This window comes from Winogradskyella sp. (assembly GCF_045105575.1).
Lineage (GTDB): Bacteria > Bacteroidota > Bacteroidia > Flavobacteriales > Flavobacteriaceae > Winogradskyella.
Genome location: NZ_JBGCDQ010000025.1, coordinates 1 through 90,799, shown reverse-complemented (window position 1 = coordinate 90,799; position 90,799 = coordinate 1). Strand labels below are relative to the sequence as shown.

The following is a 90,799-nucleotide window of genomic DNA, read 5'->3' as shown; positions in this document are numbered from 1 at the left end:
TAGTTGTCGGTTTCGTTGGTTGCATAACCAAACATCATACCTTGGTCACCAGCACCTTGTTCTTCTTTAGAAGATCTGTCAACACCACGATTAATATCTTCAGATTGTTCATGGATTGCAGAAAATACTCCACAAGAGTTTCCATCGAACATATAATCACTTTTAGTGTAACCAATCTTGTTTATTGTATCTCTTGCTATTTTCTGAACATCGAGATACGTTGTAGATTTAACCTCACCAGCAAGTACAACTTGCCCTGTGGTGACTAAAGTTTCACAAGCCACTTTAGATTCTGGATCAAAAGCTAAAAAATGGTCAATTAGAGCATCACTAATTTGGTCTGCTACTTTGTCTGGATGGCCTTCAGAAACACTTTCTGAAGTAAATAAATATGGCATAAATCCTATGTTTAGGTTATAGTTATTTATGGAAAAATTTTAGATTGCAAGGTCGCTAGAGAAGTACAAAAACTTACTGCTTTAGCATTTTTTTTATTCTGTTCCGATAACTATCGGAATAATTCAGAATCTGCTCTTTTAGAACAGGTACTGAAACAAGTTCAGTACAAGAGGTTGCAATCAGACAAATTTTTCCTCTAAAAATTCAAGTACAAAAATACGTATTAATATGAGAACTGAAAATCTTAATATCATAAGTTAGTCTTAAATAAAAATTTTACTTTTGACAGCGATCCATATGTAATGAAGAATAGGCTGTGTTTTTTAATAGGTTTAGTCGGTTTATTGTCTTTAGCCCAAGATAAAAAAGCGTCTCATACCTATTTGGACTTTAATTATTTTGGCAGCAATATTGCACTTCATAATAAAGAAATTTTGCATTTAATTACGGATCGTCCGGAAGGTTTTATTTTTAGTTGGAACAAAAAAACCTTCGGAGAAAAATCGTGGCAACAACGTTATAATTATCCAGATTATGGTGCCTCGTTACTTTTTCAAGATTTAAAAAATGAAAATTTAGGACGTATTTATGGTCTATACGCACATTATAATTTTTACTTGTTTAAGCGCAACGTTACCTTACGTGTGGCACAAGGTTTAGTTTATAACACCAATCCATACGATAAGTTTACCAATCCTAAAAATATTGCTTTTGGTTCTGATATCTTGAGTTCAACACTCTTAATGCTCAATTACAAAAAGGAACGTCTTTTTAATCGTTTTGGTTTGCAAGCTGGCGTCACTTTTGTGCATTATTCTAACGCTAGTGTAAAAGCACCCAACACTAGTGTAAATACCATTGGTTTAAATGTAGGAGTCACTTATAATTTAGAGACGGATGAACCTGAACGTATCGCTAATCTTAAAGATGAAACCTTTACAGAACGCATCAAATTCAATGTTGCGTTTAGATCTGGTATTAATGAAAGTGACGTTATTGGAAGTGGACAATTTCCGTTTTATATTTTGTCAGCTTACGCAGATAAACGTTTAAGCCATTTTAGTGCACTTCAATTTGGTACAGATGTGTTTTTTTCAACCTTTTTAAAAGAACTTATTTATTACCGATCGGTTTCTTTTCCAGAATTAGAGGTTAGTGGAGATGAAGATTACAGACGTGTTGGTGTTTTTGTAGGCCATGAGTTGTTTGTCAATAAATTGTCAGTAATTACACAACTCGGTTATTATGTGTATTATCCTTACGATTTTGAAGGACGTACCTACATTAGAGTAGGTTTAAAACGCTATTTTGGAAACAGGTGGTTTGGTGCATTAACATTGAAATCTCACGCAGCAAAGGCAGAAGCCGTTGAACTAGGAATAGGAGTACGCTTATGAAAAAATGGACTTATATAGTGTTGTGTTTTCTTTTGGCTTGCAATAGCGAAGATGCTAATGATTGTTTTCAAACTTCAGGAACGCTGATTCAGCGAGAAGCGTCTGTTACAAATTTTGAACGCATTTTAGTCAATAGAGGTATCGAATTAATAATAAAGGAAGCACCAAATTTTAAAGTCACCATCGAAACTGGCGAAAATTTAATGAATGATGTTACCGCTGAAGTCATAGACCATCAATTGGTATTAACAGATCATAATTCTTGTAACTACGTAAGAGATTATGCAGCTACAAAAATTTATGTTGAAGCTCCAAATCTTACAGAAATAAGAACCTCGTCTCAATATGAAATTTCATCTGTAGGAACATTAAACTACAATACTTTAAGGTTACTTTCTGAAGATTTTAATGGAGCCAGTGAATTTGCAATGGGAGACTTTAGGCTAACTTTAAATTCTGAAAATCTAAATATCGTTTCTAATAACCTGTCGTTCTTCTTTATAGATGGTACTGTTACGAATTTGTTTGTGGGATTTTATTCTGGAGCTGGCCGTTTTGAAGGCAGAAATTTAATCGCTGAAAACGTAAGTATTTTTCATCGTGGCAGCAATGATATGATTGTAAATCCACAACAATCTTTATCAGGCGAACTGAAAAGTACTGGCGATGTAATTGCCTTGAATGAGCCTCCAATTGTTGATGTAGAACGTTTTTATATTGGTGAGTTGATTTTTCAATAGTAGAGAGGTTTGTAAGTGCTTGAGTTAGTGCTTTAGGAATGACGTTATTGTTTATGGTTAGTGGAGTGGTTAAGCAACTAATTTAGCAAACAAATGACAGATAGAAAATTTCAACGGAATTTTTGTAAGTCGGCAATGATCAGCAATGAATTATACACGGCTTTGTTGTGCGACGTTATTTTTTGTTTTCTAAGATTTTTAGAAGTTTTTTAGAGTTTTGTCGATTGTCCCAGAAAGCATGCGTAATGATTTCATCATTAAATACTTTATAATAAATGCTAAAATTACCTAAAGAAGTAACTCTTACATTCCTGAAATCAGTTTCTTTATAAATAAATGGGTTTTGAGCAATTTTATTGGTTCTCTTCGAAACCAATTTCAAAAGTTTTTTTGAATATGTAGTTGATTTGTTTTACTTGACCAAGTATTCTAAAAATCCAACGAATTGTATATCAGCTGTTCTTGTCCAAATTACATTGCGTTTAGCCATTCCAGATTTCTTTTATTCATCGCTTCTTGAGAAATTAATCTTCCACTTCCAATATCCTTTTCGCTCATTTCCAACATGGCTTTCTGTTCGTTGGTCAGTTCAATTTTTTCGGATTCCGATGCGCTGGAAGAAATCAATTTGTCTAAAGCCTTCAAGAAATCTTTATTTTTTATAGACCCTATTTTTTCAAGAAATCCGTTTCTTATACTATCAACTGTTGCCATTATATTTCAAATTTTATTATAAATAGCGGAATTATTGTTGGTTTTTCCTAATGTTGTATAACTCGCATCATCAACCAAAAACTAACTAGTCAATTCCCGAAACAAGCTCTCTAAACTCGCATTTTTCTGATTCAACTGTAGAATTTTTAAATCATTATCATGTGCAAAATCGAATACATGCGAGCGCATGTCTTCCTTGGTAGAAAAGGTGATTTCGTAAATGAAGTCGTGTGTGTTTTTTACAGATTTTACTTTAGGTAGTTTTGTGAGAAACACATCTTCAACTCTATAATCAAACTCAACAATGACAATTTGTGCTTCGTCATCTCTTAAGTCCTTTAAATATTTGTCTGCAACCACTTCACCTTTATTGATAATAATCACACGATCGCACATAGCTTCCACTTCCTGCATAATATGTGTCGATAGAAATACGGTTTTTTCTTTACCAATGGTTTTAATAAGGTTTCTAATATCTACTAATTGATTTGGGTCTAAACCTGTGGTGGGTTCATCTAAAATTAAAACTTCCGGATTGTGTAATAAGGCATTTGCCAAACCTACGCGTTGTCTGTACCCTTTAGATAGTTGACTTATTTTTTTATGAGCCTCTGGTTGTAAACCCGTAAGTTCTATGACCTCGTTAATTCTATTTTTGGATGTGCCATACACATTGGCATTAAAATTTAAATATTCCTTAACGTATAAATCGGTGTAAAGCGGATTGTGTTCTGGCAGATACCCAACACTACTTTGCACCTTTTTTTTGTTTGAAGCCACATCAAAACCATTCACACTGGCGGAACCTTCCGAAGGTTCAATGTAGGTGGTTAAAATCTTCATCATCGTTGATTTTCCAGCACCATTAGGACCTAAAAAGCCAACAATTTCAGCATCTTTTACCTTAAAAGATACATTGTTAAGTGCCTTTTGGTCTTTGTATAATTTAGTAATGTTGGAAACTTCAATAGACATACGTGTAAGGATTTAGTCAAAAATAGGTAATTCAGAATATTGTAATGCAATTATTGTTAATTCTTTAAAACTTTGAAATAATCTGTAAAAAAGCAATTCAACAATTTTGATTTGCAAAAATAATAATTACATTAGCACTATAATTATTACAATGAACATTTCTAAAGCATATTATAACTGGTTTTATTTCTTTTTTAGCGAAAGAGACGAGGCTTAGTATGTTTTATTTAAATATATTATTTATAAAGTCTCGATATAATCGGGACTTTTTCATTTTAACCCTTTTTGGTTAAAATAGTCTGGAACTCGTTTCAGGATCTCATAAAAACAATACATTGAAAAAACCAATAGCCATACAAGGAATTAAAGGATCGTTTCATCACGAAGTCGCTCAGCGTTATTTTGAGGATAACTCAGAGGTTCTCGAGTGTATGTCTTTTGATGGCACTGTAGATTGTTTACTAAAAAGCGAAACAGACGTTATTGTTATGGCTTTAGAAAATTCTATTGCAGGTTCAATCATTCCGAATTATGCGCTTATAGACACACACAATTTGTGTATTGTTGGTGAGTATTATTTAGATATTCAACATCATTTATTGGTGCTTGGTGGGCAATCAATTTCAGATATAACAGAAGTGCATTCGCATCCTATGGCCTTATTACAATGTAAGGTGTTTTTTAAAGATTTTCCTCATATCAAATTAGTTGAAGCTAAAGATACAGCTGAGGTAGCACAACATATTTCAGAGAAACAGTTAAAAGGCATTGCAGCGATTGCTAGTAAAAATGCAGCTGAATTATATGGGCTTCAGGTTTTGGCTGAGAGTATTCAAACCATAAAACATAATGAAACCCGTTTCGTCATTGTAAAGCGCCATAATGAACAAAGCGATACCGCAGAAATCAATAAAGCATCGTTAAAATTTCAATTAGATCACAAACGTGGCAGTTTGGCCACGATTTTAAATGTATTGAGTGATTGTAAATTGAACCTGACTAAAATTCAATCCTTACCAAAAATTGAAACTCCTTGGAAGTATGCTTTTTTCGTAGATGTTACTTTTGATGCGTTGAAAGATTATGAAAAAGCAATGGCCATCGTAGGTTTAATGGCAGAGAATTTTAAAGTACTTGGAGAATATAAAAACGCAAGATTATGATAGAAGTTGCAAAACGTTTACAAAATGTTGAAGAATACTACTTTTCTAAAAAGTTAAGGGAAGTTGCGTTTTTAAAATCTCAAGGAAAACCAATAATTAATTTGGGTATCGGTAGCCCAGATTTAGCGCCTCCTTTTAAGGCATCATTAGCGCTTCAAGATAGTTTAGCAGACGATGTAGCGCACAAATATCAGAGCTACCAAGGTTTGCCAGAGTTGCGAGAAGCCATTTCTAATTTTTACAAAAGGCAGTACAACGTTCATGTGAGTGCGCAAACCGAAGTATTACCTTTAATGGGAAGTAAGGAAGGTGTTATGCATATTTCCATGGCATTTTTAAATAAAGGAGATAAAGTATTAGTGCCAAATCCTGGTTACCCAACCTATGCTGCTGTAACTAAATTATTAGAAGCAAAACCAGTGTATTATAAGCTTACTGAAGCTAGTAATTGGCAACCAGATTTTGCAGCTTTAGAACGTTTAGATCTGAAGCGTGTTAAAATAATGTGGATTAATTATCCGCATATGCCTACAGGAAGCAATGCAGATAATAAATTCTATGATAAGGTGATTGCCTTTGGAAAACGACACGATATTTTAATTGTAAATGATAATCCATACAGTTTTGTATTGAACGAAAAACCAATTAGTATTTTAAGATATAATGGTGCAAAAGACGTCTGTTTAGAATTAAATTCATTGAGTAAAACTTTTAATATGTCTGGTTGGCGTGTGGGTATGCTTATCGGTAATTATGATTTTGTAAGTGCTGTTTTGCGTGTAAAAAGTAATATGGATTCTGGTATGTTTTATGGCATTCAGAAAGGAGCAATAGAAGCTTTACAATGCTCAGATATGTGGTTTCAAAGTTTAAACAGTGTTTACCAAACCAGAAGAGATTTAATTTGGCAATTAGCAGATCATCTTAATTGCATTTATGATAAAGATGCAACAGGCTTATTTGTATGGGCTAAATTGCCAGCACATGTAAAATCTGAGGAATTTACAGATTTAGTATTAAAAGAACATTCCATTTTTATAACACCAGGTACCGTTTTTGGAAGTCAAGGGGAAGGCTATGTTCGGTTTTCATTATGTGCCACGGCAGGTATAATTAAAGAAGCGATTTCAAGAGTTTAGTGATTATGAAACATATTTTTATCATAGGTGTAGGATTAATTGGAGGAAGCTTTGCGTTGGATATTAAGAAGTTATATCCAGAAAGCACCATTTTCGGTATAGACACTAACGCATCGCATTTAGATGAAGCTATCACTTTGGGTGTTATTGATCATAAAGCAACTTTCGAAGATTTAGACAAAGCAGATTTAGCCATTTTAGCCATTCCTGTGGATGCGTCTTTAGAAATTTTACCAAAAGTGTTAGATCATATATCAGATACAACCATTGTTTTTGATGCAGGTTCAACTAAAGAAGATATTTGTGCTGCCGTAAAAAATCATCCTAAAAGACGCAATTATTTGGCGGTTCATCCAATTGCAGGAACGGAACATTCAGGTCCTAAAGCAGCCATTCATAATTTATATAAAAATAAGACGAATATTATTTGCGAAGTCGAAGAAACAGCCTTTAAACTTCAAGAAAAAGCATTAAAATTGTTTTCAGAATTAGGCATGCGTATTCGGTATATGAATCCAAAAGCGCACGACAAACATATTGCCTATGTTTCGCATTTATCGCATATCAGTGCCTTTATGTTAGGTAAAACGGTTATTGAAAAAGAAAAAAACGAACGCGATATTTTTGATATGGCAGGCAGTGGATTTGAAAGTACAGTAAGATTAGCCAAAAGTTCACCAGCGATGTGGACACCAATTTTTAAACAAAATAAAACCAATGTCATAGAAACTCTAGACGAGTATATAAATAATCTAAAACACTTCAAAAAATTAATGGAGGACGAAGATTTTGATGCGGTCTATAAAGAAATGGAAACCACAAATCATATTAAAGATATATTAAACGGCATACAATAGTAATTAAGATTAATAAGCAAAAAATGGAAAATAAAAAAGAAATGAGAACATGGTTAGATGATATGAAATTAGATCATCCCTTAGTCATCGCAGGACCATGCAGTGCAGAAACAGAAGAGCAAGTGTTAAAAATAGCACACGAGCTAAAAGATACAGATGTTAATTACTATAGAGCAGGTATTTGGAAGCCAAGAACACGACCAGGCAATTTTGAAGGTGTTGGTGCATTAGGTTTAAAATGGTTACAAAAAGTAAAAGCAGAAACAGGTTTAAAAACAGCGACTGAAGTTGCCAATAGAAACCATGTGGAATTAGCTTTAGAGCACGACGTTGATTTATTATGGATTGGTGCGCGCTCAACGGTAAGCCCTTTTATAATGCAAGAATTAGCAGATGCTTTAGAAGGTACAGACAAAATTGTATTGGTAAAAAACCCAGTCAATCCTGATTTGGCTTTATGGCTAGGTGGTATTGAACGTTTATATACCGCAGGTATTAAAAATTTAGGTGCTATTCATCGTGGTTTTTCTACCTATGAGAAAACGAAATATAGAAATATTCCAGAATGGCAAATTGCTATTGAATTTCAGAATAAGTTTCCAGATTTACCTTTAATTAACGATCCATCGCATATTACGGGAAAAAGAGATATGATTTTTGATGTCTCTCAAACCGCTTTAGATCTTAATTTTGATGGTTTAATGATTGAAACACATCACGATCCTGATAAAGCTTGGAGTGATGCTGCACAACAAGTAACACCAAGTAGTTTGGTGCAAATCATGCAAGATCTTAGGATTAGAAAAGAATCCGATCCTGAAGCAGCGTACAATTCAGAATTAAATAATTTAAGAGCTCAAATTGATGTGGTCGATAACCAAATTATTGATTTATTAGGCAAGCGCATGAAAGTTGCTGATGGTATTGGCACACTAAAAAAGCAAAAAAATGTAGCCGTTTTACAAAACAAACGTTGGAATGAAATTTTAGGTAAAATGGTTTTAGAAGGGCACGAAAGAGGATTAAGTGAAGAGTTTATTTTACGCATGTTTAAGGCGATTCATCAAGAATCTATTAATCATCAAGAACAGATTATTAATCATTAATTAAGATTTGATTTTTATATAAAAGACTTGCAATTTGCGAGTCTTTTTTGGTTTATGACAATTTGTTATCCTTAAATTTAAAGACAGTCTTATGGCTGTCTTTTTTTGTTCCATTAAACTATAATGACCATCTTTGTAGTAATGACAGGAAAAGTATATAAATCTACAGGCAGTTGGTACACCGTTAAGACTTTAAACGGTAAATTCTACGAATGCCGAATCAAAGGCCGTTTTAGACTAGATGGTATTAAAAGCACTAACCCAATAGCCGTTGGTGATACCGTAGAATTTGAGCTTGAAGCACAAAATAATACCGAAACAGGCGTCATTCATCGTATTGAAGAACGTAAGAATTATATAGTGCGTAAATCGGTTAACCTCTCTAAGCAAACCCACATTATTGCTTCAAATATTGATCAGGTGTTTTTGTTAGTGACTATAGATAATCCACCAACCTTTACCACTTTTATAGATCGTTTTTTGGTGACAGCCGAAGCTTATGATATTAAAACAGTGTTACTATTTAACAAAGTAGATACCTACGATGAAGAGACCTTACTCGAAGTAAAATATTTAGCAAGTATTTACAGAACTATTGGATATGAGTGTATTGGTATTTCGGCAACCACAGGAAAAAATATAGACAAAGTAAAAGATTTAATGACTGGTAAGGTGAGTATGTTTGCAGGCCATTCAGGTGTTGGAAAATCTACTTTAGTGAATGCTATAGAACCATCATTAGATTTAAAAACAAAGGCCATTTCATCACAACATAGCCAAGGACAGCATACCACAACATTTGCCGAGATGTTCGATTTAAGTTTCGATGCTAAAATCATTGACACACCTGGCATCAAAGGTTTTGGTGTCGTCGATATGGAAAAAGAAGAAGTTGGTGATTACTTTCCTGAGTTTTTTGCCTTAAAGCAAGAATGTAAGTTTAACAATTGCATTCATTTAAATGAACCCAAATGTGCTGTGAAAGATGCTTTAGAAGCAGATGAGGTTTCTTATTCGAGATATAAAAGTTACGTTCAAATTTTAGAAGGCGAAGATGAGCATTATCGCACAGATAATTGGGATGAGGTGCAGTAGGCAGTAGTCAGTAAAACAGTTTTTAGTCGTAGTTTCTAGTGGATAGAAACAACTCACAAACCTTTTAGGTTTTTAAGATTTTTATAAGAAATATTATGAAAATAGTCATCCAAAGAGTTTCCCAAGCTTCAGTTGTCATAGATAATACTGAAGTTGCTTCTATTAAAAATGGTCTGTTAATTCTTTTAGGCATCGTTAATGAAGATACTCAAGAAGACATCAATTGGCTTTGTAATAAAGTGGTAAACCTTCGTATTTTTCCTGATGCAGATGGTGTTATGAATACGGCATTAAAAGAGACCAAAGGTGATATTATTGTGGTGAGTCAATTCACACTTCACGCCAGTACAAAAAAAGGCAATCGACCAAGTTATATCAAAGCAGCGAAGCCAGATATCGCAATTCCGCTTTATGAAAATTTCATTCAAACGCTTCAAAAGGTGTTAGGCAAACCCATTCAAACAGGAAAATTTGGTGCCGATATGAAGGTGCAATTGCTTAATGATGGTCCAGTAACCCTTATTATAGATTCTAAAAACAAGGAGTAATGGCTTCAATTTTCGGTCATGGATTAGTGGCTTATACGGTTTCAAAAGTAATAGACGCAAAAGAGAGTAAGTTACTATTGTTTTTAGCAATTGGCTCTGCAATGCTGCCAGATTTAGATGTGTTGGCATTTAAACTTGGTATTAGTTATGGACATCCTTTAGGGCATCGTGGTTTTACACATTCTATTATATTTGCTTTATTTTGGAGTTTATTACTGTCTTATTTATTCGGAAAAAAAAGAAAAATAGTTTTTAGCATCGTACTCTTTTTATCGACACAATCACATGGTATTTTAGATGCCATGACCACAGGCGGTAAAGGTGTAGGCTTTTTAATTCCTGTTGATAATTCAAGATACTTTTTCCCATTTAGACCTATTAAAGTGTCACCAATAGGAGTTAAAGAATTCTTTTCAGAATGGGGAATACATGTTATTTTGAGCGAAATCAAGTATATAGGTATCCCTTGTTTACTTATTTTAACTACAGTATTTATTATAAAAAAAATTGAACTATGAACATCAAAAACGCACAAAAAGAAGTTGACGATTGGATTAAAGAACACGGAGTTCGTTATTTCAATGAGCTTACCAATATGGCACAACTCACAGAAGAAGTTGGCGAAGTTGCCAGAATCATTGCAAGACGTTACGGTGAGCAGAGCGAAAAAGAAAGCGATAAGGACAAAGATTTAGGCGAAGAATTGTCTGATGTAATGTTTGTCGTTTTATGCTTAGCCAATCAAACAGGAATTGATTTGCAAGCGGCTTTTGATAAAAAAATGGATAAAAAAGCAAAACGAGATCATAACAGGCATCATAATAATGAGAAATTAAAGTAGTTTTGTGATTCATTTAATCTGAGAAAGATCATTTATGGACATTAGTATCCAAAAATCAAAGCTTCGTAACCATCAACATGTTCAAATTACAGGATCAAAAAGCGAGTCTAATCGTTTGCTGTTGCTTCAAGCCTTGTATCCTCAGATTCGTATTAAAAACATATCTAATTCTGATGATTCGGTCTTAATGCAAAAGGCATTAGCATCGACTGATCAACTTATAGATATCCATCATGCTGGCACAGCCATGCGCTTTTTAACGGCCTATTTTTCAATTCAAAATCATAGAGAAGTCACCATTACAGGGTCTTCTCGTATGAAAGAACGTCCACTAAAAATTCTCGTCGAAGCACTACAAACCTTAGGTGCAGATATCACCTATTTAGAAAATGACGGCTTTCCACCGTTGAAGATTAAAGGTCGAGAACTTACCAAAAGTAAAGTTACTTTAGAAGCCAATGTGAGCAGTCAATACATTTCGGCATTACTACTCATAGCTTCAAAATTAGAAAACGGCATAGAATTAACCTTAAAAGGAAAAATCACCTCTGTACCTTACATAAAAATGACTTTGAGTTTACTAGAGACTATTGGTATTGAAACTAGTTTTATTGAAAATACCATTTCTGTAAAACCGAAAAATTCAGAAGTACCATCTCAAACGTTGACGGTAGAATCTGATTGGTCTTCAGCATCATATTATTATAGTGTAATCGCTTTGAGTGCTGTTGGTACCGAGATTACTATAGCGTCATATAAAAAAGAAAGTTTGCAAGGAGATTCAGTTTTAGCGGTTATTTATGAAAAATTTGGTGTTACAACAACGTTTTTAGATGATGCGATTAAGCTCCACAAAACAGCTGTAATTCAAAATAAAGAGCGCATTGAATTAGAGTTAAGTAACGCTCCAGACATTGCACAAACGATTGCTGTTACAGCGTTCGGCTTAGGTTTAGAATGTTTTATGTCAGGTTTACACACACTTAAAATAAAAGAAACAGACCGTTTAGTGGCGCTTAAAACGGAACTAGAAAAGTTAGGAGGACAAGTTGCCATTACAGATGCTAGTTTGCACTTGCAACCATCAAACCATATCAATGCTAATATAACAATAGCCACTTATAACGACCACAGAATGGCTATGGCTTTTGCGCCTTTAGCATTAAAAGTTCCTATTCGTGTTGAAAATGCTGATGTCGTAAGTAAATCCTATCCACAATTTTGGAAAGATTTGGAAACTATAGGGTTTCATTTAAAAAATTAAGCAATCATCATTTGATAGAGTAATTCACTTAAGCATTGGTTTTCTAAAGTTTATAGTTAATTAAAAGCAAGTCTTTGTTTTGGTATCTAACAGCGAAGCGGTCTTAGGTGTTTTATTCAAAATAAACATCTATTTACTTGACAAGCCCTATGTTGAGATTGTATATTTGCAGTTGCAAAAAAATAAAACGTATATATGAAATTATCACACTTTAGTTTTGACCTTCCAGACGAATTACTTGCCGAGCATCCTGCAGAACACAGAGATGAGTCAAGATTAATGGTTCTAAATAGAGAAAAACAAACCATTGAACACAAGCAATTTAAGGATATTATTGATTATTTTGATGAAGGTGATGTGATGATTATGAACGATACAAAAGTGTTTCCTGCACGTTTGTATGGTAATAAAGAAAAAACAGGTGCGCGTATCGAAGTATTTTTACTACGCGAATTAAACCAAGATCAGCGCCTTTGGGATGTTTTGGTAGATCCTGCACGTAAAATAAGAATTGGTAACAAATTATATTTCGGTGAAGATGAAACTTTAGTTGCCGAAGTTATAGATAATACGACCTCTAGAGGAAGAACCTTACGTTTTCTGTATGATGGATCTTACAACGATTTCAGAACGAAATTAACAATGCTTGGTGAAACTCCTTTACCTAAATATATTAAGAGAGAGGTGGAGCCAGAAGATGAAGATCGCTACCAAACTATTTACGCAAAAAACGAAGGAGCGGTTGCAGCACCAACGGCAGGTTTGCATTTTTCTAAGCACTTGTTAAAACGTTTAGAAATAAAAGGAGTGAAAACTGCTGAGGTCACCTTGCATGTTGGTTTAGGAACCTTTAACCCAGTAGAAGTTGAAGATTTGTCTAAGCATAAAATGGATAGTGAAGAAATAGTGATTACCCAACAAGCAGCAGATATCGTCAACCATGGTATTGAAACTAAAAGACGGGTTTGTGCAGTAGGTACAACATCGATGCGAACGGTTGAAAGTTCAGTGTCTTCGAACGGTAGGTTGAATGAGTTTGAAGGTTGGACTAATAAATTCATCTTTCCTCCTTACGATTTTAGTATTGCAAACGCAATGATTACAAACTTTCATACGCCAAAATCAACATTATTGATGATGGTGTCAGCTTTTGCTGGTCATGATTTTATGAAAAAGGCTTACGAAGAAGCGGTAAAAGAGAAGTATAAATTCTATTCGTATGGTGACGCAATGCTTATCATTTAATTAATTAAGTTAATATTTTATAGAAAGCCTCATTAGTGAGGCTTTTTTTATGTTCAGTCTTTTAGGAGTTTATAGACTTATTGATTCTTACAGAGGTCAGTAGTTAAATTCGTGATGAAAATTAATTATGTGATATTTGAATCATTAACAATTGTCTGTTCGAGCGCAGTCGAGAACTATTAATGTGCTTCTTGTAGGTTTCGACCGCGTTCAACCATACAGTAGACATTTAATTATCAATTCTCATAAGTAATTATCTACTGATCTCTATATTCTTAACATGAAAATCCCATATTTTTCACAAGAACCATTAGTGAAAATTTGTGAAATTCGTGTCTAGATTTTTTCACATAGAATATCTAAAGTTTTATAAGTGCAAACAATGCGTTAGAATCTATGTCAAAATAATTTTCAGTCGGAATTTAAAACGCTCAAGAAACAATCTGAAACATCTTCACAACGTAATAACAAACAACAGCTATCACAATACATTTCATTACTTTTGCAACAGATGGAAACCAAAAAAAGAGACATACGCGCACTAACTAAGGATCAACTCAGAGCATTTTTTGTAAAAGAAGGCGATAAAGCGTTTAGAGGCAATCAAGTTTACGAATGGTTATGGCAAAAGTCAGCCTACACTTTTGAAGATATGACCAATGTGTCGTTAGAAACCAGACAAATGCTAGAAGACAACTTTGTAATTAACCATATCAAGGTAGATCAGATGCAGCGCAGCTCTGATGGCACTATAAAAAATGCGGTACGTTTACATGATGATTTAGTCGTAGAGTCCGTCCTCATTCCAACCTCGACAAGAACAACCGCTTGTGTATCATCTCAGGTAGGTTGTAGTTTAGATTGCAGATTTTGTGCAACGTCACGCTTAAAGCGCATGCGTAATCTGAATCCAGATGAAATCTACGACCAAGTCGTTGTTATAGATAACGAAAGTCGATTATATCATAACAGACCTTTAAGTAATATCGTTTTCATGGGTATGGGAGAACCTTTAATGAATTATAACAATGTCTTGAAGGCTATTGATAAAATCACCTCGTCTGAAGGTTTAGGGATGTCACCAAAGCGTATTGTGGTGTCTACATCTGGAGTGCCAAAAATGATTAAGAAAATGGCAGATGACAAGGTGAAATTTAAGTTGGCTGTGTCATTACATTCTGCTATAGATGATATTCGTACGTCCATTATGCCTTTTAATGCCACGTTTCCTTTAAAAGACTTAAGGGAAGCATTAGAATATTGGTACGCAGCAACCAAAAATAGAATTACCTACGAATATGTAGTTTGGGATGGTATTAATGACCAACGCAAAGATGTAGATGCTTTGGTTGAATTTTGCAAATTTGCACCAAGTAAAGTAAATTTAATAGAATACAACCCTATTGATGATGGTGAATTTCAGCAGGCTAATGCAAAAGCCATTGATATGTATGTCGATGTCTTAGAATCCAATAATATCACAGTAACCGTAAGACGCAGTAGAGGTAAAGATATTGATGCGGCTTGTGGGCAGTTGGCTAATAAGAGTTAAGGTGATTTTGCTCTAAAATAGTTTAGATTTAACGTATAAAAAAAGCGGCCATTGGCCGCTTTTTCTAATTTTATGAACTTATGTTATTTCTTAGTAACTCTAAGTGTTTGTGTTTTATCACCAGATGTAATCTTTACTAGGTAAAGCCCTTCTGATAATTCAGATAAATCAACAGATGAATTGATGATTTCATTTTTACTGAAACTTGCAACATTCTGTCCTAACAAGTTAAATACTGATACATTATCAACATCTTGTGACGATTTAATATTTAAAACGTTAGACGTCGGGTTTGGATAAACACTAAATGTTGTTAAAGTATTATCTTCAACACCTAATACTGCGTCTGTTGTAAAACTCCAAACAGGACCAGGTGTAATTCCAAAACAATTTACGACATCAACACTCCAAAAGTAAGTTGTACTTACTGCTAGGCCTGTAATTTCGCCACCATTTTCAAAATTGTTAAAAGATTGAGTTGGTGGATTTGCACTTCCTAGATTAAGAATATAAGTGTCATCAGGTGCAGTCGCAGCCCAATTAAAAGTAGCAGCTGCGGCTGGAGCTTGTAAAGTTACGTCAACGGCTGCATCGGCAGGTACTGGAGCACTAGAAGCTACAGGTGCAGCTGTTTCTGTACAGGCTGACGTTGTAAAACTAAATACAGGGCTTGTGGTAGTACCAGCACAATTTACAGCATCAATAGACCAAAAGTAAGTTGTATTAGGTTGAAAATCAAAAAGGACAGCTCCTCCAATGTCAAATCCTGCAATTGATCCAATATCATCGCCAGTTGCTGTAATTCCTAAATTAATGTTATAAGAATCAGGCAAACCTCCAGTCATTGACGGTGCCCATTCAATAGGTCCTACACTATTAGGATCACCATAATTGATATCTATATCAACAGCACCATCAGCAGGTGATATGGCGCTAACTCCGCCTGGTGCACTAACGGTACATTGAAAAACAGATATGTTATCAATAGACCAAGAAATTGACCAGTTACCGGTCCATACAAATCTAATTTGTGCGTTGCTTACTCCTACTAAAGCTGGAATATCAAATAATTGTCCTCCTCCAACAGTTGTGCTAGGCGTTTGACCTGCTTGCGTAGCATATGTTTGAACATTCACCCAAGAGGTACCATTAAAAGCTTCTATAACTCCAAGACCACCAAAATTTCCATTATAGAATGTATCAAAACTTAGTGTTACTGATGTTAAATTAGAACAATCAAATACAGGACTGGTTAGAGTTGTAGATTCTGCCGTGCCATTATTACCGTAGCCATCACTATCCATTGTTGCATAATTACCAGCACCACCATTATCATAAACTAAAGTGTTTCCTGCTGTAAATCCACCGGCTTCACCACCTGTTTCTATAGTCCATACTTCACCGTTAGGAGGAGTTGCCAAATCTTCAACAATCCAACCAGAAGGAACAGTTAAGCCAGATTCAAAGTCTTCTGTTAGTACGACTTGCCCAAACATTAAGCATGACGTAAACAAAAATGTAATTAAAAAAGTAATTTTTTTCATGTGTTTTATTTTTAGATTAATTGCTTTAAAGTTACAAATAATTACGACGAGGAAAAGTTAAAATACTATAATTACATTTTTAACAATAAATAGCTTACAGAATTTGTAATTTTACATTGTTAATGTAAACAATGAAAGTAATCAAACAGATAAAACATCCCAGAGCCTACGAGATGGCAAATTCCTGCGAAGGCAGGAATCTTCTTGTTTAATACGATATTAATAAATGTATAATTTTCAATTTTAAGAATCACTTTTTTCAGTATAACTTGCATGTATAAATGAAAGTAACCGAACAGATAAAACAACCTATAGCCTACGAGATGGATCTTTTTGAAAAAAAGTTCCAACTTTCTATGGTGAGTAAGGTTGCACTGCTTAATCGGATTACGCATTATATAGTTAACCGAAAAGGCAAACAAATGCGACCTATGTTTGTGTTTTTGGTCGCAAAAATGATGAATAATGGAGAAGTTAGCGAGCGTACTTATAGAGGCGCATCTGTTATAGAGTTAATTCATACCGCTACATTGGTTCATGATGATGTGGTAGATGATAGTAACCGAAGACGTGGGTTCTTCTCAATTAATGCGCTTTGGAAAAATAAAATAGCCGTGCTTATTGGTGATTTTTTGCTATCTAAAGGACTTTTACTGTCTATAGACAATAATGATTTTGATCTGTTAAAAATCATCTCCGTGGCTGTACGCGAAATGAGCGAAGGAGAACTGCTTCAAATTGAAAAAGCGAGACAACTCGATATTACAGAAGACATTTATTATGACATTATCAGGCAAAAAACAGCCACTCTAATTGCTGCGTGTTGCAGTCTTGGTGCTGCTTCTGTAAAACCAAATTCTCCAGCCGTAGAAACGATGCGCAAATTCGGTGAGTTAATTGGTATGGCTTTTCAGATTAAAGATGATTTGTTTGATTATGGTAATGAAGCTATCGGAAAACCAACAGGCATCGATATTAAGGAGCAAAAGATGACGTTGCCTTTAATTTATGTTTTAAATAATTGTTCCAAAAAGGAAAAATCTTGGCTGATTAATTCGGTTAAAAATTACAACAAGGATAAAAACCGTGTTAAAGAGGTTATTACTTTTGTAAAACAGAAGGGTGGGTTAGACTACGCTGTTTCTAAAATGAAAGCCTTTCAAGAAGAAGCTTTAAATCTTCTCGATACTTACCCAGAATCACCATACAGAGCATCTCTTAAGATGATGGTAGATTATGTTATTGAGAGAAAGAAATAAGTTTTTTCATTAAAAACAAGGTTATCTTTTAAAAACTCAAAAAAAACATATACATATATATTGCTGAAAAACAATTAGTTATAATTTAATTGGATTTTTTTTGCCTTCCTAAGCAACCTTTATACAAATGTTTGCGTCTTTATAAATAGAAAGGCTCTTGAGCATATTCAGAATTTAAACCAGACCATGAAAGTTATTCAATTTCATAATTCCGATATGTATCGGAATGAGAAAAAACTCATACAGCGCGCTGCGAAACAAAATCGTGAAGCACAACATGTATTGTACGAGTGTCATGCGCCTAAAATGCTAAGTGTTTGCAGATATTATATCAAAGACGTACATCAGGCAGAAGAGGTCATGTTGAATGGCTTTTTTAAAGTCTTTAAATACTTAAAAACATTTAAGAACGAAGGTAGTTTTGAAGGCTGGATAAGACGGATTATGGTAAGAGAATCCATTTCGTATTTAAGACAAAAAAAGCAGATTGAGTTTGCAGCGGAAGATGCGTATTTAGAGCATGATTATTCTAATAACATTAAAAGTAATATTGAAGTTGCAGAAATACAGCAGCTTATAGATAGTTTACCAGAAGGTTACCGAATGGTATTTGTAATGTATGCGATAGAAGGGTACAAGCATCAAGAAATTGCAGAACTACTTAATATCTCAGAAGGTACATCAAAATCACAATTATTTAAAGCACGACAAATGCTTCAAAAGAAACTTAAAGAATTAAATAACAATAGTTATGGCTCCAATTAAATTTGAAGAAAATATAAAGCATAAGCTCGAAGAGCGCAAATTGCCACCATCATCTAACAGTTGGTCTCAATTAAATGAGCGTTTAGATGCTGACGAAAACAAATCTAGAAAAGGGATATACTGGTGGTTAAGTATTGCTGCGGGTTTATTGATTATGATGGCCATAACGGTACAGTTTTTCAATTCAGAAGAATCAGAAACGGTAATGCCTCAAATGGTCAAAGAAAATAATTTAGAGGAATTGTTAGATGAAAATCAACGAGAATCAAAAGGAAATATTGCCATTGAATTGGCTGTTGAAATTGATAGTGTAAACAATACATTGGAAAGTAGTGAAACTCCTTCATCACTTAAAAATGAATCAGAACTTGTAAGCACTAAAAACCAAATTAGGCGTAAAGCAGACAAATCAATACAATTAGCATCGCAAAATGAATTGAACAAAAATAAGAATTCAATAATTCAGAATAATAATTCAAATAAACAAGTGATAATAATTGATACTGCTTCCGTAAAAGAAGCTATGGTAATTGCCAATCAAGATTCAAAAAATAAAGAAATCGGAGTGACTAATAGAGAAATAGATTCGCTATTAAAAGTAGCGCAAAAGGAACTTCTTAAAGAAAAATTAAATACGGAAACCACTAGAACCGTAGATGTTAATTCGCTCTTAGAAAGTGTTGAGGACGAAATGGGACAATCGTATAGAGGTAGAGTATTTAAGGCGTTGGAAGAAAGTTATAAAACTATAAAAACCGCTGTGGTTAACCGAAACAACTAAGGGTTTTTAAATCATGGAGTGGGAGTTCTGATAAAGAATAAATTAAATTAGGTTGCTGAGCGTAGCCGAAGTAAACATCAATAATCATTAATCAAGAGGTGCTGAACTAACTTCAGCATCAAAAAAAAACGAACAGTTATGAATACAATTACAAGAGTAGTAGTTTGCTTATTAATAGCATCATTATTTTCAAACGTGCAAGCACAAAACAAGGAAGCAGATTCCATTAGAAAGGAAAAAGTAGATTACAAAATCAGCCAACTAGAAAAGGGTAGAGCGGAAGTAGAAGATCAAGAAAAGGATATTCTTAAAAGTAAAATTTCAAAAATAAATAAGCAATTAGATAATAAGGAAATTACAGCGGAAGAAGCTGAAAACTTAAAAAAGGAAGCAGCTAAAATAGCAGCATTAAATATTGAAAACCGAGTAGCGATTATCGATCAAAAAATTGAGTTACTGAAAAGAAATGGTTATGATGATGACCAATACAATACAGAGGAACAAGATAGAATAGAGGTGAGTATTGGGTCTAGTGGAGTGCGTGTAAATCTGGATTCGGACGAAAAGAAGTCAAAAAAATATGATCAGAGAACATTTGGAGAAAATGTTTGGGCGTTTGGATTTAACAATACCATAATTGAGGGACAGGCTTTAGAAGATTCTCCTTATAAATTAGGTGGTTCTGGATTTATTGAATGGGGTTACACGCTTAACACAAGGATTTTTAAAAATAATAATTTTTGGAGGTTGAAATATGGACTTTCAATACAATGGAATAAATTAAATATTAAAGATAATCAGTATTTAGTAAATACAAATGGAGCTATTAACTTGGAAGAATTCCCTTTAAATGTTAATAAGGTGAAATTTAGAAGCACAAATTTGGTGTTTCCAATGCATATAGAATTTGGCCCATCTAAGAAAATTGAAAAAGACGATTATTTTAGATATTCTAAACACAATAAATTGAAAATAGGTTTAGGTGGTTACGCAGGTGTAAACATTGGCAACATGCAAAAAATTAAATATAAAGTAGATGGTGAACGCGAAAAAGACAAGCAACGTGGTAATTATGAAGTGAGTCCTTTTATTTACGGATTAAGTGGTTACATCGGTATAGATGAAGTTTCTTTATATGTAAAGTATGATCTTAATCCTTTGTTTCAAGACCAGTTGGTAAATCAGAATAATATTTCGGTCGGAGTCCGTTTTGATATCGATTAAAACGGTTCATTATTTGAGTTTAAAAAGCCTTAATCTATTTTTGATTAGGGCTTTTTTTACAAACGTTTCATCCTTCTGGGATGACGTTTGGAGCCTTTTCTAAATTGCGAGACAAACCATGTTGATTGGCAAAGTTTGAAGTCACAGGCTAGTGTCAACCGAATCTAATGTTATTAGTAGATGATGCCAGCGGCATCAAATGTTTATAAAAGAAATTATCAAGTTTGGAGTACGACTCCAGCGGAGTCGCACGTTAACTTAATAATTTAATAACTGCTCTATTTTAACCTTCACCTTTTCAGCAGAGGTAATTATAGTATGCTCTAAAGTGGAATTTAAAGGCATTGCCAGCATATTTTCACTACCAATGGTCATGATTGGTTCGACTCCGCTGGAGTCGAAAGTAAAACTGTACGTTTTTTATAAATGTTTCATCCCTATGGAATGACGTTTGGGAGTCTTTTCTTAATTGCGAGACAAAATCAAGTTGATTGTCAATCTTTGAAGTCACATACTAGTGTCAACCGAATCTAATGTTAGCAGTATATGATGCCAGCGGCATCAAATGTTTATAAAAAAATCATCAAGCTTGGAGTACGACTCCAGCGGAGTCGCACGTTAACCTAATAACCTAATAATCTAATAAAGCTTCAATCTTAACTTTAACTTTCTCAGTAGAAGGAATTATAGTTTGCTCCAAAGTCGAATTTAACGGAATCGCTGGCATATTCTCACTACCAATAGTCATTACTGGTGCATCTATATATTTAAAGCATTCTTCTTGAATTTTCCCTGCCAAAGCTCTAGCGAAACTATTGTTAGAAGGTTCTTCTGTAACCACTAGGCACTTTCCAGTTTTTTTAACGGATGTCATAATCGTGTCTTCATCTAAAGGGTAAAGTGTACGTAAATCAATAATCTCTATTTGATTCTGCATTCCTAATTCTTCTGAAGCGTTCATTGCCCAATGCACTCCCATTCCGTAAGTTACGATTGTAAGTGTTTCTAACTTTTCTTGTTTCCAGATTTCTTGTAGTACCCATGCTTTACCAAATGGCAAAACATAATCTTCACTTGGCTCAATAGACGTTGCGCCTTTTGTTCCTGGTACTTTAGACCAATACAAGCCTTTGTGTTCTAAAATCACTACAGGATTAGGATCGTAATAAGCCGCTTTCATTAAGCCTTTTAAATCGGCACCATTACTTGGATAGGCAATTTTTATACCGCGAATATTTGTAATCACACTTTCTACTGATGAGGAATGGTAAGGTCCACCACTTCCATAAGCACCAATAGGTACTCTGAGAATCATACTCACAGGCCATTTTCCATTAGATAAATAACAACTACGACTCACTTCGGTAAATAACTGATTTAAACCAGGCCAAATATAATCTGCAAACTGAACCTCAACAATTGGTTTTAAGCCTACTGCACTCATTCCGACAGTAGAACCCACAATAAACGCTTCTTGTATAGGTGTGTTGAATACTCTGTCATCACCAAACTTTTGGGCTAAGGTGGCTGCTTCTCTAAACACTCCACCAAGTCGCCCACCAACATCCTGTCCGTATAATAAACATTCTTTGTGCGCTTTCATCAGTTCTTCAACCGCGAATAAGGCACAATCTACCATCACTACCTTCTCTGCCCCTTCTGGTGCACGTATTCCTTTTTCTTCGGTTATTGGTGTTGTTATAAAATCGTTTGTAAATAAATCTTCGGGCTTTGGATCTTCAGCTTTTAATGCTTTTTCAAAATCTACTTGCACCTCTGCGTAGGCAGAGGTCTCAATTTCGTTAATCTCAGTTTCTGAAAAACCAGCATCTACTAATTGTTGCTTTAAAACTGGATATGGATCTCTAGAACGTGCTTCTTCCAAATCATCACGATACCATTCCATACGCACACCAGAAGTATGGTGATTTAGTAATGGAACTTTAGCATGAACTAAAAATGGACGACGCTCTGTTCGTATAGTTTCTATAACTTTTTCTAAGGCTTCATAACTTTCTGTAAAGTTTGCACCATCAATAGTTATGGCTTCTAAACCATGAAAGCCTTGTGCATATTCGTAAGCATTTTGGGCTCTAGTTTCGGCTGCGTTAGCTGAAATATCCCAACCATTATCTTGAACTAAATATAGAATTGGCATTTGTTTCAGAGCTGCCATTTGAAATGCTTCTGCTATTTCACCTTCGGTAACTGATGCGTCACCAAGTGAACATACTGAAATTGGATTATCTATTGAACTATCATTTAACCCTTGTAATTCTTTATACTGCATTCCCATAGCAACTCCTGTCGCAGGAATCGCCTGCATACCTGTTGCTGAAGATTGATGCGGAATTTTTGGCTTGTCATCATCCTTTAAACTTGGGTGCGAATAATAACTTCGTCCCGCAGAAAAGGGGTCATCTTTTTTAGCTAGTAATTGCAACATTAAATCATAAGGTTCTAAACCAAATGATAATAACATAGCGTCATCTCTGTAATAAGGAAATGCATAATCTTGCGGTAATAATTGTAAGCCTAAAGCAATTTGAATAGCCTCATGCCCGCGTGATGTTGCATGTACATATTTTGAAACTTGTTTGAAATTAGCTTCGTACAATTCTGTCATAGCTTTTGCTGTACAGAGTTTTGAAAATCCTTTTTTTAGTGTTTCTTTTTTCATTTTATGCTGAAGTTGTTTCAGTATCTTTTTCTTTTCTGTTTTGAGACCTCACAGGTTTTAAAAACCTCTGAGGTCTTTGCTCAATTGTCCGTCTGCGTTAGGGATTGAAACGGCATCCTTTTTTGCCATTAAAAGCAAAAAAGATATAGTGAAAAGCCCGACCCTTGTGGTAACGCCCAAATAAATCTAACTAAATTCTTTTTCTACCTTAGTCATCCAACCAAACTTATCTTTGATCTGACCTGTTTTAATAGCATTCAACGTATCATTAACTTCTAATCCCACCGGACTTTCATCTGATACGTGAATGGTTTCACCTTCTAATCCAATGTCTTGAATGTATGCTATACCAACCGCTGTGCCTGTGCCAAACGCTTCTTCTAGTGTTCCGTTTTTAGACGCTTCTTTAATTTCGGTAATCGTGATTTTTCGTTCTGTTACGTTGTAATTCATAGCCTTAAGCATTTCAATAATACTTGCTCTTGTGATGCCATGCAAGACTGAACCATCCAATTCTGGTGTGATAAATTCTCCGTTTATTTTGAAGAAAATGTTCATGGTGCCGACTTCTTGAATATACTCATGCTCGGCAGCATCTAACCATAATACTTGGTCGTAACCTTTGGCTTTTGCTAACTCCGTTGGGCGAATTGCAGCTGCATAATTTCCTGCGGCTTTTGCTTCTCCTGTTCCACCTTGCGCTGCTCTAATGAACTGCTTTTCTGCCCATAATTTTATGCGTTTGCTAAAAAATGGTCCTGCTGGTGATGCCATAATTATAAACTTGTAATGTGTGGCTGCGCGCATACCTATAAAGGGCTCATCTGCGTACATAAATGGTCTTAAGTACAAAGCACTTCCTTGCTGTGGCGGAATCCAATTATGTTCTAAGCCTACCAATTCTTTTAATCCTTCTACAAATAAATCTTCGGGTACATTAGGCATTCCCATGCGGTCTGCACTTTTATTTAATCGTTTCGCATTTTGCTCTGGGCGAAATAGCATTGGTTTGCCTTCGGTATCTTTATAAGCTTTCATACCTTCAAAAATGGCTTGTCCGTAATGCAATGCCATTGCCGCTGGATGTGTTGGTATCATTCCCATAGGGGTAATTCTGGCATCTGTCCATTCTCCATTTTCATAATCACATATAAACATGTGGTCTGTGAATGTGGTTCCTAATGGTATATTGTTGAAGTCTAAAGTATCTACTCTAGATTTTTCTACTTTGGTTATTGAAATGTTAGGTTTCATAATTTTTATCTATTTCGTCAGTTCGAGTGTTACGCTTTTGGGCGTGATGTATCGAGAACTTTTTGATGACTTCTCGATACAAATCTTCGTGCCTCAGATTCACTCGAAGTGACCGTATAATTTATATTTTTCTATTTACATCAAACTGTTCAAAATAATCAGCAACTCTTCTCACAAAACTTCCTCCTAAAAAGCCATCAACCACTCTGTGATCAAACGATAATGAGAGATACATCATACTTCTAATGGCGATTTCGTCACCGTTTTCAGTTTCGATAACTTCTGGACGTTTTTTTATGATTCCCAATGCTAAAATGGCAACTTCGGGTTGATTTATAATTGGTGTTCCCATGATGCTTCCAAAAGTTCCTACGTTGGAAATTGTGAATGTGCTTCCCTTTATATCATCGGCACCTAATTTATTCTCTCTTGCTTTACCAGAGAGTTCATTGACATTAGCTGCAATGGTTTTTAAGTCTTTAGTATCTGCATTTTTAACCACAGGAACAATTAAGTTACCGCTTGGTAAGGCTGTTGCCATACCAATATTGATATTTTCTTTTACAATGATAGTACTGCCATCTACTGATGCATTTATATTTGGGAAATCTTTGACTGCTTTTGCAACCGCTTCAACAAACAAAGGGGTAAAGGTTAAGCGTTCTCCATGCTTTTCTTGAAACGCTACTTTGTTTGCATTTCTCCAATTGACCATGTTGGTTAAATCGGCTTCAACATAAGCTGTGACATGTGGTGATGTATGTTTTGAATACACCATGTGGTCTGCAATCATTTGACGCATGCGGTCCATTTCAATGACCTTACCTTTGCCTTTGTCAAATTTTAATTGTGGAATACGATATGCTGTTGGGTCTTGTTGAATAGGTTGTGCAAACTGAAAGGGTCTGCCGTCTTCTATGTATTGAAAAACATCACTTTTACGCAGTCTGCCTTCATTCCCTGTTGCTGGAATTCGTGCTAATTCTTCGTAACTAATATGATGCGTTTTTGCGATTTCTATGATTAATGGTGAAAAGAATAAAGAAGCCCTATCTGACTTCCCCAAAGGGGAAGAAACAAATTGAGTATTAGCAACTGAAGCTAGCTTAGTTGCTCTAGGTCTTTTATCCTTTTCTATTTTTTGAGACGTCTCGACTGTGCTCGACGGGACAGACTTTTTAGCAGATGCGTTAGACACTTCTGAAACTTCTAAAATTGCCATAACCTCACCTACAGGCACAACGTCTTTAGCCTGAAAAAGCGTTTTCACTAAAGTTCCTGATGCTGGCGCAGGCACTTCGTTATCGACTTTATCTGTTGCAACTTCAAGAATAATATCGCCTTCTTCAAATGCATCACCTTCAGAGATCAACCAATTAATAATTGTTCCTTCTGTAATACTCTCACCCATTTTAGGCATTTTCAATTCGAAACTCTCCAAGATAAATCTGTTTTAATTCTAAGAAATAAAGATAAGACATACAAGCATTAACAATCGTTAAAAACTTTTAAATTAAATCATAAAAGAATATAATTCTGTTTAATTTAAATTATTAAGTATATTTTCCTTTTAATTTATATATTTGAGCTATAATAAAATGTTATTTTCTCATGGGACATTCTTTAGACAAGATTGACACACAACTGCTTAGTATACTTCAAAAAGATAGCAATCGCACTACTAAAAGTATTGCTAAAGAACTTGGTATGACCACTTCACCAATTTTTGAACGTATTAAAAAACTTGAAAAAGAAGGCTGTATTAAAAAATACGTTGCGGTTTTAGATAATAAGAAAATAGGTTTAAAACTGACGGTTTTTATTGGGATAACCTTGCAAGGTCATACGCGAAGTTATTTAGAAAAGTTTGTGAAGGAAATCAATAATTTTCCTGAGGTTGTAGAATGTCACAGAGTCAGTGGAAATTTTGACTACCTATTGAAGCTCATTGTTGAAGATATTGAAGCTTATGAAACGTTTATTATTTCGAAATTGACATTATTGCCTTACTTAGGAAATGTTCAAAGTTTGATTGCTTTGTCTACAGGAAAAGAGACTAATGCAATAGATTTGAGTAGTGTGATGTAAATTCAAACACCCCTAAAGTCCCCTCAAGGGGACAATCCACTCAGATGAAAATTACAAACACCATCTTAAAAAAAATTGCAGTAATAAAATTTAAATCTATTTTTTAAAAGTGTCTCTCAATGTTTGATACACATCGTCTTGTACTTTCATAGTCTCAGGAACTTCTCTAAGTGGCTCAACTTCTTTTAGTGACTCGTGACAATCTTTTGGCAATTGCTGGTACAGTTGCGTTCCTTTTGTTTTCCAAGCTATCATTTCATCGCTCACTTGCTTAATCACTTTTGCTGGATTACCAACGACCAGACTTCGTTTAGGAATTATAGTTTCTGCTTTTACAAACGCCATAGCTCCAACGATACTTTCGTCTCCAATTTGGGCATCATCCATAATAACGGTATTCATACCGATGAGACAATTTCGACCTAAGTTAGCACCGTGAATAATGGCGCCATGACCAACATGTGCACTTTCTTTTAGTGTAATAGATTTTCCTGGAAACATGTGGACTGTGCAGTTTTCTTGTACGTTTACACCGTCTTCTAATATAATTTGTCCCCAATCGCCACGAATTGCAGCACCAGGTCCGATGTAACAGTTTTTACCAATGATGACGTTTCCTGTTACGGCTGCTAAGGGATGCACGAAACTGGATTCGTGAACAACTGGTGTGTAACCTTTGAAACTATAAACTGCCATTTTTCATTTTTGCGTTGATTAAAGAAAATTCTAAAATACCTACAAGGTTTTTAAAACCTTGCAGGATAAACTATTTGACAGCCCCTTTTAATTTCCCTAGATGGGAAAAATAATGTTGTCTGCTTACTCATATATTTTTAATATTTAGTTTTCATAATCAGTTCCTTCCCTCTGGGAAGGTTAGGATGGGCTGCTACTTTTACTTATAAGTTTTCAATTTCTCTTTAGTAAAATCACTCAACACTAATCTCCCACTTGTTTCTGCTCTTTCAGCTAATAGCTCGTCCCAATCATCTGTACCTTTCCAAAATACTTTTTTCATTTCTAACATCGCTTCAACATTATAAGTGCACAAATGCTCTGCTGTTGTTTTTACAGCGTCGTCTAATTCAGCAGTAGTATCAAAAACGTGCGTGAATAAGCCTTTTTGCTTTGCGAATTCTGGTGAATAAAATGTATTGGCGTCAATGGCGATTTGCGACATGGCACTTAATCCCATTTTACGCTCAATTGCTGGTCCAACCACGAATGGCCCAATACCAATATTGAGTTCACTTAATTTAATTGACGCAAATTTTGTCGCCATACAATAATCTGTTGCAGCTGCAAGACCAACGCCTCCTCCGACGGTTTTACCTTGTATGCGTCCGATAATAAATTTAGGGCATTTTCGCATGGCGTTAATCACATTTGCAAATCCCGAAAAGAAAACTTTACCAGTTGCTGCATCATTGATATTAATTAACTCTGTAAAGCTTGCGCCAGCGCAAAATGTGCGGTCACCTCCACTCTTTAAAACAATGACTTTAATGGCATTGTTTTGACCAGCTTCGGTAATTATGTTTGCTAATTTAGCTAAAACATCTCCTGGCAAAGAGTTGTGGGCAGGATGAAAAAATTCGATGTATCCTACTTCGTTTTGTATGTTTAATTTAACGTAAGGTTCACTCATGTTATTTTACTTTTATTGAAACCTACAAGGTTTTAGAAACCTTGCAGGTTGGTATTTAACTTGATTTTTTACTCGAATAAAGACCTTTCAGGTTTTGAAAACCTGAAAGGTCTGAAATCTCTTTTATATTAATCCAAACTGTTCAAAGTGATGATTTAAATGCTTGCGTTCTAATAAATAAGATTCATACTTATTTAATTCACCAAAAACTAAGTTTTTTAATTTAGCTTCGGGATGTTCCTTGAAATACTCTAAATATTTTTTTCGTTGTGCTTTGAATTTTTCGATTGCTGTCTCTAAATCTGAATGCTTTAGAGGCTCTAAAGTATCTTTTTCTAGTTGCGGGAATTGAGAATTCTTTGGAAATTTATCATAATTCCATAAACTGTTATGAACTTTATCTAAAATCTTTTCTGGTGTAGCGATTTCAAAATCTTGAATTTCTCCTGAGGCGATTTTATAGGTGTATTCTAAATGTTCAATCATGTGCTGTGGTGTCATGATTCCCCATTTTGGTTTTGCATCTTCTTTTAATGCTGAAAGACAGTCGTTGATTTTATCTTCCGTCATTTCAGTAAAAATGGCTTGCTTTTTCTGCACCATTGTCAAGACGGTCACAAATGCGACTTTCTCATCAGTATTAGCATCAAAAATTTCTGCATACCACTTTACAATGCCGCTTGGATGTTCTGCAGAAGCGACATCGCGATCTACTTTTTGCTGACATGTTAAACGCACGTAAATCGTATCGTTATGATATAATGGACGTAAAAATCTGCATTCTTCTAATCCGTAATTAGCAGAAACGGGTCCTTTATTCGGATATACAAATAATCCTGCTGCTGCTGAAATGATGAAATAGCCATGTGCCGTTCGTTTCTCAAAAATACTTCCATCTAAAGATGTAATATCTGTATGTGCATAGAAATGGTCCCAAGTGAGGTTTGAAAAATTAATAATATCCGTGTCCGTAAATGTACGGTTATGTGTTTTCATTGACATTCCAGGCTGAATGTCTTCCCAATGGTATTTAAACGGATGCATTTCTGCTTCCTTATATTTTGCGTTTTGCTGATAAATTCCTGTAATTTCAGTAATCGTTGTTGGTGATCCTTGGATGGCCGTACGTTGTAAATAATGTTTAATGCCTCGCATGCCTCCCATTTCTTCGCCACCACCTGCACGTCCTGGACCTCCATGAACTAAATAAGGTAACGGTGAACCATGACCTGTACTTTCTTTAGCCATATCGCGATTAATCACCATGATTCGACCATGATGACTTGCTGCATTTATAACATAATCTTTAGCAATTTTATCATCATTAGTCGCAATTGATGATACTAAAGAGCCTTTACCCATCTGGGCCAAAGTGATGGCTTCCTCTAAATTTTTATATGGCATTATGGTACTGACTGGTCCAAATGCTTCACGCTCATGTATGATTGTATTTTGAAACGGATGGTCTGCTCTTAACAAAATTGGACTCGCAAATGCTCCTTTTTTTGCATCTGCTCCAATCGTTTCTATTTTGTCTAAACTGCCATAAACGATTTGTGCTTCTTTCGCCAAATCGTTTACCGAATCTCTAACCGCTTGTACTTGCTGATGACTTACTAAAGAGCCCATTCGTACTTCTTTGAGTCTTGGGTCACCAATAGTCACTTTATCTAAGGCTTTACTTAAAGACGCTTGAACATCATCAATTAAATTTTCTGGAACGATAATACGACGAATCGCTGTACATTTTTGGCCAGCTTTAACCGTCATTTCTTTTCTAACTTCTTTTATAAACAAGTCGAATTCTGGTGTTCCAGGAATGGCATCTTCTCCTAAAATAGACGCGTTTAGTGAATCGGCTTCCATTGTGAATGGCACAGATTCTTGAATTAATCTTGGATGTGCTTTTAATAAACGTCCTGTTTGCGCAGAACCTGTAAAAGTGACGACGTCTTGAGACTCAACCGTATCTAAAATGGTTTTAACCGTTCCGTTTATAATTTGAAGTGCTCCTTCTGGTAAAATGCCTGATGCAATAATTTCTTTTGCAACCGCTTCTGCTAAATACGATGATGAAGGTGCCGGTAGAACCACAGCCGGAACTCCAGCCATCCAATTGACTGCACATTTTTCTAACATACCCCAAACTGGAAAGTTGAAAGCATTAATATGAACAGCAACTCCTTTTTTGGGCACCATAATATGATGAGCCATAAAACGGCCACCACGAGATAAATCGATAGCATCGCCTTCTACATGATAGGGTTGGTTTGGAAATAGTTTACGTAATGAGGCATTTGCGAATAGGTTTCCAAAACCACCTTCGATATCAATCCAACTATCTACTTTTGTTGCACCTGTTCTATAACTTAAATCATAAAAGGTATTCTTTCTTTTTGTAAGATATAATGCTAGCCTTTTAAGCATATTACCTCGCTCTTGAAAGGTCATTTTACGAAGCACTTCTCCTCCTTTTGTACGTCCGTAGTTTAGAATTTCAGGAATATCTAAACCTTCGGTTGCAACGCTTGTAAAAGCTTCTCCTGTTATGGCGTCTAGGATTGGTGCACCTTCTTCTTTTCCTGTGGTCCAGTTTCCTTGGACGTAATGTTGTATTTTTTTCATACTAATGCCCACGAAAGTGGGTATCTCATTAATTAGACTTCTATTTTAAAATACTTACAAGGTTTTTGAAACCTTGCGATACTTTAGCTTATTTGAGACCTCACAGGTTTTTGAAACCTGTGAGGTCTTATACAACCGAGTAAGTCCGCGTTAGCGATTGAACGGCCTGTTTGAGCTCCTTTTTGCTTTTCGCAAAAAGAGCGAGTAGTGAAAGCGCGACCCTTGTGGTAACGCCCAAATTATTCTATTTACTCACATTTTCAATAACGCAAGCATAGCCTTGACCTACACCAATGCACATCGTTATTAGGGCATAGCGCTTATTGGTTTCCTGCAACTCTAAAGCTGCTGAATACGTAACTCTCGCTCCTGTAACTCCGAGCGGATGGCCAATCGCAATGGAACCTCCATTTGGATTTAATCGTGGATCGTTATCTGCTAATCCCCAAGCTCTTGTACATGCCAAAGCTTGTGCTGCAAACGCTTCGTTAAGCTCAATGACATCCATATCCTTCATAGTCAAGCCTGCTTTTTCTAAAGCTTTATTTGAGGCTTGAACAGGGCCAATTCCCATAATTCGTGGTTCTACGCCAACCACCGCAGAACTTACGATTCTTGCCAATGGTTTTAGATTGTATTTTTTTACGGCATCTTCTGATGCTATAATTGTTGCAGCTGCTCCATCGTTTAATCCTGAAGAGTTTCCTGCAGTTACACTTCCTCCTTCTTTTTTAAAAGCGGCTCTTAATTTACCTAATATTTCTAATGATGAATTTGGCTTTACAAATTCGTCTCTTGAAAATTGGATTGGGTCTTTTTTTCGTTGTGGAATTTCTACTGTAACTATTTCTTTTGCTAATCGTCCGTTCTCTTGTGCTTTGGCGGCTTTCATTTGACTCCAATACGCAAACTTATCTTGGTCTTCTCGTGATATATTATATTTCTCTACTAAATTTTCGGCAGTATTCCCCATACCATCAGTTCCATACATTTTTTGCATTTTCGGATTGATAAAACGCCATCCAAATGTAGAATCGTATAGTTTCGAATCACCTCCAAATGCAGTTGATGGTTTTGCCATGACATAAGGCCCACGAGTCATATTCTCCATTCCACCTGAAATAAAAACATCTCCATCTCCTGCTTTTATGGCACGATTGGCGTGAATGATTGCAGATAATCCTGAGCTACACAATCTATTAACTGTCTCTCCAGGTACTGTAAATGGCAAGCCTGCTAAGAGTGATGACATACGTGCAACGTTACGATTGTCTTCTCCTGCTTGGTTGGCGCAACCCATAATGACATCGTCATAGGCTTCTTTTGGGATGTTTGGGTTTCGTTTTACGATTTCTGCAATTACTAGAGCACCTAAATCGTCTGTTCGAACGGCAGATAATGTGCCTTTGTAGTTTCCTATTGGTGTTCTGATGCCGTCTATTATGTATGCTTCCATATTTGAAATTGAAATTGAAATTGAAGTCGAAAATAAAACTTCCATTTCAAATTAATATTTATATTTATTATGGCGTTACTTTTTATTCACACCTACGAGGTTTTAAAAACCTCGCAGGACCACAAAAAGTCTGGCTTTTCGTTATATCTTTTTCTCGTACCTCTAAAAAGGATGTCACTTCAATCCCCAACGCACTTAGTTGTTATGTTTTTTCTTAATCAAAATTTATTGTCATTTTGTTAAGAGATTCCTGCCTTTGCAGGAATTTTATTCCCAATCTTTTTGTGTTCGATAAACAACACCTTTAAAAAGTGCAACCAATTCTTCACCACGTTTCACTTCAATAATATTGAAACCTAATTTATTTTTTACAGTTTCTATTACAGATTCTGCCATTATATAATCGCCTTCATCTAAAGCTTCAATATGATTTATACTTGTTTCAATAGAAACTGCATATTTCCCATGTGTATTTGCGGCAAAACCAAATGCCGTATCTGCTAATGAATAACTGATGCCACCATGTGCTTTGTTCATGCTATTTAGCATGTCTTTTCTGATAGTCATTCCGACTTTGCATCTGCCAATTTCACATTCAAGGATTTCTATTCCTAGCCATTGACTGTAGGCATCTTGACTTAACATTTTATATGGAATTTGTTCTCCTTTCATATTCACTTCCACGAAAGTGGAAACCTTATTAATTATTCTTCAATTTTAAAACACCCCTAAAGTCCCCTCAAGGGAACAATCCAGAAGATTAAAAAAACGTATTATTTTCTTTATTCATTTTTCGTAATAATGGACTACAGCGGTATCTGTCTTCGTGGTATTCATTATATAAGCCATCTAATTGTGATACACACCAATCAATCCCTTTTTCATCTGCCCAAGCTAGTAATCCTTTTGGATAATTCACTCCTTTAGTCATGGCATTATCAATATCTTCTGCTGTGGCAACGTTTAAAAATAATGCATCCGCAGCTTCGTTAATTAACATCACTAAGACGCGGTTGAAAATCTGCTCACCAATCTTAGTTTTTTGATTTTCTGAAACCATTTTAGAATGGCGTTGAACTATCTTTCCGTTTGCATCATAATCGTAATAGCCTTTGCCTGATTTTCTTCCAAAATAACCTGCTTCATAAAAACGTTTTTGGGTTAATGAGGGTTTATATCTTGGGTCAAAGTAGAACGCTGTAAAAACAGTTTCAGTTACCACATAGTTAACATCGTTTCCTATAAAATCCATTAATTCAAACGGTCCCATTCTGAAACCACCAAGTGTTTTTAGACTCCAATCTATTGTTGCAAAATCAGCGATTCCTTCTTCATAGATTCGTAATGCTTCGCCATAAAATGGTCTTGCTACTCTGTTTACAATAAAACCTGGTGTATCCTTAGCAACTGCGACTACTTTTTTCCAATCTTTAATTATCTGAATTGATGTTTCAAGAACGTCTTTTGAAGTTTGAATAGCAGGAATTACTTCAACCAATTTCATTAAAGGTGCTGGGTTGAAAAAATGAATTCCGATACAACGTTCTGGTTTTTGTAATGATGCCGCAATAGACGCTATAGATAAACTAGAGGTGTTTGATGCTATAATACAATCATCTGCGACGTAAGTTTCTAATTCTGAAAACACCTTTTTCTTGATATCAAGATTTTCAATAATTGCTTCAATAGTTAAGTTTGAATCTGATAAATCTTTTAGATTGTTTACATAAGAGATATTCTTCTGAATTCGGTTTTTTTCGTCAGCGTCAATTCGTTTTTTTTCAATTAAACGATTTAATATTTTTTCTAAAGCAGCTTTGGCTTTATCTAAAGCTGCTTGATTTGTATCATATAATTTTACGTTACAACCAGCTGTGGCAGCAACTTGTGCTATACCACTTCCCATTGTTCCGCCTCCAATAACTCCTATGTTTATTCCCATCTTCCGTCTTCCCAAAGGGAAGAAACTATTTAGTTAAACTTTTTTTTATCTACAAGGTTTTGACTTCGACTACGCTCAGTCTCCAAAAAAACCATTTAAAATTACGATTTTTAAAACGGTAAATTTTTCAAATCAACATTACCACCTGTTATAATAATGCCAACGTTCTTATTTTTAAATTCTTCTTTATGTTTTAATACTGCTGCGAAAGGTACTGCGCATGAGGGTTCTATAATAATCTTCATACGTTCCCAAATCAATTGCATAGCACTTATAATTTCGGCTTCTTCTACACGAATAATTTTTTCCACGTGCTTTTGAATAATAGGAAAATTTCGGTCTCCTAAATGTGTTCTTAATCCATCTGCAATAGTGTGAAAACTATCGTTAGTTTCAATTTTACCTGAAATTAATGAGCGGTATGCATCATCTGCTTCCATAGGTTCTCCACCAATCACTTTACAGTTTTCTGAAAAATAATGCGCTGCTAGTGCTGTCCCTGCAATCAAGCCTCCACCACCAACTGGTGTTAAAATTACGTCTAAATTTGGATAGTCGCCAAGTAATTCCATAGCAGCAGTCGCATTACCATATATGACCTCATCTTGATTAGATGGATGCAAAAAAGATGCGCCTTTTTCTTCTTTTATTTTATTGGCTGTTGCTTCTCTTGCTTGAGGTGTCGATTCACACTCTATAATTTCACCTTCGTAAGTCTTAACACCATCTTTTTTTACTTGTGGTGCATTTTCAGGCATTACAATATAGGCTTTGACTCCTAATTTTTGAGCTGCTAATGAAACGGCTTGTGCAAAATTACCTGAGGAATGGGTTACAACTCCTCGCTTTCTTTCTTCCTCTGTTATCGATAAAATAGCATTAGCTGCACCTCGCATTTTAAACGCACCCATTTTTTGAAAGTTCTCACACTTAAAAAATAAATTACAACCTGTTTTTTCGTTTAACAATTGTGAGGTTAACACAGGTGTTTTGTGAATAAAGGGTTTTATTCTGTTGTGAGTTTGTATGAGGGTTTGTTTTGTCATAAGATAAAAAAACCTACAAGGTTTTGAAAACCTTGTAGGTTGTTAACTTTAATTCCCTTTAAATTCTGGTTTACGCTTTTCTATAAACGCAGCAACTCCTTCTTTGTAGTCGTTACTTTGTGCTGCAATAATTTGCAATTTAGACTCTAATGCCAATTGCTCTTCTAGAGTGTTTGTCATTGACGCGTTATATAATTCTTTTATAAGGCCTAATGCTTTGGTTGGCATATTGGCTAGTTTAGTTGCTAATTTATTTATCGTTTCTTCGAAATCATCTAAAGATACACTCTTGTAAATCATTCCCATATTTTCGGCTTCACTTGCTGAAATTTTATCTCCTAACATTGCTAAGGCTAAAGCTTTTTGAAAGCCAATCAATCTTGGTAAAAAGAACGTTCCTGCACTATCTGGCACTAAACCAATTAAACTAAATGCTTGAATAAAACTTACTTTTTCGTGTGCAACTACAATATCACAAGCTAACGCAATATTTGCTCCTGCACCAGCAGCAACACCATTTACAGCTGCTATAATTGGTTTTTTAATCGAGCGAATTCTAGTGATTATAGGATTATAATGTTCTTCGAGTATTTTTTTGAAACCAGGATTTAATTCTGGGTCTGTGACTTCTTTTAAATCTTGACCAGCACAAAATGCTTTTCCATTTCCTGTTAAAACGATTGCTCTAACCTCTGCATTGTTTTCGCAAGCATCTAATGTATCATGAAGTAAAAAAGCCATTTCACGATTGAAACTGTTAAATACTTCTGGTCTATTTAGTGTTATAAATGCTACTTTATTTTCTATTTTTAGTTGGATTGAACTCATATTGATATTCTTTTTAAAACACCCCTAAAGTCCCCTCAAGGGGACAATCCGTGCATTCATAAATTTATTTGAGACATTTAAAATAATCAAAAGGTTCTTGGCAATCATCACATTGGAATTGTGCTTTGCATGCCGTTGAACCAAATTGACTTACCAGTCTTGTGTTTTGAGATTGACAGTTTGTACATTTTACAATACGTTTTCCATTAAGCAAAACGTCTTTATCTGCATCAGCATCTAAAGGTGCTGCAATTCCGTAATCTTCTAATGCTTTACGTCCTCTTGGTGTAATCCAATCTGTTGTCCACGCTGGATGTAGGATTAATTCTATTTTAGAGTCGTAACCTGCTTGCTTAAGCGCTAGTTTGATATCATCACCAATAACATCCATTGCTGGGCAGCCGCTGTAGGTTGGTGTGATTTCGACGTGTACGATATTATTTATGATTATTGCAGAACGTACAACTCCCATATCCATTATTGATAATACAGGAATTTCTGGGTCTGAGACTGCTTCCAATATTGGAACTAAAATGCCGTCGATGTTTTGTTCTGTTGTTGTCATGTTTCCCACTAAAAGTTTCTTAGGGATGTTTTAAATATTTCATTTCTCAAAAAAAACACCCCTAAAGTCCCCTCAAGGGGACAATTCTAATATTTAAAATTGTACTTTTTCTATTTATAATTGAATTTAAATGTCTAAGCTTAAATATTTAGTTTCGATTTTCAACTTCAACTTCAACTTCAACTTCAACTTCAACTTCGATTTCAACTTCGATTTCATTTTTTTGTTACCACTCCATATTTGGGTACGCACGTTGCATGTATTGCAACTCGGCTAATAAATAACCCAAATGCTCTGTATGAATACCTTCTTTACCGCCTTTTTGAAAATATTTAGACTCAGGGATTGTAAGTGTAGCTTCTTCCAAAACTTGGTTTACTTCAGCGTAATAGGCTTCTTTCAGTTTTGTAACATCAACACCAAAGCCTTCTTCTACCATAGCTTTGTCTGCTTCTGTTTGATGAAATAATTCGTCAGTATACGTCCACAAATCATCAATGGCTTCCTGCATTTTAGCTTTACTTTCTTCTGTTCCGTCACCTAGACGCTTAATCCAATCTGAAGAAAAACGCTCGTGATAACTCACTTCTTTCACACATTTGTTTGCAATTGCAGAAAGCGTTAAATCTGTACTTTTCTGTAATTCTTTGAGGAACGCTAAATGATACACATCGAATAAAAATTGACGTCCCAAAGTGTAAGCAAAGTTTGTATTTGGTTGCTCTACTAACAATACATTTTTATACTCACGCTCTTTTCTGAGCATTGCAATATCGTCTTCGGTTCTGTTATCTCCAGCAATTTTGGCTGCGTATTGAAAATAACTGCGCACTTGACCAAATAAATCTAGAGAAATATTAGTACAAGCGATGTCAGTTTCTAAACTTGGTCCGTGACCGCAGAGTTCTCCCATGCGTTGGCCAAGAATTAGACTGTTGTCAGCTATTCCTAGGATATAGTTGTATAAGTTTTCTTTCATAAAATGAAGTTGAAGTTGAAGTTGAAGTTGAAGTTGAAGTTGAAAGGTGACTTCAAATTAATTGCTTTTAATTTATATTTTTAATTCTTGTTACCATAATTCTGATAAGCTGATCATTCTCATCTTTAAGTTTTGAAAGACTTTCTTCTGAAAATAATTTAGCTTTTGATTGAATATTCAAATTTCTTTGACTCTCTCTTAATTCTTTAAGTGAAATTCTTAGCTTATTTATTTTATCCTTATCTGTACCTGCGCCTAATGCCTCACCATAATTTAAAGCCGAAGAGCAAGATGAGCGTATCAGTTGTTTTGCTAAATAATCACCTGCATAAGACAAAGGTTTTTTGTCATACAATATTATTATGGATGCTGCAAAATCTTCGAGTCGTTCTGTTAAATCAAATTTATTATCGCTCATATTTCTTTTTTCAAATTCGACTTCGACTTCAAGTTCACTTTACATATGTTTTACCTCGTCTGGTAATTCGTAAAATGTGGGATGACGATATACCTTATCGTGAGCAGGTTCAAATAATTCACCATTATTTTCTGGATTTGAGGCTGTGATGTGTTTGGATTCTACAACCCAAATACTTACGCCTTCGCTTCGTCTTGTGTAAACATCGCGTGCATTTTCTAGAGCCATATCTTCATCTGCAGCGTGTAAACTTCCGCAGTGACGATGTTCTAATCCGTTTTTACTTCTTACGAAGACTTCCCAAAGTGGCCAGTTTTTCATGTGAAATTGAATTTGAACTTGAATTTGAACTCGAACCCAAAATGGAATCTGAATTCAAAAAAAGTTTTAATTGATGTTTTGAATTCTTAAATAATTAGCATTTGAAACACCCCTAAAGTCCCCTCAAGGGGATACTACTCTTATGAATATTTAAGGAATATTAAACTGCTTCTTTTTGTTTTCTTTCTTGTTTCTTTTCGGCATGAGCCATAGCAGCATCACGAACCCAAGCACCTTCTTCCCACGCACCAACTCTTGCTTTCATTCTATGCTTATTCATTGGGCCATGACCTTTTACGACTTGCCAAAACTCGTCCCAATTGATGTCTCCAAAGTCGTAACTTTGACGTTCTTCGTTCCATTTTAAATCTGGGTCTGGAATGGTTAATCCAATCAATTCTGCTTGTGGTACTGTTTGGTCTATAAATTGTTGACGTAAGTCGTCATTAGATTTACGTTTTAGTTTCCATTTCATGGATTGTTCTGTGTGAACTGAAACATCATCTGTTGGGCCTAACATCATAAGACTTGGCCACCACCAGCGATTTAATGCATCTTGCGCCATATCTTTTTGCTCTGGTGTTCCGTTTGCCAACTTCATCATGATTTCGAAACCTTGACGTTGGTGGAAACTTTCTTCTTTACATACACGAATCATTGCTCTTGCATAAGGTCCGTAAGATGTATTACAAAGTGGCACTTGATTAATAATAGCTGCACCATCAACCAACCAGCCGATAGCTCCCATATCTGCCCAAGTAATCGTTGGATAGTTAAAAATACTAGAGTATTTAGCTTTACCAGTATGTAATTGCTCGTACATTTCTTCGCGAGAAATGCCTAAAGTTTCGGTTGCTGAATACAGGTATAATCCGTGACCAGCTTCGTCTTGTACTTTTGCTAATAAGGCGACTTTGCGTCTTAATGAAGGTGCTCTAGAAATCCAATTACCTTCTGGCAACATCCCTACAATTTCAGAATGTGCGTGTTGTGACATCTGTCTGATATGGGTTTTACGGTATTTTTCTGGCATCCAATCTTTAGGTTCGATTTTTTCGTCTCTTGCGATACGTTCATCGAATTGTCTTTCTAAACTTCTAATTTGCTCTTCACTCATAATATTCTTTTTTAGAAACCTGTCAGGTTTTGAAAACCTTACAGGTTAGAGTTTCAACATTTAATTTTTCTTTTTCAATATGTTTTTAGCTATTTTGGCCTTTAGCTGCTGGCTTTGTGACCTCACAGGTTTTAAAAACCTGTGAGGTCTTTTGCGTTAAGGATTGAGGCATTGTTGAAGCTCTTTTTTGTTTTTCTCAAAAAAAGCGACTGCCGAAAGCCTGACGCTTTTTTGCTCCTAAAAGCAAAAAAGGGTAACGCCCAAATCATTATTTCAATTTATAAGATTCCCACCTCCGTGGGAATGCTCGCCTCTGGCTTACACATCAAAATCCACAACTACTTTATCTGTTGTCGGTACGGCTTGACAACTGAGTACGAGATTTTGACTGACTTCTTTTTCGTCTAGAGCATAGTTGATTTTCATTTCAACATGTCCTTCTTTTACTTCGCATTTACAGGTACTGCAAACACCACCTTTACAAGCGAATGGCAAATCTGCTCCTGCTCCTAAGGCTGCGTCTAAAATGTTATCGTATTCTTTTGTCATGGTGAATGAAAATTCTTTTCCACCATCTACAATTGTTACTTCTACACCTTCTACGTTTTGTTTTGATAAACGCTCTGCACGCTTAATATCTTCTTCTGAGAGTCCGGTGACGAATAACTCAAAATGCACATTTTCTTTTGGCAAACCTGCATCGATTAAATAGTCGCTAACGTAGTTGACCATTTTTTCTGGTCCGCATAAGAAAACGTCATTGGTGTCTGGTATGTCTATAAATGTGTTGGTTAAGATTTTCATCTTTTCATCATCGAAACGTCCGTTGAATAACTCGATATCTCTTTTTTCTTTGGTGAGAAAGTAAAAGATTTCGAATCTACCAAAATACTTATTTCGAAGCTGTTCTAACTCTTCTTTAAAGATAATGGATTTTGCGGTTTTATTGACGTAAAACAACTTGCATGTAGCGTTTGGTTCTTGCGCAAGGTGCGCTTTTACCATTGAAAGGACTGGTGTAATACCGCTTCCTGCCGCAAAAAACAGATAGTTTTTAGATTCGAGAGGTTGAACAGGAACTCCAAATTTTCCACTTGGTGCCATCACTTTGATGTTATCACCTTGCTTCAAAATTTGGTTTATGTAAGTAGAAAACTTGCCTTCGTTAATCAATTTTACAGCGACTTGCCACTTATTATCTAATGGACTGGAGCATAATGAATATGAGCGACGCACGTCTTCGCCATTGATGTCTGTTTTTAGCGTAAGATGCTGCCCTTGTGTAAACTTGAATTCCTCTTGTAAATCTGCTGGAACATCAAAAGTAACCACAGAGGTATCTTCTGTCTCTTTATATATATCTGCTACTTTTAAATTATGAAATTCAGCCATCTTTTGCCACACCCTTGCATGGTATCTTTTAATTATACTTTACCTTACTAATGAGATTCCTGCTTTTGCAAGAATTTTAACTAACACTTGTTAGTTTATAAGACAAATGTACAAAATAATATTCTTAACTAATTGTTAATTCCGTCAATGAGCACTTCACTTAGACTCTTGGCTAGGTCTTTTGAATTGAGTGCTTCCTTTTTAGGAATCCATAAATAAAGTGAACGTAATGTAGAAAGCATTGAAAACATTATAATTTCAGGATTGCTGGTTTTAATCTCTTTTTTAGAAATTCCGTCTTCGATTATATTCAGAAAATTGGCTTCGTATTCGTTTCTAAGTTTTAGATAATAGTCGAGTTGATCTTCGAGATGCATCCAGTCGTTATTTAAAGACGCTATACCATTGGTATTATTTGATGTGATTTGAACGTGTAACTCTACCACTTTTTTTAGTTTGGAAATATTAGATGCTTCCGAAGTTATAATGCTGCGCATGCCGTTTGTAAAATCCTCTGCAACGGCAATGATAATGACTTTAAGAAGTTCTTGTTTAGAACTGATGTGATTGTAAAGACTGGCAGCTTTCATTCCCATGGCTGATGCTAAATCGCGCATGGTTACTGCACTATAGCCCTTTTCTTTAAAAAGTTGGGCTGCTGTTTTAATAATTTCGTCTTTTCGTGTTGCCTTTTTCATCCTATTCTAAATCTTTTCCGAAGGAAAAGGAACTTATGCTTTTTAAATTTTAATCATTGTAATAATTTGTAAATTTAATCAAAAAGAACCATCTCATTTTTATAAACTTATGTAACTTTCGTTACTTATGATATGCATTGAATTATAGACTTTTGTTAAAAATAGAACTTATGGGACTTTTAGATATATTGTTTGGAAAATCGACAAATAATATTGCAGATTACATGGTTAAAGATGCCGTTATTTTAGATGTTAGAAGCTTTAGCGAATATCAGAATAATCATATAGCATCTGCGATTCATATACCTTTGCCAGAACTGAACACCAGATATCAAGAAATTAAAAAACTCAACAAACCTGTTATTGCACATTGTGCCAGCGGAATGCGATCTGCGAATGCTGCAAGTTTTTTAAAATCGAAAGGTATTGATGCGATTAATGGTGGTGGTATTGGTAGTTTGAAGAAAAAGTTAGGTTAAAGCTCATCTAAAATGCCTTGTAGATTATTCAACTGATTTAAATCCTCGATAGGGTTTTCGTTGTATTCTAAAGTCCAGCCTAGAGAATTTGTTAAAATATAGAACTTTGCTAATTCACTTAAAAGTCTGTTTTGGGCATTAGATTTTAAATCGGACGCTTCAATTTTTTTCATAAGCGAACTGTTGACAGTTTTCTTAATAGCATTGTAATCTTTAGCTTCAAATGGATTTAGATAATCGGCTTGAATATCGTAATATTCAAAATCTGGACTTATTTTTATTTCCTCTTCGGGAATACTTTTAATTCGAAGTGTTTTTGTAAGCTCATCAACTTCATAGTCTATTTTGCTTAAATCGTAGCCTATAGTCACATCCGCATTTACAATGACGATGGCTCGTTTTTCTGCCTCGAGTAAATCGCCAAAAACAAGTTTAGAGTTTTTATAAGTAAAAACTTCGCTAAAATGTCCTTCGGTAACCACAAGTTTCCCCACATTTTTAATTTGCTCTTGGATTAAAGCCGTGTTTTCTTGTAGTATCATTTTATCTTCTTGCTTATCTCCACAATATTTAAAAGTGAACAAAACAATCAAAGTAATAATGACTCCAAATAGTATCTTTCGCATAGGCTAATTTAGTAAAAATACATATTAACAACGCTAAAAATGCATCTAATTAAATCTTGTTTTTTTGCTTTACGTCGTTACCTAAAGTTCATTATCTAAGAAAAGTGTAACACATCTTAAATCTGTCTCAACTTAATTTTAAGGTTATAACTTCAACCTTAAATCTTTAAATAAAAACGTGTAAGATCGTATTTGAAGAAAGCCCTCAAACCTAAAAAGTGACTATTATGATTAAAAACATAAGTACACTATTCGTCCTGCTTTTGACCGTAAACCTATTTGGTCAAAACATTATATTACAAAAAAACACCAATCCTAAAGCTAAAGTTCTACAGCATAATTTAAATTCTACAAATGACAGTTTGTTATTAAAATGTGATACTAAAATTTTGAAAGTTGATATTTTCAATGAAGATTATGAACATGTCGTAAAAGTTGATGATGTTAAGATGCAAATTGCTTTACAAGAGATTCCTGATGGTAAATTTATTGTTGAAACTAAGTTAGTTGATAAAATAATAGTTTTTGGACTTGTTATATATAGTCCCTATTATGATAATTCTAAAAAGTCACTTGCAAATACTAAAGTTGTAGAAGGAAAAGGAATGATGCTAGATGAGGGCTTAAATACAGTAAACAGTGCACCTAATAAGAGCATCGAATATATTTTAACAGGCACAAGGAATAAAATGAAAGTGTCAAAAAAACAAAAATTTTATTGGGTGTTAACTAAAATTAATAATGAAAGTGGCTCTAGTAAAACTATGAAATTAGTAAATAAGGAATCTGCCGATAGAATGATTTTAAAACATAAACAAGAACTTAATAGCGTCTCTGGTAAACTAAACGAATTAACAGTTTGGGAAGTGTATAATACCACAAAGTTTATGGAGCATCAGGTTTCAGATCCAGATTTTTTCTATTCATTAACTTCAGATTTGTTTAATACAACTCCATATTATTCCACTAATAGTAAAGTTGCAAACTTATAGCGTGATTTTTATTTAACTATTTTGTGACTTCCGTAGTCATTTTTAAACATGAATTGAGCATGTATTTTTAAATTTTAGAGGTGATAAAAATCAGTTGTAAGTATATAAAGTTAAGACAAACGAATGAATAAAGTAATATTTTTCATACAATATAAATACATTACAAAAAGAAAATTACGATCGTAATCCCTATCGCTTTATCCTGTGTTTTCTGCGTTATATCTGCGTTTGGTGCATATTAACCAAAAATAGTGGTAGAATATCTGAGTTATAAAGCACCAGAAAATAAAGCGATTATCTTTGATTTTAACAAAGAAATGTACATATTTGTTTTTTCCTTGTGAAAAAAATTGTTTCCCAAAGCAAAAACCTACTTAACTATGAAACTATTATACACCATTGTGTGCTTACTGTTGACCACATTAGTTTTTGGTCAAAAATCAACATTATTCCAAAATGTTAATGTAAGAGCCAAAGAACTCAAACACAATCTTAACGAAGCAGGCGATAGCCTTATTTTTAAATGTGAGCGTACGGTTTACGAAGTTGTCATTTTTAATGATGATTTTGAACGTGTAATTAAAGTAAGAGACACTGATGCAGCGATACCTATTGCAGACATTCCTGTTGGTAGATATATTGTAGAGGCTTTACTTAGTGATAAGTTGATTGTAATGACTTTATTAAGAAATGAACCATTCGATTCTGTTAAGCAAGCTCCTTTAGTCACTGATACGTCTGATTTATTTGGCAGAAAAACGAACCCTGTAAAGGAAGCTGTGGCAAGTGTGGATGAAACCATAGAGGCACCTGCAATAGAGATAGAGGAGGAGGTTGCTGTCGCAGCACCAGTGGCACCGATTGCTAAAAAACCTAACTTAGGTACAGAAAGTAGTATTAAAAAGACGGATTTGGCTGTAGCAGGAAAAAAAGCGATACCGAAACCTAAGCCAGTTAAAAGACCAGTAGTAACGAAGAAAAAAGAAACAAAAAGCAGCAGTTTATCTTTATTTAATACGGAAACAAAAGTTGCTAAAAAAGCACCAAAGCGCTCTACTAGAGAAGTGGATGCAGCAAGGGCAAATAGAATTGTAAGTACCTATTGGGTTGAATATGTCATTAATAATGGACAAAGTTCTCAGAAGATTCAGAAATTGGGTGACCAAGAAACTGTTGATCGCATGATTAGGAAAATTGAAATTGATATGAAAACCAAAGCTGGTCAGTTAAACGAGCTTACCGTATGGACGGTTTTTGATCCGCCTAAATTTGTGAAACATAAAAAAATGAATAAAAGTGATTTCACGCAAGTACCTTCTGAAAGTTTTCAATTAGAACCTTATTTTAAGAAAGTGAATACAGACGACTTGTAAACAGTTTCATTTTAAAAGTTAGAACATTATACACAACGAAAATCTAGCATTAAGATGGTATAATGTTGAAATTCTTACAAAAGAATATCTTGCCTCTTAGTAATAAATTTAAAGAATCTCAGATTTCATTATAAATCTGGGATTTTTTTTATTCAATTTAAACCGACCTGAAAATGGCATTCCACTTTTATAAAAAGTGATAACCAAAATTTCATTGGGTCTTAATGCGCCTAAAGTAAAAGTTGAGCTGATAAAAATATCTTAATTACAGGCTTGAAAGTGTGTGTCATGTTATGCCATTTTTTTTGCATTACACCTGCATTGAGTGTACATTAACAAAGAAAAAAGTAACCTGTCTATATTCTAAATTACTATAGTGTAAACCTCATAAATTTACAGTAATAATAGAATTATTTGTAAAGATAATTCGTCATTAAAATTGTTTCCCAAAACAAAAAAACCTACTTATTATGAGACTGCTATGCATATTAATGCTATCACTTGTTTTTACACAGGGTTATAGTCAAAATTCAACTTTAATTAAGAATATAAATGCTAGAGCTAATGAGCTTCAGCACAGTCTCAATAAGGCTGGTGACAGTTTAGTGTTTAAATGTGAGCGCACCATTTTTGAAGTTGTAATTTTTAATAGCGATTTTCAACGTGTCGTAAAACTAAGAGATACAAAAGGGTCAATTTCTATTGCAGATATTCCTGTTGGGAAATACGTTGTGGAAGCGCTGCTTGCTGATAAGCTTATTGTAATGACCTTAATTAGGGATAAGCCTTTAACGCTACCAGAGCCAAATTTAATGATTACGGAAAATACAATACCTGCACCTGTTGTGGATGTTAAGTTGCCCTTGCCGAAGGCAAAATCTTCTGAAAGTATTGTAAAAAAGACCGATTTAGCCGTAGCCGGAAAAAAACGGCCTCGAGAGCTATTAACTCGAAGATTGAATCCTGAGAAGAAATACAAAGCTGTTGCTACTTATTGGATCGTTTACAAGGTGAACAGCGGCACGGGTTCTGAGAAAATTCAAAAAATAGCAGATCAAAATGATGTTAATCGCATGATAAGTAAGATTGAGATTGATATGAAAACAAAAACAGGTCGATTTAATGAACTGATCGTATGGAAAGTTTATGACTCATCTAAATTCTTAGAACATAAAAGAAAACATAAAGACGATTATATTGAAATAACTTCTGAAAGTTTTCAGTTAGAACCTTACTTTCAAAACGTAAATTCTCCTGAAAGCCTTTAAGTTTATAGATAATGGAAAGACTATACTTCCTGATTTAGCTAATTCTATTGCTTTTTAAGTTCGAGTTTCTCAGCAAAATAGTCGCAGAAATCTTTCATAGTTGCTGTCATTTTTTCGTCTTGCGTTGCTCTTAAAAAACTATCACTCATAGTCACTAACGTTTGATGAAAGAAGAGTTTCATTTCGTCAACTGGCATATCCTTAGTCCATAGGTCAATCTTAAGCGTTTCTTGGGCATTGCTATCCCAAACAGATAACATTATGGCTTTAGCTTCTTCATTATTAACTCCGCCATCTTGTGCAGACCAATTGAGTTTTTCTGGTACGCGGTTTTCATCAAGTTCTACGTTTAATACGATTTTAGACTTTATAACTTTAGACATTATTTCTTTGGTTTAAATTTCGATTTTCTGAATATTTCCTCAGATTCGGTTTGCATAATTTTTAAAATATCGTCGCCTGAAACTTCGGCATAAGCTTTTACAATTTGCCAGCCTAAATACTGACCTAATCGTCCTGGTGATTCATTATCTAATTCTAAATAAAATTTAGAAAAAGGAGCATCTGCAATAAATCGGTTCGGCAATTTAGGGTCGGTACTATACAATAGTTCTTTCTCAATAAAATAGCTCCAAATTGCACTTTCATTCGCTTCAGCCCATTTTAGTTGATCTTGTGTATAGCCCATTTTTTCGGCATCGGTTTTAAACGGAATCACAATATCTTTAAAGTAGAGTAGTTTGCCAAAGTAGATCATTTCATCTAACAGTGTTTTTCTCTGATTTTGAAACATGTATTTTTTACCGTAGTCCTCCGCAATATCTGCTACAATTCGGCTTTTTCTCATGTTTGCCGCAATGTACATGGATATGTTTTGGTAAAACTCATGGTCTCTACCTAGATAATTATCTAAGGCAATCAGTATTAAAGAGTCATTTACTATGGTTTTGTCTCGGTAAGCCACATCATTGGTTAAAGTAATAACACGTGGTGTACTAAACGTTTTATCATAATATTTTAAATGTTGAAATAATTTTTTTAGCTCGTTTTTTGTCGATTTAAAATCAGTAAACTCTTGTTGTACCTCACTTAGCAATTGGTCTTGTAGTGTGTCATTAATTCTGCGAACCCAAATAGAATCTGGCACATGTTTCGAAAATAAAAAGGGATAGGTGCTTTTTAATTGTGTTAAATCTTGCGGTTTTGCTTCAAAAAAAGCCTTGTCAAAACGTTCCACAGTAAAATCGGCTTCAATATTGGCAATTTCTTGTTCAATTTTAGAATCTTCATTACAAGATATAAACGTGATTGCTAACAGTAATAGAATGTAAAATTTAATTTGCATTTGGTGAAACATTTTTAATCTTAACACGATTGCATTATTTTTGTTGTGCAAAGGTACACTTCTTTGTTTTAAAAATTAAAAAATTATGCAAACGGAAAAGGTAGTAAATCATATTGTAGATTGGTTAAAAGACTATGCCACTAATGCGAAAGTTAATGGTTTTGTTATTGGAATTTCTGGTGGAATAGATTCTGCCGTAACATCAACACTTTGTGCTAAAACAGGGTTAGACTTGTTGTGTATTGAAATGCCAATTCACCAAGCTCCGAGTCACGTCACCAGAGCTCAAGAGCATATTGCGCAGTTAAAAAAGCGTTTTCCTAATGTAAAAGATACAGTGGTAGACTTAACTCCTGTTTTTGAAGAGTTTAAGACCGAAGTGAATTTAGACGGTAAACAGGCCACTGTAGATATGGCTTTAGCAAATACAAGAGCACGTTTGCGAATGACAACTTTGTATTATTATGCAGGACTTCGAGGTCTTCTTGTAGCAGGAACAGGAAATAAAGTAGAAGATTTTGGTGTTGGTTTTTATACCAAGTATGGAGATGGTGGAGTGGATCTGAGTCCGATTGCAGATTTGTTAAAATCTGAAGTTTATAACATAGGAAATTATCTTGAAGTGCCAGAATCCATTATGAAAGCCGCACCTAGTGATGGTTTATTTGGTGATGCGCGTAGTGATGAAGATCAGATTGGAGCGTCGTATCCAGAATTGGAATGGGCAATGCAAATGAAAGATGAAGGAAAAACAGCAGCAGACTTTGAGGGTAGAAAAAGAGAAGCTTTTGAAATATTTATGCGTTACAATACATCAAACAAACATAAGATGGTTGCGATACCGATTTGCGAAATCCCTATGAATTTAAAATAATCATTGCATTTTTCTAAATAAATTCACAAATTCACTTAATTTTTGGTTATTTTTGTTTAACGTTTTCTCCACGTCAATTTTGAATGCACCTTTGTGGCATATTTGTACCGATAACCAAAAAACCAAAATAAAATTGTCATGATAAATATTTTGATTGTTGACAGCCATCCTATCGTTAGAACTGGATTAGAATTATTTTTAAATAGTAAACCAGACTTTAAAGTTATTGGCAGTCTTGGTAGCGGCATAGAAATATTTGAATTTGTCAGGCGGCATAATGTTGATGTTATTATTTCTGAAGTTGATTTGCCAGAACTGAATGGTATTACGGCACTAAGAGCTATTAAAAAAGAAAACAAATCTGTTAACGTTTTAATGTTTAGCCATCAGCCAGAAGAAATTTATGCGATAAGTACATTAAAAGCAGGAGCTTCAGGTTATTTAAATAAAAAGGCAAGTGTTGAAGAAATTGAGGCTGCAGTTCGCAAAATTAGTAAAGGTGAATTGTCTCTTAGCGAAAAAATGGATAAACATTTTCGTTATGAGGATACAAGAAAGAGTAGAAGTCGTATGTTTAAAAAGCTCTCAACCAGGGAGGTTGAGGTTTTAAAATTATTATCTATAGGTCGTAAAAATAAAGAAATTGCACAAGAATTAGATATTAACGAAAAAACAGTCAGCACATATAAAGCAAGATTGTTTAAGAAATTGAATGTGACTAATATTGTAGATTTAATTCACCAAGCAAAACACCATAACTTAGCATAATTACACTAGGTCTATCCAACAACTTTTCCTAATTTACGAGATAATAGCATCTTAAGACCAACGTAATCTTTTACGTCTTCTATGATGGATCTCGTGTCTGCATCTTCTTTTAAAGTTTCATTTTTGTATTCTGCGACTTTTTGGTCAATGAGATGGCACCTTAAACTTAAAATGGTTTGGCTTACCAATTGCGAAACAGCATCTTTTTTTCCTTTCGGTATAATTTGATTACGTTCCCAGTCGTGAAGATTATAGCGTTCGTCTTCCATTAAAATACTGGTTACTGTACTTGCTGCATCTTGGTCTAATTGGTTGATGAAATTTTTAGTCGAAAAGTTTTCGTCTTGATTTAATTTATCAATAATAGAGTAGTAGAGGGTTTTAAATTGTGGATTAGAAAATTGCATTTCATCTTCTTGAAGATCTAAATAGATTTTTTCAAAAACACGAGTTTCATGTTTTGTTGGTTCTAATATTAAATCTCCAGAAGTTTCATCTTCGGTTAGTATTAAATCTTCAAACTGCTCGGTTCTCTCTCCGTAGAGCATCAATATTTCTATGATTTTTCGCTCTAATTCAAATTGAATATCAACTTTCTGTTGCGCTATGGGTTCGTTTTTTACAACTTCGAAGGCTTTTTGGTCTTGCTTAAATTTTTTGCTAGCATCTTGTACTTCCTTTTTATTAATTTGTGCTAATGTGCTGAATAGTACATTTTCGCTAATATCCATAAGGCGTGCACATTCCTGAATATAGATTTCACGTTTGATTTGATCAGGAATTTTAGCAATACTATTTACAATTTCGCGAATGGTTTCCGCTTTTTTAATAGGGTCGTTATTGGCTTCCTTAACTAATAAAGAGGCCTTAAACTGAATGAAATCTTTAGCATTTTCATTAAGGTAGGTGGTCACTTCCTCAAGTGTATTCGATTTTGAAAAACTATCAGGATCTTCACCATCTGGAAATGTACAAACCTTAACATTGACGCCTTGTTCCAAAATTAAATCAATACCACGGATGGAAGCTCTAATACCAGCAGCATCACCATCAAACAGGACTGTAATATTATTAGTTAATCTGTTTATTAGTCGAATTTGATCTGAAGACAATGCGGTACCAGAAGAGGATACCACATTGGTAATTCCGGTTTGATGCATTTGAATCACATCTGTATAGCCTTCTACTAAATAACAATTATCTTCTTTGGCGATACTCTGTTTGGCATAATATAAACCATACAGCACTTTACTTTTATGATAGATGTCGCTTTCGGGTGAGTTTAAATATTTAGCCGCTTTTTTGTCAGCAATCAAAATACGACCACCATAGCCTAAAATACGACCACTCATACTATGAATAGGAAACATAACACGTCCTTTAAAACGATCGAAATGCTTTTCGCCTTTAACAATAGTTAAACCAGTTTGTTCTAAAAACTCAAGTTGATATCCTTTACCTAAAGCATCATCAGTAAAGGCTTGCCATTCGTCTAAGGAATAGCCTAACTGAAACTTTTTAATCGTATCTTCAGTAAAGCCACGCTCTTTAAAATAGCTCAGTCCAATGGCTTTGCCTTGATTGGTGTTATGTAGTACTTTCTGAAAGTAGGTGTTGGCATATTCACTTACTAAATATAAACTTTCTCTGGTATCTGCTTGTGCTTTTTCCTCATCTGTTCGTTCAGTTTCCTCAATTTCAATATTGTATTTTTTAGCCAAGTATTTTATGGCTTCAGGATAGGTGAAATGCTCGTGTTCCATTAAAAAAGTTACTGCATTACCACCTTTTCCACTAGAGAAATCTTTCCATATTTGTTTAACAGGTGATACCATGAAACTAGGAGAGCGTTCTTCACTAAAAGGGCTTAAACCTTTAAAATTAGTCCCTGATTTTTTGAGTTGTACAAAATCGCCAATAACCTCTTCTACGCGAGCGGTTTCAAATACTTGTGCTATGGAATTTTGTGAGATCATACATTTCCTGCGAAAGGAGAGAATTTATTTTATTTAAAGTTAAAAGAATTATTAGGATTCGCTTATGCTGAATCTTAGATTACCTGATATTGCAAGAATGACAGGTTGGTAAATTTAAGATAAATCAACGAACTACGCTTAAAGCTTCATAAAAAAACATGGTTTTATCAAACTAAATAGGCGACTTTTGGCTTAAAATTTGAACATAAAAAAGCCTATCTAAAAGACAGGCTCTATTCTTAAAAAGATTGTAAGATATATACTTATATCACTTTTACATTCACTGCATTTAATCCTTTTTTACCTTCGGCTAAATCGAATTCTACATTATCTCCTTCTCTAATCTCATCGACTAAACCAGAAATGTGTACAAAATGCTCTTTGTTGTTTCCTTCTTCTGTTATGAATCCAAAACCTTTAGAGTCATTAAAAAATTTTACTGTACCAGTACTCATATTAAAATATATTAAATTAAGGTGCAAATATAATCTAAATTGATGAAAGTCAATTGTTTTAACTCGCTTATTTTCAAACTTATTAGTTTGGCTTAACTGTTTAGACCTTAGTCTTTAACTTTAATATGGTAAGATGATTATACATTATAGTCAGACAATGGTTTAGTAAATTTTTCGGGATCAGCGGCTAAATGGTAGCGTGGATCATCAATATCTTCAATAATAACTTCTTCAAATTGAGAGCTTGCTTTTCGAAGTAGTAGTTTACAGTCTTCGCTAAGATGTTTTAGTTTTATAGATTTTCCTTCAGCTTCATATTTGTTAACCAGGTTAAAAATAGCTTCTAATGCAGAATGGTCGCTTACACGAGATTCTACAAAGTCTATTTCAACCCTATCAGGATCATTTTTTGCATCAAATTTTGAATTGAAATTTTGAATGGATCCAAAAAATAATGGTCCCCAAATTTCATAAGTTTTTGTGCCATCTGGCTGAATACGTTTTCGTGCTCTAATCATAGTAGCGTTTTTCCAAGCAAATACTAATGCAGAAATAATAACGCCAGCAATAACAGCTACGGCTAAATCTTTCCAAACGGTGATTGCAGAAACTGCAATTAAAACGATAGCATCAGATAAAGGGATTTTTCTAATCACTCTAAAACTACTCCAGGCAAATGTACCAATAACAACCATAAACATAACGCCGACTAAGGCTGCAATCGGAATTTGTTCAATTAAAGGTGCTCCAAATAATACAAAACAGAGTAGTGCTATGGCAGCAACAGCTCCAGATAAACGGCCCCGTCCGCCAGAATCTACGTTAATTATTGATTGCCCAATCATAGCACAACCTCCCATACCTCCAAAAAGTCCGTTAAGCATATTTGCTCCGCCTTGTGCTATACATTCTCTATTGCCACTTCCTCGTGTTTCTGTCATTTCATCAATGAGGTTTAAGGTCATCAATGATTCAATTAAACCAACAGCAGCTAATATAAATGCAGTCGATAGAATTAAATCCCAATGTCCAGATAGTGTACTAAAGAATCCAAAAATTTGATTTTGAAATGTAGGTAAACCTCCTTCTAATCCTTTTCCACCACCTTCCGCAATAAATGATCCAACTGTACTAACTTCAATACCTCCAAAAATTGTAATTCCGGCAACTACAATTATCGCTACCAAAGCCGCAGGAATCTTCTTGGTTAGTTTAGGTAAACCATACATAATCCCCATAGTTAGACTAATAAAGCCCATCATTTTCCAAAAAATAGAGTTAGAGAATAATGCTGAAAACCAATCTGAAGTATTATCTAAAAAAGAAATATCTTTTGGAACAGCATTAGGGAATAGGCTTAACTGAGATAGAAAAATTACGATTGCTAATCCATTAACGAATCCCATCATTACAGGATGAGGTATTAAACGCACAAATTTTCCCAATTTAAAAACACCAGCTAATATTTGAATCCCACCAACAAAAAGCAGTGTAATAAACAGCCATTGCAATCCTAAATTATCTATTGGGACATCTAACGTTAAACCAACGTCATTTCCTTTTTTAATAAGATGAACCATTACGACAGCCATTGCACCTGTAGCACCAGATATCATTCCTGGTCGTCCGCCAAATAACGCAGTTACTATACCCATCATAAATGCTCCGTATAGTCCAACCAAGGGATCTATCCCAGCAACAAATGCAAAAGCGACAGCTTCTGGTACTAATGCTAATGCAACAGTAAGACCAGAGAGAATATCGTTCTTAGGGTTTTGGGTAAAGTTTTTTCGGGTGTTTTGACCTAGTATCATAGTTGTATTGTCTTAAAAGGCGGCAAAGATATAGTTTTTAGTTTTATAGCCTAATCCATACTCATAAACAAAAAAGCACCTACATGAGGTGCTTTGTATATTTTATTCCTTTGAGATTACTTTACTTCTGGAGGAAATTGTTCCATAGTTTTAGCTACAAATTCTTTAATCTGTGCCTCTTTCTTTTCAACATTTCTAGTGACCAAATAGCCTGTTCCTGACCCTTGCCAAAACAATTCTTTTTTGTCAGCATCAATAAAATCAATAAATAACATGCCTTCGGTTGTTGTAGAAACTTGGTTGCCCCAAGCACCACCCATCATTCCAGGTCCCATTCCCCAGCCCCAGCCACCGAAGCCTCCCCAGCCCCAGCCGCCCATTCCCCAAGCATTGTTGAATACATCAACACGTTGGTTAGACTTGGTGAATATACTAACAAGCATATCAGGGTTTTCAGATTTTGTAAGGCCTTTAGCCATTAATTCTGCTTCAATAGCTCTTAAGATTCTGCGTTTATCAATATCATTGATTTCTGCTTTGTCAATACCTGGCTTAAAGAAGGCGAAGGTTCTGTAAGTTTCAAAATTTGCTTCTTCGTCGTAATCGGCTGCAACTCTCACAGAGCTACAAGACGATAAAACTAGTAGTAGCATGATTAAAGGTATCAGTTTGAAAGGTGTTTTTAAATTTTTCATATGGCTTTTTTTTAATGTTCTAATAAATCATCATCTACAAAATTTGGTAAGGTAATTTTAAGATTGGGTTCGGATTCCATGGCGCGTTTAATGGCAAATATAGCTCCTTCGTTTCTGGCCCAACTTCGTCTTGAAATTCCATTATTAACGTCCCAAAACAACATTTGTTTTAAACGCTTATTTGCTTCTTTACTACCATCAAGAACCATACCAAATCCACCATTAATAACTTCACCCCATCCAACGCCTCCTCCATTATGTATACTTACCCAAGTTGCTCCTCTAAAACTATCACCAATTACATTGTGGATTGCCATATCTGCTGTAAAACGAGAACCATCATAAATATTGCTGGTTTCTCTGTAAGGAGAGTCTGTTCCTGAAACATCATGATGATCTCTTCCTAAAATAATGTCTCCTATATCGCCTTCGGCTATGGCGTGATTAAAGGCTTCTGCAATTTTCATTCTACCTTCGGCATCGGCATATAAAATTCGTGCTTGTGAACCTACCACAAGTTTATTTTCTTGCGCACCTTTAATCCACTGAATGTTATCCGCCATTTGTTGCTTAATTTCATTCGGTGAATTTTTCATAAGCGCTTCCAGAACATCACAAGCAATTGTATCTGTTTTTGCTAAATCTTCTGGTTTTCCAGAGGCACAAACCCATCTAAAAGGACCGAAACCATAATCGAAACACATCGGTCCCATAATATCCTGAACGTAACTCGAGTATTTAAAGTCGATACCATTTTCCGCCATAATATCTGCATCTGCACGAGATGCTTCCAATAAAAAGGCATTTCCGTAATCGAAAAAATAAGTGCCTTTTGCAGCATGTTTATTAATAGCAATAACGTGACGACGCAAGGTCTCTTGAATTTTAGTTTTAAACAGTTCTGGATCATTAGCCATCATGTCATTGGCAGCATCAAATGATAAACCTACTGGATAATAGCCACCTGCCCAAGGATTGTGTAAGGATGTTTGGTCGCTTCCTAAATCGATATGGATGTTGGCTTTATCTAACTTCTCCCAGACATCAACGATATTTCCTAAGTAAGCGATAGAAACTATTTCTTTTTTAGCTTTGGCTTTCTCAACACGTGCAACAAGTTGGTCTAAATCTGTGATTTTTTCATCGATCCAGCCTTGATCTAATCGTACCTGAGTTATTTTCGGATTAATTTCTGCACAAACCGTAATGCAGCCAGCAATATTGCCAGCTTTTGGTTGTGCACCAGACATACCACCTAAACCTGAGGTTACAAATAGATTTCCTGTTGGTTCTTTTTTTATTTTTCTAAATGCGTTAAGTACTGTAATTGTTGTGCCATGCACGATGCCTTGCGGACCGATATACATATAACTACCAGCAGTCATTTGTCCATATTGCGTAACACCTAAGGCATTAAATTTTTCCCAATCATCTGGTTTGGAGTAATTAGGAATCATCATACCATTGGTAACTACAACTCGCGGTGCTTCTTTGTGCGATGGAAATAAACCCATAGGGTGACCAGAGTACATCACTAAAGTTTGTTCGTCATTCATTTCCGCCAAATATTTCATCGTTAGACGGTATTGTGCCCAATTTGAAAACACACCACCATTACCACCGTAGGTTATAAGTTCATGTGGATGTTGTGCTACAGCATGGTCTAAGTTGTTCTGAATCATTAACATAATGGCTGCTGCTTGTTTGGATTTGGCAGGATATTCAGAAATTGGTCTCGCATATATTTTGTAATCAGGTCTAAACCGATACATGTAAATACGGCCATAAGTATGCAATTCGTTTTTAAACTCAGGTAGTAAGGTTTTATGATCTTTTTTATTAAAATAGCGCAATGCATTTCTGAGAGCCAATTTTTCTTCTTCAGCAGAAAGAATCGCTTTACGCTTTGGAGCGTGATTTATGGAGTTGTCATAAGATTTTAACTCTGGTAACTCATTTGGAATGCCTTCTTTAATTTGGTCTTTGAATGATAATTGGGTGGTTTGCATTACTTTTTTTTTAATGTATTTTTATCAGATTTAAGTTGATGCGATTTGTTAAATCCATAAGGACAATGCCTACAGCCACTTTCACAACAATACCCACGTTTTAAATGGTATTGCTCCGTAAAACAACGGTAACCTTCTGGTGTAAGATAGTAGTCACCATCTTCAATTGGGACGTATTTCTTCATAGAGAACAAAGATAATGTAATTTGGTGTGATTTTTGAATCGAAAAAGATATGATCTTAATTTCAAAATACGTAACACCGAAAGGATATCTTGGTATTACCATTTTCCCTTTTGTTTTTCTCAAGTTTAAACATTTGAAGAAAAATAAGGTGCTGATAAATCATGAAAACATTCATCTGAGGCAACAGGTTGAGTTATTTGTGATACTGTTCTATATTATTTATGTTTTTGAATTTTTAATACGATTAATTCAGCATAGAAACTGGTATCTGGCTTATCGTAATATTTCATTTGAGCGCGAAGCTTATGCGAACGAAAAAGACCTTAATTATTTAAAATCACGGTCTTTATATAGTGTTGTGAGGTATATTAAAAAATAGTTTTTGAATAGAAAACGAGGAAACATATCATTTGTTTTTGATCTAATTAAACAGAGTTAACTATTTTTGAAAAAAAAGAGGTGCACCTAAATCATAGTCCAAATCAAAACATCATATTAGAGCATTCATCAATTCATCTTGCTATAAAAAGGGAGGATTTAATTCATCCTTTTATTTCGGGCAATAAGTTTCGGAAGCTAAAGTATAATATTCAGCAGGCTCAAAGTGATAATGCGTTTCGTTTGTTAACTTTCGGTGGTGCGTTTTCTAACCATATTGCAGCAGTAGCTTATGCTGGTAAGGAGCATGGGTTTAAAACTATTGGTGTTATTAGAGGGGAAGAGATTGGTTTTAAACCTGAGTTAAACCCAACGTTGCTCTTTGCTAAGTCTTGCGGAATGCAGTTCAAATTTGTGACGCGAGAGATCTATCGTACTAAAACGGAATCAAACTTTATGGATAGCTTAAAAACTGAGTTTGGTGATTTCTTCCTAATTCCAGAAGGAGGGACAAATGATCTCGCTGTAAAAGGTTGTGAAGAAATCTTGGAAGAGAGCGATTTGATTTATGATTATATGTGTTGTGCGGTAGGAACAGGTGGCACCATTTCGGGTCTGATAAATGCGTCCAAAGCGCATCAGAAAATATTAGGCTTTCCTGCTTTAAAAGGTGATTTTTTACAAGAAGATATTCGTAAATTTGCAAATCAAGATAATTGGGAATTAGTAACCGACTATAATTTTGGTGGTTATGGTAAAATAAAGCCCGAATTGGTTACGTTTATGAATAGCTTTAAGGATCGTCATAAGATTCCTTTAGATCCTATTTATACTGGTAAAATGATGTTTGGCATATTTGATTTAATTGAAAAAGGTTTTTTTCCTAAGGATTCTAAAATTTTAGCAATTCATACAGGTGGCTTGCAAGGTGTTTCAGGTGTAAATGATTTATTAAAACGTAAAAATCAACCTTTAATTAACTTGTAAATCATACAAGTATTTTGAAAAAAGGCAATCTAGAAAAGCCAATTTTATCCTAGGTTTTAGATTTAAAATCTATGCAGTGACTAAAGTTAAAAAAGTAAAATTTGGAAACACATAAAACGAGCATGCTAAAAGTTTTAATACTTAAGGGAACGATTGTTAGTGAGCAGTTCTAATACTTGTCGGAATTGCCGCTAAAAGAAACAATAAATATAAGTACATGAAATTTAAATATATCCTGTTATTAATGATAGCCCTCTTTTCTGTAAGTTGTGGTCCTAAAAAAGGGATTGTAACAAAGAAAAAAGAAACGACAACAAAGAAAACTGTTGAGATTAAAGACAGCGAAAAGCAGGAAGCATTAACAGAAACAAAAAAGACTGTTGAAAAAAAGAATGACACACGTAGTGCGGTAGATATTTATATCGATTTATATGCTAATATTGCTAAGGATAATATGCGACATCATAAAATTCCGGCAAGTATTACCCTTGCTCAAGGGATTTTAGAATCCGGTGTTGGTAAGGGCAGATTAGCTGTTAAAGCAAATAATCACTTTGGTATAAAATGTCATGGTTGGAAAGGCGCCAAAATTTACCACGACGACGATCGCTCCCAAGAATGTTTCAGGAAATATAAAAGGGCAGAAAGTTCTTATGAAGATCACTCCGAGTTTTTAACAGGACGAAGTCGCTATGCCAATCTATTCAAATTAAAACCAGATGATTATAAAGGCTGGGCTAAAGGTTTGAGAGCTGCTGGTTATGCAACAGATCGTAAATATCCTTCAAAACTGATTAGTTTAATTGAACGTTACGAGCTTTATAAATATGATGAGGAGGTGCTCGGAGGAACGCCAACAGCCAAAGAAAGAAAATCTACAACCATCATAGAAGGAAGGAATAAAACCAGTACAAAAAAACATATTGTAGCGCAAGGAGATACCTTGTATTCACTTTCAAGATTATATAAAACAACTGTTGCAGCTATAAAAGCTGAAAACAAGTTAAATTCAAACGACTTAAAAATAGGTCAGAAACTTATTATTCCTAATTAATTTATGTTATATCAAAGAAGTAGCGCGTTATTTAAAGAAGCACAAAAGGTTATTCCAGGAGGTGTTAATTCGCCAGTAAGAGCTTTTAATGCTGTGGGTGGGACTCCTATTTTTGCCAAATCGGCTAAAGGAGCTTATGTGTACGATGAAGATGGTAATCGTTTTATAGATTATATTAATTCTTGGGGGCCGATGCTGTTGGGTCATGCATTTCCTCCAGTTGTAGACGCGGTTATTGAAAAAACAAAACAAGGCACGTCTTTTGGAATGCCAACAGCGATTGAAACTGAAATTGCCGAATTAGCAGTTTCTATGGTGCCAAATATTGATAAAATTCGTTTTGTAAATTCAGGTACTGAAGCCTGTATGAGCGCAATTAGATTGGCAAGAGGCTTCGCTAAAAAAGATAAAATTATAAAATTTGCAGGTTGTTATCATGGCCATAGCGATTCATTTTTAATTGCCGCAGGTAGTGGTGCAGTAACTTTTGGAACACCTAATAGTCCTGGAGTGACCAAAGGAACTGCTCAAGACACATTGTTAGCGACGTATAATGATATTGAAAATGTAACCGAACTTATTGCTGCGAATAAAGATACTATTGCTGCTATTATTGTTGAGCCAGTTGCTGGTAATATGGGTTGTATTCCTCCAGCAAATGGTTTTCTTGAAGGTTTAAGACAACTTTGCGATGTCCATAACATTCTCTTAATTTTTGATGAGGTAATGACTGGTTTTAGACTAGCTAAAGGCGGTGTGCAACAACTTAAAGGAGTGAATGCAGACATCGTTTGTTTTGGTAAAGTTGTTGGAGGTGGTTTGCCTGTTGGTGCATTTGCGGCTAGAAACGAGATTATGGATTATTTAGCTCCTATAGGTCCTGTTTATCAAGCAGGCACCTTAAGCGGAAACCCATTAGCTATGGCAGCTGGATTAGCGATGTTAAAGTCAATAAATGCAGATAAAGGTTTGATGAATAGGTTAGAAGAAAAGACAAAGTATCTTCATAACGGTATCTCAGATGCTTTAAATAAGAATAGCGTTATCCATACCATTAATAGAATAGGATCCATGATATCGGTTCATTTTGCCAAAGATCCCGTTGTAGATTTTGATTCCGCAGCGAAGGGCAATAATGAGACGTTTAAGAGATTTTTTCATGGTATGCTTAATGAAGGTATATACATCGCACCAAGTGCTTTTGAATCTTGGTTTATAACAGATGCCTTAACGTATCAAGATTTAAACGAAACGATTGCGGCTGTTGAAACGGTAGCTAAAAGCTTATAAAAAAAAGCCTCGCTATTGGCGAGGCTTTTTTAGATATTTAATTTTCTTCTGTAAACGTCTTATAACGATCATACTGTTCTTCTGAAAGAATACCTTTCACTTTATCATCTAATTCTTTTTCAAGTTTTGCAATTGACGCTTTGCTTGGAGTTGTTCCTTTATTTAGAATTGCTTTACGGTTTTCGTAAGCTTGAAACGCAGTGTAAAGTTGATCGCGTTGTTCGTTGCTATACTTTAAAACACTTCTCAATGCCTGAGTTTTAGTAGAAGCTGCTGCATTGATTTCTAATTTATTTGGGCTTGTTTGTGCTTCTACAGATTCTGTACCCATAACCATTATTAAAGCGAACAAACAAAGTGTAATAACCTTTTTCATTTTGGATTGTTTAATTAATTTGGTTACTAAAGTAATAATTTTATTCAATAAAATAAAAAAGTATCGATGATACGATACTTTTTATTGCAATAATGAGCGGATAGCTACTCTTTTTTTGTGCGCTTTCCTCTTTTTTGGCCTTTTCTAGGTTTCATTTTTTCGAATTTAGCGTATTGTTCTGTATTCAAAATAGCTTTCATATTGCGCTTCATTTCTATTTGAGCATCTAATCGTTCTGTCTGCATTTTTACAAACTCATCTTTAGAGGGTTTTTCTTTTTTACCTTCAACTTTGGCTTGGTGCGCTTTTCTTTTTTCTGCTCTAGTTTTAGCTTGGTCTAAAATCAATTGGTGTACTTCTTTTTGTTGTACATCTGTTAGGTCTAATTTTAAAGTGAGTTGCTTTGTTTTTAGATCTGCGACGTCTTGTGGAGTCATTTCTTTCCGTATTTCAGAAATATGTTCTTGCTGTATGCCTCGTTCTCGTTTTTGTTGTGCAAAAGCATTGAAGGTTACCAATGCTAAGGCGATAATGATTACTCTTTTCATATTTTAATGATTTAATTGTTATGCTAGGTAAGACCGCATAAAATTTAAATCGTTTAATACATTACTCTTTTTTAACAGAGATTTTAACATTAGACGTTTAGTAGTTGAAGTGTGGTTTTATATAAATTGCCTCGTTCAGTCTTGTTTTTTAGCCAAGCGTAAAAGCTAATGACAAATATATCTTCTTTATAAACGGTAACCCACTCAAAGGTGGTTTCTAAGGTCTTTTTGAAATCATGAGTCACTGCGGTTTGTGGAGATATATAATACTGTTCAGCAAATTTTAAAAATTGTAAAATTCTGGTTTGACCTTTTTCTTTTAAATAATTGGTATAACGTTTTCTGAAACTTTTTAGTCTTGAATAGAATAAATCATCTTCCTGTAATTCGATATATAATAACAGTTCTGAGAGGTTCTTTTTAATTATCCAGTCGATACCTCCGCGTTCAGTGTACCAATTGTCGGTATGGTAGAATTTTGCTAAAATTGATTTTGCCTTTATAAAATCAGCATTCTGAAAATAAAACATAAAGCACGATAAACGCAGGCCTAATAAGGTTTCAATATCGTCGTGTTTTTGGTCAGTTAGGTTTTCAATCAACGCAATGGCTTCATTTTGTTTATCACTGTAGTTGAGGTTTAGAGCTTCAATCAGCGTTTTCTTTAGTATAAAGTTTTTGTAGTACTTGCCTTTTTTTAAATGCATGAGTTGTTCTAACTCTTTAATATAGAGTAAGGAGCTTTCAAATTTTCTGTTTCTAAAAAGGGTATTCGCAATGATATATACAATTTCAATCTGATAAAAGAGTTGCTTATCTGTTTGCTTTTTTTGTTTCAGTAGGTCATAACTTTTCAAAACAAAACGTTCTATTTTATAATATTTGGTAGTGATTGATGCTGAAATATTAGCAATTGCCAGAATCTGATATAACGATTTAAACGATAATGACGTGTCGAGTTTAATATGATGCTCTTTTAAAATACGTTCAAGTTCTGCTTCAAAATCAATAACATGTCCTTGGTGATTAATGTTGTTGAGTATGGATTTTAATTTAGCATATACGACGTTGAGTTCGTCCTCTAATCGGTGTTTTTCTTGATTTTCTTTTTGTTTAACGATAAGCGCTTCTAGATTTATTTTAGGATAATTTGAAGTATATTGAATTTTAGTATGGTAAATCTCGTTACGTATGGCAAATAAAAGGTGTTCGTCTGCTAAGCGCTCCGCTTTATTTAAAATTTTATACGCAATCTCATAGTTTTTCTGAAGTAAAAATGTGCGCGATGCTAAAATGTACTTTACAATTTGCATATCAATAGAATTTTCATCTTCTAAATTTTTATTTGCGGTAAAGTCTATTAAAGATTGAAACAAGCGTTTTCTCAAAGCATGATACGCATTGCTTTTTTCAGTCTTATAAAGTTGTTTGCAAATGGTTTTAGAGTCGTTGTTAGAAGTGGCCAGTAATTTAAAGAGTTGAACGTTTTTAGTGTCGTATCGTTTGTTCTTTTGTTGAAGATAATTTATGAATTTTTGCTGGTCTTCGGTGCTTAATGTATTAATTATTGATTTTAATCCTGTCATTTTAACGTCATTAAAATTTTATATAAGTTAATAAATTTAAGTATTTAAAATATATTATATTAAAATATATTATATTAAAATATATCGTCAGTTTTATAGAAACTTAGGTTTTCAAGGTTTTGGCTTTTACTCGAGATTTGCATCATAATCATTAAAACAAAACTATTATGAATTATCAAACAACAGTCTCAGTTAAAGACGAAGACAACGTAAAAACAAAAAAGAAAGAAAAGAAAGTGTACAACCACAAACCTACACCTGCCTTTATTGGTGCATCATGGTCTGCCTTATTAATTGGAATGGTGGCTTATTGTATTGGTCTTTGGAATGCAGATATGCAGCTTAACGAAAAAGGCTATTATTTCACCATTTTACTTTTTGGATTATTTTCAGTGATTTCGGTGCAGAAAGCGGTTAGAGATAGGCTTGAAGACATTCAAGTGACCGACATTTATTATGGTCTCAGTTGGTTTGTATCCATTGTATCTATTGTTTTATTAGCGATTGGATTATGGAATGCCACTTTAGAATTAAGTGAAAAAGGATTTTATGCCATGTCGTTTACGCTTAGTTTGTTTGCTGCCATCGCAGTGCAAAAGAATCCAAGAGATGTGGCTTATATTAATGCTAAATTAGAAAAAGAAGACCACAAAGATTAGTTTTGATGATAGGTTAGTTAGTAACCCAAAACCTCGCAGCATTTTTACTAGCTGCGAGGTTTTAAATATTTCGAATTTATTTTAAGTATATTTAAAAGCTATTCTGATTTATATGACGTACTGGATTTCAACCCTCTTATTAATTTTAGGTATTTACATTGCTATTAGTGTGGCCTTATATTATCTGCAAGATTACGTTCTTTTTAAACCAGAAAAACTGCACAAAGATTTTCAATTCGATTACGATAACCAAGACACTAAAGAGTATAATTTAGAAATGAGAGACGGAGCCACTATTAACGGTGTGCGTTTTTTTCCTAAAGGGAAAAGTAAAGGAGTGGTTTTGTATTTAAAAGGGAATTCTAAAAGTATCAAAGGTTGGGGAAAATTTGCTGTAGATTTTACCAGACATGGTTATGACGTATTGATGGTAGATTACCGTGGTTTTGGAAAAAGCACAGGTAAGCGCTCTCAAAAAGCGATTAAGCGCGATTTACAATTGGTCTATAACAAGCTGAAAGAAATGACGACCGAAGATAATATTATACTCTACGGTCGTTCCTTAGGTTCTGGTTTTGCTACAAAATTAGCCTCTATGAATCATCCTAAAATGTTGGTGTTAGATGCACCTTATTATAGTTTAACCAAGGTGACGTCGCGTTACATGCCATTTATGCCTTTATCTATTTTGTTGAAATATCCGCTTCCAACCTATAAATGGTTAAAATATGTGCAATGCCCAATTCATATTATTCATGGCACTGCTGATAAGTTAATTCCTTATAAATCGAGCATAAAGTTATCACAGATTAATCCTGAACGCACTAAAATGCATACCGTCATTGGAGGTGGTCATAAAAATTTAAATAATTTTGAATCGTATCATAAAATGTTAGATGATATATTAAATCGCGAGCCCAAAACCATAGATCTAGAAACCACAAGTATAAATGTCATCCACAGCTCAAAAAAAAACCAAAAGAAGGCTTAAAAAGTTCATTATTGTTCTTTTTGGTCTGTATGTTATGATTACATCAGCCCTTTATTTTTTTCAAGAAAAACTATTGTTTTTACCGAGTACCTTAGAGCAAAACTATCAATATGAGTTCAATCATAATTTTGAAGAACTATTTTTAGAAACTGAAGAAAACACGACTATAAATACCCTTCATTTTAAAGTAGAAAACCCAAAAGGAGTCATTTTATATTTTCATGGTAATGCAGGTGATTTAAGTCGTTGGGGAACGATTGCCGAATCGTTTTTGGATATGAAATATGATGTTTTGATTATGGATTACAGAACCTACGGCAAAAGCACAGGAAAACTAAGTGAAGAAGGGTTTTATAGGGATGCTCAATTTTGTTACGACTTCTTGTTAAACCATTATTCTGAAAATCAAATTACCTTATACGGCAGGTCTTTAGGCACAGGAATTGCCGCGTATGTGGCATCAAAAAACAATCCAAAACAACTCATTTTAGAAACGCCTTATTACAGTATTTTAGACGTAGCTAAAGGTCGTTTCCCAATCCTCCCTGTAAAACAGTTATTGAAATATCACTTTCCGACGTATCAGTTTTTACCGAAATCGAATTGTCCTATTACGATTATTCATGGTACAGAAGATCGCATTGTGCCTTATGAATCGGCAGAAAAACTATTAGAATTAAAACTTGAAAATTTAGAGTTTGTAACGGTTGAGGGAGGAGGTCATAATGATTTAATTTTATTTGAGGATTACAGAAATATAATTTATGCCTGTTTGAAGTAATCTGATTTTAACAATAAAACACTTTTGTAAAGCATATACAATATCGGTAATCCTGATGCTGTGACTAAAGCTAGAACTGCTAATGATAATTTAAAGCCTATAAAAGGCACTTTATTAACGCTCGAGAGTATATCTGTTTTATTAAATAAGTAATAAGCATTGGCTATGGATAGCGCAATAAAGAATGTAATAATACTATTTTTTATCAATGGATAATCTGGAAGGTTTGATAGTTTTTGCACAAAGATAAGAACTGCAATACCAGTAATAATTGCTGCAAAAACTAAACAGGTTATAATTTGCTTTTTGGCTTCATAGCCACTACTAAAACGCTTATTAATAGTTAAACAATCTGAACAATAATTTTTGTTATTATGGATACAGGTATGGCACATACCGCGTTTACAGCTATCACATTTTTTCTGCAAAAACAAATTTGGATGGGTATGGCAAAAGTACAATGCTTTATGGTTGAGCTCATTCATGCGGACTAATGTATAAATGTTTCAATAAAAAAGGCTTCAAAATGAATTGAAGCCTTTCAAAATATATACTAATTTAAGTTTTACTTAGGATCCAAAATTAAATTCACACGCTCAACAGCATCTGCAATATGAATTCTACTCATAGCATCTCCACCACGAGCATTTCTCAATTGAGAACGTAACGATTTTAATTCAGCTCTTACAACCGCTCTAATATCAGATTGACTGGTATTAACAGCTGTCATTTTAACGTAAGGACTAAACGTTCTTCCGCTTTGATTTTCAGCAGTCATTAAGTACGCTAATCGATCAATATATGCACGTTGTAAATTACGTCTGTAAGTATCAATTTTCTTACCTGTACGTAGTTCACTCCAAACACCTGTTCTTAGATCTTTCATCATTTCTGGCAGTGCATAAGCATTACTATCGTAGGTATGTGCTTCAGTTAAACGTTGCATTTTGCCTAAACTCATAATATTGTTAAGCGTTCTTGCTTGCATTGAACGCACACGCTCTACAGAACCTGTAAATTCAATACGATCAAAAATAGTTTTGTCAATTAACCATTGTGGTGTTTCAAATAGATGCTTTTGGATGAATGCCATCGCTTCTTTTTGGTGATCTTTAGCCACAGCAGTGTAAACCGCTCCTTCTTGGTCAGCAGCCTTGTAATGTTCGTAAACTCCACCAATATTGTTAGAGACATGTCCCATGTAACGATTAAATTGAGATATGACATGACCGTACATTTCTTGTAAATCGTCATAATCTTCACCAGCTTCTGTAGTCCATTCGATTAAGTTTGGTACAATACGCTTTAAGTTTTTAATACCATAATCACTCGCTAGCATCGCATTATCACCTAAGTCTTCTGTTTGTGAACTCGGATCTACAACATCACCAGCCTGTTGGTGCCCAAAACGATACATTGGGTCTCCAGCATGTTCCATAATCCATTGGTTAAGAATTGGTTTTTCTTCTTCTGCTGTTTTCTCTAAAATTGGTTTGTAGCCCCAAGCAATAGCGTATTTATCATAAATACCAATATTTGGCATTAATGCGACACCTTCATCTCCAGGTTGTGCTACGTAGTTAAAACGTGCATAATCCATAATAGATGGTGCTGTTCCGTATTTTTGAGTAAACTCAGCATCACGCAGTTTTTCAACTGGGTAGGCAACACTACTTCCCATGTTATGCGGTAAGCCAAGTGTGTGACCTACTTCATGTGCAGAGACGAAACGAATTAAACGTCCCATAACTTCATCCTTAAATTGTGGACTTTGCGCATCTGGATTAATTGCTGCTGTTTGTACAAAAAACCAGCCTCGCAATAAGGACATCACATTGTGGTACCAATTGATGTCGCTTTCTAAGATTTCACCAGTTCTTGGGTCGCTAACGTGCGGTCCATTTGCATTTGGAATAGGTGATGCTAAATAACGTACTACCGAGTAACGCGCATCTTCTGGGCTCCATTCTGGATCTTCTTCAACAGTTGGTGGATCTTTAGCGATGATGGCATCTTTAAAACCTGCAGCTTCAAAAGCTACTTGCCAATCTTCAATACCTTGTTTAATGTATGGTCTCCATTTTTTTGGTGTTGCACGATCTATATAATAAACGATTTGTTTTTTCGGTACAACCAATTCACCACGCTTAAATTTCTCAATGTCTTCATCTTTAACTTCGAGTCTCCAACGGTCTAAAAACATGAGCGTTTTACTCTTTTGGTCTTCTTGTCCATAATCAGTTTGGCCTCTCGCAAACCAACCCACACGTTCATCGAAATAACGACGTTTCATTGGGTTATCTGGCAAAAGAATCATAGAGTTATTAATCTCAATAGAAATACTCCCTGTACTTGAGTTAGATGGTGGACGACCAGCTGCATACGTTTTTACATGTCGTGCTTCGATATTTTTAGGATAACTTTTAATGTTCTCGATAAAAGATTTATCGCTTTCTAAACGTGTTATTCTGTAAGGTGTTCTTCTAAATTGCGGCAGTCCCAAAGATTTAACGTCTTTCTCAAATAGTGGTGAAGCATCAATAACCGTACTTGTAGAATCTTTACTAAACGCGGCAATTGGAAAGGTGAATAGAACCGGTTCGAAGTTAGAATTTAAAACGGCTTCACTAACAGGTAGTGAATCTGCTGCAACCACGTTGTAGGATACTACTCTAAGCACTACTTTCTTATCTTTCTTTTCCCAGCGGAGTACTTGCTCGTTTTGCTTTCCACCGCCAAAACCAAGTCCAGAAGCTGCCTTTGCAATACGTGTTACCATCAACATTTCTCTATTAAACAGAGAATCTGGTATTTCATAATAAAACTTATCGTCTACAGTGTGCACTGTAAATAAACCTTCATCGCTTTTAGCTTCTTTAGTAATGACTTTGTCATAAGGTTTTGGATCGTTTTTTCCAGGTTTTTTTCCAGGAGGTTTTGCCATCGTTGTGGCATCTTTTGATTTTCCGGCTTTTTTTGCTGTGGAGCAAGAAAACGCCAAAAAAGCTGAAACTACAAGTAGTAGCTTAATGGTTAGGTGTTTCAAAATAGTCAGTTTTTAAAATTTTGTATGAAAATAAGGATTATACAAAGAATTTGCTCCTTGCTAAACTGACTTTAGTATTTCTTTAACGCGCTTAGTCGAGCGTTGCGAGATACTCGTTTATTAAAGCCACTCCTTCTGTATGTAATATCGAGGTGCCAATAAAAGGCATTCTGATACCATCTTCGAGTGCATTAATTCTGTAATCCATAAGGAAGGTCTGCGATGCAATATTGGTATCTTCTAAAGTAGTTTCAAAGGCAAAATTCAATGTAGATTCGTCATCACAAGTGCCTCCAGTAATATGACAATGCGCACAATTGATATCCATGTAAGCTCTAGCTCTCATTTCTAGAGGAAGCGAAGTGTCTTCCCAATTAGGAAGGTTTCTAACAAACGAACTGCTTGCCAAACCTGTTAAATGCTGGTTGGCAATAAATTGTTCTAATTGATTAACACCATTAATGTCAAAGTTCATGGTTCTTAATTTTGGACCAATAGGTCGCATCACGTTGTTATTGCTGTGGCAAGTAAAACAATCTGTGTTGGAAGGAATTTTATAAGTTATTGAATTTGAAATACCTTCTGCATCAACCCAAGTGATTGGTAAGGTGCTTCCTTCTAAGTCTAAAACGGCTTCGGTTTGCGATTCGTTCCATTTGTAATCTCCAGTTTCCCAAGTGCCATTGATTAAAATTAAAAGCCGCGTTTCTATAATTTGTCGACCTAAAGATAAATCGCGTTCATCAAAATTATAAAAGAAAGTTTTGGCAATAACGGTATTTTCAGGAAAAATTGGTAAACCATCTCCATCAAATTCCATACTTGTTCCTTCTGGTAAAGCAATGGTACGTTGCTTGTGTGCGTAATCCGTAAACAAAGGAGTACTTAATTTATATTCAAAACCGTAAGGTGTAATTTGTAAATCTTTGAGATTACCCACAAATAAATTGATTTCAGATAAGGTGGGTCTCAATTCAGCTACTACAGCATCTATTTCGGTTGTGAAACTGAATGGGTTGGTGACATCACTTGAATTATTAAGACTACAATCCGTTTGAATGTAAACATCGTAGGTAGTGCTGCCTTGTAAATTGGTGAGTTGTGCAGTCGCATCTGTTATAGAAATACGAGTTCCGCTACCTAATGTAAATCCTGAAACACCATATTCTAAGGTGTAGGTTGCAGATGATACAGCCATTTCCCAAGTAATTACTGCAGACGTATTGGTAATTGAATTTGAAGTGATGTTGGTTACGGTTGCGCAAACAGGAATAAGTTCATCGTCTTTGTCACATGAAAAAACAAGACTTACCAATAGGCTCAATAGTACTATTCTTTTTAACATTTGGGTGTTTTTCTAATCTATAGCTAGTTACGAATATAAGGAATTCTTTTTTTTCGAAGATTTAAATCCGCTGTGGTGTTTGTTTTTGCTTTCAAAACAAAAAGGAACTACCTCTCGATAATTCCTTTTCAAAATTTATATGTAATCGGTTTTAAACGATCTCAACAAACAAACCATCATCCGTTTTTTCAACCTTCGTTAAGCCATGTTTGCCTAAACCTTTGATGCCTTTATCCCAGCCTTTATTACTTAAGCCAGATTTAGATTTCAACGCATTTAAATCCATCCGTTTTTTCGCTTTCAAAGCTTCAAAAATGGCTTTTTCGTTATCGCTGAGCTCTACTTTTTTACGTTCTGGTCGCATTTGAGGAAAAAACAACACTTCTTGAATACTCTGATTATTAGTTAAGAACATGATTAATCGGTCCATGCCAATGCCCATGCCAGATGTTGGTGGCATGCCGTATTCTAAGGCTCGTAAAAAGTCTTCATCTATAAATTCAGTTGCTTCGTCATCTCCTTTTTTAGCTAATTTTAATTGGTGCTCAAAACGTTCGCGCTGATCTATGGGATCATTAAGTTCAGAATACGCATTGGCAATTTCTTTACCACAAACCATCAATTCAAAACGCTCTGTTAATTCTGGGTTTTCTCTGTGCTCTTTGCACAACGGACTCATCTCTTTTGGATAGTCAGTAATGAAGGTGGGTTGAATATAATTACCTTCACACTTTTCGCCAAAAATCTCATCAATCAGCTTGCCTTTACCCATAGTGTCATCTACTTCGATATGCATGCCTTTTGCAGCTGCTCTAATCTCGTCTTCAGATTTATTATAGATGTCAAAACCTGTGAATTCTAAAATAGAATCACGCATGGTAATGCGCTTGTATGGTGCTTTAAAGTTGATGTTGTGTTCCCCAAAAGTAGCTTCTGAAGTGCCGTTAACAGCCATTGCGCAATGTTCTAATAATTGCTCGCAGAAATCCATCATCCAGTTGTAATCTTTGTAAGATACATAGATTTCCATGGCAGTAAACTCTGGATTATGCGTTCTATCCATCCCTTCGTTTCGGAAGTTTTTTGAGAATTCATAGACACCGTCAAATCCACCAACGATTAAACGTTTTAGGTACAATTCATTCGCAATTCGCATGTACAACGGAATGTCTAAACTGTTGTGATGCGTTATAAACGGACGTGCAGCCGCTCCACCAGGAATTGGTTGTAAAATAGGTGTTTCGACTTCAAAATAACCAGCATCGTTAAAAAATTGACGCATCGCATTAAACAATTTGGTACGCTTTACAAAAACGTCCTTTACATGAGGGTTTACAACCAAATCTGCATAGCGTTGTCTGTAACGCATTTCAGGATCTGTAAACGCATCATAAGTTTTACCATCTTTTTGCTTCGGAATTGGTAATGGTTTAAGCGCTTTACTTAATATTTTAAAATTTTTAACCATGACGGTTTTCTCACCAACTTGAGTAGTAAAAAGTGTGCCTTCAACACCAATAAAATCTCCTAGATCTATTAATTTTTTAAAGACATCATTGTATAATGATTTGTCTTCACCTTCACAGATTTCATCACGATTAAAATATAATTGAATACGACCTTCACTGTCTTGTAATTGCGCAAAAGAGGCTTTACCTTGAATATTATGAACCATTAAACGCCCAGCAATAATGACGGGTTTACCTTCTTCAAAGTCAGATTTTATCTGTTTCGATGTATGATTAACCGGAAATAAATCGGCTGGATACGGGTTGATCCCTAAAGCTCTTAGCTTGTCTAACTTTTGGCGTCTTACTAATTCTTGTTCTGAAAGTTGCATTCTTGTTATTTTAGAAGTGCAAAATTACACTTTTTACAAAAATTAGAGACCTCCTTTTTAGTTTGATTTTATAACCTGAAGATTTTCTTTAAGATTGTTATGGTCAGGAAATAATTTTATGGCATTACTTAGCACTTCTAAAGCTGCTTCTTTTCTGCCAGAGACGCCTAAGGTATTCGCTAAACTCATATAAGATCTTGGTTCATTAGGAAAAAGTTTGGTGTTAAAAGTAAATATGGCAATGGCCTCATCGATTTTTTGCGTACCGTAAAGTATTCTGCCATAGGTGTTCAGTTCATACATGCTTGAAACTTTACCATCAAATTGTTTTAAGAGTTTATTTTGTTTACGTTTTAAACCTTTAGGTCCTTTTGTCTTAAGGATATTGTGGATGGTAGTTACAATTTGATAATTAGATGTATAGTCATTTACAGTGATGATATTCTGAATATCTTCTTCAAAAGTAGTGATAGGATGTTCTACGATGCGATTCGTTTCTTTACCGTTTTTATAGAAGATTACAGTTGGTACGCGATGAATGTTTAGCCCCTTTTCTTCGTGCTGTGGACTTTGTTTATACATGTCTGGTTTTGCGCTCACAGCAACGACCGTTAACTGATCCATTGAAAAATTGCATGCTTCTAAAACTTTATATAAACGAGGCACTTCTTTTTTGCTGTCGCCACACCAAGTACCCATAAATAATGTGATAGAATAATTTTTTAGTTCTGAAGATATGGCGTTTGTTATTTTTGAATTAGGCTGGTAATCGTCATAGTTTTTAGTAAACCAAGACTTGTAATTGTCTCCTTCTAAGCCGATTTTGTCAATTTTCCCGAGTAGAAAAGGGGTTTCGCCTTCGTTTGTAATTTCTTGATTTAGGGTTTGTGCATAGTTTTGACATGCACATAGTAATGTAATTATGATTGTTAAAATGTTCGTTTTCATTTTGATGAATTTGATTTAATAAATGATTGAAAAATGTCAGGCTGAGCGCTCCCGATAATTGTCGGAACGAAGTCAATAGGAAATTTAACTTTCAAAGCATTTCGACGACGTTAAATGTGACATTAAGGGTAAGGTGATTTTTCACTTAGAAGGAACAATATTCCCTTTTATTTTAAGGATTTTGTTGCCACCTTCAGCATTAGACATAACAGTTACGGTCTTTGTAAAAGCACCAAGTCTTTTAGTATCGTACTTAATGTTTAATTCTCCAGTTTCATTAGGCATAATTGGTGCTTTAGAATAACTTGGCACTGTGCAGCCACACGATGTTTTAACCTTTGTGATTAGTAAAGGAGCATCACCTGTATTGGTAAATAAAAAGAGTCTTTTGCTTTCAGAGTCTTGAGTGATAGTTCCATAGTCAACTACTTCAGTTTTGAATTTCATAATAGCGATTTTAGAATCGTATTTGTCAAATTCAGTTGGTGCTGCGTTAAAAAAGCCTAATGCTAAGATTAACAAAATTGCAATGTTTAGTGTGCGTTTCATGATAAAAATGTTTAAAAATTAATATGAAACAAACATCAAGGATAAAACTGTGAATTCTGAAAAATGAAGGTTGGAAATCGGTACTAGTACCTAGGTTGAATTTTGTAACTATTTGATAAATAGCGATTTTGCATCGTCTCTAGATTGTACATTTAACTTCTTATAAATGTTATTGGTATGCGATTTTACGGTACTTACACTCAGAAAAAGTGATTCTGCAATGTCTTTATTCGTTTTATCCAAGAGTAAATGCTCTAAAACGACTTGTTCTTGTTTTGATAGCTTTGCTTTTAAATCTTCAAGTTTAGATGTGTTTCGTTTCCAAAATTGATAAAGGAAGAAAAGATTCAGCAATACTGACAGTGCTAAAATGGAGTAGAGAAGAGTGTTCCAATTCGAAGCTGTTTTTCCTGTTGAAGCAGCTAATAAATAACGATCTGCGGCTAATTCATTTCTATATTGTGTGGTGTAACTTGCATTAGGATAGGTGGTCTCTAAGCGTGTTTTTAGATGATCGTAATAACTATTTTGTTTTAAATCTTCAACATAATAGTTATGTAAATCGCTACTTCTATCCGACAAGTAGGCGTAGATATAAAGTTCCGCCAGAGGTTCATTTAAAGCTTCACCAAAATATTGAAGTGTTTTAAACCACTTTTTGTTATTCAATTTTCTATTAGCTTCACTTCTAAATTCGCCATAAGCAAAGCGCATATCGTTTTTTAAAGAATCTATTTTTACAAACGCATTGGCTTTAGGATTGTTAGATTCTACACGGCAGAATACTTGGTTCCCAAATGAAAAAGGCAGCTTTAAAGTATCTGAGTTTTTGGCAATAAATAGCAGTTCTTCGCTATCACTGCAATGCCCATTAAAGTGATTGACTCCTTGTTGAACTTCCGAACAGCGATCCACATGAATGCGATAAATACGATTTTCAGTATCTAACATATTTCCTTTAAATTCAAAGAAACCTGTGGAATCAGCTATGGTTTTTGCAATAATCTGTTCAGAATACACACCAGACATTTTTCTATAATCTTCTACGATGGATAGATATACCGATTTATCCCATTCATCTGTATTGGTATAGCCCGAAAACGAATATTGGGCTTCGCAAAATGCTGAAACAGCTAAAAACAACAACAAAATTTTTATGCGCATAGAACGAAACTACAAAAAATGCTTCTTTTAATTTCCTCAAAAGGGAAAAACTGTTGCTTTGTTAATGATATGTTCTAAAATGTAACATTTTTGATTAAAGTGCGTCATATAAACTCATCAAATCATCAAACGAATTATGAGTATCTGGCGTGTTATCCTTTCAATTATTTGTCCACCTTTAGCCGTTTTAGATAAAGGCTGCGGTTCTATTGTTATCACATTTTTATTATGGCTTTGCGGCTGGGTGCCTGGTGTTATTGCTGCTTTGGTCATTGTGAATAATCCAGAGCGATAAATTAGTATCTTTGCCTTATGAATAAGACGGTTAAATTTCAAGATTTAGGCACCAAAGATTTTAAGGATACTTGGGATTACCAAGAGACACTTTTTAAAGCGATTTTAGATACCAAAATTAAGAATAGAAGAGAGGCCGCATGTTTAGAAACAGCTAACCATTTTCTCTTTGTAGAACACCCTCATGTTTATACGTTAGGTAAGAGTGGCGATGTATCTAATTTGCTACTTTCTGAAACACAACTGACTGAAAAAGGAGCCACATTTTACAAAATAAATAGAGGTGGAGATATTACCTATCATGGTCCAGGGCAAATTGTTGGATACCCGATTTTAGATTTAGATAATTTCTTTACAGACATCCATAAATACTTACGCTTTTTAGAAGAAGTCATTATTCTTACGTTAGCAGAATACGGTTTAAAAACCGAACGCAGTCCTGGTGAAACAGGTGTTTGGTTAGATGTGGGCACTCCATTTGCACGTAAAATTTGCGCCATGGGAGTAAGAGCCAGCCGCTGGGTCACTATGCATGGATTTGCCTTAAACGTGAATGCCGATTTGGGTTATTTTGATCATATCATTCCATGTGGCATTCGTGGGAAGTCAGTCACGACTTTAAATAACGAATTAGATGTCGAAAAAGTTGATGAAGCCGAAGTTAAGACGAAACTTTTGAAGCATTTTGGGCAATTGTTTGAGGCTGAGTTTGTTTAAGGATAAAATTCGTTGATAGTTGATTTACTCAACAATCTCATAATCAATATCTAATTTACGCAATGCTCGCAAAGCAGAACCAGAGTTTTTATCAGCGACTTCAATAGCTACAGCATCACCTTCTAGGAGTATGTCTGCGAGTTCATTAGCCAATGAGTCATTTATGTGAGATGAAATTTCAGCAATACATTTGGCAATGGCTCTTTTATCGGGTCTTTGAGCATCACAAGACAATAAATTTAATTTCATTCTTATAAGGTTTGAATGTGCAAGATACTAATGTTAAGAGAAGATACTTCAGAATTATGAATAAAACATAATCGCACTTTATGCATCAAAACAGTCATTTTAAACTATTAGAAGGTCTCTCAGGTAAATTAATTAGCTTTCATCATTAAAAAATACCTTATAAAAGTGCATTTTTTTCTCATCGTCGTAACCACGTTCTAAATATTCTGCGGAAGCATCTGGTGCGTCAACATCGAGTTTAATTTGGATGTTGGTATCTAGTTTTATTTCGGTTTTAATCTTTTGTTTTTGCTTTTTTAAGGCAATTTCTGAAACGTCAAACTGGTTTCTAATCAATACTTTATTGTCCGTTTCGTAAACTTTCTTATAATCTTCAAACAGTTGAATTTTATCTTCTTCTTCAAAAATTGCTTCTTTGAAATTATCGATATTCACGATTTCATTTTCTTTGAAAAAGTCAACAGTTTTTGCTAAGAAATTGCTCTGTTCTTGGCCACCAAAATTAGGTTGTAAGACCTCTTTAGAAAACTCGCGACAAAGTTCAATACAATTTTTAGTGTGTTGATTGCTATCGTCTGGATATCTGATATTTAGAAAGCTTTTTATCCAGTATTGCGTATCGTAAGTATTATTATCTACGCTAAATACAATTTTGCCTTCCATATCAGAGGTATTTAAAATTAAACACCCTTTATCTACTTTTCGGGCTTGTATGCCTTTTTGTACTAAAATATCGTAGTTATTTTGCTCTAAATAAGTCTGAAAAAACTCCGTTTTATTTTCAATTTTGAAGATGCCAATCGCGTCCGTAAAAAAGTCTTCGTATTGTATGTTTTCAAAATGACAAATAAGCACATCACCAGTCTTAATTTGTGCGGAATTACTTTGCTCAAATAAGTGGGTCACAATGTGTTTAGAAACATCCACAAAATCAGCATCATCTTTAAAAAGTTGGTCGCTATAAGTGTTGATTTCATTGAGCCCTACGTCGCTATGATGATGAAAACGATAATTTTCTGCAACACTAACAAACGGCTTCAGAAGGTATGGAAGTATAAGATTATATGTGGCTTCATCAAAATCTACAATGGCATCTGAAAAGGCATTTTTTGTGCCATTAAATTTGTTGCCAACTTTGTGAATTATACAGCTTTTTAAGGACGCTTTTTGTCGTTTTATCATTTGTAAAATGGTCTTCTAAATGTTCAGAATACAATACTACAAAATGAAGTTCTTATTCCCATTAAAAACACCATCTAAATAGGTTTGTATTTAATTGATTTTATAAATAACAACGGTTTTGTCGTCTCCTTGTGTAATGAGTTCTAATCCCTTAGCGCTATCTAGTTGTTCTAGTGTTGCGCTTGCGGTACCAAAAACAGGAAAATTTGGAATGGGTTTTGCTTGACTATCAAAAAGATAGGCTTTTTTGGATTGTAAATCGGTCGTCGTAACGTAGATTTTATCATTGAGATAAAAAATTCGAGGTGCAGTGTAATCACCATAATCCAAATCTACCGTTCTCGATTTAATTTGTAATTTATTTTCTTTTAGGGAAACTAAAGTTTTACTCGTTGTGGTAATGTTATGCTTGTCCGTAAGGTTAAGATCTTTTGAACTCAGTTTGCCATGCGTATCTATTTGAACGAGTTGCCCAAGTGTATTGGTTGTTGTAAATTTATTTTGGTATAAAAACACGTCGTTTTCAGAAAAGCTAATTTGGTCTTTAATTTTCACTCTAATCGTACCTTGTCGGTTTAATATCTGAAGCGATTTGCCAGCACCAAACACAAGATAGTCCTTAGTTCCGATTCTAAAATGTTTAGGTTGCGTTGTAATGTTTGCACTATTGTCTTTGTAATCAAAACCACTTACGGATTGTCCTTTAGCAGTGTACATGAGAAGACTTTTACCTTGGGTAACGAGTAATCTGTAATCTTTTCGCTTGTCGTAATCAAAAACCGAAAGAGGTTGCGTAATTGGGTCTTTAAATTTTAAAGGAAAAGGAGAAACGTCGTTACCATTTCGATCCAAAACATACAACCGATTTGGTGTCGCAAAGGCCAATTGTAATCTTCCATTTTTGTACATATCAATTTGCTCTACTTGCCCTAAAATTTTACCTTGTAATTGTTTTTTCCATAGTATATTTCCAGAGCCTGAAATGAGATGTAATTGGTTATTTATATCTTGTACAATAATATCATGAGCCTTTGATACATGATTTTTAACGGTTTGAGGTGCTGATAAAATGGTCGCTTCAATTTGGGTTGTAAAAGCTTCAGTGACAGAATTTGATACCGCAGATTTTTTAAATTTTTGAATAATACCGTTGATATGGGTATAATGATCTTCCCGAATAAACTGAACCGCATTGGCATTATAGCCTTTGATGCTTTCGCCTAAAATTTCCGATAGACCATCAGCATTTTTAAAAATGAACAAAGAAGCTTCGTCACTAAGCTGAGCATTTATATTCTGAAAGGCATCTGAGTTGCCCAAGGTATTATTGTTTAAAGCATTCGTAAGAATAGACTTTAGGGTTTCTGTAGTATCCGAAAATACCATAAAATTCTCAAAAACTGCGAAGTAGTTGGCGTTTTCGAAGCTAATAAACGGTTGTAAATTAGTTTTGAAAAAATCCGAATCGCCAAATTCATAGATTTCAAAATCTCTGAAGTTTTCAATATTAGATTTATCTTCAATAGATTCTAAAATAAGATGAGCGTCTAATGTATGAAGCAATAACGCATTATCAATGAGTGCAATTTCGTTTGTAAAATTTAAGAACGATGCAGCATTGTCTAACGGCTTATCTTGTATAGCAGCCCTATTTTTGTTGAATACAGAAAAATCATCGTAACTAATACTAACCAAAGTCTGAGTTTGGGATGGAGCTATAAAAGGCGTGTTTGTTTTTTGCGGAATGGTATTTTTAAAACCGTCAAGATAATGAGAAATAGAATCTTGTGACGTTAGAATCCCATTATAGTGAAGATTTTGGTCTAAATTGTTGAAATCTAAAACTGTGAAATTCGTACTTTCTCTAGCGTCAATTTCTGTAAAGAGTAATTTAGAATAGGAAGTAGCTTCCGATTTAAACACAAGTGAAGCAACAGATTTCTCATTCGTCGTTTCTATTAATTTGCTGAGTGTAGCATTCTCATTTTTAGAATTTAAATTTTTGATAAGTTCTAAATTGTTTGAACCAGCAAAAGTTTTCCCTATGATTTTATGATAAATGGTGTCTTCGTCTATTTGAGTTTTATTAATGTTGAAATTAACTAAGGTTTCTGAAATGTGATTAGGAAGTGAATCTACTACAAAAAGTGTACTATCGTTTTCTGTAAGAATTACATAATCGGAATGCTTCGAATCGGTAAAGGCAAGATAAACCTGTTTCGTAGTGTTTAGATGTTTTAAAATGGAGCTTGGTTTTTTTAAATCAGAATTAAAAAGACCAGAAAAAACAGCGTTATGTTCTAAGCTGTTAAGAAAATCGCTAAGCTCATTCACTTGTATGATGGTAGAGCTCTCACTGGGAATAAATTGATACGCCTGTTTTGTTTTATCGTAATCTTTTTGGCAAGCGGATAATAAGGTGAACACTATTAATAAAAAACCGTATCGCTTCATTACTACAAATATTTAGATCACAAATATAAAAAGTTATAGATCCATTTGGTATTGCTCAGGCAATAATCTAAATGATTTTCTATGATATTTGGTAATGCCGTAGGTTTTAATAGCGGCTCTGTGTTCTTTTGTAGGATAGCCTTTATTCTGCTTCCAGTTGTACATCGGAAATTCTTCATGTATTTTTTTCATGTAGTTATCTCTATAAGTTTTGGCTAATACAGAAGCAGCGGCAATACTTAAAAATTTACTATCACCTTTTATAATCGTAGCATATGGAATCGATTTATAGGGTTTAAACCGATTGCCATCAACAATGATATATTCCGGAGTCGTTTTTAATTGTGAAATAGCACCATGCATTGCTTTTATCGAAGCATTTAAGATATTAATGGTATCAATCTCAGATTCAAAAATATGCTGAACGCCAAAGGAAATACTTTCAGACGCAATAATCGGTTTTAGTAAATCTCTGTTTTTTTCTGAAAGTTGTTTTGAATCATTTAATAGTGCATTTTGAAAAGATAGCGGTAAAATAACCGCTGCGGCTGTTACAGGACCAGCTAAACAGCCTCTGCCTGCTTCATCTGTGCCAGATTCCAAATCAAAAGAAGAAAATTGAATTTTTAAAGTCAAACTGTTAAATTTTCAACAAAGTTAAAATTTTAACGCAACCCTTTTACTCTTTTTACATCTAAGTATTGAGTTGACTGCTAGAAACATTGAAAATTTAGTTTGACGCTTTAATCAAGACAATATAAAAGTATTAACATTTTTTTGGCAAAAATGCTTGGTTATTTAATATTAAATTAAGATGTTTGCAACTAGACTAACTCAAATAATTGTTTTATGAAATTAAAATTAACATGGTTATTAACGCTTTTTATGGCGTTCGTGATGCAGTTTTCTTTTGCACAAGAGAAAACGGTTACAGGTACAGTTACAACAGCAGAAGATGGTTTGCCACTTCCAGGTGCTACAGTAATTGTAAAAGGGACCTCAAGAGGTCAACAAACGGACTTTGATGGAAAATATTCTATTAGAGTAGATATAGGTGATGTTTTAGTCATTTCCTATGTAGGTATGTTAGATGCCGAGCAAAAGATTGCTTCTGGTAATACTTATAACATAGCATTGAAGTCAGATAACGCGCTCGACGAAGTTGTTGTAATTGCTAATATTACACAGACTAAAGAGAAATCGACGGTTGCTTCAACAAAACTAACAGCAAAAGCTATAGAGAGTAGACCTAACCCAAGTTTAGTTCAATCTTTAAATGGTCAAGTTGCTGGGCTTAATATTACGACCAATTCAGGTCAGCCAGGTGGTAATTCAACTGTTAATCTGCGTGGTATTACTTCTATTAATGGTGATACAGAACCATTATTTATTATGGATGGAGTTCCAATTGATCAAGATAATTTTAGATCATTAAACCCTCAAGATATCATGTCTATTGATGTTTTGAAAGATGCTGCAGCTACTGCAATATATGGAAACAGAGGTGCTAATGGTGTAGTCGTTATTCAAACTAGACGAGGTGAATACGGTGAAGGTTTAAAGATTAATTACAACGGATTTGTTGCATACAGTACATTACAAGGTAATGATTATAACACTATGTCTTCTCAGCAGTTATTGACCTATGAAAGAGATAGGCAGCAAGGTGCTGGTGCTGGTGTTAGTCAAAGTGTTTTTAATCCTGGTCAGGGAACTCCGCTTACAGATCAGCAAATTGCTGATGCCCCAAACTTTGCATGGGACGAGTTTTTCTTTAGAACAGGTGTTACTCAAAGTCACAACGTGTCTTTAACAAGTGGCAGTGAAAGAGCTACGCAATTTACGTCATTCGGTTTTCAAGATACGGAAGGTATTTTGGTAAACAGTAGTCTGAAAAGATTCAACGTAAGAAGTAACGTTACAGGTAAATCAGCAAATGAAAAGTTTAATTATTCAACTAATATAACACTTAACTACTCTGATAGTGGTGAGCCTAATAATATTGGTGGAAACGGTATTAATCGAAATTTTATAATTGGTGCTTTTGAAGCGGTTCCTTATGTTACTGCTGATGATTATACAAATGGTGCGGATTTATTAGCTCCTTTATCATTTACTAATACACCATTATTTTTACAGGATTTATTAAATACGTTTACAATTCAAGATGAAGAATTGAAGATTGTAGCAAGCGCTAATTTTAGTTATCAGTTAACAGATTGGCTTTCAGCTAATACTACGCTAGGTGCGGATTACCAAAATGTCATCTTTTTGCGAGCTGAAGATCCTAGATCTTTTAACGCCTTATTATTTGGTGGAGCGCAAAATCCAACTGGAGGTTTTCAACAACAAGATACTAGAAGACAACTTGTTTTTAATTCGATAACATCATTAAATGCGTCTAAGACTTTTGATAAGCATACGGTTGGTGCAGCGGTGTATACTGAATACAACAAAAATCATCTTAGACAATTTGGTTATTTTGCAAATGGTTTAAACCCAAGTACGTTTTCACCAGGTGATGGTAGTGGTTTAGTGCAACAAGCTGGTGGTTTATTTAATGACGAGGCTAGTGCTCAAATATTAAATACGGGATTATTTTCAGTCTTCGGAACGGTAGATTATGATTTTGATTCGCGTTATGGTTTTAGTGGTTCTGTTAGACGTGATGCTTCAAGTCGATTTATAAATGATTTTCAATGGGGTACGTTTTGGTCTGTTGCTGGTCGTTGGAATATATCTAATGAAGCGTTTATGGATAATTCAGTATTCAATACGTTAAAATTAAGAGCGTCTTATGGTATTACTGGTAATCAGTTTGTAGATGGTACATTATTTGGTCTTCCTGATAATTATTTAGATTTGTTTTCTTCTGGTGCTGGTTACGGTAACCTAAATTCTTTTAATTTGGCTCAAATTGGTGTTAGAGATACAAGATGGGAAGAAGTGGAGCAAGCTAATATTGGTTTAGATTTTGGCGTATTTAATAATAGATTAAGAGGTTCGTTTGATGTTTACCAAAAGAGAACATTAGATTTATTCCAAGATTCCCCTACTAGTGCGGTTCTTGGTGTTACATCTTTAAGAGTAAACACGGGGAATTTAATAAATAGAGGTGCCGATATTAGCGTAGATTATGATATTTTTCGTTCTGCACAAAGTGATGGGTTTAATTTGACAGCTGGTGTTGTTGCGAATTTCAACAGAACAGAATTAGAAAGTCTTCCAAATCCGGAAGGTGAAATTATTCAAGGTGGAGCTTTTTCTGTAGGTTTAGGTCAAAATGGTGGTGAGCTATTTGAGTATTTCGGTTTGCGTTATGCAGGTGTTAATCCAGCAAATGGTGAATTATTATTTTTAGATGCTGCTGGAAATCTTACTGAAAATCCTGATCAAGATGGTGATCGTGTTTGGTTAGATAAAAATCCTTTGCCAGACTGGACAGGGGCGTTTAAATTAGATGTATCATACAAAGGGTTTTACTTAAACCAACAATGGGCATTCGCAACTGGGGTTTACAGAGTAGATACTGATTATGCAAGTTTAGTTGATCAAGATGACGTTGGGCAGTTTAATTTATCTGCCGATGTACTTACTGAATGGTCACAGCCTGGTGATATCACTAACATACCTTCACCAACTGCAGCAAATAGGAATTCGTTTGCCTCTGATCGTTTTCTTAGAAATGCTGATTTTTTAAGACTTCGTTTTATGACTTTTGGCTACAGTTTCAACCAAAAAATGCTTGAAAACATTCCGTTTTCAAAGGTCAATCTTTATGTTAGTGCGGAAAATGCGTTGACGTTTACTGAATGGCGAGGTAATGATGTTGAAACGCGAAGCGTCAATACTGCCGACGGTGTTACAACAGGTAGAGGTTATCCAACTCCTCGTACATTTTCATTTGGTGTTAATTTAGGATTTTAAAAAAAAGTAATTATGAAAAAAAATATTTTTAGTTTAATTTGTTTAGTAACTATATCGCTATTCTTAGGATGTGAGGATAGTTATGAAATTGATCAGGTTGGTAGGCTAGATGCTGCCAATGCTTTTAGAACTGTGGAAGATTTGCAGTCTGGATTACTTGGTGTTTATCGTCAGTTAGATGTAACTCCAGAGATGGCATTATCCGCTAATTTTACGGATGAGGTAGCACCAGCTTTTGATTCTGGTGGTCAGGGGTTTCAATTGTACGATTTTATTATTAATGCGGCGAGTGCTGCATCAACTGACTTTTGGGTTAGAAATTATAGAGTTAACAATAGGGCAACCCTTTTAATAGATGCTGCCAATAATATTACTCCAGAGGCTGGTGAAGAATCGGATTATAATAACATTCTTGGTCAAGCACATTTTATAAGAGCTTGGGCTAATTTTGAATTATTATTATATTTCAGTACTGATCCAACTAATGATGCTGTTTTAGCGGCACCTATTGTTGCTGCCGTGCCTGATGCTACGGTTCAACCTAGACGTAATACTACTGGTGAAATGTGGGATTTTATTAATAGCGAAATTGCAATAGCTCAAGATCTCGTAGAAACTCAGTCTAATCCTACTTTTGTGTCAGTTGATGCAATTAACGCCTTTAGAGCACGTTTAGCCTTAACTAGAGGTGATTATGCTTCTGCTGAAGCATTAGCGTCTCAATTGCTTAACTCATATGGTTTAGCAAATCAGACACAATATACTAATATGTGGTTTGATAATGATAATACGGAGATTATTTGGAAATTAGAACGTACACTTAACGATGCATACGACGGTCAGGGTTCTACTGGTTCAGTTTTTGCTGGTGGTTGGGCTGGTGCTGTTTTTGCCTTTGTAGATGCGACGTTTACAGGTGGGGCTTATTTTGAGATGGACAGAAGTATTTTTGATGCTTTATTACCTGGTGATATTAGACGTGATGTAATGGTGGCACCATCTTCTATTATTAGTTCAGATTACCTTAATGATCCAGATCCTGTAAATAATGATGTCTTAATTATTCAGAAATATCAAGGTTCAGAAGGGCAACCGCTTATGAACGATCTCAAAATATTTAGATCATCTGAGATGTTATTAATCGCAGCTGAAGCTAGAGCTTATCAAAACAATTTGTCAGGTGCAGCGAGCTTAATTCAACAGCTTAGAAATGCAAGGTTTGGTACTACACAACCTTTACCTACTTACGGTTCTTCACAAGAGGCTATAGGTGCAGTTTTAGATGAAAGAAAAATTGAGCTTGCTTTTGAAGGTCATAGATATAAGGATCTCAAGCGTTCTGGTATCGCTGGAAATAGAGGGATTGATAGAGATGTTATTGCATGTGAAATACAAAGTGGTGCATGTACTTTATCTGCAGATGATTTTAGATTTTCTTTGCCTATACCTATAACCGAAATAAATGCTAACCCAGGAATTGCAGAACAACAAAATCCTGGTTATTAATCCTATAACTTTTTTAAGATGAAAAATATATATAAATTTTTAATACTTACAGTGGTTACTGTTTTTTTAGTCGGATGTGATGAAGAATTGGTTGCCATTGACAATAACACGTTTGTACAATTAAAAGATGGTAGTCCAATTAGTCTTCCTGAAAATAGTGGTCAAGTAGTGTCAATAACAGCGCAATTAGGTTCGCCTCAAACTGTTGATGTAACAATCGATTTCGAAGCAGATGGTGACGCTTCTAGATATGCATTATCGAGCGGTTCAATTGTTATTCTAGCAGGTGAGACTGAAGGTATAGTTGAATTCACACCAATTGATGATGATGAGATTAATGGTGATGTAGATATCACAGTGGCGATATCTTCATCTAGTGATTTACCTGTCGGTATTGCTGGGTTAGGTTCTGGAGCAAGTCAAGTTATTACTATTGTGGATGATAATGTACCTTGTAATAATTTCGTTTTAACATTTGTTACTGATAGATGGGGTTCTGAAATTATTTGGGATATTGTAGACGCAAGTGGTGCTGTGGTTGCAACAGGTGGTCCATATACGGATTTAGCGGCTAACGGTGACACTTTCACTGATGAGGCTAATATACCTTTAGAGGATGGTTGTTACACATTTAGAGCTTTTGATTGGTATGGTGATGGTTATAGTGCAGGTGGTGCGTCTTATGAATTATCTTGTGGAGCGTTAAGCGCTGGGATAGGTGATGGTGCGTTAGACGGTATTCCAGGATTAGACATTAGTACAGTCCCTGTTAACTCGCTCTATGGATCTCAGTTTAGAGGTGCATCTGCGACATCTGGTGCTGCACCTTTTGCTAATCATGCAGAATCATTTGATTTTTGTGTAAATCAATAATTATTTGGTTTTTATGTAGATAATACATAAAGAACTATCTATAAATATAAATCCTGTGAAGTTCGCTTTACAGGATTTTTCTGTTTTTATATTATTTTTAGCTTAAGAGATTTTATTCATCTAATGAATTTATTAAAGAAGTCATCTTGACTTTTTAAATTTATAAAATTGCTTTAATCCAATGTCTATAAAAACCATGAAGTTAAATCCTTTTCAGCGTGTTATGTTAGCTCAAACGATTTAAAAGTGAACGGAAGCTTGCTATATCTAAGCGTTAGTTTGTTCAACTGAATAGCATTCTTTATATAGCTTTTCATCAAAATAATGGTGAGTATCTTTATGAGCATTACGTTTGTTAGAACAAATATTTGCCACTGTTACCTTGTTTTCGCATTTATCTCTTAATTTTTGACTGTCAAAAGCCTGCTTATGCATTGATAAAAAGACTGTTTACATTGATTTCGGCTTGTTTTAATCTACATACTACGCATTCAAACTCAACGTCCATATCAAATAAATTATGGTGTTGTCCTGATATAGGTTCTAACATAGCTAACGGTAGCCCTTGCCTATGTGTTACGAATAGTGCGTTAGTGGTTTTTCGTTTTTTATAATTTTATAACCTTCTTGCGCTCTTTACTTCTAATGCTATAGTATGACTACTATATAAATCGCCACTCGATATGTAATTCTTTGATGGATTGTTTTTTAAAAGCTGTAAGCAAAAGGAATTCTAAACATCTTGTTTACACCACTTTGATAATGACCAAATACAGTTTTTTAATGCAGTTTTTCATTACTAAAAAGCGTCTAAATAGGTAAATACTCCCACTGAATACTTGGTTTAACTTAAATAAAATAGTGTTAAGAAGCTTATATAGAGGTGTTTTGGGCTTAAAACCTTTTTTTAGTTCTGCTAAGATGGAACGATTTCTAATTCTATCAAATCATTGTTGAGTACTTGGTGCACTCGGTGGTAAGTTTATGTTTGGTAAAACATATATACAACCCTTTTATTATATCAACAATAGCTAAGATAACTTCATTTTAAATTAAACCAAATTAATAGCTTTTTATCTTTTATTTAATCGTGAAATTTGAGATTTCGTTTTTTATCTTAATAAGCTAGGTCTAGGTGAAAAAATGTATGCGGCATATAGTCGATTTTTTTGTTAAATTATGGACTAATTCATAAGTAATTATATAAATAGTGTATTTTTATAAAAAAAACTTATGAAGAATTTTATATTTCTATGCTTTATCGTTCTAATTTCAAATGCTGCGTTAGCACAAGAAATGAGTAAAGAACAATTTAATAGTTTGTCCGAGGAAAACAAGACGTTATACAATAGATTGGTCATCGAACATATAGAAAGAGAAGCTAGAGTTAACGCTTATTTATTAAGTAAAGGTGTTAAAAGACGCCACGTGAATGCTGATGGTTCTGAGTTCGAAATACGAGACATAATTAATGGCCATCCCATTTATTATGCCACTGACAATACGGAGGCTGCAATTGCAACTAAGACCAATCAGTTACAAGTAGGCGGTGCTTTAGGTTTAGATTTGGATGGTAGTGGTATGACTGTAGGTGTCTGGGACGGTGGGCCAGTTCAAAGTTCGCATCCTGAATTTGCAATTCCCCCTATAAGTTCAAGAGTTTTAGGAATTGATTCTGAGACACCTGATGGTGATTCTGGTTTTAGTAATCACGGAACCCATGTTGCTGGTACAATTGGAGCAAGTGGTGTAGATCCATTAGCTAAGGGTATGGCAACAGCTGTAGAGATTAAGTCCTACGGTTGGATAAATGACTACAGTGAAATGATCACTGCTGCAACAGATATTAATAATCCTATTTACTTGTCTAATCATTCTTACGGAGTGCCAGTAAGTACGTATGTAGATACTAGTAGTGAAGAAGTTATGGGGGCGTACATACAAGATTCTCGTACCATAGACGAAATTGTATATAATAATCCTAAATATTTACCTGTTTTATCTGCTGGTAACTCTGGAAACACAACTTATTCTGGACAAAATTTCCCTGGCCTAGATAAACTTACAGGTGATAAAACAGGGAAAAATAATTTAATTATTGCTAACGCAAATCCTTTTGTTTCTGGTGGTATTGTAGTAAATCTAACAATTAATTCAAGCAGCAGTCAAGGACCAACAGATGATCTTAGAATCAAGCCAGACATTGCAGCAGATGGTACAAATGTGTATTCACCAACTACAGGAAATTCATATTCAACCTTTTCTGGTACATCTATGGCGGCTCCTAATACTACAGGTACTTTGGTACTTCTACAACAATATTACAGTCAGCTTAATGGAGGTGTATTCATGGATGCGTCAACCTTAAAAGCAATTGTTTGTCATACAGCTGTAGATGACAATGCCAAAGCAGGTCCAGATGCTAGGTTTGGTTGGGGTTTTCTAGATGCTAAAGCATCTGCTGAAGTAATTGGTGGTGCAAATACTAATGAAGCCGTCTTAGAAGAATTAACGCTTAGTAATAATGGCACTTATACTTATACATTTAGTTCAGATGCGGGAAGCAAATTAAGTGCTACCATATGTTGGACAGACGTACCTGGAGCTGTTTCTAGTGGTACGCTTAATGATCCAACTCCTGCTTTGGTTAATGATTTAGATTTAAGAATAACTAAGGATGGTACAACCTTTTTGCCTTGGAAGCTAAGTTTATCACCTATTGGTGGTTTAGCAAATACAAAAGGAGATAATGTGGTCGATAATGTTGAACGTATTGATATTGATACACCTGAGGCAGGAGAGTACACCTTAACAGTAACGCATAAGGGAACTTTGCAAGGGGTTGCAAACAATCAAAATTTTTCATTAGTAGTAACAGGAAATAACCTGACACTTGGTGTAGATGAGAATAATCTATCTAGGAGTTTAAAGCTATTCCCTAACCCTAATAATGGCGAGTTTACTATTAGTTTTGATTCTAATGCTACTAGTGATGTAAAATTAGATATTTATGATATTAGTGGCAGAACGGTCTATAATAATAGTTTTGTGAATTCATCACAACAATTCAATGAAACAATAGATTTGAAAGGACTTCAATCTGGTGTTTACATTGTAAATATTACAGAGGGCAATAAAACATCATCACATAAAATGATTATAGAGTAATAATTAATTTGTCATAGACATAAAGACCAACAAATTTGTTGGTCTTTTTTATGTTAAGTAATTTTAAAATTTGGTGTTGTAAACAATAATTTATGGTTTAATTTGTTCGATAATTCATAAGTCTAATTCATGAATATAAAATATACCATTATATCTGTCTTTTGTTTGTTTACGATGAGTGGTTTCGCTCAATCAAGTCCAAATGGTAAGGGATTGGCGAATAGACTAGGTCAAACCTCAGAAGACTCGTTGTTAGTCAACCGCGCAAAAGGTTTCAAAGAAAAGGCAACTATAGATATGTATCTCCAATTCAATACTGAATTAGATTCAATAAAAGTAGATACAACCATATCAATTCAAAAAGACTACAAATTCAATTACCTCCAAAAGGATAATTTTGGTTTAATGCCATTTGCTAATATTGGGCAAACTTATAATAGCTTAACTTTTAACGCGTTCGAAAATAACACAGTGCCGGCATTTGGATCTAGAGCACGTCATTTTAATTATTTAGAGCACGAAGATATATTGTTTTACGAAGTGCCAACTCCATGGACGCGTTTAACTTATAAAACCGCTTTTGAACAAGGGCAAGTTTTAGATGCTTTTATTACGGTCAATTTATCTAAGCAATTTAATTTTAGCCTTGCTTATAAAGGATTAAGATCCCTTGGAAATTATCAAAATGTGTTGACCAGTACCGGCAATTTTCGTTTCACTTCCCATTATCACGCAAAAAATGGCCGATATCATGCCAAAGGATATATCGTTAGCCAAGATTTATTGAATCAAGAGAATGGTGGATTAAGAACAGAAGATTCAGAGAATTTTACATCAGGTAATGAAGAGTTTTTAGATCGATCTGTTTTTGAGCCTAATTTTGATAATGCCGAAAATATTTTAAGAGGTAAACGATTCTATTTTGAACATTCCTACAGTATCACCAAGAGTAACGACTCTGTAAATAATATCGTATTAATTAATAAAATGACTTTGGAAGATAAATCGTATCAGTTCGATCAGGCTTCAGCTGCTGATGGTTTCTTTGGTGATACGTTTACCAATAGCATAAGGGATAGGGTAACATTAGAAAATTTTCAAACCTCACTGGGTTTAAGCTATACAAATAGTACTATTGGTAATCTAAAATTTGCAGTCAATTATACAGATGTCAATTACGGTTATAATAGTGTGGTGTTGTTTCCTGAGGCGGTGATACCAAACCGAATTAAATCGAATTTCCTAGGTTTAGAAGGTGCGTATTCAAAGGTATATAAAGGATTTAGTATATCAGGTAAAGGTGGAATAAACCTATCAGATATATTTGTAGGGAGTTTTTTAGATGGTTCCATTAGTCTCAAGCTTAATGAAGATATAGCTTTGTTAGGTGGTGTCTCCATTAATTCAAGATTAGCCAACTATAACTATTTGCTATATCAGAGTGATTATATCAATTACAATTGGTATAATATGGATAATTTTCAAAACGTAAACACACAGCAATTAAAATTTAACTTACAGTCAGAAAAGTTCTTTAATGCATCTCTCGATATTTCTAACATCGATAACTTCACCTATTTTAATTTAGAAGAAACAGCAGATGATGTAAATAGTATTAAGCCGAATCAATTTAATAAGCCACTTCAATATCTAAGATTAAAGCTTCAAAAAGAGTTTAAGTTGGGTAGCTTCGCATTAGATAACACAATGATGTACCAAAATGTTGTTAGTGATGAGGATGTTTTAAATGTACCAGCAATAATTACGCGCAATACACTATATTATACAAAGCAACTATTTAAAAAAGCGCTAACGCTACAAACAGGTGTTACACTCAATTACTTTACTGCTTATAATATGGATGGTTATGATCCGTTATTAGCAGAATTTTATACTCAAAATGAAACGGAATTAGGAGGCTTTCCGAGATTAGATTTCTTTCTAAACGCCAAAGTGAGGCAAACACGTATCTTCTTAAAAGCAGAACACTTTAATTCATCATTCACAGGTTTCGATTACTTTTCTGCTCCAAATAATCCTTATAGAGATTTTACAATTCGCTTCGGTTTAGTTTGGGATTTCTTTTTATAACATTCTTTACCGCCTTTATCTTTTGTTTTTAATTATGAAAAGACCTGTGCTATTTACTACATCTTTTTCATGCTGAACGTGTTTGAGTATTTAGAGATAATGATTGTATTGCAGAAGTTTTATTCTTGATGATGAAATAAAGAAGTATGCCGTTTTAATTTGGAAGAAGTGATTAGGTCTTATATATTAAGTTGTTGATTATGGAATAATGTTTAACGCGTGTATTAATGGTAGTTTGGTTTAGGGTAATATTTTGTATTTGTTTAGTTTCA

General features: G+C 34.7%; 82 protein-coding genes. 37 read left to right on the top strand and 45 right to left on the bottom strand.

All coding sequences use genetic code 11. The features are described 5' to 3' along the window. On the bottom strand, positions 1-398 hold a 398-nt coding region (locus AB8B52_RS06310; RefSeq protein WP_406026309.1), incomplete at its 3' end, for an S-adenosylmethionine synthetase N-terminal domain-containing protein. A 303-nt stretch (positions 399-701) separates the two neighbouring features. Between AB8B52_RS06310 and AB8B52_RS06305 the strand changes: the two genes are divergently transcribed. Together AB8B52_RS06305 and AB8B52_RS06300 are read left to right on the top strand one after the other, a co-directional pair. Further along, entirely contained in the window at positions 702-1,796 is a 1,095-nt protein-coding gene (locus AB8B52_RS06305; protein WP_406026307.1) for an acyloxyacyl hydrolase, read from the top strand. After that, complete coding sequence (locus AB8B52_RS06300) at positions 1,793-2,536, top strand: head GIN domain-containing protein (RefSeq protein WP_406026305.1); 744 nt, start codon at positions 1,793-1,795, stop codon at positions 2,534-2,536. Before AB8B52_RS06305 ends, AB8B52_RS06300 begins: the two co-directional genes overlap by 4 nt. A 471-nt stretch (positions 2,537-3,007) precedes the next feature. Here the strand turns inward: AB8B52_RS06300 and AB8B52_RS06295 are convergent, their stop codons facing one another. Both AB8B52_RS06295 and gldA read right to left on the bottom strand, forming a co-directional pair. Next, positions 3,008-3,250: a hypothetical protein gene (locus tag AB8B52_RS06295; protein ID WP_406026304.1), complete on the bottom strand. Its 243-nt coding sequence runs from the start codon at positions 3,248-3,250 to the stop codon at positions 3,008-3,010. 81 nt (positions 3,251-3,331) lie between these two features. Continuing rightward, entirely contained in the window at positions 3,332-4,225 is an 894-nt protein-coding gene (gldA, locus tag AB8B52_RS06290; protein WP_406026302.1) for a gliding motility-associated ABC transporter ATP-binding subunit GldA, read from the bottom strand. 335 nt (positions 4,226-4,560) lie between these two features. On the opposite strand from gldA, the gene AB8B52_RS06285 reads away from it, so the two are divergent. From AB8B52_RS06285 to rlmN, 11 genes are all read left to right on the top strand, one after another. Next, positions 4,561-5,388: a prephenate dehydratase gene (locus AB8B52_RS06285; RefSeq protein ID WP_406026300.1), complete on the top strand. Its 828-nt coding sequence runs from the start codon at positions 4,561-4,563 to the stop codon at positions 5,386-5,388. Further along, positions 5,385-6,527: a pyridoxal phosphate-dependent aminotransferase gene (locus tag AB8B52_RS06280; RefSeq protein WP_406026298.1), complete on the top strand. Its 1,143-nt coding sequence runs from the start codon at positions 5,385-5,387 to the stop codon at positions 6,525-6,527. The genes AB8B52_RS06285 and AB8B52_RS06280 overlap by 4 nt, the downstream gene beginning before the upstream one ends. Positions 6,528-6,532: 5 nt before the next feature. Next, positions 6,533-7,384, top strand: a complete 852-nt coding sequence (locus AB8B52_RS06275; RefSeq protein ID WP_406026296.1) for a prephenate dehydrogenase — start codon at positions 6,533-6,535, stop codon at positions 7,382-7,384. Positions 7,385-7,407: 23 nt separating this feature from the next. Then, positions 7,408-8,490 carry a chorismate mutase gene (locus AB8B52_RS06270; RefSeq protein ID WP_406026295.1) on the top strand — a complete coding sequence of 361 codons (1,083 nt, stop codon included), beginning with the start codon at positions 7,408-7,410 and terminating at the stop codon, positions 8,488-8,490. A 141-nt stretch (positions 8,491-8,631) separates the two neighbouring features. Then, a complete protein-coding gene (gene rsgA, locus AB8B52_RS06265) occupies positions 8,632-9,585 on the top strand; it encodes a ribosome small subunit-dependent GTPase A (protein ID WP_406026317.1) in 954 nt (317 codons plus the stop codon). 95 nt (positions 9,586-9,680) lie between these two features. After that, positions 9,681-10,133 carry a D-aminoacyl-tRNA deacylase gene (gene dtd / locus AB8B52_RS06260; protein ID WP_406026293.1) on the top strand — a complete coding sequence of 151 codons (453 nt, stop codon included), beginning with the start codon at positions 9,681-9,683 and terminating at the stop codon, positions 10,131-10,133. After that, positions 10,133-10,651 carry a metal-dependent hydrolase gene (locus AB8B52_RS06255; protein ID WP_406026291.1) on the top strand — a complete coding sequence of 173 codons (519 nt, stop codon included), beginning with the start codon at positions 10,133-10,135 and terminating at the stop codon, positions 10,649-10,651. The genes dtd and AB8B52_RS06255 overlap by 1 nt, the downstream gene beginning before the upstream one ends. Next, positions 10,648-10,974, top strand: coding sequence for a nucleotide pyrophosphohydrolase (locus tag AB8B52_RS06250; protein ID WP_406026289.1), 327 nt, complete (start codon positions 10,648-10,650; stop codon positions 10,972-10,974). The genes AB8B52_RS06255 and AB8B52_RS06250 overlap by 4 nt, the downstream gene beginning before the upstream one ends. Positions 10,975-11,008: 34 nt before the next feature. Continuing rightward, positions 11,009-12,238 (top strand): 3-phosphoshikimate 1-carboxyvinyltransferase, encoded by a 1,230-nt coding sequence (locus AB8B52_RS06245; RefSeq protein ID WP_406026287.1) that lies wholly within the window; start codon positions 11,009-11,011, stop codon positions 12,236-12,238. A 195-nt stretch (positions 12,239-12,433) separates the two neighbouring features. Beyond that, positions 12,434-13,483 carry a tRNA preQ1(34) S-adenosylmethionine ribosyltransferase-isomerase QueA gene (gene queA / locus AB8B52_RS06240; RefSeq protein ID WP_406026285.1) on the top strand — a complete coding sequence of 350 codons (1,050 nt, stop codon included), beginning with the start codon at positions 12,434-12,436 and terminating at the stop codon, positions 13,481-13,483. 511 nt (positions 13,484-13,994) lie between these two features. Further along, positions 13,995-15,035 carry a 23S rRNA (adenine(2503)-C(2))-methyltransferase RlmN gene (rlmN, locus tag AB8B52_RS06235; protein ID WP_406026283.1) on the top strand — a complete coding sequence of 347 codons (1,041 nt, stop codon included), beginning with the start codon at positions 13,995-13,997 and terminating at the stop codon, positions 15,033-15,035. An 83-nt stretch (positions 15,036-15,118) separates the two neighbouring features. Here the strand turns inward: rlmN and AB8B52_RS06230 are convergent, their stop codons facing one another. After that, complete coding sequence (locus AB8B52_RS06230) at positions 15,119-16,579, bottom strand: T9SS type A sorting domain-containing protein (protein ID WP_406026282.1); 1,461 nt, start codon at positions 16,577-16,579, stop codon at positions 15,119-15,121. Between the two features lie 281 nt (positions 16,580-16,860). Between AB8B52_RS06230 and AB8B52_RS06225 the strand changes: the two genes are divergently transcribed. The 4 genes from AB8B52_RS06225 (at position 16,861) to AB8B52_RS06210 (ending at position 20,608) form a co-directional block, all read left to right on the top strand. Continuing rightward, positions 16,861-17,838, top strand: coding sequence for a polyprenyl synthetase family protein (locus AB8B52_RS06225; protein WP_406026280.1), 978 nt, complete (start codon positions 16,861-16,863; stop codon positions 17,836-17,838). A 186-nt stretch (positions 17,839-18,024) separates the two neighbouring features. Continuing rightward, positions 18,025-18,603, top strand: coding sequence for an RNA polymerase sigma factor (locus tag AB8B52_RS06220; protein ID WP_406026278.1), 579 nt, complete (start codon positions 18,025-18,027; stop codon positions 18,601-18,603). Next, positions 18,590-19,384: a hypothetical protein gene (locus AB8B52_RS06215; RefSeq protein ID WP_406026276.1), complete on the top strand. Its 795-nt coding sequence runs from the start codon at positions 18,590-18,592 to the stop codon at positions 19,382-19,384. Before AB8B52_RS06220 ends, AB8B52_RS06215 begins: the two co-directional genes overlap by 14 nt. A 138-nt stretch (positions 19,385-19,522) precedes the next feature. Further along, positions 19,523-20,608, top strand: coding sequence for a hypothetical protein (locus AB8B52_RS06210; protein ID WP_406026275.1), 1,086 nt, complete (start codon positions 19,523-19,525; stop codon positions 20,606-20,608). A 631-nt stretch (positions 20,609-21,239) separates the two neighbouring features. On the opposite strand, the gene AB8B52_RS06205 is transcribed toward AB8B52_RS06210, so the two are convergent. From AB8B52_RS06205 to AB8B52_RS06195, 3 genes are all read right to left on the bottom strand, one after another. Beyond that, positions 21,240-23,288 carry a thiamine pyrophosphate-dependent enzyme gene (locus AB8B52_RS06205; RefSeq protein WP_406026273.1) on the bottom strand — a complete coding sequence of 683 codons (2,049 nt, stop codon included), beginning with the start codon at positions 23,286-23,288 and terminating at the stop codon, positions 21,240-21,242. A gap of 186 nt (positions 23,289-23,474) precedes the next feature. Further along, positions 23,475-24,542, bottom strand: a complete 1,068-nt coding sequence (locus tag AB8B52_RS06200; protein ID WP_406026271.1) for a branched-chain amino acid aminotransferase — start codon at positions 24,540-24,542, stop codon at positions 23,475-23,477. 121 nt (positions 24,543-24,663) lie between these two features. Continuing rightward, positions 24,664-25,953 (bottom strand): dihydrolipoamide acetyltransferase family protein, encoded by a 1,290-nt coding sequence (locus AB8B52_RS06195; protein ID WP_406026269.1) that lies wholly within the window; start codon positions 25,951-25,953, stop codon positions 24,664-24,666. 200 nt (positions 25,954-26,153) lie between these two features. Between AB8B52_RS06195 and AB8B52_RS06190 the strand changes: the two genes are divergently transcribed. Then, on the top strand, positions 26,154-26,630 hold the full coding sequence (locus AB8B52_RS06190; protein ID WP_406026268.1) for an Lrp/AsnC family transcriptional regulator: 477 nt from the start codon (positions 26,154-26,156) through the stop codon (positions 26,628-26,630). 96 nt (positions 26,631-26,726) lie between these two features. Here AB8B52_RS06190 and AB8B52_RS06185 read toward each other — a convergent pair whose 3' ends face one another. The 15 genes from AB8B52_RS06185 to AB8B52_RS06115 form a co-directional block, all read right to left on the bottom strand. After that, positions 26,727-27,326 carry a transferase hexapeptide repeat family protein gene (locus AB8B52_RS06185; protein ID WP_406026266.1) on the bottom strand — a complete coding sequence of 200 codons (600 nt, stop codon included), beginning with the start codon at positions 27,324-27,326 and terminating at the stop codon, positions 26,727-26,729. A gap of 199 nt (positions 27,327-27,525) precedes the next feature. Beyond that, positions 27,526-28,278, bottom strand: a complete 753-nt coding sequence (locus tag AB8B52_RS06180) for an enoyl-CoA hydratase/isomerase family protein (RefSeq protein WP_406026264.1) — start codon at positions 28,276-28,278, stop codon at positions 27,526-27,528. Between the two features lie 123 nt (positions 28,279-28,401). After that, positions 28,402-30,903: a phenylacetic acid degradation bifunctional protein PaaZ gene (gene paaZ, locus AB8B52_RS06175; RefSeq protein WP_406026262.1), complete on the bottom strand. Its 2,502-nt coding sequence runs from the start codon at positions 30,901-30,903 to the stop codon at positions 28,402-28,404. Positions 30,904-31,147: 244 nt separating this feature from the next. Then, complete coding sequence (gene pcaF / locus AB8B52_RS06170; RefSeq protein WP_406026260.1) at positions 31,148-32,359, bottom strand: 3-oxoadipyl-CoA thiolase; 1,212 nt, start codon at positions 32,357-32,359, stop codon at positions 31,148-31,150. A 267-nt stretch (positions 32,360-32,626) separates the two neighbouring features. After that, positions 32,627-33,031: a hotdog fold thioesterase gene (locus AB8B52_RS06165; RefSeq protein WP_406026258.1), complete on the bottom strand. Its 405-nt coding sequence runs from the start codon at positions 33,029-33,031 to the stop codon at positions 32,627-32,629. Positions 33,032-33,119: 88 nt separating this feature from the next. Then, positions 33,120-34,295, bottom strand: a complete 1,176-nt coding sequence (locus AB8B52_RS06160; protein ID WP_406026315.1) for a 3-hydroxyacyl-CoA dehydrogenase NAD-binding domain-containing protein — start codon at positions 34,293-34,295, stop codon at positions 33,120-33,122. Positions 34,296-34,411: 116 nt separating this feature from the next. Beyond that, on the bottom strand, positions 34,412-35,347 hold the full coding sequence (locus AB8B52_RS06155) for a threonine/serine dehydratase (RefSeq protein ID WP_406026256.1): 936 nt from the start codon (positions 35,345-35,347) through the stop codon (positions 34,412-34,414). A 48-nt stretch (positions 35,348-35,395) separates the two neighbouring features. Beyond that, positions 35,396-36,175, bottom strand: a complete 780-nt coding sequence (locus tag AB8B52_RS06150; protein WP_406026254.1) for an enoyl-CoA hydratase-related protein — start codon at positions 36,173-36,175, stop codon at positions 35,396-35,398. A gap of 64 nt (positions 36,176-36,239) precedes the next feature. After that, complete coding sequence (gene paaD / locus AB8B52_RS06145; RefSeq protein WP_406026252.1) at positions 36,240-36,740, bottom strand: 1,2-phenylacetyl-CoA epoxidase subunit PaaD; 501 nt, start codon at positions 36,738-36,740, stop codon at positions 36,240-36,242. Between the two features lie 226 nt (positions 36,741-36,966). Next, a complete protein-coding gene (gene paaC / locus AB8B52_RS06140) occupies positions 36,967-37,719 on the bottom strand; it encodes a 1,2-phenylacetyl-CoA epoxidase subunit PaaC (RefSeq protein WP_406026250.1) in 753 nt (250 codons plus the stop codon). Positions 37,720-37,786: 67 nt separating this feature from the next. Next, complete coding sequence (locus AB8B52_RS06135; protein ID WP_406026248.1) at positions 37,787-38,137, bottom strand: four helix bundle protein; 351 nt, start codon at positions 38,135-38,137, stop codon at positions 37,787-37,789. Positions 38,138-38,176: 39 nt separating this feature from the next. Beyond that, the gene (gene paaB, locus AB8B52_RS06130) at positions 38,177-38,458 is read right to left on the bottom strand and encodes a 1,2-phenylacetyl-CoA epoxidase subunit PaaB (protein WP_406026246.1); all 282 of its coding nucleotides are present in this window, start codon (positions 38,456-38,458) and stop codon (positions 38,177-38,179) included. Positions 38,459-38,618: 160 nt separating this feature from the next. After that, positions 38,619-39,575 carry a 1,2-phenylacetyl-CoA epoxidase subunit PaaA gene (gene paaA / locus AB8B52_RS06125; RefSeq protein ID WP_406026245.1) on the bottom strand — a complete coding sequence of 319 codons (957 nt, stop codon included), beginning with the start codon at positions 39,573-39,575 and terminating at the stop codon, positions 38,619-38,621. 318 nt (positions 39,576-39,893) lie between these two features. After that, positions 39,894-40,967 (bottom strand): FAD-binding oxidoreductase, encoded by a 1,074-nt coding sequence (locus AB8B52_RS06120; RefSeq protein ID WP_406026243.1) that lies wholly within the window; start codon positions 40,965-40,967, stop codon positions 39,894-39,896. Positions 40,968-41,095: 128 nt separating this feature from the next. Continuing rightward, positions 41,096-41,665 carry a TetR/AcrR family transcriptional regulator gene (locus tag AB8B52_RS06115; RefSeq protein WP_406026241.1) on the bottom strand — a complete coding sequence of 190 codons (570 nt, stop codon included), beginning with the start codon at positions 41,663-41,665 and terminating at the stop codon, positions 41,096-41,098. A 170-nt stretch (positions 41,666-41,835) separates the two neighbouring features. On the opposite strand from AB8B52_RS06115, the gene AB8B52_RS06110 reads away from it, so the two are divergent. Further along, complete coding sequence (locus tag AB8B52_RS06110; RefSeq protein ID WP_406026239.1) at positions 41,836-42,144, top strand: rhodanese-like domain-containing protein; 309 nt, start codon at positions 41,836-41,838, stop codon at positions 42,142-42,144. Here the strand turns inward: AB8B52_RS06110 and AB8B52_RS06105 are convergent. After that, complete coding sequence (locus AB8B52_RS06105) at positions 42,141-42,770, bottom strand: DUF4230 domain-containing protein (RefSeq protein ID WP_406026237.1); 630 nt, start codon at positions 42,768-42,770, stop codon at positions 42,141-42,143. The genes AB8B52_RS06110 and AB8B52_RS06105 overlap by 4 nt on opposite strands. Positions 42,771-42,997: 227 nt before the next feature. Between AB8B52_RS06105 and AB8B52_RS06100 the strand changes: the two genes are divergently transcribed. From AB8B52_RS06100 to AB8B52_RS06090, 3 genes are all read left to right on the top strand, one after another. Further along, a complete protein-coding gene (locus AB8B52_RS06100) occupies positions 42,998-43,762 on the top strand; it encodes a hypothetical protein (protein ID WP_406026235.1) in 765 nt (254 codons plus the stop codon). Between the two features lie 380 nt (positions 43,763-44,142). Further along, complete coding sequence (locus AB8B52_RS06095; RefSeq protein ID WP_406026233.1) at positions 44,143-45,135, top strand: hypothetical protein; 993 nt, start codon at positions 44,143-44,145, stop codon at positions 45,133-45,135. Positions 45,136-45,605: 470 nt separating this feature from the next. Next, positions 45,606-46,403 (top strand): hypothetical protein, encoded by a 798-nt coding sequence (locus tag AB8B52_RS06090; protein WP_406026232.1) that lies wholly within the window; start codon positions 45,606-45,608, stop codon positions 46,401-46,403. 44 nt (positions 46,404-46,447) lie between these two features. Here the strand turns inward: AB8B52_RS06090 and gldC are convergent, their stop codons facing one another. Continuing rightward, the gene (gene gldC / locus AB8B52_RS06085) at positions 46,448-46,786 is read right to left on the bottom strand and encodes a gliding motility protein GldC (protein ID WP_406026230.1); all 339 of its coding nucleotides are present in this window, start codon (positions 46,784-46,786) and stop codon (positions 46,448-46,450) included. Next, positions 46,786-47,748, bottom strand: a complete 963-nt coding sequence (gldB, locus tag AB8B52_RS06080; protein ID WP_406026228.1) for a gliding motility lipoprotein GldB — start codon at positions 47,746-47,748, stop codon at positions 46,786-46,788. Before gldB ends, gldC begins: the two co-directional genes overlap by 1 nt. Before the next feature lie 85 nt (positions 47,749-47,833). Here gldB and nadE point away from each other — a divergent pair, with 85 nt between their 5' ends. Both nadE and AB8B52_RS06070 read left to right on the top strand, forming a co-directional pair. Then, positions 47,834-48,622: an NAD(+) synthase gene (nadE, locus tag AB8B52_RS06075; RefSeq protein WP_406026226.1), complete on the top strand. Its 789-nt coding sequence runs from the start codon at positions 47,834-47,836 to the stop codon at positions 48,620-48,622. A gap of 138 nt (positions 48,623-48,760) precedes the next feature. Then, positions 48,761-49,390, top strand: coding sequence for a response regulator (locus tag AB8B52_RS06070; protein ID WP_406026224.1), 630 nt, complete (start codon positions 48,761-48,763; stop codon positions 49,388-49,390). Positions 49,391-49,401: 11 nt separating this feature from the next. On the opposite strand, the gene dnaG is transcribed toward AB8B52_RS06070, so the two are convergent. The 6 genes from dnaG to AB8B52_RS06040 all read right to left on the bottom strand — a co-directional run bounded on the left by dnaG (position 49,402) and on the right by AB8B52_RS06040 (position 56,524). Then, a complete protein-coding gene (gene dnaG, locus AB8B52_RS06065) occupies positions 49,402-51,366 on the bottom strand; it encodes a DNA primase (protein ID WP_406026222.1) in 1,965 nt (654 codons plus the stop codon). Positions 51,367-51,629: 263 nt separating this feature from the next. Beyond that, entirely contained in the window at positions 51,630-51,821 is a 192-nt protein-coding gene (locus AB8B52_RS06060) for a cold-shock protein (protein WP_020895249.1), read from the bottom strand. Positions 51,822-51,958: 137 nt separating this feature from the next. After that, the gene (locus tag AB8B52_RS06055) at positions 51,959-53,635 is read right to left on the bottom strand and encodes a SulP family inorganic anion transporter (protein ID WP_406026220.1); all 1,677 of its coding nucleotides are present in this window, start codon (positions 53,633-53,635) and stop codon (positions 51,959-51,961) included. 116 nt (positions 53,636-53,751) lie between these two features. Next, positions 53,752-54,330 (bottom strand): DUF4136 domain-containing protein, encoded by a 579-nt coding sequence (locus tag AB8B52_RS06050; protein ID WP_406026219.1) that lies wholly within the window; start codon positions 54,328-54,330, stop codon positions 53,752-53,754. Between the two features lie 11 nt (positions 54,331-54,341). Beyond that, positions 54,342-56,339 carry a urocanate hydratase gene (locus AB8B52_RS06045; RefSeq protein WP_406026217.1) on the bottom strand — a complete coding sequence of 666 codons (1,998 nt, stop codon included), beginning with the start codon at positions 56,337-56,339 and terminating at the stop codon, positions 54,342-54,344. Further along, positions 56,339-56,524: a DUF5522 domain-containing protein gene (locus AB8B52_RS06040; protein ID WP_406026313.1), complete on the bottom strand. Its 186-nt coding sequence runs from the start codon at positions 56,522-56,524 to the stop codon at positions 56,339-56,341. Before AB8B52_RS06040 ends, AB8B52_RS06045 begins: the two co-directional genes overlap by 1 nt. A 459-nt stretch (positions 56,525-56,983) precedes the next feature. On the opposite strand from AB8B52_RS06040, the gene AB8B52_RS06035 reads away from it, so the two are divergent. From AB8B52_RS06035 to hemL, 3 genes are all read left to right on the top strand, one after another. Then, on the top strand, positions 56,984-57,889 hold the full coding sequence (locus AB8B52_RS06035; RefSeq protein WP_406026215.1) for a 1-aminocyclopropane-1-carboxylate deaminase/D-cysteine desulfhydrase: 906 nt from the start codon (positions 56,984-56,986) through the stop codon (positions 57,887-57,889). A 217-nt stretch (positions 57,890-58,106) separates the two neighbouring features. Next, positions 58,107-58,943: a glucosaminidase domain-containing protein gene (locus AB8B52_RS06030; protein WP_406026213.1), complete on the top strand. Its 837-nt coding sequence runs from the start codon at positions 58,107-58,109 to the stop codon at positions 58,941-58,943. A 3-nt stretch (positions 58,944-58,946) separates the two neighbouring features. After that, positions 58,947-60,233, top strand: coding sequence for a glutamate-1-semialdehyde 2,1-aminomutase (hemL, locus tag AB8B52_RS06025; RefSeq protein ID WP_406026211.1), 1,287 nt, complete (start codon positions 58,947-58,949; stop codon positions 60,231-60,233). Between the two features lie 37 nt (positions 60,234-60,270). Here the strand turns inward: hemL and AB8B52_RS06020 are convergent, their stop codons facing one another. From AB8B52_RS06020 to AB8B52_RS06010, 3 genes are all read right to left on the bottom strand, one after another. Continuing rightward, positions 60,271-60,609, bottom strand: coding sequence for a hypothetical protein (locus tag AB8B52_RS06020; RefSeq protein WP_406026209.1), 339 nt, complete (start codon positions 60,607-60,609; stop codon positions 60,271-60,273). Positions 60,610-60,713: 104 nt separating this feature from the next. After that, positions 60,714-61,157, bottom strand: a complete 444-nt coding sequence (locus tag AB8B52_RS06015; protein WP_406026207.1) for a hypothetical protein — start codon at positions 61,155-61,157, stop codon at positions 60,714-60,716. An 89-nt stretch (positions 61,158-61,246) separates the two neighbouring features. After that, positions 61,247-62,743 (bottom strand): hypothetical protein, encoded by a 1,497-nt coding sequence (locus AB8B52_RS06010; protein WP_406026206.1) that lies wholly within the window; start codon positions 62,741-62,743, stop codon positions 61,247-61,249. Between the two features lie 167 nt (positions 62,744-62,910). On the opposite strand from AB8B52_RS06010, the gene yiaA reads away from it, so the two are divergent. From yiaA to AB8B52_RS05995, 3 genes are all read left to right on the top strand, one after another. Further along, positions 62,911-63,402, top strand: coding sequence for an inner membrane protein YiaA (gene yiaA, locus AB8B52_RS06005; protein WP_406026204.1), 492 nt, complete (start codon positions 62,911-62,913; stop codon positions 63,400-63,402). Positions 63,403-63,514: 112 nt separating this feature from the next. Then, complete coding sequence (locus AB8B52_RS06000) at positions 63,515-64,393, top strand: alpha/beta hydrolase (RefSeq protein ID WP_406026202.1); 879 nt, start codon at positions 63,515-63,517, stop codon at positions 64,391-64,393. A gap of 34 nt (positions 64,394-64,427) precedes the next feature. Beyond that, positions 64,428-65,174 carry an alpha/beta hydrolase gene (locus tag AB8B52_RS05995; RefSeq protein ID WP_406026200.1) on the top strand — a complete coding sequence of 249 codons (747 nt, stop codon included), beginning with the start codon at positions 64,428-64,430 and terminating at the stop codon, positions 65,172-65,174. Here AB8B52_RS05995 and AB8B52_RS05990 read toward each other — a convergent pair. The 7 genes from AB8B52_RS05990 to AB8B52_RS05960 form a co-directional block, all read right to left on the bottom strand. Beyond that, positions 65,156-65,659, bottom strand: coding sequence for a hypothetical protein (locus AB8B52_RS05990; RefSeq protein ID WP_406026198.1), 504 nt, complete (start codon positions 65,657-65,659; stop codon positions 65,156-65,158). The genes AB8B52_RS05995 and AB8B52_RS05990 overlap by 19 nt on opposite strands. 80 nt (positions 65,660-65,739) lie before the next feature. Further along, entirely contained in the window at positions 65,740-68,223 is a 2,484-nt protein-coding gene (locus tag AB8B52_RS05985; protein ID WP_406026311.1) for a zinc-dependent metalloprotease, read from the bottom strand. 88 nt (positions 68,224-68,311) lie between these two features. Continuing rightward, complete coding sequence (locus AB8B52_RS05980) at positions 68,312-69,565, bottom strand: hypothetical protein (RefSeq protein ID WP_406026196.1); 1,254 nt, start codon at positions 69,563-69,565, stop codon at positions 68,312-68,314. Between the two features lie 151 nt (positions 69,566-69,716). Next, positions 69,717-71,405 carry a lysine--tRNA ligase gene (gene lysS / locus AB8B52_RS05975; protein WP_406026194.1) on the bottom strand — a complete coding sequence of 563 codons (1,689 nt, stop codon included), beginning with the start codon at positions 71,403-71,405 and terminating at the stop codon, positions 69,717-69,719. 57 nt (positions 71,406-71,462) lie between these two features. Next, complete coding sequence (locus tag AB8B52_RS05970) at positions 71,463-72,353, bottom strand: hypothetical protein (RefSeq protein ID WP_406026192.1); 891 nt, start codon at positions 72,351-72,353, stop codon at positions 71,463-71,465. A gap of 141 nt (positions 72,354-72,494) precedes the next feature. Further along, positions 72,495-72,902: a DUF1573 domain-containing protein gene (locus tag AB8B52_RS05965; RefSeq protein WP_406026191.1), complete on the bottom strand. Its 408-nt coding sequence runs from the start codon at positions 72,900-72,902 to the stop codon at positions 72,495-72,497. Positions 72,903-73,010: 108 nt separating this feature from the next. After that, complete coding sequence (locus AB8B52_RS05960; RefSeq protein WP_406026189.1) at positions 73,011-74,066, bottom strand: response regulator transcription factor; 1,056 nt, start codon at positions 74,064-74,066, stop codon at positions 73,011-73,013. A 136-nt stretch (positions 74,067-74,202) separates the two neighbouring features. On the opposite strand from AB8B52_RS05960, the gene AB8B52_RS05955 reads away from it, so the two are divergent. Both AB8B52_RS05955 and lipB read left to right on the top strand, forming a co-directional pair. After that, positions 74,203-74,361 carry a YqaE/Pmp3 family membrane protein gene (locus tag AB8B52_RS05955; protein ID WP_406026187.1) on the top strand — a complete coding sequence of 53 codons (159 nt, stop codon included), beginning with the start codon at positions 74,203-74,205 and terminating at the stop codon, positions 74,359-74,361. A gap of 17 nt (positions 74,362-74,378) precedes the next feature. Further along, complete coding sequence (gene lipB, locus AB8B52_RS05950) at positions 74,379-75,077, top strand: lipoyl(octanoyl) transferase LipB (protein WP_406026185.1); 699 nt, start codon at positions 74,379-74,381, stop codon at positions 75,075-75,077. A gap of 24 nt (positions 75,078-75,101) precedes the next feature. On the opposite strand, the gene AB8B52_RS05945 is transcribed toward lipB, so the two are convergent. From AB8B52_RS05945 to AB8B52_RS05930, 4 genes are all read right to left on the bottom strand, one after another. After that, positions 75,102-75,326, bottom strand: coding sequence for a hypothetical protein (locus AB8B52_RS05945; RefSeq protein ID WP_406026183.1), 225 nt, complete (start codon positions 75,324-75,326; stop codon positions 75,102-75,104). Between the two features lie 132 nt (positions 75,327-75,458). After that, positions 75,459-76,508 carry a nucleoid-associated protein gene (locus AB8B52_RS05940; protein ID WP_406026181.1) on the bottom strand — a complete coding sequence of 350 codons (1,050 nt, stop codon included), beginning with the start codon at positions 76,506-76,508 and terminating at the stop codon, positions 75,459-75,461. A gap of 90 nt (positions 76,509-76,598) precedes the next feature. Beyond that, positions 76,599-78,962 (bottom strand): ribonuclease HII, encoded by a 2,364-nt coding sequence (locus tag AB8B52_RS05935; protein WP_406026179.1) that lies wholly within the window; start codon positions 78,960-78,962, stop codon positions 76,599-76,601. Positions 78,963-78,995: 33 nt separating this feature from the next. Next, positions 78,996-79,598, bottom strand: coding sequence for a ribonuclease HII (locus AB8B52_RS05930; RefSeq protein WP_406026177.1), 603 nt, complete (start codon positions 79,596-79,598; stop codon positions 78,996-78,998). A gap of 213 nt (positions 79,599-79,811) precedes the next feature. Between AB8B52_RS05930 and AB8B52_RS05925 the strand changes: the two genes are divergently transcribed. From AB8B52_RS05925 to AB8B52_RS05905, 5 genes are all read left to right on the top strand, one after another. Further along, entirely contained in the window at positions 79,812-82,889 is a 3,078-nt protein-coding gene (locus tag AB8B52_RS05925) for a SusC/RagA family TonB-linked outer membrane protein (protein WP_406026175.1), read from the top strand. Positions 82,890-82,901: 12 nt separating this feature from the next. Further along, positions 82,902-84,395, top strand: a complete 1,494-nt coding sequence (locus tag AB8B52_RS05920; protein ID WP_406026173.1) for a RagB/SusD family nutrient uptake outer membrane protein — start codon at positions 82,902-82,904, stop codon at positions 84,393-84,395. An 18-nt stretch (positions 84,396-84,413) separates the two neighbouring features. Continuing rightward, the gene (locus tag AB8B52_RS05915; RefSeq protein WP_406026172.1) at positions 84,414-85,268 is read left to right on the top strand and encodes a hypothetical protein; all 855 of its coding nucleotides are present in this window, start codon (positions 84,414-84,416) and stop codon (positions 85,266-85,268) included. Positions 85,269-86,501: 1,233 nt separating this feature from the next. Next, positions 86,502-88,436, top strand: a complete 1,935-nt coding sequence (locus tag AB8B52_RS05910; protein WP_406026170.1) for a S8 family serine peptidase — start codon at positions 86,502-86,504, stop codon at positions 88,434-88,436. A gap of 129 nt (positions 88,437-88,565) precedes the next feature. Then, on the top strand, positions 88,566-90,527 hold the full coding sequence (locus AB8B52_RS05905) for a putative porin (RefSeq protein ID WP_406026168.1): 1,962 nt from the start codon (positions 88,566-88,568) through the stop codon (positions 90,525-90,527). The last annotated feature ends 272 nt before the right edge of the window (positions 90,528-90,799 follow it).

Excerpts from the sequence above, each read along its gene's own strand:
- pcaF (WP_406026260.1), bottom strand. The coding sequence starts at position 32,359 with ATGGAAGCATACATAATAGACGGCATCAGAACACCAATAGGAAACTAC.
- AB8B52_RS05970 (WP_406026192.1), bottom strand. The coding sequence starts at position 72,353 with ATGAAAACGAACATTTTAACAATCATAATTACATTACTATGTGCATGT.
- AB8B52_RS06180 (WP_406026264.1), bottom strand. The coding sequence starts at position 28,278 with ATGAGTGAACCTTACGTTAAATTAAACATACAAAACGAAGTAGGATAC.
- nadE (WP_406026226.1), top strand. The coding sequence starts at position 47,834 with ATGCAAACGGAAAAGGTAGTAAATCATATTGTAGATTGGTTAAAAGAC.
- AB8B52_RS05915 (WP_406026172.1), top strand. The coding sequence starts at position 84,414 with ATGAAAAATATATATAAATTTTTAATACTTACAGTGGTTACTGTTTTT.
- AB8B52_RS06060 (WP_020895249.1), bottom strand. The coding sequence starts at position 51,821 with ATGAGTACTGGTACAGTAAAATTTTTTAATGACTCTAAAGGTTTTGGA.
- hemL (WP_406026211.1), top strand. The coding sequence starts at position 58,947 with ATGTTATATCAAAGAAGTAGCGCGTTATTTAAAGAAGCACAAAAGGTT.
- AB8B52_RS06090 (WP_406026232.1), top strand. The coding sequence starts at position 45,606 with ATGAGACTGCTATGCATATTAATGCTATCACTTGTTTTTACACAGGGT.
- dnaG (WP_406026222.1), bottom strand. The coding sequence starts at position 51,366 with ATGATCTCACAAAATTCCATAGCACAAGTATTTGAAACCGCTCGCGTA.
- AB8B52_RS06055 (WP_406026220.1), bottom strand. The coding sequence starts at position 53,635 with ATGATACTAGGTCAAAACACCCGAAAAAACTTTACCCAAAACCCTAAG.
- rsgA (WP_406026317.1), top strand. The coding sequence starts at position 8,632 with ATGACAGGAAAAGTATATAAATCTACAGGCAGTTGGTACACCGTTAAG.
- AB8B52_RS05995 (WP_406026200.1), top strand. The coding sequence starts at position 64,428 with ATGATTACATCAGCCCTTTATTTTTTTCAAGAAAAACTATTGTTTTTA.
- AB8B52_RS06050 (WP_406026219.1), bottom strand. The coding sequence starts at position 54,330 with ATGAAAAATTTAAAAACACCTTTCAAACTGATACCTTTAATCATGCTA.
- AB8B52_RS06015 (WP_406026207.1), bottom strand. The coding sequence starts at position 61,157 with ATGAAAAGAGTAATCATTATCGCCTTAGCATTGGTAACCTTCAATGCT.
- AB8B52_RS06070 (WP_406026224.1), top strand. The coding sequence starts at position 48,761 with ATGATAAATATTTTGATTGTTGACAGCCATCCTATCGTTAGAACTGGA.
- AB8B52_RS06030 (WP_406026213.1), top strand. The coding sequence starts at position 58,107 with ATGAAATTTAAATATATCCTGTTATTAATGATAGCCCTCTTTTCTGTA.
- AB8B52_RS05980 (WP_406026196.1), bottom strand. The coding sequence starts at position 69,565 with ATGTTAAAAAGAATAGTACTATTGAGCCTATTGGTAAGTCTTGTTTTT.
- AB8B52_RS05990 (WP_406026198.1), bottom strand. The coding sequence starts at position 65,659 with ATGAATGAGCTCAACCATAAAGCATTGTACTTTTGCCATACCCATCCA.
- AB8B52_RS06245 (WP_406026287.1), top strand. The coding sequence starts at position 11,009 with ATGGACATTAGTATCCAAAAATCAAAGCTTCGTAACCATCAACATGTT.
- gldB (WP_406026228.1), bottom strand. The coding sequence starts at position 47,748 with ATGCAAATTAAATTTTACATTCTATTACTGTTAGCAATCACGTTTATA.
- AB8B52_RS05955 (WP_406026187.1), top strand. The coding sequence starts at position 74,203 with ATGAGTATCTGGCGTGTTATCCTTTCAATTATTTGTCCACCTTTAGCC.
- AB8B52_RS05940 (WP_406026181.1), bottom strand. The coding sequence starts at position 76,508 with ATGATAAAACGACAAAAAGCGTCCTTAAAAAGCTGTATAATTCACAAA.
- AB8B52_RS06020 (WP_406026209.1), bottom strand. The coding sequence starts at position 60,609 with ATGAAAAAGGTTATTACACTTTGTTTGTTCGCTTTAATAATGGTTATG.
- yiaA (WP_406026204.1), top strand. The coding sequence starts at position 62,911 with ATGAATTATCAAACAACAGTCTCAGTTAAAGACGAAGACAACGTAAAA.
- AB8B52_RS06215 (WP_406026276.1), top strand. The coding sequence starts at position 18,590 with ATGGCTCCAATTAAATTTGAAGAAAATATAAAGCATAAGCTCGAAGAG.
- paaA (WP_406026245.1), bottom strand. The coding sequence starts at position 39,575 with ATGAGTGAAGAGCAAATTAGAAGTTTAGAAAGACAATTCGATGAACGT.
- AB8B52_RS06155 (WP_406026256.1), bottom strand. The coding sequence starts at position 35,347 with ATGACAAAACAAACCCTCATACAAACTCACAACAGAATAAAACCCTTT.
- AB8B52_RS06040 (WP_406026313.1), bottom strand. The coding sequence starts at position 56,524 with ATGAAGAAATACGTCCCAATTGAAGATGGTGACTACTATCTTACACCA.
- AB8B52_RS06255 (WP_406026291.1), top strand. The coding sequence starts at position 10,133 with ATGGCTTCAATTTTCGGTCATGGATTAGTGGCTTATACGGTTTCAAAA.
- AB8B52_RS06205 (WP_406026273.1), bottom strand. The coding sequence starts at position 23,288 with ATGAAAAAAGAAACACTAAAAAAAGGATTTTCAAAACTCTGTACAGCA.
- AB8B52_RS06045 (WP_406026217.1), bottom strand. The coding sequence starts at position 56,339 with ATGCAAACCACCCAATTATCATTCAAAGACCAAATTAAAGAAGGCATT.
- AB8B52_RS06280 (WP_406026298.1), top strand. The coding sequence starts at position 5,385 with ATGATAGAAGTTGCAAAACGTTTACAAAATGTTGAAGAATACTACTTT.
- gldA (WP_406026302.1), bottom strand. The coding sequence starts at position 4,225 with ATGTCTATTGAAGTTTCCAACATTACTAAATTATACAAAGACCAAAAG.
- AB8B52_RS06185 (WP_406026266.1), bottom strand. The coding sequence starts at position 27,326 with ATGGCAGTTTATAGTTTCAAAGGTTACACACCAGTTGTTCACGAATCC.
- AB8B52_RS05925 (WP_406026175.1), top strand. The coding sequence starts at position 79,812 with ATGAAATTAAAATTAACATGGTTATTAACGCTTTTTATGGCGTTCGTG.
- AB8B52_RS06105 (WP_406026237.1), bottom strand. The coding sequence starts at position 42,770 with ATGCGAAAGATACTATTTGGAGTCATTATTACTTTGATTGTTTTGTTC.
- AB8B52_RS06200 (WP_406026271.1), bottom strand. The coding sequence starts at position 24,542 with ATGAAACCTAACATTTCAATAACCAAAGTAGAAAAATCTAGAGTAGAT.
- paaZ (WP_406026262.1), bottom strand. The coding sequence starts at position 30,903 with ATGAAAAAAATACAACATTACGTCCAAGGAAACTGGACCACAGGAAAA.
- AB8B52_RS06295 (WP_406026304.1), bottom strand. The coding sequence starts at position 3,250 with ATGGCAACAGTTGATAGTATAAGAAACGGATTTCTTGAAAAAATAGGG.
- AB8B52_RS06305 (WP_406026307.1), top strand. The coding sequence starts at position 702 with ATGAAGAATAGGCTGTGTTTTTTAATAGGTTTAGTCGGTTTATTGTCT.
- dtd (WP_406026293.1), top strand. The coding sequence starts at position 9,681 with ATGAAAATAGTCATCCAAAGAGTTTCCCAAGCTTCAGTTGTCATAGAT.
- AB8B52_RS06095 (WP_406026233.1), top strand. The coding sequence starts at position 44,143 with ATGAAACTATTATACACCATTGTGTGCTTACTGTTGACCACATTAGTT.
- AB8B52_RS05910 (WP_406026170.1), top strand. The coding sequence starts at position 86,502 with ATGAAGAATTTTATATTTCTATGCTTTATCGTTCTAATTTCAAATGCT.
- lysS (WP_406026194.1), bottom strand. The coding sequence starts at position 71,405 with ATGCAACTTTCAGAACAAGAATTAGTAAGACGCCAAAAGTTAGACAAG.
- rlmN (WP_406026283.1), top strand. The coding sequence starts at position 13,995 with ATGGAAACCAAAAAAAGAGACATACGCGCACTAACTAAGGATCAACTC.
- AB8B52_RS06300 (WP_406026305.1), top strand. The coding sequence starts at position 1,793 with ATGAAAAAATGGACTTATATAGTGTTGTGTTTTCTTTTGGCTTGCAAT.
- AB8B52_RS06220 (WP_406026278.1), top strand. The coding sequence starts at position 18,025 with ATGAAAGTTATTCAATTTCATAATTCCGATATGTATCGGAATGAGAAA.
- paaD (WP_406026252.1), bottom strand. The coding sequence starts at position 36,740 with ATGACAACAACAGAACAAAACATCGACGGCATTTTAGTTCCAATATTG.
- AB8B52_RS06100 (WP_406026235.1), top strand. The coding sequence starts at position 42,998 with ATGATTAAAAACATAAGTACACTATTCGTCCTGCTTTTGACCGTAAAC.
- AB8B52_RS05935 (WP_406026179.1), bottom strand. The coding sequence starts at position 78,962 with ATGAAGCGATACGGTTTTTTATTAATAGTGTTCACCTTATTATCCGCT.
- gldC (WP_406026230.1), bottom strand. The coding sequence starts at position 46,786 with ATGTCTAAAGTTATAAAGTCTAAAATCGTATTAAACGTAGAACTTGAT.
- AB8B52_RS05920 (WP_406026173.1), top strand. The coding sequence starts at position 82,902 with ATGAAAAAAAATATTTTTAGTTTAATTTGTTTAGTAACTATATCGCTA.
- lipB (WP_406026185.1), top strand. The coding sequence starts at position 74,379 with ATGAATAAGACGGTTAAATTTCAAGATTTAGGCACCAAAGATTTTAAG.
- AB8B52_RS05960 (WP_406026189.1), bottom strand. The coding sequence starts at position 74,066 with ATGCGCATAAAAATTTTGTTGTTGTTTTTAGCTGTTTCAGCATTTTGC.
- AB8B52_RS06115 (WP_406026241.1), bottom strand. The coding sequence starts at position 41,665 with ATGAAAAAGGCAACACGAAAAGACGAAATTATTAAAACAGCAGCCCAA.
- AB8B52_RS06165 (WP_406026258.1), bottom strand. The coding sequence starts at position 33,031 with ATGAAAGGAGAACAAATTCCATATAAAATGTTAAGTCAAGATGCCTAC.
- queA (WP_406026285.1), top strand. The coding sequence starts at position 12,434 with ATGAAATTATCACACTTTAGTTTTGACCTTCCAGACGAATTACTTGCC.
- AB8B52_RS06275 (WP_406026296.1), top strand. The coding sequence starts at position 6,533 with ATGAAACATATTTTTATCATAGGTGTAGGATTAATTGGAGGAAGCTTT.
- AB8B52_RS05965 (WP_406026191.1), bottom strand. The coding sequence starts at position 72,902 with ATGAAACGCACACTAAACATTGCAATTTTGTTAATCTTAGCATTAGGC.
- AB8B52_RS06250 (WP_406026289.1), top strand. The coding sequence starts at position 10,648 with ATGAACATCAAAAACGCACAAAAAGAAGTTGACGATTGGATTAAAGAA.
- AB8B52_RS05945 (WP_406026183.1), bottom strand. The coding sequence starts at position 75,326 with ATGAAATTAAATTTATTGTCTTGTGATGCTCAAAGACCCGATAAAAGA.
- AB8B52_RS06135 (WP_406026248.1), bottom strand. The coding sequence starts at position 38,137 with ATGAGCGATAATAAATTTGATTTAACAGAACGACTCGAAGATTTTGCA.
- AB8B52_RS06230 (WP_406026282.1), bottom strand. The coding sequence starts at position 16,579 with ATGAAAAAAATTACTTTTTTAATTACATTTTTGTTTACGTCATGCTTA.
- AB8B52_RS06110 (WP_406026239.1), top strand. The coding sequence starts at position 41,836 with ATGGGACTTTTAGATATATTGTTTGGAAAATCGACAAATAATATTGCA.
- AB8B52_RS05905 (WP_406026168.1), top strand. The coding sequence starts at position 88,566 with ATGAATATAAAATATACCATTATATCTGTCTTTTGTTTGTTTACGATG.
- AB8B52_RS06210 (WP_406026275.1), top strand. The coding sequence starts at position 19,523 with ATGAATACAATTACAAGAGTAGTAGTTTGCTTATTAATAGCATCATTA.
- AB8B52_RS06120 (WP_406026243.1), bottom strand. The coding sequence starts at position 40,967 with ATGGCTGAATTTCATAATTTAAAAGTAGCAGATATATATAAAGAGACA.
- AB8B52_RS06150 (WP_406026254.1), bottom strand. The coding sequence starts at position 36,175 with ATGAGTTCAATCCAACTAAAAATAGAAAATAAAGTAGCATTTATAACA.
- AB8B52_RS06010 (WP_406026206.1), bottom strand. The coding sequence starts at position 62,743 with ATGACAGGATTAAAATCAATAATTAATACATTAAGCACCGAAGACCAG.
- AB8B52_RS06190 (WP_406026268.1), top strand. The coding sequence starts at position 26,154 with ATGGGACATTCTTTAGACAAGATTGACACACAACTGCTTAGTATACTT.
- AB8B52_RS06270 (WP_406026295.1), top strand. The coding sequence starts at position 7,408 with ATGGAAAATAAAAAAGAAATGAGAACATGGTTAGATGATATGAAATTA.
- paaC (WP_406026250.1), bottom strand. The coding sequence starts at position 37,719 with ATGAAAGAAAACTTATACAACTATATCCTAGGAATAGCTGACAACAGT.
- AB8B52_RS06000 (WP_406026202.1), top strand. The coding sequence starts at position 63,515 with ATGACGTACTGGATTTCAACCCTCTTATTAATTTTAGGTATTTACATT.
- AB8B52_RS06225 (WP_406026280.1), top strand. The coding sequence starts at position 16,861 with ATGAAAGTAACCGAACAGATAAAACAACCTATAGCCTACGAGATGGAT.
- AB8B52_RS06195 (WP_406026269.1), bottom strand. The coding sequence starts at position 25,953 with ATGGGTGAGAGTATTACAGAAGGAACAATTATTAATTGGTTGATCTCT.
- paaB (WP_406026246.1), bottom strand. The coding sequence starts at position 38,458 with ATGAAAAACTGGCCACTTTGGGAAGTCTTCGTAAGAAGTAAAAACGGA.